Origin of the sequence: Pseudomonas sp. BN607, from assembly GCF_029871175.1 — a bacterium.
Lineage (GTDB): Bacteria > Pseudomonadota > Gammaproteobacteria > Pseudomonadales > Pseudomonadaceae > Aquipseudomonas.
On the sequence record NZ_SSOE01000026.1, the window covers coordinates 1 to 93,267 of the forward strand.

91 protein-coding genes and 1 pseudogene are annotated in these 93,267 nt (G+C 62.2%); 35 read left to right on the plus strand and 57 right to left on the minus strand.

Annotated elements, in window-relative coordinates:
- The first annotated feature begins 210 nt into the window (after positions 1-210).
- Positions 211-1,164, plus strand: a complete 954-nt coding sequence (locus tag E8E68_RS05315) for an IS110 family transposase (protein WP_280340090.1) — start codon at positions 211-213, stop codon at positions 1,162-1,164.
- A gap of 381 nt (positions 1,165-1,545) precedes the next feature.
- On the opposite strand, the gene E8E68_RS05320 is transcribed toward E8E68_RS05315, so the two are convergent.
- From E8E68_RS05320 to mcpP, 11 genes are all read right to left on the minus strand, one after another.
- A complete protein-coding gene (locus E8E68_RS05320) occupies positions 1,546-2,274 on the minus strand; it encodes a thioredoxin family protein (protein WP_266033305.1) in 729 nt (242 codons plus the stop codon).
- 95 nt (positions 2,275-2,369) lie between these two features.
- Entirely contained in the window at positions 2,370-4,571 is a 2,202-nt protein-coding gene (locus E8E68_RS05325; RefSeq protein WP_280340094.1) for an LTA synthase family protein, read from the minus strand.
- A 136-nt stretch (positions 4,572-4,707) separates the two neighbouring features.
- On the minus strand, positions 4,708-5,988 hold the full coding sequence (locus E8E68_RS05330) for a transporter (protein WP_110744341.1): 1,281 nt from the start codon (positions 5,986-5,988) through the stop codon (positions 4,708-4,710).
- 46 nt (positions 5,989-6,034) lie between these two features.
- Positions 6,035-6,787, minus strand: coding sequence for a hypothetical protein (locus tag E8E68_RS05335; RefSeq protein ID WP_280340096.1), 753 nt, complete (start codon positions 6,785-6,787; stop codon positions 6,035-6,037).
- 45 nt (positions 6,788-6,832) lie between these two features.
- On the minus strand, positions 6,833-7,513 hold the full coding sequence (locus E8E68_RS05340; protein WP_266033316.1) for a C39 family peptidase: 681 nt from the start codon (positions 7,511-7,513) through the stop codon (positions 6,833-6,835).
- A gap of 62 nt (positions 7,514-7,575) precedes the next feature.
- Positions 7,576-9,027 carry a heme utilization protein gene (locus E8E68_RS05345; RefSeq protein ID WP_266033319.1) on the minus strand — a complete coding sequence of 484 codons (1,452 nt, stop codon included), beginning with the start codon at positions 9,025-9,027 and terminating at the stop codon, positions 7,576-7,578.
- A 50-nt stretch (positions 9,028-9,077) separates the two neighbouring features.
- Positions 9,078-9,656 (minus strand): adhesin, encoded by a 579-nt coding sequence (locus tag E8E68_RS05350; RefSeq protein ID WP_266033322.1) that lies wholly within the window; start codon positions 9,654-9,656, stop codon positions 9,078-9,080.
- Between the two features lies 1 nt (position 9,657).
- Positions 9,658-10,098, minus strand: a complete 441-nt coding sequence (locus E8E68_RS05355) for a hypothetical protein (RefSeq protein WP_110744336.1) — start codon at positions 10,096-10,098, stop codon at positions 9,658-9,660.
- Between the two features lie 297 nt (positions 10,099-10,395).
- The gene (locus E8E68_RS05360; RefSeq protein WP_280340100.1) at positions 10,396-10,965 is read right to left on the minus strand and encodes an AAA family ATPase; all 570 of its coding nucleotides are present in this window, start codon (positions 10,963-10,965) and stop codon (positions 10,396-10,398) included.
- Positions 10,962-11,528: a nicotinamide riboside transporter PnuC gene (pnuC, locus tag E8E68_RS05365; protein WP_280340101.1), complete on the minus strand. Its 567-nt coding sequence runs from the start codon at positions 11,526-11,528 to the stop codon at positions 10,962-10,964. The genes E8E68_RS05360 and pnuC overlap by 4 nt, the downstream gene beginning before the upstream one ends.
- A 105-nt stretch (positions 11,529-11,633) precedes the next feature.
- Positions 11,634-13,268, minus strand: coding sequence for a methyl-accepting chemotaxis protein McpP (gene mcpP / locus E8E68_RS05370; RefSeq protein WP_266033332.1), 1,635 nt, complete (start codon positions 13,266-13,268; stop codon positions 11,634-11,636).
- Between the two features lie 300 nt (positions 13,269-13,568).
- Between mcpP and E8E68_RS05375 the strand changes: the two genes are divergently transcribed.
- The gene (locus E8E68_RS05375) at positions 13,569-14,399 is read left to right on the plus strand and encodes an undecaprenyl-diphosphate phosphatase (protein WP_110744451.1); all 831 of its coding nucleotides are present in this window, start codon (positions 13,569-13,571) and stop codon (positions 14,397-14,399) included.
- On the plus strand, positions 14,392-14,805 hold the full coding sequence (locus E8E68_RS05380) for a DUF1294 domain-containing protein (protein ID WP_280340103.1): 414 nt from the start codon (positions 14,392-14,394) through the stop codon (positions 14,803-14,805). The genes E8E68_RS05375 and E8E68_RS05380 overlap by 8 nt, the downstream gene beginning before the upstream one ends.
- Before the next feature lie 43 nt (positions 14,806-14,848).
- Here the strand turns inward: E8E68_RS05380 and E8E68_RS05385 are convergent, their stop codons facing one another.
- The 11 genes and pseudogenes from E8E68_RS05385 to E8E68_RS05435 all read right to left on the minus strand — a co-directional run bounded on the left by E8E68_RS05385 (position 14,849) and on the right by E8E68_RS05435 (position 23,924).
- Complete coding sequence (locus E8E68_RS05385) at positions 14,849-15,208, minus strand: MmcQ/YjbR family DNA-binding protein (protein ID WP_110744331.1); 360 nt, start codon at positions 15,206-15,208, stop codon at positions 14,849-14,851.
- A gap of 131 nt (positions 15,209-15,339) precedes the next feature.
- Positions 15,340-16,263, minus strand: a complete 924-nt coding sequence (locus E8E68_RS05390) for a LysR substrate-binding domain-containing protein (RefSeq protein ID WP_280340105.1) — start codon at positions 16,261-16,263, stop codon at positions 15,340-15,342.
- Between the two features lie 67 nt (positions 16,264-16,330).
- Positions 16,331-16,594: pseudogene (locus E8E68_RS05395) on the minus strand (IS5/IS1182 family transposase); the annotation flags it as partial.
- A 61-nt stretch (positions 16,595-16,655) separates the two neighbouring features.
- Positions 16,656-17,549: a LysR family transcriptional regulator gene (locus E8E68_RS05400; protein WP_266033343.1), complete on the minus strand. Its 894-nt coding sequence runs from the start codon at positions 17,547-17,549 to the stop codon at positions 16,656-16,658.
- Positions 17,550-17,632: 83 nt separating this feature from the next.
- On the minus strand, positions 17,633-18,685 hold the full coding sequence (locus E8E68_RS05405) for an alpha/beta hydrolase (protein ID WP_266033346.1): 1,053 nt from the start codon (positions 18,683-18,685) through the stop codon (positions 17,633-17,635).
- A 49-nt stretch (positions 18,686-18,734) separates the two neighbouring features.
- Complete coding sequence (locus tag E8E68_RS05410) at positions 18,735-19,679, minus strand: alpha/beta fold hydrolase (RefSeq protein ID WP_280340171.1); 945 nt, start codon at positions 19,677-19,679, stop codon at positions 18,735-18,737.
- A 121-nt stretch (positions 19,680-19,800) separates the two neighbouring features.
- Positions 19,801-20,574, minus strand: a complete 774-nt coding sequence (locus E8E68_RS05415) for a carboxymuconolactone decarboxylase family protein (RefSeq protein WP_266033349.1) — start codon at positions 20,572-20,574, stop codon at positions 19,801-19,803.
- Positions 20,575-20,803: 229 nt separating this feature from the next.
- Positions 20,804-21,271: a cupin domain-containing protein gene (locus E8E68_RS05420; protein ID WP_266033351.1), complete on the minus strand. Its 468-nt coding sequence runs from the start codon at positions 21,269-21,271 to the stop codon at positions 20,804-20,806.
- Positions 21,272-21,330: 59 nt separating this feature from the next.
- Positions 21,331-22,323: an aldo/keto reductase gene (locus E8E68_RS05425; RefSeq protein ID WP_280340108.1), complete on the minus strand. Its 993-nt coding sequence runs from the start codon at positions 22,321-22,323 to the stop codon at positions 21,331-21,333.
- Positions 22,324-22,347: 24 nt separating this feature from the next.
- Positions 22,348-22,938 carry a flavodoxin gene (locus E8E68_RS05430; RefSeq protein WP_266033357.1) on the minus strand — a complete coding sequence of 197 codons (591 nt, stop codon included), beginning with the start codon at positions 22,936-22,938 and terminating at the stop codon, positions 22,348-22,350.
- Positions 22,935-23,924, minus strand: coding sequence for an aldo/keto reductase (locus tag E8E68_RS05435; RefSeq protein WP_266033360.1), 990 nt, complete (start codon positions 23,922-23,924; stop codon positions 22,935-22,937). Before E8E68_RS05435 ends, E8E68_RS05430 begins: the two co-directional genes overlap by 4 nt.
- Positions 23,925-24,257: 333 nt before the next feature.
- Here E8E68_RS05435 and E8E68_RS05440 point away from each other — a divergent pair, with 333 nt between their 5' ends.
- The 5 genes from E8E68_RS05440 to E8E68_RS05460 all read left to right on the plus strand — a co-directional run bounded on the left by E8E68_RS05440 (position 24,258) and on the right by E8E68_RS05460 (position 27,157).
- Positions 24,258-24,869, plus strand: a complete 612-nt coding sequence (locus E8E68_RS05440) for an FMN-dependent NADH-azoreductase (protein WP_280340111.1) — start codon at positions 24,258-24,260, stop codon at positions 24,867-24,869.
- Between the two features lie 145 nt (positions 24,870-25,014).
- Positions 25,015-25,899 (plus strand): EamA family transporter, encoded by an 885-nt coding sequence (locus tag E8E68_RS05445; protein ID WP_266033366.1) that lies wholly within the window; start codon positions 25,015-25,017, stop codon positions 25,897-25,899.
- 158 nt (positions 25,900-26,057) lie between these two features.
- Positions 26,058-26,378, plus strand: coding sequence for a YbjQ family protein (locus E8E68_RS05450; RefSeq protein WP_027916804.1), 321 nt, complete (start codon positions 26,058-26,060; stop codon positions 26,376-26,378).
- A 138-nt stretch (positions 26,379-26,516) separates the two neighbouring features.
- Entirely contained in the window at positions 26,517-26,705 is a 189-nt protein-coding gene (locus E8E68_RS05455; RefSeq protein ID WP_003253897.1) for a hypothetical protein, read from the plus strand.
- Positions 26,706-26,851: 146 nt separating this feature from the next.
- Complete coding sequence (locus tag E8E68_RS05460) at positions 26,852-27,157, plus strand: hypothetical protein (protein ID WP_266033374.1); 306 nt, start codon at positions 26,852-26,854, stop codon at positions 27,155-27,157.
- 46 nt (positions 27,158-27,203) lie between these two features.
- Here the strand turns inward: E8E68_RS05460 and E8E68_RS05465 are convergent, their stop codons facing one another.
- A complete protein-coding gene (locus tag E8E68_RS05465) occupies positions 27,204-27,536 on the minus strand; it encodes a hypothetical protein (protein ID WP_003253895.1) in 333 nt (110 codons plus the stop codon).
- A gap of 300 nt (positions 27,537-27,836) precedes the next feature.
- Positions 27,837-28,979 (minus strand): class C beta-lactamase, encoded by a 1,143-nt coding sequence (gene ampC, locus E8E68_RS05470; RefSeq protein ID WP_266033377.1) that lies wholly within the window; start codon positions 28,977-28,979, stop codon positions 27,837-27,839.
- Between the two features lie 120 nt (positions 28,980-29,099).
- Here ampC and E8E68_RS05475 point away from each other — a divergent pair, with 120 nt between their 5' ends.
- Positions 29,100-30,092, plus strand: a complete 993-nt coding sequence (locus E8E68_RS05475) for a bile acid:sodium symporter family protein (protein ID WP_280340115.1) — start codon at positions 29,100-29,102, stop codon at positions 30,090-30,092.
- A 57-nt stretch (positions 30,093-30,149) separates the two neighbouring features.
- Here E8E68_RS05475 and E8E68_RS05480 read toward each other — a convergent pair whose 3' ends face one another.
- Positions 30,150-30,743 carry a DUF4157 domain-containing protein gene (locus E8E68_RS05480; RefSeq protein ID WP_266033383.1) on the minus strand — a complete coding sequence of 198 codons (594 nt, stop codon included), beginning with the start codon at positions 30,741-30,743 and terminating at the stop codon, positions 30,150-30,152.
- Positions 30,730-31,293 carry a TetR/AcrR family transcriptional regulator gene (locus E8E68_RS05485; protein ID WP_280340117.1) on the minus strand — a complete coding sequence of 188 codons (564 nt, stop codon included), beginning with the start codon at positions 31,291-31,293 and terminating at the stop codon, positions 30,730-30,732. The genes E8E68_RS05480 and E8E68_RS05485 overlap by 14 nt, the downstream gene beginning before the upstream one ends.
- Before the next feature lie 89 nt (positions 31,294-31,382).
- Between E8E68_RS05485 and E8E68_RS05490 the strand changes: the two genes are divergently transcribed.
- Positions 31,383-32,114: an SDR family oxidoreductase gene (locus E8E68_RS05490; RefSeq protein ID WP_266033389.1), complete on the plus strand. Its 732-nt coding sequence runs from the start codon at positions 31,383-31,385 to the stop codon at positions 32,112-32,114.
- Between the two features lie 29 nt (positions 32,115-32,143).
- Positions 32,144-32,758 carry a 2-hydroxychromene-2-carboxylate isomerase gene (locus tag E8E68_RS05495; protein ID WP_280340119.1) on the plus strand — a complete coding sequence of 205 codons (615 nt, stop codon included), beginning with the start codon at positions 32,144-32,146 and terminating at the stop codon, positions 32,756-32,758.
- A gap of 110 nt (positions 32,759-32,868) precedes the next feature.
- Here E8E68_RS05495 and E8E68_RS05500 read toward each other — a convergent pair whose 3' ends face one another.
- The 4 genes from E8E68_RS05500 to E8E68_RS05515 all read right to left on the minus strand — a co-directional run bounded on the left by E8E68_RS05500 (position 32,869) and on the right by E8E68_RS05515 (position 36,364).
- A complete protein-coding gene (locus E8E68_RS05500; RefSeq protein WP_003248033.1) occupies positions 32,869-33,414 on the minus strand; it encodes a cupin domain-containing protein in 546 nt (181 codons plus the stop codon).
- An 81-nt stretch (positions 33,415-33,495) separates the two neighbouring features.
- On the minus strand, positions 33,496-34,701 hold the full coding sequence (locus E8E68_RS05505; protein ID WP_280340121.1) for an MFS transporter: 1,206 nt from the start codon (positions 34,699-34,701) through the stop codon (positions 33,496-33,498).
- Positions 34,702-34,787: 86 nt separating this feature from the next.
- A complete protein-coding gene (locus E8E68_RS05510) occupies positions 34,788-35,321 on the minus strand; it encodes a cytochrome b (protein ID WP_266033397.1) in 534 nt (177 codons plus the stop codon).
- Complete coding sequence (locus E8E68_RS05515; protein WP_266033400.1) at positions 35,318-36,364, minus strand: catalase family peroxidase; 1,047 nt, start codon at positions 36,362-36,364, stop codon at positions 35,318-35,320. The genes E8E68_RS05510 and E8E68_RS05515 overlap by 4 nt, the downstream gene beginning before the upstream one ends.
- Positions 36,365-36,493: 129 nt before the next feature.
- On the opposite strand from E8E68_RS05515, the gene E8E68_RS05520 reads away from it, so the two are divergent.
- Positions 36,494-37,015, plus strand: a complete 522-nt coding sequence (locus E8E68_RS05520; protein ID WP_110744318.1) for a sigma-70 family RNA polymerase sigma factor — start codon at positions 36,494-36,496, stop codon at positions 37,013-37,015.
- Positions 37,012-37,764: an anti-sigma factor gene (locus E8E68_RS05525; protein WP_280340122.1), complete on the plus strand. Its 753-nt coding sequence runs from the start codon at positions 37,012-37,014 to the stop codon at positions 37,762-37,764. The genes E8E68_RS05520 and E8E68_RS05525 overlap by 4 nt, the downstream gene beginning before the upstream one ends.
- Positions 37,765-37,800: 36 nt before the next feature.
- Here the strand turns inward: E8E68_RS05525 and xthA are convergent, their stop codons facing one another.
- Positions 37,801-38,613, minus strand: coding sequence for an exodeoxyribonuclease III (gene xthA / locus E8E68_RS05530; RefSeq protein ID WP_280340123.1), 813 nt, complete (start codon positions 38,611-38,613; stop codon positions 37,801-37,803).
- 162 nt (positions 38,614-38,775) lie between these two features.
- Between xthA and E8E68_RS05535 the strand changes: the two genes are divergently transcribed.
- From E8E68_RS05535 to E8E68_RS05545, 3 genes are read left to right on the plus strand one after another with little or no spacing between them, the layout of a single operon-like run.
- A complete protein-coding gene (locus E8E68_RS05535) occupies positions 38,776-39,426 on the plus strand; it encodes a GNAT family N-acetyltransferase (RefSeq protein WP_110744315.1) in 651 nt (216 codons plus the stop codon).
- Between the two features lie 52 nt (positions 39,427-39,478).
- Positions 39,479-41,221, plus strand: coding sequence for an autotransporter assembly complex family protein (locus E8E68_RS05540; protein ID WP_266033425.1), 1,743 nt, complete (start codon positions 39,479-39,481; stop codon positions 41,219-41,221).
- Complete coding sequence (locus E8E68_RS05545) at positions 41,218-44,892, plus strand: translocation/assembly module TamB domain-containing protein (protein ID WP_280340125.1); 3,675 nt, start codon at positions 41,218-41,220, stop codon at positions 44,890-44,892. The genes E8E68_RS05540 and E8E68_RS05545 overlap by 4 nt, the downstream gene beginning before the upstream one ends.
- 19 nt (positions 44,893-44,911) lie before the next feature.
- On the opposite strand, the gene E8E68_RS05550 is transcribed toward E8E68_RS05545, so the two are convergent.
- The 4 genes from E8E68_RS05550 to E8E68_RS05565 form a co-directional block, all read right to left on the minus strand.
- Positions 44,912-45,466 (minus strand): DUF2589 domain-containing protein, encoded by a 555-nt coding sequence (locus tag E8E68_RS05550; RefSeq protein WP_266033430.1) that lies wholly within the window; start codon positions 45,464-45,466, stop codon positions 44,912-44,914.
- 72 nt (positions 45,467-45,538) lie between these two features.
- Positions 45,539-46,186: a DUF2589 domain-containing protein gene (locus E8E68_RS05555; RefSeq protein WP_266033433.1), complete on the minus strand. Its 648-nt coding sequence runs from the start codon at positions 46,184-46,186 to the stop codon at positions 45,539-45,541.
- Between the two features lie 60 nt (positions 46,187-46,246).
- The gene (locus E8E68_RS05560) at positions 46,247-46,627 is read right to left on the minus strand and encodes a Mor transcription activator family protein (protein WP_110744310.1); all 381 of its coding nucleotides are present in this window, start codon (positions 46,625-46,627) and stop codon (positions 46,247-46,249) included.
- Positions 46,628-46,879: 252 nt separating this feature from the next.
- A complete protein-coding gene (locus E8E68_RS05565; RefSeq protein WP_280340128.1) occupies positions 46,880-47,338 on the minus strand; it encodes a hypothetical protein in 459 nt (152 codons plus the stop codon).
- A 152-nt stretch (positions 47,339-47,490) separates the two neighbouring features.
- Between E8E68_RS05565 and E8E68_RS05570 the strand changes: the two genes are divergently transcribed.
- Entirely contained in the window at positions 47,491-47,679 is a 189-nt protein-coding gene (locus tag E8E68_RS05570) for a hypothetical protein (RefSeq protein ID WP_003248064.1), read from the plus strand.
- Positions 47,680-47,715: 36 nt separating this feature from the next.
- Here the strand turns inward: E8E68_RS05570 and E8E68_RS05575 are convergent, their stop codons facing one another.
- From E8E68_RS05575 to E8E68_RS05585, 3 genes are read right to left on the minus strand one after another with little or no spacing between them, the layout of a single operon-like run.
- Positions 47,716-48,360: a cupin domain-containing protein gene (locus E8E68_RS05575; RefSeq protein ID WP_280340130.1), complete on the minus strand. Its 645-nt coding sequence runs from the start codon at positions 48,358-48,360 to the stop codon at positions 47,716-47,718.
- Positions 48,361-48,372: 12 nt separating this feature from the next.
- Positions 48,373-49,656 (minus strand): FAD-binding oxidoreductase, encoded by a 1,284-nt coding sequence (locus E8E68_RS05580; protein WP_280340132.1) that lies wholly within the window; start codon positions 49,654-49,656, stop codon positions 48,373-48,375.
- A 56-nt stretch (positions 49,657-49,712) separates the two neighbouring features.
- A complete protein-coding gene (locus E8E68_RS05585) occupies positions 49,713-50,417 on the minus strand; it encodes an HAD-IA family hydrolase (protein WP_280340134.1) in 705 nt (234 codons plus the stop codon).
- 183 nt (positions 50,418-50,600) lie between these two features.
- Between E8E68_RS05585 and E8E68_RS05590 the strand changes: the two genes are divergently transcribed.
- Positions 50,601-51,527, plus strand: coding sequence for a glyoxylate/hydroxypyruvate reductase A (locus tag E8E68_RS05590; protein ID WP_280340136.1), 927 nt, complete (start codon positions 50,601-50,603; stop codon positions 51,525-51,527).
- A 78-nt stretch (positions 51,528-51,605) separates the two neighbouring features.
- Here the strand turns inward: E8E68_RS05590 and E8E68_RS05595 are convergent, their stop codons facing one another.
- The 9 genes from E8E68_RS05595 to E8E68_RS05635 all read right to left on the minus strand — a co-directional run bounded on the left by E8E68_RS05595 (position 51,606) and on the right by E8E68_RS05635 (position 61,281).
- Complete coding sequence (locus E8E68_RS05595) at positions 51,606-52,097, minus strand: winged helix-turn-helix transcriptional regulator (protein WP_110744305.1); 492 nt, start codon at positions 52,095-52,097, stop codon at positions 51,606-51,608.
- 39 nt (positions 52,098-52,136) lie between these two features.
- On the minus strand, positions 52,137-52,817 hold the full coding sequence (locus tag E8E68_RS05600; protein ID WP_280340140.1) for a hypothetical protein: 681 nt from the start codon (positions 52,815-52,817) through the stop codon (positions 52,137-52,139).
- Between the two features lie 78 nt (positions 52,818-52,895).
- Complete coding sequence (gene gabT / locus E8E68_RS05605; protein WP_266033452.1) at positions 52,896-54,188, minus strand: 4-aminobutyrate--2-oxoglutarate transaminase; 1,293 nt, start codon at positions 54,186-54,188, stop codon at positions 52,896-52,898.
- A gap of 178 nt (positions 54,189-54,366) precedes the next feature.
- Positions 54,367-55,449: an ABC transporter ATP-binding protein gene (locus E8E68_RS05610; protein WP_280340142.1), complete on the minus strand. Its 1,083-nt coding sequence runs from the start codon at positions 55,447-55,449 to the stop codon at positions 54,367-54,369.
- A gap of 117 nt (positions 55,450-55,566) precedes the next feature.
- Positions 55,567-57,027: an NAD-dependent succinate-semialdehyde dehydrogenase gene (locus tag E8E68_RS05615; protein ID WP_280340144.1), complete on the minus strand. Its 1,461-nt coding sequence runs from the start codon at positions 57,025-57,027 to the stop codon at positions 55,567-55,569.
- A gap of 158 nt (positions 57,028-57,185) precedes the next feature.
- Positions 57,186-57,977 carry an ABC transporter permease gene (locus tag E8E68_RS05620; RefSeq protein ID WP_110744300.1) on the minus strand — a complete coding sequence of 264 codons (792 nt, stop codon included), beginning with the start codon at positions 57,975-57,977 and terminating at the stop codon, positions 57,186-57,188.
- Position 57,978: 1 nt separating this feature from the next.
- Positions 57,979-58,896, minus strand: a complete 918-nt coding sequence (locus tag E8E68_RS05625; RefSeq protein ID WP_266033456.1) for an ABC transporter permease — start codon at positions 58,894-58,896, stop codon at positions 57,979-57,981.
- A gap of 12 nt (positions 58,897-58,908) precedes the next feature.
- Positions 58,909-59,964, minus strand: a complete 1,056-nt coding sequence (locus E8E68_RS05630) for an ABC transporter substrate-binding protein (RefSeq protein WP_266033457.1) — start codon at positions 59,962-59,964, stop codon at positions 58,909-58,911.
- Between the two features lie 222 nt (positions 59,965-60,186).
- A complete protein-coding gene (locus tag E8E68_RS05635) occupies positions 60,187-61,281 on the minus strand; it encodes a tartrate dehydrogenase (RefSeq protein ID WP_266033458.1) in 1,095 nt (364 codons plus the stop codon).
- 92 nt (positions 61,282-61,373) lie between these two features.
- Between E8E68_RS05635 and E8E68_RS05640 the strand changes: the two genes are divergently transcribed.
- Entirely contained in the window at positions 61,374-62,276 is a 903-nt protein-coding gene (locus E8E68_RS05640) for a LysR substrate-binding domain-containing protein (protein ID WP_266033459.1), read from the plus strand.
- A gap of 195 nt (positions 62,277-62,471) precedes the next feature.
- On the opposite strand, the gene E8E68_RS05645 is transcribed toward E8E68_RS05640, so the two are convergent.
- The gene (locus E8E68_RS05645) at positions 62,472-62,846 is read right to left on the minus strand and encodes a fe2+ zn2+ uptake regulation protein (protein WP_280340148.1); all 375 of its coding nucleotides are present in this window, start codon (positions 62,844-62,846) and stop codon (positions 62,472-62,474) included.
- A gap of 198 nt (positions 62,847-63,044) precedes the next feature.
- Between E8E68_RS05645 and E8E68_RS05650 the strand changes: the two genes are divergently transcribed.
- Entirely contained in the window at positions 63,045-65,354 is a 2,310-nt protein-coding gene (locus E8E68_RS05650) for an acylase (RefSeq protein ID WP_280340149.1), read from the plus strand.
- Positions 65,355-65,475: 121 nt separating this feature from the next.
- Here E8E68_RS05650 and E8E68_RS05655 read toward each other — a convergent pair whose 3' ends face one another.
- Both E8E68_RS05655 and E8E68_RS05660 read right to left on the minus strand, forming a co-directional pair.
- A complete protein-coding gene (locus tag E8E68_RS05655; RefSeq protein ID WP_012052537.1) occupies positions 65,476-66,198 on the minus strand; it encodes a UDP-2,3-diacylglucosamine diphosphatase in 723 nt (240 codons plus the stop codon).
- Positions 66,195-66,695 (minus strand): peptidylprolyl isomerase, encoded by a 501-nt coding sequence (locus E8E68_RS05660; RefSeq protein WP_110744294.1) that lies wholly within the window; start codon positions 66,693-66,695, stop codon positions 66,195-66,197. The genes E8E68_RS05655 and E8E68_RS05660 overlap by 4 nt, the downstream gene beginning before the upstream one ends.
- A 247-nt stretch (positions 66,696-66,942) precedes the next feature.
- Between E8E68_RS05660 and E8E68_RS05665 the strand changes: the two genes are divergently transcribed.
- Positions 66,943-68,646 (plus strand): glutamine--tRNA ligase/YqeY domain fusion protein, encoded by a 1,704-nt coding sequence (locus E8E68_RS05665; RefSeq protein WP_266033462.1) that lies wholly within the window; start codon positions 66,943-66,945, stop codon positions 68,644-68,646.
- A gap of 9 nt (positions 68,647-68,655) precedes the next feature.
- On the plus strand, positions 68,656-70,038 hold the full coding sequence (cysS, locus tag E8E68_RS05670; protein ID WP_110744292.1) for a cysteine--tRNA ligase: 1,383 nt from the start codon (positions 68,656-68,658) through the stop codon (positions 70,036-70,038).
- Positions 70,039-70,069: 31 nt separating this feature from the next.
- Here cysS and E8E68_RS05675 read toward each other — a convergent pair whose 3' ends face one another.
- The 3 genes from E8E68_RS05675 to csiR all read right to left on the minus strand — a co-directional run bounded on the left by E8E68_RS05675 (position 70,070) and on the right by csiR (position 72,897).
- Positions 70,070-71,461: a HAMP domain-containing sensor histidine kinase gene (locus E8E68_RS05675; RefSeq protein ID WP_280340155.1), complete on the minus strand. Its 1,392-nt coding sequence runs from the start codon at positions 71,459-71,461 to the stop codon at positions 70,070-70,072.
- Positions 71,439-72,119 (minus strand): response regulator transcription factor, encoded by a 681-nt coding sequence (locus E8E68_RS05680; protein ID WP_110744290.1) that lies wholly within the window; start codon positions 72,117-72,119, stop codon positions 71,439-71,441. The genes E8E68_RS05675 and E8E68_RS05680 overlap by 23 nt, the downstream gene beginning before the upstream one ends.
- Before the next feature lie 94 nt (positions 72,120-72,213).
- The gene (gene csiR, locus E8E68_RS05685; RefSeq protein WP_266033465.1) at positions 72,214-72,897 is read right to left on the minus strand and encodes a DNA-binding transcriptional regulator CsiR; all 684 of its coding nucleotides are present in this window, start codon (positions 72,895-72,897) and stop codon (positions 72,214-72,216) included.
- Positions 72,898-73,092: 195 nt separating this feature from the next.
- On the opposite strand from csiR, the gene glaH reads away from it, so the two are divergent.
- From glaH to proP, 5 genes are all read left to right on the plus strand, one after another.
- Positions 73,093-74,070, plus strand: coding sequence for a glutarate dioxygenase GlaH (gene glaH / locus E8E68_RS05690; protein WP_266033466.1), 978 nt, complete (start codon positions 73,093-73,095; stop codon positions 74,068-74,070).
- Positions 74,071-74,184: 114 nt separating this feature from the next.
- On the plus strand, positions 74,185-75,429 hold the full coding sequence (gene lhgO / locus E8E68_RS05695) for an L-2-hydroxyglutarate oxidase (RefSeq protein WP_110744287.1): 1,245 nt from the start codon (positions 74,185-74,187) through the stop codon (positions 75,427-75,429).
- A gap of 121 nt (positions 75,430-75,550) precedes the next feature.
- Positions 75,551-76,444, plus strand: coding sequence for a PA4780 family RIO1-like protein kinase (locus tag E8E68_RS05700; protein WP_110744286.1), 894 nt, complete (start codon positions 75,551-75,553; stop codon positions 76,442-76,444).
- A gap of 142 nt (positions 76,445-76,586) precedes the next feature.
- Positions 76,587-77,561 carry a porphobilinogen synthase gene (hemB, locus tag E8E68_RS05705; RefSeq protein WP_264363165.1) on the plus strand — a complete coding sequence of 325 codons (975 nt, stop codon included), beginning with the start codon at positions 76,587-76,589 and terminating at the stop codon, positions 77,559-77,561.
- A 189-nt stretch (positions 77,562-77,750) separates the two neighbouring features.
- Entirely contained in the window at positions 77,751-79,253 is a 1,503-nt protein-coding gene (proP, locus tag E8E68_RS05710; RefSeq protein WP_110744284.1) for a glycine betaine/L-proline transporter ProP, read from the plus strand.
- A 38-nt stretch (positions 79,254-79,291) separates the two neighbouring features.
- On the opposite strand, the gene E8E68_RS05715 is transcribed toward proP, so the two are convergent.
- A complete protein-coding gene (locus E8E68_RS05715; RefSeq protein WP_266033474.1) occupies positions 79,292-79,918 on the minus strand; it encodes a riboflavin synthase subunit alpha in 627 nt (208 codons plus the stop codon).
- 283 nt (positions 79,919-80,201) lie between these two features.
- Between E8E68_RS05715 and E8E68_RS05720 the strand changes: the two genes are divergently transcribed.
- From E8E68_RS05720 to E8E68_RS05755, 8 genes are all read left to right on the plus strand, one after another.
- Positions 80,202-80,948: a gluconate 2-dehydrogenase subunit 3 family protein gene (locus E8E68_RS05720; protein ID WP_110744282.1), complete on the plus strand. Its 747-nt coding sequence runs from the start codon at positions 80,202-80,204 to the stop codon at positions 80,946-80,948.
- Between the two features lie 3 nt (positions 80,949-80,951).
- The gene (locus E8E68_RS05725) at positions 80,952-82,736 is read left to right on the plus strand and encodes a GMC family oxidoreductase (protein WP_280340164.1); all 1,785 of its coding nucleotides are present in this window, start codon (positions 80,952-80,954) and stop codon (positions 82,734-82,736) included.
- Positions 82,737-82,748: 12 nt separating this feature from the next.
- Positions 82,749-83,996, plus strand: coding sequence for a cytochrome c (locus E8E68_RS05730; protein ID WP_266033480.1), 1,248 nt, complete (start codon positions 82,749-82,751; stop codon positions 83,994-83,996).
- Between the two features lie 194 nt (positions 83,997-84,190).
- Positions 84,191-85,210 carry a LacI family DNA-binding transcriptional regulator gene (locus tag E8E68_RS05735; protein WP_266033483.1) on the plus strand — a complete coding sequence of 340 codons (1,020 nt, stop codon included), beginning with the start codon at positions 84,191-84,193 and terminating at the stop codon, positions 85,208-85,210.
- Between the two features lie 66 nt (positions 85,211-85,276).
- On the plus strand, positions 85,277-86,056 hold the full coding sequence (locus tag E8E68_RS05740) for an AP endonuclease (RefSeq protein WP_266033502.1): 780 nt from the start codon (positions 85,277-85,279) through the stop codon (positions 86,054-86,056).
- Entirely contained in the window at positions 86,049-86,999 is a 951-nt protein-coding gene (locus tag E8E68_RS05745) for a sugar kinase (RefSeq protein ID WP_266033485.1), read from the plus strand. The genes E8E68_RS05740 and E8E68_RS05745 overlap by 8 nt, the downstream gene beginning before the upstream one ends.
- Before the next feature lie 58 nt (positions 87,000-87,057).
- Positions 87,058-88,350: an MFS transporter gene (locus tag E8E68_RS05750; RefSeq protein ID WP_266033487.1), complete on the plus strand. Its 1,293-nt coding sequence runs from the start codon at positions 87,058-87,060 to the stop codon at positions 88,348-88,350.
- Positions 88,351-88,361: 11 nt separating this feature from the next.
- The gene (locus E8E68_RS05755; protein WP_280340168.1) at positions 88,362-89,336 is read left to right on the plus strand and encodes a D-glycerate dehydrogenase; all 975 of its coding nucleotides are present in this window, start codon (positions 88,362-88,364) and stop codon (positions 89,334-89,336) included.
- A 39-nt stretch (positions 89,337-89,375) separates the two neighbouring features.
- Here E8E68_RS05755 and E8E68_RS05760 read toward each other — a convergent pair whose 3' ends face one another.
- From E8E68_RS05760 to bamA, 3 genes are all read right to left on the minus strand, one after another.
- Positions 89,376-90,341 carry an endonuclease gene (locus E8E68_RS05760; protein ID WP_266033493.1) on the minus strand — a complete coding sequence of 322 codons (966 nt, stop codon included), beginning with the start codon at positions 90,339-90,341 and terminating at the stop codon, positions 89,376-89,378.
- Positions 90,342-90,355: 14 nt separating this feature from the next.
- Positions 90,356-90,739, minus strand: coding sequence for a hypothetical protein (locus E8E68_RS05765; protein ID WP_266033496.1), 384 nt, complete (start codon positions 90,737-90,739; stop codon positions 90,356-90,358).
- A 245-nt stretch (positions 90,740-90,984) separates the two neighbouring features.
- Positions 90,985-93,267 (minus strand): outer membrane protein assembly factor BamA (bamA, locus tag E8E68_RS05770; RefSeq protein ID WP_280340170.1); only part of this gene is annotated, 2,283 nt, incomplete at its 5' end.

Here is a 93,267-nt window from a genome sequence, read left to right on the forward strand (position 1 = left end):
CCCGCTTGTATGGTTAGACTTGAAGGGGTGGTGGGACTAAATGCCCGATTCTGACTGTTACGAGCAGTACAGACCGTGGGAGACATCGCCCCACCCCTTCCACCAAAGCGCCGATAAAGAATGCATCGTTTGCAAGCGACGATAGAAGCAAGCCAGCGCCTCTTGGTGAAAGCCCTTCAAGCCGAAAAACCATAACGTGGAGAGCCGCCGATGGCAATGCAGGTAGTGAAGTCGATCATTGGAGCGGACGTTGCAAAAGCTGAATTGGTGATCCATCACGAGGAGCGTGATGAGATCATCAAGCTGAAAAACTCCAAATCTGAAATCAATAAGTGGCTCAAGCAGCAGCCACTGAACACGGCTATCGCCGTTGAAGCGACCAACATCTATCACTTGGATCTGGTCGAGCTAGCCCACGGCATGGGCTTTGATGTTTATGTCATTGATGGATTTCAACTGAGTAACTATCGCAAGAGTGTTGGCGGCCGAGTCAAAACTGACCCGTCCGATGCGCGGTTGCTGTCCCGTTTTCTGAAAAACGAGGGTGAGGATCTTCGCCCTTGGACCCCGCCTCCCGCCGTCTACGGCAAGCTGCAGAGCCTTCTGCGGCGCAGGGCTGCGCTGGTATCGGCCCGTACTGCAATGACGCAGAGCTGGGCTAACGAGGGCCTGTTGAAAGCAGCCTTCGAAACCTTCGTCAAGTCGATAGAACGGCTGGACTTGCTGATACAAAAGAAGATCAAAGAAGTATTGCGAGAGGCAGGGCTGCTTGAACAGGTTATTCGCTGCCAGGCCGTGGAAGGTATTGGTTTTCTCACAGCGTCAGCACTGGTAATGGCGTTTATCAGAGGCGAATTCAAAAGCAGTGACGCTTACATCGCCTTCTTGGGGATGGACCTGCGAGTGAATGACTCCGGGCAAAAGAATGGACGCCGCCGCCTTACAAAGCGAGGCTGTTCGGAGATTCGTCGTTTGTTGCATAACGCAGCGATGTCGGCCAGTAGGTCAACTACCTGGAAGGACGTGTATGAGCAGTATCGGAGCAACGGTAAAGCAACGACCCAGGCACTAGTGATCTTGGCTCGCAAGCTCGCTCGCGTCGCATTCGCCCTGATGCGAGATCAGGGCGAATACGTCACCAAAAGCCGGAAATTGGCTTGCTGAAAACCATAGAATCTCCCACAGGTACCCCCGCAGGCTTGAGGCTGATGCAGTACCTGAGGAAACAACTCGCTTGCTCAATTTCTAGAAACTAGCGCGATCCCTGTGGGAGCGGGCTTGTCCCGCGAACACGGGCGAAGCCCGTGCCATCCACCACGGCGTGGGTTTCGGGGGCAAGCCCGCTTCCACAGCTGGGCAACCCGTTCGTCGTTCAGCATTGCGGTTTGCTGTTCGATCTCAACCCATTCACCGCTCTCACTCCAGATTCTAATGCCCTATCAAGACACAAGCGGGCATGTCCGCGAAGAAACCAACGCGGTGGAGGGCACCGGCGTTGCCGGTGTTCGCGGGTGAACCCGTTCCTGCAGGTGTGTGTTGCCTGCATCAGCTGTGACAGCAGTGGGGCTTGTCCGGCTGCCCTGCATAGCGGTCATGGTGGCGCACCCAGTCCATGGTCCCGCTTTCATTACGTCCCAGTGGCGCAATGTCGAGGAAGTTATAGGTATTGACCAGGATGTCCAGCCCGCGGGCATAGGTCGAGTAGGTGTGGTACACGCTGCCGTCCGTGTCGCGGTAGAACGCACTCAAGCCGGGCAGCTCGCTTTCATTGCCGTCATAAGGCTCATAGTTGTACTGGCGCTCGCCTGCATTGCCAACACTTACGCCAAAGTCCTCGTTGAAGCCGCTGCCATGCGACGAATACCAGCGGAACTGCCAGCCCATGCGCTGGCGGAATGCCTGGAATTCGGCATAGGGCGCGCGTGACACGGCCACCAGCGACACGTCGTGGTGGGTCAGGTGCAGGTTGGCGCCGTCAAAGTGGTCGGCCAGGAACGAGCAGCCGGGGCAACCCTCGCTCCAGCCTTCGGCGAACATGAAGTGGTATAGGAGCAATTGGCTCCGGCCTGCGAACAACTCGCCCAGGCTCAACTCGCCGTCTGGCCCGTGGAAGCGATAGTCGTGCTCGACTTTGACCCAAGGCAGTGCGCGACGCGCTGCGGACAGCGCGTCGCGGTGGTGGGTGAAGGCTTTTTCGTGCAGCCACAGTTGCCGGCGGGCCGCCAGCCACTGGCTGCGGGAAACCACCGGGTGCCTGCTTTCGCTGGTGCTCATGGTGCTTCTCTCCACGCTGTGGGATTCACACACTAGTCGAGCACGTGCTCGGTGAATCGACAGGCACCGGTGGCCGGGCGATGAGCGGTAGCCCCTCAGCCCGAATGGGCGATATGCCCCTCAGTCAGTTCATCGGCCGCCTCATCCTCGCCGGGCAATGCAGTGATCACGCTGAAGTCGCTGATTTCCACCTTGCCGCCGCCATAGCCCAGCAAATGGAAGGAGAACGCCTTGCGCTCGGTCGGGTTGTCGAAGCCGAACTCCATTTCCAGCGGCTGGTCGGCGGTGACTTTGACTTCTTCCGGCAGGCCCAGTGGCACATCCTGCTCCAGCTGCTTGGCCTTGAGCTGGATGTAGGCTGCACGCTTGGGGTCCAGCGAGCGTACCTTGACCCGCACGCGAGTATGCGAGCCCTCGGGCATTTCCAGGTACTGGGCGCCAATCAGGTTGTCGGCCCAGTCATCCTGAATGCGCTTGCGCAACTTGATCGGCGCAGGGCCGCCGAACTGGTAACGCAGGTTGAGCGGGGTTTGCATCAGGGACTGATCCAGTACCCCGGCCAAGGCGCCAACCTGCTGACCGAGCAAGCTGTCGCCGGGCCCCAGGTAGCGGGCCTGGTCGGCGATGAAGCCTTCGCTGGCGTAACGCCTGCAGCGCTGCTGGAAGTCGCACTCGGTGAACACGCCCTGGCCATTGTGGTAGCGCAGCATGCCGTTGGTGTAGGCGATCATCTCACGGCCAGTGTCATAGTCGCGGTACAGCGAGCGACCGCCCAGCGCGATGGGGATGGGCAGTGAGAAGTAGTCGAGCAGCGATGTCGCCAGGTCGACATGGCCGTATGTGCCACGCTTGATGTGCGGCAACTGGGCCTGCTCCGGTGCCAGGGTAAGGTTGAAGCCCCACGACGAAGCCAGGCGCACACCATCGATGCCGTGGGACTCGTCGGAAGTCAGCACAACCAGGGTGTCCTTGAGCACGCCCTGACGTTCCAGGCCGTCGAGAAATGCCCCGACGGCGTCATCCAGGTAGGCCACCGCCGCCTGTTTCGGGGTGTCGTAGCGTTCAAGGTATTCGGCCGGGGCCGAATACGGCTGGTGAGTGCCCACGGTAAGCAAAGTCAGCATCCAAGGCTTGTCCTGCTTCTGCAACTGGCCGACGTAGCCCAAGGCACCTTCGAAGAACGCGCGGTCATCCTTGCCCCAGGGAAAATCCAGGTAATTCTTGTTGCGGAACCACTCCAGCCCGTGCACCGAGTCGAAGCCGATGTGCGGCATGATGCGGTCCTTGGCCATGAAGCGCAGGCCTGCGCCCTGTAGGTAGTGGGTGGTAAAGCCGGCCTGGCGCAGTTGCGCCGGCAGGCAGGCCTGGTTGCGTTCGTTCTGGGTCAGCAGCTCCACGCCCTTGGGCGTGCCGTTGGCCAGTTTGTCGTAGTCACCGCACAACATCGCGTACAGGCCGCGGATGGTTTGATGAGTGTGTAATACGTAGTCAGGGGTGTTCATGCCGCGCTCGGCCCACTTGCTGAGCTTGGGCATGAGGTCTTCGTCGAAACGGCTGTGCAGCGCCTGGCGGTTGGGCCGCAGGTAGGCGCCGGGGATACCTTCCATGGTGATGACCAGCAAGTTGCGCGCGCTACCCGGGCCGGCAAGCAGGCGTTGGCCATGCAGGTCGGATTGGGTCAGGCCGGCGCTGGGCAGCGGGGTGAAGGGCTGTGTCTGGCCCATCCAGCCTTCGACCTGGCGTTGCAGGTCGCCGACACCGGCAGACATCAGCTGGTGAGTGAGGTTGTATTGCCGCCACTGGTCGGCGTCCGAAGGCAGCACGTGTTGGCTGCCCCAATGGGCGGCGAACAGCAGTACCGGTATGGACCAGGCCTTGCGCGGAAGAGGGTGGCTGAGCGCTGCGCGGCTGCGCCAGGCGCTGGCCAGCCAGGCCAGCAGGCCGCCGCCCATGACCCAGGGCAGCCAGGCATGGGCCATACCGCCGCCGGTCGAATTTTCCATGAACTGCGGGTCGAGCAAGTAGGTCAGGTCGGCGCTGGTGGGCAGGCGGCCCACCGCGCTTACAAGTTCGGCAGAGGCGACCCAAAGAGCCGCCCAGGCCAGCAGTATGGGGAGGGCCAGCCACCATGGCCGGCGGTGCAGCAGCAACAGCAGCAGGCTGCCGAGTGCGAGGTCGGACAGGTAACCGAGCGGGTTGGACCAACCCAGCATGGCGCGCGTACCCAGTGGGATCACCAGCACCAGGCCTGCCAGGGCGGCAAGCCGGATACGTGGGTGGTCGGACAGGTTCTTCACAAAAACATCCCTTTTGCCATCAAATCGTCATACATCTGTGCATGATGATAACAGGCCAGGGCAGGTAACGCGGTCGGCTACAAGGCTGGTAACCATTTGCCGGGCCCGCCTGGCGGGGCCCGGCCAGTTGTAACTGTCAGAAGTAGTAGGGGAATTTCAGGCTGAAGGAAAAGTCCGGGGCATCATCGGTCAGACCAATGGACAGGTTGGGCACGATGGTCAGGTTGTCGGTGGCGGCGAAGGTCAAGCCGATGTTGAAGTTGGCGGCGTTATAGTCACTGTTGGAGATCGACTGCCAGTCGCCGCCGTCCGGTTTGATCTTGCTCTTGCGGGCGAACTGGTCCGACACCGAGAACGACATGCTCATCTTCTCGTTGAGGGCAAAGGCGATACCGCCGCCGATCTGCCAGGAGTCGCCGAGCTTGACGTCACCCGGGACCTTGCTGTTGACCTGCGGGCTGATGTCGCTGAACGAGTCCTCCATGTTGTAGGTGTAGGACAGGCTGCCGAACAGCACGGCCGGGTCGAAGGTTTTCACCAGCGATATGCCCGGGGTAATCGACCACACGCCATTGCCGGTCGGCAGGCTTTCCGGTACCGACAGGTTGCTGTTGCCATCGACCTCGCGCAGCTTGATGCCGTACGGGTCCTTGCCTGTCGGCGCCTTGATGCGCAGGGTTGCGACTGCGTCGGGCCAGGTTTCGTCCTCGTCGAGGAACTTGTAGGCCACGCCGACGTTGACATCGCCAATCTCGGGGTCGCGGGTCACCGACGCGTCAGACGTGCTGGCCCCGGCGCCACCTGCGCCACCCGACGAGTAAGTCGACTCGCGGTACACCACGGGCACGTTGATGTCGAACTGCCAGCGCTGCGCCAGGTTGTAGCGCGCGGTCATGTCCAGGGTCCAGTTATCGGCCTTGATGCGGTCGAGGTTGATGCTGCCGAGAAAGATCGAGTCCAGGGCCAAAAAGCCGTTGAGGGTCAGCGCACGGGTATCGTAATGGGTATAGGTGACGCCGGTTTCGAAGCTGAACTTGCCCCCGCCAAAGAATCCGCTGGCTTCGTCATACAGGTTGGAAACGCTTTGCGCCGGCTCGGAATCGGCCGTCAGCGCTTGGCCGTAGGAGCTTCCTGTGGTGCCCGGTGCGCCAGAGGCAACGGTCTGTGCACCTTTCACGCCCTCGGCGGGAGACTTGACCAGGCGTCTGGGTTGCGCGGCAGCTGGGGCCTCCTCGACCTGGCGCACACGTTGCTCCAGCACCATCAGCGCCTGTTGCTGCGCCTCATAGCGGCGTTTGAGTTCAATCAGTTCCTGTTTCAGCGCTTCGACTTGTGGGTCGGCGGCTGCGTAAAGTGCGGTGGCGGGGGCCAAGGTAGTCAAGCACACAAAAGCTCTGAGCGTAAAAGATCGGTACATGGAGTTGCCGTCCCTTCCAACTACTTTTGATGAGACTGAGCGTAGATCAGTATCCGAAGGTGCGAAGACCTTTGAGCTGGTCGAGGCTACCGTTCAGCGAAGCCGCTGTCGGCACGCTCTCGCGCATGACAACGTTCAGGGTGGTGACGTTGTTGACCAGGTTGCCGTTGCCAAGCAGCGTCGAGTTCTGCAGCAGGCCACCTTGGGCCAGGCGTTGCACGCTGCTGCCCTGGTTGTTGCTGGCATTGATGTTGACCTGCACGCCCACACCACTGGAGGACACACTCAGCGCGCCGGCGCCATTTTTCCCGACCAGGGTCTGCCCGGCGGCCAGTACCTGGCCTTGCTGTTGGACGGCGGGGGCCTGGTTCGCTTTGGTCACGTTGATATCGACGTTGTTGTAAGCGGCGTTGTTGTCACCGGCGGCACGGACCACCTGGGTCACACCTTCGGTGGTGGTCAGGCCTTTGCCGCCCGTTACCACGCCAGTCCCGGCAGTAGAAGCGCTGCTCGGCGCCGTACCTGCGCCTTTTTTATCAATCATCGATACATAGAACTGGGGTTTGATGGTCGATTGCTGAACTTGCAGCGTTGACGTTGCCCCGATCACATCCCCTTTTGTATTTTGCCAGGTGCTGGACATGACGATGCCGAAGCTCACGATTCGTCCGGGCATCACATAGCGGCCCCGCAGGTTCGCCAGCTCCTGGTCCTTCAGTTCGATGGGTTTCAACACCTCTGCGTGACTGGGCAAGCTGGCTGCCAGGCAGGCGATGGCCAACCACAATGAAGTCTTCATGAAATGCTCCCTGGAGCCTCATGCTCCTTGTCATTAGTACAGTCGTTAGAAGAAGTCGCTTTTGATGAAGCCGAAGTCCAGCAACTCTGCGTCCTGCACGGGGGTGAAGTTGTTCACCCGGCCCTTGGCGGTCAGTGGCAGGGGCGGGTCGAGCAGGATGTTGTTCTTGTCGTAACCCTGGCCGATCACGGCGAAGATGATGCCGTTCCAGCCCTTGAGAAAATCGTCGACCTTGTAGCGCCGGTGCCCCAGCACGGGATCACCCACATATACCCAGCCCCTGTCGACTTTTTGCATGACCACGAAGTGTTTGTAGCCACGCACGTCCATCAGCACCACGACCGGAATGCGCACGCTGTGCAACGTGTCGGGGGCTACCCGGTAGCCGCGGGCACGCATGCCCAGGCTTTCGACGTAGCGTTTCATGTCGAGCATCGAGAAGCCCTGGGTACGCACCAGGTCCTGGTCGGCGTGGGCGAGCATGCCTTCGATGATCTGGTGTTCGTCGACGTCCAGCCAGTAGGCCTGGCGCAGGATGGTCGCCAGCGCGGCGGCGCCGCAGCTGAAGTCGGTCTTCTGTTGCACCAGGTCGGCGAACTTGCGTTCGCGTAGGCTCTGGATAGGCTTGAACACGACAGCGCCGCCCGGCAGGACGGACAGCGGCATTTGTGCAGCTTCGCTCACGCTGGCCAGGCACAGCAAAAACGCCAGGGCAATAATGCGCATGATCGGATGCCTTCTTGTTCTGTGGAAGAAAGGCCCCCCGAAGGGGGCCTCAAGCGCAGCGATCAGAACGAGGTGTTGGAGATGGCCAGCGAGTTGCTTTGCTGGTTGCCCACACCGGCAGCCACGTTCACGCCCAGGTTGCCGCTGCCACCGTTCACCGAACCGCTAAGGGTTGCAGTGTTGGTAACTGGGTTGGCCCAGCCGGTCGGGGTCAGCACTTGGAAGGACACGGTATTGCTCAAGTCGTAAGCACTGCTTTCGCTGTAGCTCTTCGAGACGTCGTTGGACGACTGATGCGATTTCTCGCCAGACTTGGCGTATTCGGACGCCGAAGCGTTCTCGTACGAGGACTCGTGGGACTTCGTGTACGAAGAATCGCGAGACTTGTCATACGACGATTCGCGCGACTTGTCGTAGTTGGAGTCGAAGGCCTTCTCGAACGACGAGTCGTATGCACTTTCGCGCGACTTGTCGACCGAGACATCCAGCGAAGCGTTCAGCGAGCCATCGAAGCTGCTGCTACGGGTGCGTTCGCGACGACCGTCGTCCGTGGTGACAGTGCGGGTGGCATCAGCTGCAGCGGCCAGGCTGGCGTTGAGGCTGGCACTGCTCGACGAGCTGGCGCTGCCACTGGCCGAGCCGCTGGCGCTCCAGCCATTGGAGCCGCTGGCAGTCATGCTGCTGGAGCCACTGGCGTTGCTGGATTTCGACCCGGCCGAGTTCCAGCCACTGGAGCCGCTGTTGCTGGCGCTTTGCGAACCGGCCACGCTGAAGCTCGAAGACGAGCTGCGGTCGTCGGTCGAGTTGAAGGTGCCGTCACGCGAGCTCGAGCCGCTGGCCGACTTGGTGATGGTAATCGTATCCACCCGGTAGGTGCGGTCGGCGCTGTTGTTCACGGTCAGGCCAGGGCCGTCCTGGTTTGCCGAGGCGGTGGCGGTCGCATTACCCAGCGGGGCGCCCGTGTTGGCGATGGCCATGGTGTTTTTCTGCTGGTTGAGGTCGCCACCGGCAATGTTGATGCCGATGTTGCCCTCAGCCCCGCTGGCCGAGCCACTCATCAAAGCAGAAGACTGCGTCGAGTAGTTGTCTACGCGGTTGTCGCTGCTGGTCTGCTGCACGTCGGCAGTAGCGCTGGCCATACCGAACACGAAGCTGTTGTCCAGGCTCGATTCGGAGCCGGCATTGGCGATGGCAGCCGCATTGTCCTGCTGGTTGCCGTTACCGGCCGCCACGTTGATGCCGACGTTGCCGCTGGAGCCAGTGCCCGAGTCGCTCATCTCGGCTTCGTTGATGGTGCCTTGGTTGCTGATGCGGTTATCGGTACTGGACTGGGTATCCCAGGCGTTGGCCGTTGCATACACAGGGATCTTGGTGGGTGGAGGCGTGTGCTGACCATTGTTATGGTGGCCGTTATGGTGGTCATTGCGCCGATCGTTTTGCCCAGCTTGTACAGCAACAGCCATGACCGCAGCAATTGCGAAAACCAGAGGCTTGATTGCCATCGAGGGTTTCATGGTGATTCTCCGTACGCTATTAGGTTAAGTGTCGTTCTTGACTGAAAGGGTCAATCCGCGACCCGGATGCTCAAGGTGTTGGCCATGCGGTTTCCCACCCCGGCACTCTGGTTCAACTGGATCACCCCACGGCTACCGGTGAAGGCCTGGTCACTGGTGGTGACCTGGCGATAGCCGGCTGGAATGTCAGTTGCTCCGGAGTTGTTGATCAGCGCCACGTTCTGTTGCATGAGTACGCTGTCGTCGATGCTTTGCGGTTGCGCGCCAACGCTGATGCTGAGGGCGTTGGCTTGCTGGGTATTGGCGCCGGCGCTCTGGTTCACGCCCAGGGCACCACTGCCGTTGCTGAAGGCGTTGCCCCGAATGGTCGCGTGGGCGTCCATTGCAGGGTCGGCCGGGGTATTCAGGCGTTGGCGGATCTGCGTGCTGGCGCTGGCTTCGGGGCCGACAGCGATGGCACGCGCATTGGCCTGCTGCTGTTTGTCGCCAGCGGCCTGGTTGACAGAGAGGTTGCCCTGATAGCGGCTGCCGGAACTGTCGATATCGGCGTTGTTGATGACGGGAACGAGGGATTGCGCGAAGACCGGTGCAGTGCACAGGGTGGCCAGCATCAGCAGCGTGAGCTTCATCTCACTTGCCCCCGCCAGTCAGGATCTGCAGCGGCGCCAGGCCGCGCTGCACACTTGAGTTGACCATGTTGGCGATACCGTTACCCGAGCCACCCGTGCCACGGCCACCTGACAGGTTGGGTAGTTGGTTCTGGTTGCCGAGGTTTCCACCGAGGTTGTTGGTCTGCTGGGTGATCAGGTTGCTGATGCCGGCGCCGCTGCTGATGCTGGCGAAGTCGCCGTCACTCAGCTCGTTGGTCTGCTTGAGCACGTAGGCAGATGGGTTGGCATTGACGGTGGTGGGGTTGGGGTCAGGTATCAGCGGCGGAATCGTCGCGTTTCGCACCTGGACATCGCGGGTGATGATGATGATCCCCTTGTCGGCCTGCGCCGTCAGGCTCAGCGACCCCAGTACACACCCAATCAGCAAGACGTGATAAAGGCGATTGTCTGTTTTCCTCACGACGGCAATTCCTTCTTTGAGCGCTGGGCCTGTTCAGCGATGCGAACAAGAGAGCAGAAGGTGTGCCGCTTTCGGGAATCGTTTTCAGATCAATGGGTTAGCGCCAGAGGCTGACAAATCGCGGCGCATTTTGTCTCAGCCGTGAAACAGATAGCGGCAGGCGTCGCCGGCGAAACCAGCAGTGGCCTTGACTGGAAAGGTTTTTGCAGGGGTGTTTCATCAGCTTGACACTGCCCCCGGATCGGGGGGCGGGCCCGCATTTTCGGGGGCTTTGCCCCAGCGGAGTGTGTCAGCGGCTTAACACGCTGAGCGACAGGGTGGCGGAGTGCTATCAATGAGCTTAGCCACTGTTTGCAGGGCCAGCAACTGGCGCTGAGGCCAATTGCCATCAATGATTTTGTAGGCTTGGTCATTTTGTTCGAGCCAGCGCAGGCTGTCATCGAAAAAGCGCTGACGGTCGCCCGGCTCGGGTTGGCAGCGCTGCCCATCGGCGACCCACTCCACCCCTTGCGGGCTAAGCAACAGGTGCAAGTCATAGCGCCGTGCCAGCAATGCCTGCTCCATCCAGGCTGGGCAGTCGTCGAACAGCGCTTTGCTCCACAGCATATTGCTCAGCAGATGGGTGTCCAGAATCAGCAACGGCGGGGCCTGCTCCCGGGCGTGGTCTTCCCACGCCAGCTGGCCGCGTGCGATGGCTGGGATATCGGCATAACAGGTGTCGCGGCCTTCCTGGTCGATGAAATGGCGCACGTACTCGGCCACCACCACGCCACCGAAATGCGCCTGGATCACGCCGCTGAGCCAGCTTTTGCCGCTGGATTCCGGGCCGCACAACACCAGTACTTTCATCGCCTGTTGCATGCTCATGCCTGCGCCAGCGCCGGGTCACGGCGCCATTCCAGCCAGCCGCGCACCGCGATCAGGGTGAGCACGGCGAAGAAGCCGGCAGTGAAGTACAACTGCTGGTGCAGGTACTGGCCCACATAGATGACGTCGACTGCCACCCACAGCGGCCAGCATTGCAGGCGTTTTTGCGCCATCCACCATTGCGCCACCAGGCTGAAGCCGGTCAGGCTGGCATCCAGCCAAGGCAGGGCGGCATCGGTCCAGTTGGCCATGGCCGTACCCAGCGCGACGCTCAGCACAAGCCCGGCAGCAAGGCCACCGAAGAGTGCCGGGCGTTGCAGGCGGGTGACCTGACGGGCGTCTTGCGCGTGGCCTGGGCGCTTCCATTGCCACCAGCCGTAGAGTTGCAGGATGGCGTAGGCCAGTTGCAGCAACATGCCCGAGTACAGTTTGACTTCGTAGAACAGCCAGCCGTAAATCAGCACCATGACCAGGCCGATTGGCCAGCACCAAGCGTTCTGCTTGACCGTGAGCCAGACAGCGGTGACGCCGAGGACGGCGGCGATGAGTTCAAGGCCGGACATCGGCGATCCTTGGCGGCTGCGGGGGAGGGCCGCGATTGTAGCTGTTCGTGGTGTGAAGGTGTAGCGCGCCAGCGATTCTCAATGCATGCAGAGAACGTGCTGGTGCTACACGCGGAACTGGCGCAGCAACTGCTCCAACGCCTCGCTCAACTGCCCCAGCGCTACACCGGCATCGCTCGATTGGCGCGCCGCATCGGCGGTCTGCTGGGATAGCCCGGCGGTATCCAGCACATTACGGTTGATCTCCTCGACCACATGCGATTGTTGCAAGGTAGCGCTGGCGATGGAGGCATTCAGGGCGGTGAGGTTGTTCAACACCTGGTTGATGGCGTCCAGGCTGGCGCCGGCCTCGCGGGCTTGCTCGACGGTCTGGCGCGACGCCTCGCTGCTGGTATCGATTGCCCGGACAGCGGCGTCCGACTGGCTCTGCAGGTGCTCGATCATGGTATGGATCTCAGCCGTGGACTGCGCCGTGCGCTGGGCCAGCAGGCGCACCTCATCGGCAACCACGGCAAAGCCACGGCCTTGCTCGCCGGCCCGAGCGGCTTCGATGGCCGCATTCAATGCCAGCAGGTTGGTCTGTTCGGCAATCGAGCGAATCACGTCCAGTACCCCGCCGATGCGCGTGCTGTGCCCGGCCAAGTCGCGGATCACCTGCACGGCCTGGTCGATGGTCAGCGAAAGGCGGTCGATCTGCGCCAGGCTGCCGTGGATGGCCTGCTGGCCGTGCGTTACCTGCTGCTGTGCGGTGCGCATTTCACCGGCAGCCTGTTCGGCCGTCTTGGCCACGTCCTGCACCGCATAGGTCACTTCATTGACTGCCGTGGCCACCTGGTCCATCTGCAGTGATTGCCGGGCGCTGTGCTGTTGGGCGGCACCGGCGTTGTCGCCGACATGCCCGGCAGACTGGGCCAGCGCGTGGGCGGCCCCCTGCAACTGGCCAACTACGCCTTGAAGCTTGCCGTTGAAGCGGTTGAAGTGTTCGCCCAGTTGGCTGATTTCGTCATGGCCATGGGTGTCCAGGCGCCGGGTCAGGTCGCTCTCGCCACTGGCGATGTTGCCCATGGCTTGCACCGCCTCCTGCAAGGGGCGGGCGATGCTGCGAGCAATCAGCATGACCACCAGCGCCATCAGCAGGGCAATGCCCACGCCCACCAGCGAGACATCACGCAGCTGGCGGGCGAATTCTGCCTGCACATCATCGACGTATACGCCCGAACCGATGATCCAGCCCCACGGTTTGAACAGCTGTATATAGGAGGTCTTCGCCACCGGTTCGCTGGCGCCGGGCTTGGGCCAGCGATAATTGACCGGGCCGGCATCCTGCTGGCGGGCCAGGGCGACCATTTCGTTGAAAACGGCAAAGCCGTCGGGGTCGCGGATGGCCGACAGGTCCTGGCCGTCAAGCTTGGGGTTGGCCGGATGCATGATCATCCTCGGCCCCAGGTCGTTGATCCAGAAGTAGTCGTCGTGGTCGTAGCGCAGCGCGCGCACTACCTGCAGCGCCTGCTGCTGGGCGGCTTCGCGGCTGAGCGTGCCGGCCGCCTCCAGGCCCTGGTAGTAGGCCAACACACCCGCAGCGGTCTGTACCACGTGGCGGGTTTTTTCCGCCTTGGCCTGGTACAGGTCACCGTGGATCTGGCGCAGCATCAGCAGCCCCAACACCACCAGCATGGCTACCGCCACCACGAGGATCAGCCACAGGCGACGGCTGATCGACATTGATCTCAGAGTCTTCATCCAGGAGCTCCCGCATTGTTCTTGTTATTCAGATGCATCCAAGCATGCTTTGCACCCAGGGCCCACCAGACTAATGGCTAAGTGCTATCTTCGTGGCAGTCTGCAGCAGGGTCGAACAAGCCGATTGCAAAGGCGCTCTGTTAGCATTTCGGCCGCGCTGGATGAAACCTTTAGCGGGCGTGAACTTTTCCACTGGCATTGGTCCCAACAGTCGCTGTAAAACAGCCGGGCCGCGTGCGGCAATCACAAGCAAATCAAGAACAAGGGGCCTGCGACGCGCAGCGCTCCATCGGGGGAATGATGGATTTTTGGACTGCCTTCCAGGCAATCATCTTGGGCGTGGTGGAAGGGTTGACGGAGTTTCTGCCGATCTCCAGTACAGGCCACCAGATCATCGTCGCTGACCTGATCGGTTTTGGCGGCGAACGGGCCATGGCTTTCAACATCATCATTCAGCTGGCGGCGATCCTGGCGGTGGTATGGGAGTTCCGCAGCAAGATTCTCGAAGTGGTTTTCGGCCTGACCAGCCAGCCCTCAGCGCGGCGTTTCACCGGCAACCTGCTGTTGGCGTTCATGCCGGCCGTGGTGCTGGGTGTGCTGTTCGCCGACCTGATTCATGAGTACCTGTTCAACCCGATCACCGTCGCGGCTGCGTTGGTAGTGGGCGGTGTGATCATGCTCTGGGCCGAGCGCCGCGACCATCGCGTGCAGGTTGACCACGTGGACGAGATGCGCTGGAGCCATGCCCTGAAGATCGGTTTCATCCAGTGCCTGGCGATGATCCCGGGCACTTCGCGTTCCGGTTCGACCATCATCGGCGGCCTGCTGTTTGGCCTGTCGCGCAAGGCGGCGACCGAGTTTTCGTTCTTTCTGGCGATGCCGACCATGGTCGGTGCAGCGGTCTATTCAGGCTACAAGTACCGTGACTTGTTCCAGCCCGCTGACCTGCCAGTGTTCGCGATTGGTTTTGTGACCTCGTTCATCTTCGCCATGATCGCGGTACGGGCGCTGCTCAAGTTCATTGCCAACCACAGCTATGCGGCGTTTGCGTGGTATCGCATCGTGTTCGGCCTGTTGATCCTGGCGACCTGGCAGTTTGGTTGGGTTGATTGGTCGACCGCACATGGCTGAGGCGCTGCGGGGGCAAAGGGTTGCTGGGGTGCAGAATGCGCGCCTGAAGCTGCTGGTGTTGGTTGTGTTGTGCCTGTTACCGGGCCTGGGGGCGGCGCGCATGGCCTGGAATGACCAGGCCTGGTGGCCGCTGGCCCTGTACCCGGTCATGAGCCTGATCAGCCTGTTGCTGTATTGGCAGGACAAGCAGCAGGCGCGTACCCAGGCCTGGCGGACACCCGAGAAAGTGCTGCATGCCAGTGAACTGCTGGGCGGATGGCCCGGGGCGTTGCTGGCACAGCAACTGTTCCGGCACAAGACGCGCAAGGTTTCGTACCAGCTGGTGTTCTGGGTGATCGTGCTGGTGCATCAGGTGTTCTGGGCGGACTGGCTGTTTTTTGATGGGCGCTATCTGCCTGTTGGTTGAGGCGTGGCTGCCCCGGCGTCTTCGTAGGCTTGTCCAGGTGGCGTCATATCAACAACCCCACCTGCGCGCGCTTGGGCAGCCGCCGCACCACCAGCTGGTGTGAACGCTGCAGCAAATCGCACAGCTCATCACGGCCCATGGGGTAGGGCAGCGCCATGCTGATCCACCGCGCCCGCGCCAGATATGGCGCTGGCCGCACCCCTGGGCGGTCGCAATAGCCGAGAAACAGTTCATCGGCCACCTTGAACGACAACCCCGCACCCGCCAGGTCGAGCACCGCGAACATCTTGTTGCCGGCTACCGAGAACACCCGGATGCCGCCCCATTTGTAGTCTTCTCGCGCCCCCGGCAGGCCCAGGCAAAACGCCGCCACCTGAGCCTCGCTCATCTTCCTTTCAGACATACCGTTCTCCACACGCTTCAAACGAGCCCGCCAGCTGGGCAGCGCAGTAAACGCCAGGCCGACCAGTACAGTTGTGTTACGTACTACGAAATCACCAATGAACATTGGATTGCTGACGGAAAGGGCGCTACTTACAGCGGCTGGTCACCACAACGATCAAACGCGTGGGCCAAGTGATCCAGCCAAGCCCTGACAGCCGGCAACACACCACGCCTGTGGGGATAGACTGCCTGGAGCCACGCAGGGGCACACCGCCAATTAGGGAGCATGCGAACAAGCTCGCCACTGGCAAGCTCGCGTTCACAATGCATTAATGGCAAAACGGTGAAGCCCAGGCCCGCCAACGCTGCTTCTTTGCGCATGATGAAGTCTTCCACCCCCAGACGGGCAGCCATGGCGATCTCGAAACGCTCACCCGCTTCGTTGAACAATCGCAATCTGGCTAGCCGATCAGAGTCTAGAGCCCCCAGAAAGTGAAGACCCATGAGTTCTCCAGGATGGGATATCGGGTGAGCGGCGAGAAAGTCCGGCGAAGCAACAACCTCTGTCCGGGCCTCGCGCAAGCGCTTAGTGACAAGGTTTGGCTCTTCATCCTCTACTTCGCGAACGCGAAGCGCTACATCAATGCCTTCATTGATCAAATCAACACGCCTATTGACCAGCAGCAGGTCGAGCTGGACGTGAGGGTACTGCGCCAGGAAATCACGAACCAACGGGTTGAGAAATTGATTTGCTAGCCCGACCGGGCTGCTGACCCTGAGGGGGCCTCTGGGCTCGCTGGTTGCGCTAGCAATCACCTCATCGGCTTGCTCCGCTTCCAGCAGCATTGCCTGGCAGTGGCGAAGGTAGCGCTCACCGAGGGCGGTGAGCTGCAGTTTGCGTGTGGTTCGTTGAAGGAGGCGAGCGTTTATCCGTTGCTCCAATTCTGCAATACGTCGGGATAGCCTGGATTTCGGAATGCCAAGCAGGCGACCTGCTGCAGCGAAGCCGCCGGCCTCCACGACCTTTGCGAAATAAAAAAGATCGCTCAAATTTCGGGGATCACCAATAGGCACTTTCGAACGACCTTATGAAGTAGGATAAAGGCATGGAGTGCGCCAATTATGCCCGATTTCGCTGGGTGGTCGAACCGGGCATCTGGATGATGCTGGCATCGACAAGCGTACCTCTACGCAGCGACAGGCCCTGTCGCGCAGGTAGGTACCGAGGTTTCCCAGTATGCCCGACGCCAATAGGTGCTTCCCCAGCAAGCCCCGGAAAGTCGTGGTGGCCGTGCCTTCGGGGATCGGCGCGCGGAGCGTCGGTCGAGCAAACGGGGGCACCGAGTCGATCTCATGCAACACGTCTTCCATTCGCCGGATCGCCCAGCGAATACCAATTCTGTAGCGTCTGCATATTTGCGGGTAGGTAAAGCGGGTAAAATCCAGGCGCCTTGAAGATCGTTGGCTCAGTGCTTGTAGAGTAACGCTTCAACAACAACGCCAAACGCCGATGAATGTTCACGGCGATTGGGGTAGTAGAGATGGTAACCGGCAAACGGTTGGCACCAATCTTCCAACACCCGCACAAGGCGACCGTCAGCTAGCTCCTTCGCTACCATGTCCTCCGGCAGGAAACCCAAGCCACATCCCGCAACGGCCGCACGCAGGATCGGCAGGCTGCTGTTGAATGTCCATTGCCCTTCGACACGGGCCTTCAGTTCGTGACCATCCTTTTCAAAGTCCCATTGCATCAGGCTGCCATGGGTGGGCAGGCGCAGATTGATGCAATTTTGCGCAGCCAGATCACCAGGCTCCTTCGGCACCGGCCGCTGCTTGAAATACTCGGGTGAGCCCACGACCGCGATGCGCAAGGGGGGGCCGATAGGAACGGCGATCATGTCCTTGGCCACCTGATCTCCCAGGCGTACACCGGCGTCATAGCGTTGCGCGACGATGTCGGACAGGGCGTAGTCGACAGTGATTTCGACTTTGATGTCCGGGTAGTCGGGAAGCACTTTTAAAAGCTTGGGCCACAGAATGTTGTTGGCGGCATGCTCAGAGGCTTGAATCCGCACATTGCCTGCCGGGGTGTCACGAAACTCGCTGACTGCGGCCAGTTCGAATTCGATCTCATCGAACCGCGGCGCCATCGATTGATACAGCCGCTGACCCGCCTCGGTCGGCGAAACGCTGCGGGTGGTACGTGTCAGCAGGCGCACGCCCAATCGGCTTTCCAGTGCGCGCATGGTGTGGCTCAGCGCCGACTGCGAAACGCCAAGCTGTGCGGCCGCGCGGGTGAAACTGCCTTCGCGGGTGATGACCACGAAGGCTTGTAGGTCGTTCAGATTGGCGCGGGACATTGATGAGAACCTCTCATGAGGGGCGCGGGATTAATCCATGAAAGCAGGTTGCACACGAATGCGCGACCCCTCAATAGAGCTGGTTACAAGGTGCGGGCGTAAAACGCGGTCAGTTTGCCAATTGCGGCGTCGACATAACGCGGCACCCAGTAGGTTTCGATGTGCGTCGCGCCGTCGAGGATAAACACTTCCTTGTCGGAGGTGCCGGTGGCTTTGGGGAGAGCGTCCTGTGTCATGTACAGGCTGTCGGCCTTGCTGCCGGCGATCATCAGCAACGGTTGGTTGATCAACTCGATATGGTCAGTGGCGTCGAAACGCATCAAGTCGATCAGGCTGCTGGTGGTGTATTTGAAGGTCGAGTTCGGGTGCGCGTGGGTCTTCCAGTAGTACTCATAACCTTGGCGATACAGCTCGAAGGGCATTTTGGCAATCTGCTCGTCGGTGAGGTTGGCATCGCCGGAGTACAGCACCGCGCCGCCGGCCGCCTCTTGCGCGCGGGCTGCTGACGCCTGTTGCAGGCGTTGCTGAATGCTGTCCATTTGCGAGTCGTTGTAGCCGTTGCGACGTACCCTGCCTGAGTTGAACATGCTCAGTGTTGCCAACGATTTGAAGCGTTTGTCGGTTTGCGCTGCCGCCAACGAATAGCCACCGCCACCACAAATGCCGAGCAGGCCCATGCGCTTGTCATCGACGCCGGCAAACTGGCTGATGAAGTCGGCCATGCCATGAATATCTTCGATGCGATAGGCCGGTTTATCGATGCTGCGCGGCTGACCACCGCTGGCACCCTGATACGCCGCATCGGCCGTGATGGTGATGTAGCCCTGTTCGGCCAGGCGTTGGGCGTACAGGCCGGCGACTTGTTCTTTCACGCCACCATTGGGGTGTGCAACGACCACGGTCGGGTAGGTCTTTTTCGCGTCATAGTTAGCCGGGGTGTATACGTTGGCGGCGATAGCCAGACCGTTGAGCTTGTAGCTGACCGGATGGATGTTGACCTTGCCCGGTTCGTTCTTGCTGATCGCGCCGTCGTAGGCGAGGGTGAACGGGTTCTTTTTGTAATCGGCGGCCAAGGCTTCGCCCGCTGAGAGGCCAACCAATGCCGACATAAACGTGGCCTTGAGTGTGTTTTTCACCTGAAGCTCCTGAGCAATCAAAAGGGCGGCAGTTGCAAAAGTATTTGGGTCAGTCCAGCTGGTTTTCTTGGAGGAATTGCGCGACCAGGTCAGCGATCTGCACGTTGTTCAGATCCGACATGGGGAAGTGGGTATTGCCATGAATGCCGATCTCCGGCAGGTGGATCAGTTGCACATCACCGCCGTGGCGATTGACCGCGTCACGCCAGAGCCGGGCCATTTTCAAGCGTGCGCGCCAACTGTCCTGAGCGGGCAGGTCGACCGCCTGCTCCGGGATGTTGTCGCCGTAAAGGATCAGAATCGGAATGCGCGTGAGGGCCATGAATTGCTCCATCGGCACGGCCGCGCCTTGTACTGTGTCGAACGCGCTGGGAATTGGCGGAGGGACCTCACCTTGAGCGAATACGAAGCTGCTGCCTGGCTCGAACGCCACAATGGCTTTTACTTTGTCGTTCTTGATCGCCGTCAACCAGCCCGGCCCGCCACCTTGCGAATGGGTGAATAAAATCCCCGGGCCGATTTTGTCGAACAGTGCTGACACGCCATCAGAGACCACGCCCATGTCGAACGGCCCGGTATTCGGCGTCATCGCCCGGAAAAACTGCTCGCGGGTCTGTGCATCCTGTGCCACTTGCACGCCGTTGAAGTAGTTGGGCCACAAGCCGATGCGGAACTGGTTGAACCACAGTTGTTCGTCAGGCACAGGCTTGATTGTGGTCTCGACCATGCTGCGCCCGGCATCGCCACGCCGGGGCTGATCAACCAGATAGACGCCGTAATGGCGGCGCAGGAAGATGTTCTGAAAGCCCTCGCGACCATCGGCGGTGGTTTCCCAGGTCTTGGAAAACTGACCCGCACCGTGCCACATGACGATGGGCAGTTTTCGCGCATCCACCGGGATTTGATAGAAGGCATAGACGTGGTCACCGTGGTAGGTCTGGCCGTTGGGCGTCATCGGTTGGTGCGGGTTGAAGGTGCCCGGTGCAGTGGTCACCGTTCCGCCGGCGGCGAAGCTGCCTTGTTGTTGAATGAGCAGCGAGCCATCGGGGTGGTTTGCGCAGGCCGCCAACAGGCTCAACAGCGTGATGCTCAGCAGGTACTTTGCAGAATTCATGTCATTTCCCCGAAGCCGCGAGGGCCTGGGCCAATGCGTTATTGGCACGTTCAGCCGTATGCACATCGCCGTGCTTTTTCAGCAGCTCCGTGACCTCGAGCAACTGTGCCGTGCTCAGACCGACGCGCAAGCTCGCCGCCATGTGCGAGCGCAATTGCGGCTCGACTCCTGGCGTTGCCGCCAGCGCCCCGACGGTCGCCAGTTCGCGGCTTTGCCAGTCGAGGTTGTCGCGCTCGAAGATATCGCCGAACAGGTGGGTTTGCAGGAACCGGTTGATCACTGGAGCGAACTCGAACACCGGGCCTGTGACCGGGGCGCCGGAGATCCGGGTTTGATTTGCGGTGCCGGCGGCCAGCAGCTCATCCCCAATCGGAATCGCCCGGCTCGGCTCCTGCCCCGGCGCGTCTTCGATACCGCGCTGTTTGCGCGCCTGCACCACGGCCATCAGTTCATTCAAGGCGTTAAGGCTGCGCGGGAAGCCCACATAGGCGTAGAGCTGCACCAGAATTTCCCGGGTTTCGCTGATGGTCAGGCCGGCATCGAGCCCTTGATTGAGCGCGGTGTTGAGGTTGGGCATGTCGCTGGTCGCCATGAACGCGGCGATCAGAGGGATCGTTTGTTGTTGGCGCGACAAGGTGGCTGCGCTGGCGGGCTTGCTGGCCATGGTCGGCGATGCCTCGGTGGCTTGAGTGGTAACGCCGAACATCGCCCCGATGCCCAGACAAAGCGCCATGAGTGTGGGGAGGGTAGCGTTGTTGCGTGCGTCAATGGTCATCGTGAAAGGCTCCATCCAGTGCGGGTCACCGGGGTGTCGCTGGATCGTACGGAGGATGGTTGTGTCGATTAACCCCGAAATTGCGCATGGACTTCTGAGCAGAACTCATGAGTCGGCATTGCCATAACCGCTGAAAATCCGGCGCGACCCCGCTGATGCGGGGCCTGTAGGGCGGATGACGGTTTGGGAAAAAGGAGTCGGGCGAGTAACTTCGACACATTCCGTAACTTCATTGGCCGGCGTATTGCGCCTCCGAGACTTGTTCCGCCCAGTCGACGGTCTTGCCATTTTCGGCTTCAGCGATGGCGATGTGGGTCATGCCGTTACTGGCCGTGGCGCCATGCCAGTGACGGATGTGCGGCGGAATCCAGACAGTGTCGCCCGGCCGTATTTCCTGTCGGGGGCCGCCCTCTTGCTGCACGTAGCCAACGCCTGCGGTGACGATCAGCGTTTGCCCCAGTGGGTGGGTGTGCCAAGCCGTGCGTGCGCCGGGCTCGAAGGTCACAGTGCCGCCGCCGATGCGCGCCGGCGCCTCACCGTTGAACAGGCCATCAACGCGCACCGCGCCGGTAAAGTTTTGCGCCGCGCCCTTGACCGAGGGCTGCGAGCCGTTCGGTGTAACGCGTATTTCGCTGGCGGCCTGGGATTCGGCGGCCATGAATGACACAGCAACGAGTGGTGCGATCAATCGGTTCATCGGGTCAACTCCGGTCAAACGTGAAAGTTGCGACGCAAAGCGTGCGCGCTTTGGCAGATCTAGAGTCCGGTCATCTTCAGTGCCGATTCCGGCAGGCGTTCACCGTGCACCTGAATCTGCGCCATCTGTTGGTTGATCTCGTGCAAATCGTCACCGGTCAATTGCAGTTCGACTGCGCCCAGGTTCTCTTCCAGTCGATGGGGTTTGGTCGTGCCTGGGATCGGCACAATCCACGGTTTCTGTGCGAGCAACCAGGCCAGCGCCACCTGCGCCGGCGTGGCGTGTTTGCGTTGCGCGACGGCTTTCACCACCGCGACCAATGCCAGATTGGCCTTGCGCGCTTCAGGGGAAAAACGCGGGACGAAGTTGCGGAAATCGCTGGCGTCGAACTGCGTGTGCTCATCGATCTGACCGGTGAGGAAACCGGCTCCGAGGGGGCTGAACGGTACGAAACCGATTCCCAGTTCTTCCAGCACTGCCAGCAGCTCCAACTCCGGGCCTCGCCAGAACAGCGAATATTCGCTCTGCACTGCCGTGACCGCTTGCACCGCGTGCGCCCGGCGGATGGTTTGCACACCCGCCTCAGATAGGCCGAAATGCTTGACCTTGCCCTCAGCGATCAGCTCCTTGACCGTGCCGGCGACGTCTTCGATGGGCACCTGCGGATCAACGCGGTGCTGATAGAACAGGTCGATGCAATCGGTGCGCAGACGCTTCAACGACGCCTCGGCCACGGCGCGTATATGTTCCGGGCGGCTGTTGGTTCCACCGCCGCGTGCGCCGGTGATCAGGTCGATATCGAAGCCGAACTTGGTGGCGATGACGACCTGCTCACGGATCGGCTGCAAGGCCTCGCCCAGCAGTTCTTCATTGGCGAACGGGCCATACGCTTCGGCGGTGTCGAACAAAGTGATGCCTTGCTCGTGGGCCGAACGAATCAGCTTGATCATGCCGGCTTTGTCGGCAGCCGGCCCATAGGCCGAGGTCATGCTCATGCAGCCAAGGCCCAGTGCGGACACTTCCAGGCCATTGCCCAACGTGCGGACTTTCATGATGTCACTCCGTACAGAATTCGATTAACGCGTGAGGGGATGATCGCTAAGCCAGCCGTTCACGCGCTCCATGGTCTTGCGCTCCTGCTCACTCTCCATCACAAAGCCTTGCAGAACCTTTGCCTTCGGCGCGTGCTCGACCAGCACGCTGCGGCTGTTGCCCAAGCCATAACCACCGTGGGTATTGAAGGGGATAAGGGTTTTGCCGGTCAGGTCGTGGGCGCTGAGAAAAGCGCGCACAATCGGCGGTGCGGTTTCCCCCCAGATCGGAAAACCAAGATAGATCGTGTCGTAGTCGCTGAGGGCGTGAACCTTGTTTTGCAGCTTGGGCTCGAAGCCGCTGTCACGCTCCTGACGCGCCTGCTCGACGGTTTGCAGATAGTCCTCGGGGTAGGCATGGGCCGGGCGAATCTCGAAGAGATCGGCACCCAGCCCACGCTGGATCAGCCCGGCGACCACGCGGGTGTTGCCCGAGCGCGAGAAGTATGCGACCAGAATGTGCGAGCCTGAGCGCGGTGCTTCACTGGCGCCTTGCGTGTCGGCGAGAGACAGCAGCGGGGCGCTCGCCAGTGCGGCGATCACCGTGCGCCGCAGCGGATCGTGATCGTTGCTCATCGACCGACCCGCGCTTTGAGGGCCTCGGGATAACGCTCGCCTTCGATGCGTATCTGCGCCAACGCTGTATCAATTGCCTTCAATTCGAGGGCGTCGAGCGTGATGTCTGCGCCGCCGAGGTTTTCTTCCAGTCGATGCAGTTTGGTCGTCCCCGGAATCGGCACAATCCACGGCGCCTGCGCGAGCAGCCATGCCAGCGCGATCTGGGCGGGGGTGGCGTGTTTCTGTGCGGCGATCTGACGGATCAACACCACCAGGCCCTGATTGGCTTGCAGCGCCGACTGGCTGAAGCGCGGGACGATGCTGCGGAAATCGTCGCTGCCGTAAGTAGCCTGCGCCGACACCGTGCCGGTGAGAAAACCTTTGCCCAATGGGCTGAACGGCACGAGGCCGATGCCCAACTCCCAAAGCGTCGGCAGGACTTCCTGCTCAGGCTCGCGCCACCACAGCGAGTATTCGCTTTGCAACGCTGTGACCGGCTGTACCGCGTGCGCACGGCGGATGGTCTGCGCACCGGCCTCCGACAGGCCGAAGTGCTTCACCTTGCCTTCGCCAATCAAGTCCTTCACCACCCCGGCGACGTCCTCGATCGGCACATCCGGATCAACGCGGTGCTGGTAAAGCAGATCGATGTAATCGGTCTTCAGTCGACGCAGCGACCCCTCGACTGCGAACCGGATATGCTCAGGGCGGCTGTTGAGAATTTGCTGTTTGTTGTCGTCGCCGAAGGTGAAGCCGAACTTGGTGGCGATGACCACTTGATCGCGCACCGGGGCGAGCGCCTCGCCTACCACTTGTTCGTTCAGGTAAGGGCCGTAAACCTCGGCGGTATCGAAGAGCGTGACGCCTCGGTCAACCGCCGATCGGATCAGTGCAATGGCTTGTGTTGTGTCAGTCGCCGGGCCGTAGCCATGGCTCAGTCCCATGCAACCGAAACCCAGGGCTGACACTTCGAGTGAGCTGTTTCCGAGTGTGCGCTTGTGCATTTGGTTCTCCCGACATTTGGTGTTGGGAGAACAGTAAGCGAGCTAACGAGTGGGGACTAGACGGTTAAATTGGCATGGGTTCATGAGATTTTTTCATCAGTCCCTTGCCTGAGCGGCCTCTAGCAAGGAGAAGCGCAGAGCATTTGGACCCTTTTCATGCGTTGAACTGGCATTCCCCTCAAAGCGCTGGGGTCTTGCATGGGAATGTCTCACTGTTCTATCTGTGGGACAAACTAGCGCATTTTTACTGCCTTATCAGTTATTAATCATCCCGGTAGGATTCTCTGCAACGTGATCGCCCACAGATGCGGTCTTCAATCACAGGAGAGTCCTATGAAACTGTTGCACATCGATTCGAGCATCCTGGGCGACAATTCCGCCTCCCGCCAGCTGAGCCGTGAAGTGGTTGAAGCCTGGAAAACCGCCGACCCAAGCGTCGAGGTGGTGTACCGTGACCTGGCCGCCGACGCCATCGCCCACTTCTCTGCCGCCACCCTGGTAGCTGCAGGTACGCCGGAAGACATGCGTGACGCCGCTCAGGCCTTTGAAGCCAAGCTGAGCGCCGAGACCTTGGAAGAGTTCCTGGCGGCTGATGCGGTGGTGATCGGTGCGCCAATGTACAACTTCACCGTGCCGACCCAGCTCAAGGCCTGGATCGACCGCGTGGCCGTCGCCGGCAAGACCTTCCGCTACACCGAAGCCGGCCCGGAAGGCCTGTGCGGCAACAAGAAAGTGGTGCTGGTTTCCACCGCTGGTGGCCTGCACGCCGGCCAGCCAACAGGCGCCGGGCATGAAGACTTCCTGAAAGTGTTCCTGGGTTTCATTGGCGTAACCGAGCTGGAAATCGTCCGCGCCCATGGTCTGGCGTACGGCCCGGAGCAGCGCACCCAGGCGATTGATGCTGCACAGGCGCAGATTGCCAACGAGCTGTTTGCGGCGGCCTGAAGCTGGCGATGCGGTTAGGCGGCGGGGTAGGGCGGCACAGTCACTGTTGCGCAACCCTTGGCCATAACTGTGCTGGTCCTCAATAAAGGAATAGCCTTATGCTGTAACGAAATATGTCCAGAAACGCCTGAAGAAGGAAGTCGCAATGCCGCTCAAGGACCTGCTTATCGCCCTGGTGGTGATTGTCGCCTGGGGAGTCAACTTTGTAGTCATCAAGGTTGGCCTCGATGGGTTGCCGCCGATGCTGCTGGGGGCATTGCGTTTCTTGTTGGTGGCGTTTCCGGCCATCCTGCTGGTCAAGCGGCCCAAGCTGCCCTGGCGCTGGCTGATCGCCTACGGTGCGACCATCTCGCTGGGGCAGTTCGCGTTCCTGTTCCAAGCCATGTACAGCGGCATGCCGCCGGGGTTGGCTTCGCTGATCCTGCAGTCGCAGGCCTTCTTCACCCTCGGCTTTGCCGCGTTGTTCCTTGGTGAGCGGTTGCGCCTGGCCAGCGTGCTTGGGCTGTTGGTGGCGGCCAGTGGCTTGGCGCTGATCGGCAGTGAAGACGGTGGCCATGTACCGATGCTGGCGCTGTTGCTGACACTGTGTGGCGGCGCCATGTGGGGGCTGGGCAACATCATTACCCGGCGCTTCGGCTCGGTCGACCTGGTGGCGCTGGTGATTTGGGGCGGGCTGATTCCGCCACTGCCGTTCCTGGTGTTGTCCTGGTGGCTGGAAGGGCCCGAGCGGATTGGCCACGCCTTGGCCAATATCAGCTGGAGTTCAGTGCTGGCCCTGGCGTACCTGGCCTTCGTCGCCACCATGCTGGGCTACAGCCTGTGGAGCAAGCTGCTGTCGCGCCACCCGGCGGGCAAGGTGGCGCCATTCTCGCTGCTGGTGCCGGTGATTGGCTTGAGCTCGTCGGCTTTGCTACTGGGCGAACGCCTGACAGCGACCCAGGGCTGGGGGGCCTTGCTGGTGATGGCCGGGTTGCTGGTGAACGTGTTCGGGGCGCGCATTGGCCAGCGGTTGCGGGCGGCCAGCGCCTGAGTTGCAGGATATCCAACGGCCGTGAGGGCGGGCGAACCCGTGCCGAACAACGCGGTGTTGGCTTCGCGGGCATGCCCGCCCCACAGTTGGAGGCATCACTGCCTGAGTCATGCGCTCTGTTAGAATCAGCCTCTTTTGCCAGGCAACGGAGCCTACCCATGATCATTTCCACCACCAGCCAGCTCGAAGGCCGCCCTATTGCCGAATACCTGGGTGTGGTCAGCTCCGAATCGGTGCAGGGCATCAACTTCGTGCGCGATTTCTTCACACGGTTTCGGGATGTTTTCGGCGGCCGTTCGCAAACCCTGGAAAGCGCATTGCGCGAAGCCCGCGAGCAGGCAACCGAAGAACTCAAGGCGCGGGCACGGCAGTTGCAAGCCGATGCGGTAGTGGGTGTGGATTTCGAGATAAGCATGCCGTCGGTACAGGGCGGCATGGTCGTGGTTTTTGCCACTGGTACGGCAGTACGCTTGAAATAGAGCCATCTGCCACTGGTCGGCTGCAGGATCATCGTCCAGGCAGTCCGCAAATGACCAGCTAGTCTCATTTTCACAGGCCGCGTTCACTGGGCAACTTTTCTGGTTGTCGGCGCGACCGCCACTGGAGGGAGACAGGGCATGAGCGAATCCTTTTTCGAAGACCTGAACGACGCGTTCCCGATCAACAGCCAGGTGCGTTGCGGCCAGGCGGCATTCCGCCTGGGTTTCGCCCACATGACGCTGGATGATTCCGAACAGCTCCAGCCTGCACACCTGCAGCGCAGCAAAAAAGGCCGCTTCATGCCGCGGGTACCGTTGAAGAAGTAATCCCGCCCCAACCTGACCCCGCCCAATGGCGGGGTTTTTGTTGCCATTCGTTGATCCGCCTCATGGTAATGCCGGGTAGCGCTCGCCGGATGGTCACGGCTGTGCTTTTCTGATGCGGCATTCCAGCGACGGAGGATTGAACGCTCATGCGAGTCAGGGAAGAGACCTATTGGCAGTGGGCTGATGCCCAGCTGCACAGCCGCAGCCACGATGAAGCACTCAGCGATGGCACCACACTCGATGTGCAGGTGCGCTTGTCGCGCCTGGGGGCAACGGAGCTATTCCTGGGGTTGTATGCCGGGGATGGGCGGGCATTGCTGGAAGAGTATTACCCTGCACGGCCTGGCGAGACCATGACTCGCGCCTTGGTCTGGGGTGTCGACCGCGCCCGGGCGATGGCAACGGGCGCATTGCCCCTGCCGGAAAACCGCCCGCAGCGGCGCCAGGCATGAAAAAGCCCGGCCTATGCGGGCCGGGCTCTGGGAAGGGTGCGAACCCTCAATTCAGCGGTTCGATCACCTTGACTGCCTGCTGCTCACGGGCAGCGGGCCATTCTTGTTGCAGGGTCTGCAGCACGCGGCCAACGAATTCGGTGTCGGCTGCTGCCTTCTTGCCGACGTAGCCCTGGCCACGGCGGTAGACCTTGAAGCGTGCACGCATGCTAGGCAGGTGCTCTTCAAATTCATCTTCGACGGTGTTCGGTGGCAGGCGATCGAGACGCACTTCCCCGGTTTGGCTGACCCACAGCAGGTGGTCGTCAAGGCTGTCCTTGCGTACGGCGAACAGCTGGGCCAATTGGTCGATAGTCGGATTGTTGTTCAAGTTCATCATAAAGCCCCCATTACCCATTCGTAGGTGATTTTCACAGTTGGCGCCACCACGGTGTAGCGCACTACCAAGGCTGCTACAGCAGCATCGCAACAGGGGCTTTCTCACGCTGCCTTTTGGACAGTTTCCCTCTCCACGGACGGCCTGCGTTACCGCGCAGGCCGTCTGGAACACCCTTGCCACCGCTCCCGATCGGGGAGACGGCTTCATCATGCACAAGGGCGATGAATGGCGTCAACCATTTTGTAGTGAATATTTTAATGCACTACATCGTGTCGTTTTGTTCGACAATCAGGCTGAGCACTACAGGCCGGAGAGGATGTCGAAGGCCGCGCGCACCCGGGCTTCGTTGGGGTAGTTTCGATTGGCCAGCAGCACTACCGCCAGCTGTTCGGCGGGCACGAATGCGGCGTAGACGCCAAAGCCATTGGTTGATCCGGTCTTGTTGTACCAGGCTGCTGCCTGCGGCGGCAGGGCAGGTTGCAGGCGGGTGGTTGCCTGCGGCTCACGGATCAGGCGCGCGCTGTTGCCATCGACCAGCGTGTTCAGCGCGACCGGGTAGGGGTAGCGCTCCCAGCCCAGGCCTTGAGTCATGGCGCCGACCTGGAAATAGCCTTGCTGGGTGATGGCCGTGGCTTTCACCAGTGTCGGTGGCAGGCCCTGCGGTTGCATGTGCAGGCGCACGTAGCGCAGCAGGTCGCTGGCGCTGGTCTTGATGCCGTAGGCCTCGTCGGCATAAGGGCCTGGGCCGACACGCACAGGCTTGTCGGCGGCGTCGTAGCCCTGGGCATACAGCCCCTGGGCACTGGCCGGGACCTGCAGGTAGGTGTTTTCAAGGCCCATTTGCGCCAGCAGCTGCTCAGCCATCAGCGTGGAAAACGGTTGGTGCTGAGCGCGGGCTGCCAAGTCACCGAACAGCCCTAGGCTGGGGTTGGAGTAGCAGCGCTGGGTGCCGGGTTTGGCGCGCGGTTGCCAGTGGCGGAAGAAATCGACCACTTGCTGCGGGGTCTGTACCTCATCCGGGAACTGCAGCGGCAGGCAGTCAGCGCTGTAGGCGCCCAGTTCCAGTACGGTCGCATCGCCGATTGGCGTGCCGGCCAGTGCAGGGTGATAGCGCTTGGCCGGGGCTGCAAGGTCCAGCTTGCCTTCGGCGCTGGCCAGTGCGGCTAGCGTGGCGGTGTAAGTCTTGCTCAGCGAACCGATCTCGAACAGCGTGTCACGGCTTACCGGCACGTTGTCGGCCTTGCTGGCCACGCCATAGCTGAAGTAGTGCGCGTGATCGTGGGCATAGATGGCCACGGCCATGCCGGTGATGCCCTGTTCCTGCATCAGCGGGCGGATGATCTGGTCGACCTTGGCTTGCAATTGGTCGTCGGCACGGGCGTTGGCATGGCCCAATGTGAGCGTGATGGCGGCTGCAACTGCAGCCAGGCGAGGGCGGAGCATGGGTGGGGTCCTTGTGTGGAACGTGTCCGTTGAGCGATACCCGTGGGGGTTCCGGCGTTAGCGCCGAAAAGCCGAAAACCTTATCGTCTGCGCCTGGACAATGACAAGACGGAAACTGTGATGAAGTATTTGCGCATGTTATTCGACAATTTCACCTTGGCCTTGCTCGGGGTGGTCTTGATTGCGACCGTGCTGCCTTGCTCGGGCGACGGCGCGGTGTATTTCGGCTGGTTGACCAACCTCGCCATCGGCCTGCTGTTCTTCCTGCACGGTGCCAAGCTGTCGCGTGAGGCAATCATTGCCGGCGCCGGTCACTGGCGTCTGCACCTGCTGGTGTTTTCTTGCACCTTCGTGCTGTTCCCGTTGCTGGGCATGGCGTTCAAACCGTTGTTCGTGCCACTGGTGGGCAACGAGTTGTACCTCGGCGTGCTGTACTTGTGTGCCTTGCCGGCCACCGTGCAGTCGGCCATTGCTTTCACCTCACTGGCGCGCGGCAACGTGCCGGCAGCCATCTGCAGTGCGGCGGCGTCCAGCCTGCTGGGCATTTTCCTCACCCCCCTGCTGGTGATGATGTTGCTGGGGGCCAGTGGTGATACAGGCTCGGGCCTGGATGCAGTACTGAAGATCACCTTGCAACTGCTGGCACCGTTCGTGGCAGGGCAGATCGCACGTCGCTGGATCGGTGCCTGGGTCAAGCGCAATGCCCGCTGGCTCAAGGTGGTCGACCAGGGTTCGATCTTGCTCGTGGTGTATACCGCCTTCAGCGAGGCAGTGGTTACCGGGCTGTGGCACACGGTTTCGCCGCAGCACCTGGCCGGGTTGTTCGTGGTGTGCGGCATCCTGCTGGCGGTGGTGCTGTGGGGGACCCGCCTGCTGGGCAAAGCGCTGGGCTTCGACCTTGAGGACCGCATCACCATCCTGTTCGCCGGCTCCAAGAAGAGCCTGGCGACGGGCGTGCCAATGGCCCAGGTACTGTTCGTGGGCAGTGGCATTGGCGCAATGATCCTGCCGTTGATGTTGTTCCACCAGATCCAGCTCATGGTCTGCGCGGTGCTGGCGCAGCGTTATGCCAGCCGCGAGCAGGTGAGCGAAGAGGCTTCGCCCGCCTCTTGATGCCCACGCGGCCTGTGGCGCGGCCGCTCCGACACAGGGGCCGCGCAATGGCCGAGATTACCTGGCCTGCCCCGAACCACGCTCGCGCAACACCTTGGCCACTTCGGCCTCGATTTTGTAAGCCGGCCCCTCCAGCTCGTCGTAATTGCGGGTATAGCGCCGGGCAAATTCCTCGACCCCCAGTTGTTGATACTGCTGGACATGCTTGAGCTCGTGCGCCCACAAGGCCACGTTGTCCTCGGCGTCGCTGGCGCGGCGGAAGATGATGGTGTCGATCAATGTCACCGCATTCACATCAGGGTTTTGCAGCAGTGCATTGGCGGCACTCATCTGCTGCTCGTCACCCACCCGAAAGCGTGCCGTATCGAGTACGGCAAAGTCATACCAGGGTTCCAGCTGCGCGCGGATGTGCAACGGGATCGGCTGCACGCCGTTGGCCGTAGCTTCGTCGCGGGCCTGACGCAGGGCGTAGCTCAGGCTGGAAGAGGCCATGACCTCGACATCCTTGAGGATCTGCCCGGCCTGGCCAGGGTCGATCGGGGCGCAAAAACAGCCCATCAGACACACTTGGTACTGCCCAGGCGGGCATGCTTGTTCGGCAAGTGCCGGCAGCACCACCAGCAACCCCAGCAGAGCACTAATCCGCTTCATGCAGCGCTCGCTCGACAAACCCGCGACTAGCGCCGAGCAGCTGTGCCTGCACGCTTTCGCTGGCCAGCATGCGCCCGACCAGCAATGCACCGACACACTGGCTGATCAGCACCCAGGCCAGTTGTTCATCCTCCAGGGTGGTGCTCCAGGCCTGGTGCAGTTGCAGCAACCAGTGCTCGGCCACTTCACGCACTGGTGCGTCGGCACGGGCAATTTCAACCCCCAGTGGTGGCAGCGGGCAGCCACCCTCGGCGTTGTGCAGGTGGGCCAGGCTCAGGTACTGCTGCAGGCAGCGGGCCAGGCGCTCGCGGCTGGCACCCTCGTTGGCGAGACGCGCCAGCGGGCTGTTGCACAGCTCCTGGCGTACTACCTCGGTGAACAGGTCGTCCTTGGAGGGGAAGTGGTTGTAGAAAGCACCGCCGGTCAGGCCGATCGCTTTCATCAGCCCTGCCACGCCGGTGCTGGCGAAGCCCCCGCGCTTGGCCAGCGCACCGCTGCTGGCCAGCAACCGCTCGCGGGTTTGCTGCTTGTGTTCGGTGGAGTAGCGCATTCACTGGCCTCTGGGCGCGGGCTTGACGGTGACTGCGATCATAACATAGCGTTCGTTAACTAAACGATCGTTCACCAATGGAGTCAGGCATGGCAGAACAACAAAAAGTAGTGCTGGTGATTGGCGCGGGCGATGCCACTGGCGGCGAGATTGCCAAGCGTTTTGCGCGTGAGGGCTATATCGCCTGCGTAACCCGGCGCCAGGCTGAAAAGCTGCAGCCGTTGCTGGAAGAGATACGCGCCGCTGGCGGCCAGGCCCATGGTTTTGCTTCGGATGCTCGCAAGGAAGAAGAGGTGGCCGAGCTTGTCGAAACCATCGAGCGCGATATCGGCCCAATCGAAGCTTTTGTCTTCAATATCGGCGCCAATGTGCCATGCGGCATTCTTGAGGAAACCCCACGCAAGTACTTCAAGATCTGGGAAATGGCCTGCTTCGCCGGCTTCCTTACTGCGCAGGCGGTGGCCCGGCGCATGGTTCAGCGCGAGCGCGGCACGCTGCTGTTTACCGGCGCCACGGCTGGTACCCGGGGGGCGGCTGGTTTTGCCGCCTTCGCCGGAGCCAAGCATGGGCTGCGCGCCCTGGCCCAGAGCATGGCGCGGGAGTTGGGGCCGCGCAACATCCATGTCGCCCATGTGGTGGTGGATGGTGCCATCGACACCGCCTTCATCCGCGACAGCTTCCCGGAGCGCTATGCCCTCAAGGACCAGGATGGGATTCTTGATCCGGCACACATTGCCGACAGCTACTGGTTCCTGCACGCCCAGCCGCGCGACAGCTGGACCTTCGAACTGGACCTGCGCCCGTGGATGGAACGCTGGTAAACCCTATCGCCCCCGCAAGGACCATGATCATGCACAAGACTGTCGATTTCCATTTTGACCTGGGCAGCCCGGCCAGTTACCTGGCCTGGACCCAGCTGCCCGCGCTGTGCGCCCGCCTGGGTGCCACGTTGCGCTACAGGCCAATGCTGCTGGGCGGTGTGTTCCAGGCTACGGGTAACGCTTCGCCGGCGATGATCCCGGCCAAAGGGCGCTATTTGTTCACCGACCTGGCGCGCTTTGCTGCACGCTACGGCGTGCCGTATGGGCTGCCACCGGGGTTCCCGGTCAATACCTTGACCCTGATGCGCGGCGTGATGGGCACGCAGATGCGTTCACCCGAGCGTCTGGAGGCATTGCTGAACGTGTTGTTCACGGGGCTGTTTGCGCAGCAGCGCAACCTGAGCGACGCGGGCGTACTTGACGAAACACTGGGCCTGGGTGGCTTTGACCCGCAGGCATTTCACGTGCTGGCGGCGGATGACGAAGTAAAAGCCGCGCTCAGGCAGGCGACCGACGCGGCTGTGGCGCGAGGGGTATTTGGCGCGCCCACCTGCTTTGTCGGCGACGAGATGTTCTTCGGCCAGGATCGCCTCGACTTTGTCGAGGCTGCGCTGCTTCAGGGCGCGCGCAGCCTCTCCGGCTGAATGTCGCGTGCGCACCGACAGCGAGTGCGGGTATTGCCGGTGAACAGGGTCAACGTACCTGCAGGAGCAGCATGACGCTGCTCTTGCAACGGGCACGGCTGCCTCGCTGATCAGAAGTTCGCCGGGGTATTGGCGCTGATGATCTCGGCCTCGTCCGGCCCGATGTTCTTGAAACTGTGCGGCAGGGTAGTGGGGATGTAGTAGCCATCGCCCGAGTTGAGCACGCTGACCTGGCCATCGACCCACAACTCGACCGTGCCCCGGGTCACCAGGCCACATTCTTCGCCCTCGGCATGCACGATCGGCTCGCCCGAGTCGGCACCAGGTGCATACAGTTCGCGCAGCATGCGCATCTGCCGCCCTTCGACACTGGCGCCAACCAGCAGCATGCGCAGGCCGTTGCGGCCCAGGTCTGGCTGTTCTCCGCCACGGAACACGTAGCGCTCTTCGCGCACCGGCTCGTCGAAGCTGAAAAACTCCGCCAGGCTCATGGGAATGCCTTCGAGCAGTTTTTTCAGGGAGCTGACCGAAGGGCTGACGCGGTTCTGCTCGATCTGCGAGATCGTCGAGTTGGTCAGCCCACTGCGGCGGGCCAGTTCCCGTTGGGAGAGGTTGTTGCGTTCACGCACCAGTTTGAGTCGCGTCCCCGTGTCCATAGCCGCCTTGTAATCAGAGGTGTTAAAAATAATGAGCGATGCGCATTAAAACACACTCTGCGCGCTTGCGCGCTGTGCTTCTCAACCCCTCTGTTCACGCGGGATTGGCCACAGCCCGACCAGCAGCAACAGCGCTGCCACGGCGAGGAATGGCAAGCGCGGATCCAGGGCGTAGATCAGGGTGCCGGCCAATGGCCCGATGACTGCGCCCATGCCTTGGGCAGCACCAATGGAGCCGGCGGTGGCGCCTTGCTCGGAAGCCTCCATGGCATTGGCTGCCAAGGCCGAAAAGGCAGGAAAGACAAAGCCCATGCCCGCCGCCGCCATAAAATAACAGCTCCACAGCCAAGGTGCCGTGGTGGCCAGCGAGCCGCAGGCAAAGCCCAGGGCCGACACCGTTGCACCTACCCGGATCATCCTCAGGGGTGGCCATTCCAGTTGCCGCAGTATCACCTGTGCGAGTATCAGCGCAACGCCGACTGTGGTCAGGGCGATACCGGCAGCCTGGGCCGCCTCGGCCGGGCCGAGTTGCAAGCGGTCCAGGGCAAAGAAACCGACGATGATCTGCGAGACGGTCACGCTGAGCATGGCGCTGAACGCCACCAGCAGGGGCCGGCGCAGGCGCGGGTCGTTCAGCCGCACCGGGCTGGGTGCGTGACTGTGGTGCAGCACCTGTGGCTTCAGGGTGAACAGCAGCACCAGGAAGGCAATGGCGGGCAGCAGCGACATGATATGGAAGGGCAGGCTCAGGCTATGCCGCGCCAGCAGCGCCGCCAGCGCCGGGCCGACGACCAGGCCAACGGCGTTGGCCGCGCCCAGCGAGGCCATGGCCCGGGCCCGGCGTTGTGGTTCGACATGATCGGCGATCAGCGCATTGCAGCCCACCGGAATGGCAGCGTAGAAGGCGCCGATGCAACCGCGCGCGACCATCAGGCCGATGAACGCCAGGGTCGCGCCCGGCAGCCAGCGCAGTGCGCCTTCCACGAACAGACACATCAGCCAGTAGGCCAGGGTAAAGCCGGCGCTGCCCAGCAACAGGATTCGCCGCCGGCCGAGGCGGTCCGCTGCGCGGCCCCAGGGCCGGGCCAGCAGCACCCAGACCACGCCAGCCACGGTAACGGCGGCACCTGCTTGCCAGGTGGCCATGCCGAGCTGGCGGGCGATAGGGCCGATCAAAGCGACGAAGGCCATCATCGACATGGTGCAGGCCATGTTGGCCACTAGCAGCGGGCGCAAGTCCAGGGTGCTGGCAGGTAGAAGGGTTGCAGGATCCTTTGCGACATTCATTGGGCAGTCCATGGCAGTACGGCAATAAGGCGTCGATTTGGTTAAGCAAGCATTGATGTGTGTCGAGCGCCCTGGGCTACGTCAGCTCATTCATTGCGGCGCAGGGGGCCTGGCCACATGCTACGCAACACGCCGTCGCGGCGCACCCATGCGTGCATCAACGCCGCGCCCACGTGCACCAATACGGTGGCGAACAGCAGGTAGCCGGCCCAGCCGTGGGCCTCACGCAGCACGGCGTACAGCTGCAAGTTGTGTGGGGCGATGGCGGGCAAGCCCAGCGGGCGTGGGTAGTCGCCAGCCGACAGCATCGCCCAGCCCAGCAGCGGCATGGCCAACATCAGGCCGTAGAGCAGCAAGTGAGAGGCCCCGGCAGCCCAGCGCTGCACTGCTGGCAGATCGTCTGGCAAAGGCGGGTGGGGCACGGCCACGCGCACGCCGATGCGCAGCAGAACCAGCACCATCAAGGCCAGGCCGGTGGCCTTGTGCAGGCTTATCAGTAAAGGGTGGCGAGTCGACAAGTCGACAACCATGCTCACGCCGATGAACAGCATGGCCAGGATCAGCACAGCCATCAGCCAGTGCAGCAGGCGGGCGAAGGGGTGGAAGGCGTCGGGTTTCATGGGCGGGCTCCGGTTCCGAGCGATTCACGGCTGCGGCGGTTGAACGATTCCGAATAGGCAGCAGAACGGGCGGCGAGGATTGGGTCGCCAGATGCTTCGATACCCCGTGGCAGGATCAGTGGGTCGAAGTTCAGATCGCGGCAGGCCCCTTGCTCGGGGGCATCGACCTGCTGCAGCACCAGGGTGCCAGCGTCTACGCGACGCCGCTCGGCTGGCCAAGGGCGGGCAGGGTCATCCACCGCATCCCCGGGTTCGGCCAGTACCAGGCGCAGGGTCCAGCGCAGCGGGCCTTGGGCCAGTCGCTGTTGCAGGTCGTGCTGGAGGAACTGTTTGTCGTCCACCTTTGCAGGCAACGCAGCAAATGCGGTTTGTGGCTCGAGCTGCCAACGTACCGGGTGAGCCGCCCCGGTGGCGTCGATCAGGCGGAAGGCATTGATGCTGTGGTACTGCGTGCTGGCAAAGCTGTCGCTGGGCTTGTAACTTGCCGCCCATTGGCGAAACGCTGCGCTCTCGGGGTGCGCGGCGAAAAACGCCTGCAGCTTGGCTGGGTCCGGTTTGCCGGTGGCCGGTACTGGGGCGCTTGCCAGCACCTGCTCATAGAACCCCTGTGGCGTGCTCACCGCGAGTACCGGCGGGTTGTTCATGCCGGTGCGCCACACCTGGCCATCGTCGGTGCTCAGTTGAATCGCCAGGCTGCGTACCGGTATGCCGGTGTCCGGGGCGAACGGGTTGGCGCCACCGATGGCGAAACGGCCGACAACCGGCACCTGTTGCTGGCTGAAAACACGCGCCGTGGACAGGCTGGCGGCCTGGCCGCTGGGTTGAAAGTAGCCGCTGACGCACAGCCCTTTGGCATGGTTCTTACGGTAGCCTGGGTAGTGCCCGGCCTGGGCTTCGAAGGTATCGATGATGCGTTGTGGCGTCAGCTGCGGTTGGCCGAGCCAGCCTGCGGCATAGGCAAAGCCTGCACCAGCCGCCAGCATCACGGCGCCGATGGCGGCCAGGCGCAAGGCCTTGGCCGGGCCGTGCAAGGGAGAGTTCATGGTGGTGTCCCGTTCAGTGAAGGTGCCAGTACGACGCAGCAGGTAAAAACTTATTCCCTCACCGGGAATAGAATATGTTCACAGGCGTCTGCCCATTACACTGACAACCCCAGAGGCCGGGACCTAGCCATGCATGACCTGGACGACCACCAGTGGCGCGAGCTGCTTGCGCGCCTGCGCCGCTTTGCCGTGTGGCTGACGCGCGAGCCGGGTAGCGCCGACGACCTGGTGCAGGCTACGGTGGAGCGGGCGCTGAGCCGGCGCGACCAGCAACGTGACGCCGACGCGCTGCGCGCCTGGTTGTTCACCATCCTTTATCGGTTGTTCCTCGACGGTAAGCGCCGAGATCGCCTGCATGCGCGTTGGCTGTCCTGGTTCGGCCGGGCCGAGCGTGACGACGAGCCGATCGGTGACAACCTCGAAGCCATCGTTCTCGCTCAGGCAGACTTGCAGGCGTTTGCCCGGCTGACCGCCGAGCAGCGTGCCTTGCTGCTGCTGGTCAGCATCGAAGGCTTGAGCTACAAGGAGGCGGCCCAGGCCATGGGCATCCCCATCGGCACTGTGATGTCGCGCTTGTCGCGCGCGCGCAATGCCTTGCGTGAACTGACCGAGGGCACCCCCCAGCCACCGGCCTTGCGGAGACTGAAATGACGCGCCTGATTCCCAGCGAAGATGAATTGCACGCTTACGTCGACGAGCGCCTGCAGCCTGAGCGCCGTGCCGAGGTACAGGCCTGGCTGGCGGCCAATCCGCAGGCAGCGGCCCGGGTCGAGGGCTGGCGTGCCGATGCACGGCGTTTGCGTGCGGCACTGGCCGGGTTTGGCGAAATGCCCGGCGCCGCGCGGCTGGAACTGGGCCAGTTGCGCCGGCAACTGCGCCAGCGGCGGCAGCGACGCTGGGCCGCCGCGGCAGCTGTGGTGCTGGCGCTGGGCGTGGGAGGCTTGGGCGGCTGGCAAGTGCGTGACGCAACCTTGGCGCGTGTCGACCTGCCTATGGCCGATGCCGTGCAGGCGCACCGCCTGTTTGCTGCCAGCCAGGCGCTGGATATCCAGGCCAGCGACCCAGGGCAGTTACGCGACTGGCTGGGGCGACACTTCAACCACGTCGGCCAGTTACCGGACTTGGGCGGCTATGGCTTCAAACCAGTGGGGGCACGCCTGCTCAGCAACGAGCAAGGGCCGGCGGCGTTGCTGGTATTTGAAGATGGCAAGGGCCAGCGCATCAGCCTGTTTCTGCGCACACCGAGTGAGCAGTACCAGCGCATGCCGAACGGGCAGCGGGTCGATGGCCAGCTGGAGGCGCGTTACTGGTCGCATGGGGCGTACAACTTTGCCCTGGTCAGCGCGGCGGACGATGTGCGTGGGGCCGGGGTGGGGGAGGCGTTGCGGTTGGGCTTGTGAGTGGGGGCCCAAAGCGTGCACCGTGGGCCCTGTCGATCAGCTCAATTCCAGCCAGATCGGCGCATGGTCCGAAGGCTTTTCCATGCCACGCAGTTCATAGTCAACACCTGCGGCCTTGATCCGCGGCACCAGGTGCTGCGAGGCCATGATCAGGTCGATGCGCAGGCCGCGCTTGGGTTCGTCTTCGAAGCCACGGCTGCGGTAGTCGAACCAGCTGAAGCGGTCGGTCACGTCCGGGTACAGGTGACGGAAGCTGTCCACCAGGCCCCAACCCTTCAAACGTTCCATCCACTCACGTTCTTCCGGCAGGAAACTGCACTTGCCGGTTTTCAGCCAGCGCTTGGCATTGTCCGGGCCGATGCCGATGTCGCAATCCTGGGGCGAGATATTCATGTCGCCCATCACCAGCACGGGCTGGTCCTTGTGAAACTCGCCCTCGAGCAGTGCCTGCAGGTCCCCGTAGAAGCGCTGCTTGGCCGGGAACTTGGTCGGGTGATCGCGGTTTTCGCCCTGGGGGAAATAGCCGTTCATGATGGTGATCGGGTTACCAGCGGCGTCGGCGAACGTGCCCCAGATGAAGCGGCGCTGAGCGTCTTCTTCATCACTGGCAAACCCCTTGTGCAGGCTCAGCGGCGCCTGGCGTGACAGCAGGGCCACACCGTAATGCCCCTTCTGGCCGTGGTAGTGCACGTGGTAACCCAGTGCCTGCACCTCTGCCAGCGGGAACTGATCGTCGCTGACCTTGGTTTCCTGCAGGCCGATCACGTCTGGCTGGTGCTTGTCGATCAGCGCCGCCAACTGGTGCGGCCGAGCCCGCAGGCCGTTGATGTTGAAACAGACGATCTTCATGGAAAGATGATCCCGGTAAAAGGCGCGATGCTAGCCGACATCGCCCTTCATCACCAGCGTGGCGGGTTTGCGCGCCTGCTGCTAACGTGCTGTGGGAGGTGAACGAAGCGCGGTGGGTAACCTCCAAGGCTCAGTACGCCCATTCCAGGAGGTCTGCCCGCAATGCCCGAAACCACAGCCGCCCCGGCCCGTGTTTGCCTGCTTGATGACGGTTACAGCCGTGAGGCGCGTTCGCTGCTGTACAATGCCTACCGCCATGAGCCTACCTTCGCCTACATCTTCGAGGCACAGCGCCCCGGCTATGAGCGGCGCTTGCGAGTGATGGTGCGTGAATGGGTACGGCAGCATTTCTACCTGCAATTGCCCGCCATCGGCTTGCTGGTCGACGACCGCCTGATCGCCCTGGCCTTGATCGTGCCGCCCATGCGTCGGCTCGGTGTGGCTGACAGTTGGGCCTGGCGCCTGCGCATGATCCTCGGTACCGGGTTGCGCTGCACGCGGCGCTACATGGACTACCAGGCCGCCCTGGCCACCTGCCTGCCCAATGACCAGGTGCATGTGCTGCCGTTGCTGGGGGTGCACCCGCAATTTCAAGGCAAACACTACGGCGAGCAATTGTTACAAGCTGTGCACGACTGGTGTGCGGACGACCCAGGCACCCAAGGTGTGGTGCTGGACACTGGCAATGAGCACTACCTGGCCTTTTACCAGCGCCAGGGCTATGAGGAAATTGGCGAAGTTGCTGTAGGGCCTATCCGGGAAAGGGTGTTCTTCCATCCCAATCCGGTCTCTTCAAATTCCGCTTTTGCCTGAACAGGCCGCCAGACGGCTCCCTTGAGCGTCTGGCTCTGGTAGCATTCGCCGCATGACGTATTCAGGAAGATTGACCTGGGGCCTGGTTTTCTGGGCCGCCAGTTTCGCAGCATGGGGTCAGAGCGAGTTGCTGGTGAAGGTAAAACCGGCCAACAAGGCGCTCAAGGCCAATGTCGAAGGCTATATAGGCACGCTGGGCGACCGTGATGAAGAAGCACTTTTGCGCTTCAGCCGCGGGGCAGAGGAGCAGGCGCGCAAAGCCGCGCAAGCACTTGGCTACTATCTGGCGCAGATCGATGCCGAGGTCAAGCCCGCCAGCGATGCCGACCATTCCCCCCAACTGATCATCACCATCAACCCCGGCGAGCCGATTCGCCTGCGCAATGTGACGGTGCGCATAGAAGGCCCGGCCAGCGAGATGAAGGCCTTTCGCGTGCCCGACAGCAAGGCGCTGCGTGCAGGCGAACAACTCAACCACGGGCATTACGAAGATGCCAAGCGGCTGATCCAGAACCAGGCCTCGCGCTACGGTTTCTTCAGCGGCCGCTTCAGTCGCCAGCGCCTGGCGGTGGACCCGCAGGCCGGTGTGGCTGATATCGAACTGGTCTACCAGAGCGGCCCGCGCTATCGCCTGGGGGCGGTCACCTTCGGGGGCGACACGCCGCTGGACGACGACCTGCTGCAACGCATGGTGTCGTTCAAACCGGGTACCCCTTATGACTCGGAGCTGATCGCCGAACTGAACAATGACCTGCAGTCGAGTGGCTACTTCGACGGTGTGCGCGTGGATGCCGCGCCAACCGCCGCCGTCGGCGAAGACGTCCCCGTAGCTGTCCGGCTGGAAACCCGCAAACCCCGCACGATGGGCCTGGGCCTGGGCTACTCGACCGACGTCGGGCCGCGCGGCAAGGCCAACTGGACCCGCCACTGGGTCAACCCGCAGGGTCACAGTTACGGCTGGGAGACCGAGTTGTCTGCGCCGCGGCAGAACGTTGGCCTGTGGTACGACATCCCCCTGGACCCGCCACTGACCGACAAACTGCGCTTCGCCGGCGGCTACCAGAACGAGGAAATTGCCGGCACCGATACCCTCAGTAAACTGCTGACGGTTGGCCCCGAATGGCACAGCAAACTGCCGAGCGGCTGGCAGCGGGTGATTTCGCTCAAGTACCAGCGCGAGGAGTATCGCCTGGGCGATGATTCTGGCTTGAGCAACTTGCTGATGCCCGGCGTGAGCTATTCCTTCCTGCGCAGTGACAACCGTATCGACCCGCACAATGGCTACCGCTTGCAGTTCGATGCCCAGGTGGCCAAGGAAGGGCTGGTTTCCGACACCAACCTGTTGCACGGCAACGTACTCCTCAAGGGCCTGACCACAGTTGGCCACAACCACCGCTTGCTCGGTCGCATACAGTTTGGGGGCAGCGCGACCAATGGCTTCAAGAACAACATCCCGCCGTCGCTGCGTTTCTTCGCCGGTGGCGACCAGAGCGTGCGGGGTTACGACTACCAGACGCTTTCACCGAAGAACAGCGACGGCGACCGTATTGGTGGCCGTTACCTGGTGGCTGGCAGTGTCGAGTACCAGTATTCGCTGACCGAAAAGTGGCGGATCGCAACCTTCGTCGACCAGGGCAACTCGTTCAACAACCTGGAACTGCCCAGCCTCAAGACCGGTGTCGGTTTCGGTGTGCGCTGGGTGTCGCCGGTAGGGCCGCTGCGCCTGGACCTGGCCAAGGCGCTGGATGACGAAGGGGGCATTCGCCTGCACTTTTCCATGGGGCCTGAGCTGTGAAACGCGTGATCAAATACATTCTGCTTGGCCTGCTGGGGGCAATCGCCGGCCTGGGCCTGGCACTTGGCTTGCTGCTGGGTACCGAAGCCGGCAGCCGCTGGGTACTGGCCAAGGTACCCGGGCTTGAGGTAACCGGCTTCCAAGGCCGTCTGGCGGGCAGCTGGCAAGCCAGCGGGCTGAGCTGGGTCGACGCGGGCAGCAAGGTAGAGGTGCAAGCACCGCACCTGGCCTGGTCGCCGGCCTGCCTGCTGCGTGCCACGTTGTGCATCGACCAGCTGCGGGCGCAGCGGATCGACATGGCCTTTGCGCCGAGCACCGAACCTGCCGACAGCGGCCCGTTGCAACTGCCGGCGTTGCGCTTGCCGCTGGCCATCGAGCTGGGTGAGGTGAAGGTTGGCCAGTTGCGCCTGGATGGCAGCGACTTGCTGGCTGACGTGCAAATGACGGCGCACTGGGCCCGCAATGGGATGCGGATCGACAGCCTGCATGTGCAGCGCGACGACCTGCAACTGAACCTGCAAGGCGATGTTCAGCCCGAAGGAGACTGGCCGGTAAAGCTCCAGGCGCAGCTGCAACTGCCTGCGGTAGAGGGCAAACCCTGGCAACTGGCCTTGACTGCCGACGGCGAATTGCAAAAGACCCTGAAGCTCGCAGGTACCAGCAGCGGTTATCTCGATGCCACGTTGACCGGGCAGTTGCAGGCCTTGGCGGAGCACCTGCCAGCGACCTTGCAGGTTCGCTCCGAAGCATTCAAACCGGCGGGTTCGTTGCCTGATACCTTGCAGTTGAACCAGCTCACGCTCGATGCCACGGGCGATCTGCTCAAGGGCTATCAGCTGTCGGGGGCCGCCAGCCTGCCGGCTGAACAGTCACCAATCGCCCTGGCCTTGTCCGGGTTGGTCGACAGCAAGGGCGCCAGGCTCGACGCGTTGGACCTGACAGCCAGCGACAGCCAGCGGGTCAAGCTGCAGGCTACTGCTGACTGGCAGCAAGGCCTGGTTGCCGATGCGCAATTGGACTGGCAGGACTTTCCGTGGCTGCGCCTGTACCCACTGGAAACGCCGCCCGAGGTCACCCTCAAGCGTTTCAGAACCGAGGTGCATTATCGCGATGGCAATTACCGGGGCACCTTCGACGGTGATCTCGACGGCCCGGCGGGGGCGTTCAGCCTGGCCAGCCCATTCGAGGGTGACCTGAGCCAGGTCAAGCTGCCGCAGCTGGCGCTGACCGCCGGTCAAGGCAAGGCCGCCGGCAGTGTTGCAGTCCGTTTTGCCGACGCCCTGGCCTGGGATGTCGACCTGCAGCTTTCGGCACTTGACCCGGCCTATTGGCTGGCCGAGCTCCCGGGTACCCTGGCTGGGCCGCTGCGTAGCAAAGGCGAGCTGAAGGGCGAGCATCTCACGCTGGATGCCCAGCTTGACCTCAAAGGCCGGCTGCGCGGTCAGCCCGCCGTGCTCAAGGCCGAGGCCCAGGGCGCAGGGCAGAACTGGACCCTGGGCGCACTGGCGATCCAGCTGGGTGACAACCGCATCACCGGCAGTGGCAGTTTGCAACAGCGCCTGGCCGGGCGCATCGACCTCGACCTGCCACGCCTGGGTCAGCTGTGGCCAAGGCTGCAAGGCCAGGTCAAGGGCCGGCTGGATGTCGCCGGCACCTTGCAGGCCCCGCAAGGCACGCTGACCCTGCAGGGCCAGCGCCTGGCACAGGCCGAAAACCGCCTGCAACAGCTGGACCTGGACGCCCGCCTGGACAACGCCCAGCGCGGCGTGATTGACCTCAAGGCGAGCGGGATCCGGCTGGGCGATACGGCATTGGGCACTTTGCAGGCCAACGGCAAGGGTGACATTCGCCAACAGGGCCTGACCCTGGCGCTGGACGGTCCGCAACTCAAACTCGACCTCGGCCTGGATGGCCAGTTGAACAAAGGAGACTGGCGCGGGCGCCTGGCGAGCGGGCGCATCCAGGCCGGCGGCCAGGATTGGCAGTTGCAGGCGCCCGCGCGGCTGCAGCGCCTGGCCAGCGGCCAACTGGATTTCGGTGCCCATTGCTGGCGGTCCGGTCAAGCCAGCCTGTGTGGCGATGAGCAGCGCCTTGCGCCAGAGCCGCGGCTGCGTTACCACCTCAAGCAGTTCCCGCTGGACAGCCTGGCGCAGTGGCTGCCGAAGGACTTTGCCTGGCAAGGCCTGCTCAATGCCGACATCAACCTGGACATCCCGGCCAGCGGCCCCAAGGGTACTGTCGTGATCGATGCCAGTGGCGGTACCCTGCGCGTGCGCGACAAAGGCCGCTGGATCGATTTCCCGTACCAGACCCTGCGCGTGGACAGCACCCTGGCGCCACGCCGTATCGATACTCGCCTGGCTTTCCGTGGTGAGCGGCTGGGTGAGCTGAGTGTCAATACCCGGCTCGACCCGCTGGGCAAGAACAAGCCGTTGTCGGGTGATTTTCGCTTGGCCGGGCTGGACCTGTCGGTGGCGAGGCCGTTCGTACCGATGGTCGAGCGCCTGGTCGGGCAGCTCAACGGCAGCGGCCAGTTGTCCGGCAGCTTGCTCGCACCGCAGGTCAACGGCAACCTGCGGCTGAGCGGCGGTGAAGTCAGCGGTGCCGAGCTGCCGGCCAGCCTTGAGGACTTGTCGTTGCAGGCGCAGATTGCCGGCGAGCAGGTGCAACTTGACGGCAACTGGCGCAGTGGTGAGGCAGGGCGTGGGCAGTTGAGCGGCAACCTTACCTGGGGCCAGGCGCTGGGCATGAATGTGCGCCTGCAAGGCCAGCAACTTCCCGTCACGGTCGAGCCTTATGCCACCCTGGAAGTTGCTCCGGACCTGACCTTGCGCCTGATCGACGACAAGCTGGCCGTCACCGGCAAGGTGCAGGTGCCCAAGGGCAAGATCACCGTGCGCGAACTGCCTCCGTCCACCGTCAAGGTGTCGGATGACACGGTGATCGTCGGCCACCAGACCGAAGAGGGCAAACCGCCCATGGCGATGGCCATGGATATCGACGTCGAAGTGGGCCGCGACAAGCTGTCGTTCAGTGGCTTTGGCCTTACCGCCAACTTGCTGGGCCATGTGCATATCGGTGACAACCTCGACACCCGCGGCGAGTTAAGCCTGGCTGACGGCCGCTACCGTGCCTACGGCCAGCGCCTGACCATCCGCCGGGCCCGGCTGCTGTTCGCCGGGCCGATCGACCAGCCCTACCTGGACATCGAAGCGATCCGCAAGGTTGACGATGTGATTGCTGGTATCCGCCTGAGCGGCAGCGCCGAGCAGCCAACCAGCACAGTGTTCTCGGAGCCGGCGATGAGCCAGGAGCAGGCGTTGTCTTACCTGGTACTGGGTCGTCCTCTGGGCACTTCCGGCGAAGATAACAACATGCTTGCCGAGGCAGCCTTGGGCTTGGGGCTGGCGGGGAGTGCCGGTATTACCGGCAGCCTGGCATCGAGCCTGGGTATCGACGACTTCCAGCTGGATACCGAGGGCTCGGGCACCACCACCAGCGTGGTCGCCAGCGGTAACCTCACCGAGAAGCTGAGCCTGCGTTACGGGGTGGGGGTATTCGAACCGGCCAACACCATCGCGCTGCGTTACAAACTGAGCAAAAAGGTCTATCTGGAGGCAGCCAGCGGGCTGGCCAGCTCGCTGGACATCTTCTACAAGCGCGACTTCTAGGCCGCTGGCGGGGCTGCCGTCAACGCACCGTGGCAGCCTCGATGAACTCATTGGTATCCGGTGAGGGCGTTGCGCCTGGGGCACGCACCGGGATGATCAGATTGGTGTACTCCTCGATCAGCCGATTCAGGGCTTCGGGGGGTTCACTGGCCTGGAACTGCATGCGGATCTGTACCTCGTCAGGGTCCCGGCTATCACCCTGGCGACCGTGGCCACCGATGGTGACCTTGAAGCTGGCGGCCTTGCTCTCGCTTGCGCTGATCAGTGCCTGCTGTGCTTCGGTGCCTTTGACCCGCACCGACAGGTCGACCTGCATGCGCTCCAGGGCCAGACCCTTGGGCGATACCAGGGCGAACAGCGGCACGCGCATGATGTGTTGGCCGTCCATGGCCACCTCGACCATCTTGGCTTTCATGGGCGCGCCGAGCGCCTGGGTGTCGCACTCGAAGAACTGGTCGAACAGGTTGATGTATTGCTGCGCGATCAGGCTGTTGGTGGCGCTGGCAGCTTCTTGCAGTCCGCGGGTGATCTCACGCAGGTCGATGGAGGTCATCGGGGCGGGGGACTTGTCCATGGATTTGATTCCTCAGGCCGGAAGGGCCCCCTGTCGTTGGACAGAGGGGCAGTTTCGGGAAGGCATAGCACCTCAAGGAGCGGGTGGAGTTGTTCCGGCGTCAGGGCCTTTCAAGGTGTCTTTCTGGGATATCTCGTCCGGGCTCTCGAGTGTCGCAGTGTTGACGACGGTAGGCTTTGTTGCGGCGTCGGTCAGGAACTCAATTACCCGCATGATCGCTTCAGGTGGTTCCTGGCGGCGCAAGGTTGTATTGAAAGCATAACGGGCGCGGGTGTCGGTCTTGCGGGTTTGCGTGGACTTGTGGCTGACGCTGCCTTTCACGTTCAGCCTGAACGGACCCCAGCCCAGCGAGCCAGTCGCTTCTGCGCTCATGTCCTTGCTGGAGACATCTTCGGACATCTGGTTGATGACCAGCTCGAACTCGACGTTACCTTCGTCGATCGAAATGTTCGGGTGAGTGATCGCTGCCAGCAGCGGCACTTTCATGGTCTTGCTGACCACGCCCTTGTATTCGCCCTGTTCGTCGACGATGGTTTCGTCATAGTCGAACTGGATGGCCACTGCCTTGCCGTCCTGTACGCAGACCTGCATCAGGAAGTCGGCATACGACTTACTGGCGGTGACCTGCGCCTGGACCATGGCCTGCAGTGGGCCGGCGATCATCCGGTCCATCGGCAGGGCATTGATGACCGATCCAATGAGGCTGTTGTCTATCGACATGTTGGGTTGCTCTCTCTAGTGGGGAATTAGGCCGCCTGTGGCGGCCGGGTTGCCGGCGTGTCAGCGAGCGCACGGCTCCTGGCGCCGGATGTTGCCGATCTGACGCAAGCTCAGGCCGTACTTGTTGGCCAGCAGGCTGCGGGACAAGCCGTCGGCGCTTTCTTTCTGAATCTGTTGGTTACGCAGCTGACGCAGGAAGTGGTCCGCCTTGGGAATCTCCAGCGCGACCCCGGCAAAGCGCTTGATCAGTGCGTCGAGCGCTTCGGCCGGGAGCACGTCGGCGAGCCTGGTGCGCTCGCGGTACTTAGGGATGTACTTGGGCCTACCGCCGTAGGCGCAGGTCAGTTGGTAAGCGTTTTCGATGCCGATACAGTCGATCAGGGCCTGCAATGAGTGAGGCAGCTGGCTGATATCTATCTGGCTCAAGTCTGGCAATTGCATATGGCGCTCCTTCGGGATGGGTGGAATGTGCGACCCGATCACCCGCGGCGTTATGTCGAAGGTGTGAGCTGATTCTGTGGGACAGCCGCCGCGCGTCGCTAGGCGGCATATGGCGCGGGGGTTGTAGCTTCGGTGAACAGGTTTTGCAGGCAGCGATATCCGGGTTTGTAGGAAATAGCGTTGGCACACCCTGCTAGCTGCCGGTTTCCCATCTGGTCATACCCCTTGATTACCAGTTGGGTGCTGCAACCCTCAGTCGCATGGATAGCTGGTCAGCAAGCTGGCGCTACTCAGGTAGGCCTGGGGCGTGGCGCGCATGCTCTGGGGTAAGGTGCGCCAATCAACCAGCAGGCACAGCGTATGCAGCGGTTGGCCGTCGCGCTGCCCGATGACCTGCCCGGCAAAGCTGCGCCGGTACAGGGCGTGGGTATGCTGCAACGCCTGTACCTGGTCGGCCTGGGCGAGGGTCTGGCGGGCCAGCTCCGGTAGCCTGGCGGTGGGCACGCTGAAATGCAGCGGCGCCCCGTTTGCCTGCAGGTAACCGGCCTGGCGTACGCGCTGCCACAGTTGCTGCCACTGGGTGGCACCCGCATGGGCCGCCAGCTCGCGGCCAAGTTCGCGCAAGTCTTCGGCGGGTGTGTGCCGAGTGTCCAGGGCATGGAGGGAAAAGGGGGCGAGGAACAGCGATGCGAACAGCAGGGGTTTGTACATGGTGCCTCCGGCATGGGTGCTTTGGGAGCCTCATGCTTTCAGGCTGAAGCCGCCCCACCCAGCAGGAAATCCAGCGCCGGGGGCGAGGGCCGTTGTATCATTGCCGCGGCTCGTTGCGAGCCATTTGCCCCTGATGTTGCAAGGAACCTTCGATGACACACGTGCAGCGCCTCAAATATTCCCTTTTGATCATCCTGGTGGTACTGGGCCTGATGCTGGGCCTGTCCCACCTGCAGAAGCAGGGCACGATCAGTGAGCAGACCTTCCAGATGCTGGCTATCGCCATCGCCGTAGTGGTCGTGGTGATCAACGGCATCCTGCGGCGCAAGGTCAAGCCCTGATCTGTGCGGGCCGGCCTGCATGGCCGGCCTAGGTGGTCAAATAACAGCCAGCATGCAATAGACCTTGCGCACCGGCACTTCACTGGTCCAGGCATTGGTCGCGCCAGCTGGCACCACGAGGGTCTCGCCAGCCGCAACGGTGTGCACGGAGCCATTGTTTTCAGTCAGCTCAAGCCGGCCTTGGATGATGTGCATCAATTCGCTGTACTCGGGTTGCACCTGTCGTCGTTCATAGGGCTCGCATTCCCAGACCCCGATGCGCAGTGCGCCCTGCTCAAAGCCTGGCTGGCTCCAGGCCTGCGGCGTGGGGCTTAGCAGCACCTCTGCCGCTGGCGGGTTGCAGGGTTTTAATGGCCCCAACAGGTCGAGCTTGAACGGCTGGTGATGGCTGGCATCACCTTGAAGCCCCGGAAAACGCATGAATACGTAGCGCAGTTCTCCTTTGGGTAGCCAGCTCAAGGCCACGCCTTTGGGCACCACGAAAACATCGCCCGGCACCAGGCGCACCTCGAAGCCGTCGCCGCTCAAGTTGAGCTCACCCGCTTCAAGTACCCCCAGTAGCACCGCATCGAATGCGTCGAATCGGCAGGCATGGCCACCTTCGCCGCAGCCGACTTCATACCCTGGCCCATCCGAGACAGCCAAGGCTTCACCTTGGCGGTAATGTAAGACGTGCGCCATGAAACCTCCCGGTCAACGGCCAATGGCATCGAGAAACTGCTGCCAACCGGCGGCTAGGCGCACGCCAGGCGCCCGGAAGGCATGCAGTGGAATAGGGTTAAGACGCTCACCGGCCAACAGCCGCAAATCCAGCGGGCGACCTGCGGTCAGGTCGGCCAGGCGGGCACCCATGTAAGTCGACATGGCCACGCCGCCGCCGTTGTAGCCAATGGCGTAGAAGCGCCGCGCGTCCAGTTGCCCTGCGTGGGGCAGGCCGTCCAGGGTCATGTCTACCAGGCCCGACCAGCGATAGGCAATGGCCTGGCCACGCAGTTGTGGGAAGACTTCCGCCATGTTCGCCTGCAGGGCTTGGTAGGCGGCGTCGTTGCCATCAGTGCCGAATGCCCCGCGACCGCCAAAGATCAGCCGGTCACCGATGACGCGGAACCAGCGCAGCATGCGCTTGGTATCGCCGCAGACTTGGCCGCCTGGCAGCAGGCTGGCCAGCAGCGCTGGGGGCAGGGGCTCGGTGGCGATGATCGCACTGCAAAAGGGTACGATACGCCGGTGCATGGGGGCGCTGACAGGCGTGAGGTCTGAGTAGGCATTGGTGGCATACACCAGCTGTTTGGCATGGATGCGTCCTTGGGGGGTGTCCACCACGATGCCGCCGGGGCTGCTCTGCACACGTTGGGCCGGGCTGTTGACGAACAGCTTCACGCCCCGTTCAGCCAGGTGTCGTGCCATACCTCGGGCAAAGTTGAGGGGGTGCAGGCCACCCGCTTTCGCAGTCAACATGCCGCCGGTAAAGCGTTGCGATCCGGTCATATGTGCCACTTCCTCGGCACTGAGCATCACCGAACTACGGCTGCCCGTTTCACGTTCAATCCACGCTGCTGTCGCTCGCAGGTTGTCCAGGGCCTTGTCATTGTGGGCCGCTGCCAGGTGGCCATTGAGCGTTAGCCGCGCTTCGCTCAACCCCAGGGATTCGACGGTTTCGATTACGCTGTCTACCGCCGCGTAACCCGTGCGATAAAGGTGTAGGGCGGTGTCGCGGTCATACCGCTGCATTACGCTCTGGAAGCTGACGCGGAATTTGGGCGACACCACGCCGCCGTTGCGCCCGCTGGCACCCGAGGCCAGGCTGTTGGCCTCCAGCACCACCGGTTCACGGCCACTGTCGGCGATATGGCGGGCGGCGCTGAGGCCAGTGTAGCCGCCACCGATAATCACCACATCGCATTGCCGTTCGCCTTGCAGCGAGGGGAGTGGCATGGCGGGTTCGGCTGTGGCAGCCCAGAGAGACTGGATATTCATGGGGCAATCTTCCGCAATGTCTTCGCGTTAGGGCCGCAATGCGGCCCCGTTTGACCTCAGCCCAATTCCTTCTCTACGGCGTCGGCCAGTTGTGCCAGCGAGGTAAAGTGGTAGTGCGGCTCGGTACGCTCGGACTCCAGGGTGCCGCCGGTGCCTTTCTGCGCATGGCGGCGCTCGATCCAGCACACTTGATAGCCCAAGCGCTTGGCCACGCCGATGTCGTGATACTGGCTTTGTGCAACATGGAGAATTTGCTCGAAGACGATGCCCTGGCTAGCCAGCACGCCGCGGGTGTAGGCGAAGAACTGCGGGTCAGGTTTTTCGAAGCGCACGTCGTCCACGGTGACCCGCACATCGAAGGGCTCGCCCAAGGTGCGGGCCATGTGGTTGAGTGCCCAGATGCGCGAGTTCGTGGTGGCGACCAGTTTGAAGTGCTTGCGCAAGCGCTGGAGTGCTTCTACCGAGTCTGGGAAAGCCGGGAAATTTTCCACCGACAAGGCCAGGCCGCGCGCGTTCTCGACGCTGTCGGGCAGGTTCAGTTTAGTGGCGATACGGTGGTAGCAGCGCTCCAGGTCGTCAGGCCACCAGCCGGCGTCCGGTTCGGCGCGGGCTTCGCGGTAGGCCTTGAGGATATCGTCATCGCTGTAGGCTTTGGCGGCTTCGGCAACTACGCCACGGATATGTTTGAGGATGCCTGCCTCGAAATCGATCAAGGTACCGACAACATCGAAGGTCAAGGCTTTGAAGGGCTTGAAGGACATGGTGCGCTCCGCAAGGGTGGGTGACGGTGTGAACAAAGTATCGGCGCACCTGCCTGCTCCAATGTTCCGTTTTCACGGCTTGCGGCAGGCATAACCTGCCGTATTTTTCCTCACTCCCAGGCAAATGTTGCGTAGACCTCTGGCAAGCTGGGTCACTCGTCAGTAGCCCAGGAGCGAAGCATCATGACCCTGCTGTTCAAAGTCGATCAGGCGCGCGGCCGCGCCTGGAGGGCCCTGTTTGCCGAACAGGCTCCGGATATCGAAGTGCGCTTGTGGCCTGACGTGGGTGAGGCTTCGGATGTGCGCTATCTCGCGACGTGGCAGCCGCCTGATGGCATCGCCGAGCGCTTTCCCAACCTTGAGGTACTGTTCGCCACCTCGGCAGGGGTCGATCAGTTCGATACGGCTGCGCTGCCAGCCGGCGTGCAGGTGGTTCGAATGCTTGACCCGGGAATCGTCCAAGGGATCGTCGAGTACGCCGGCATGGCGGTGCTGGCCCTGCACCGTGACCTGCCTCTTTACCTGGAGCAGCAGCGCCAAGGCTTGTGGCAGGACCACCCAATCGTGCCGGCGCACCAGCGGCGGGTCGGGGTCATGGGGCTCGGAAACCTTGGGCAGGCGGTATTGCGCTTGTTACAAGGGTTTGGATTTGCATTGCAGGGATGGTCACGTTCGGAGAAGCAGATCGAAGGCGTGCGTTGCTTTGCCGGCGATGCGGGGTTGAAGGCGTTTCTGGCCGATTGTGAGATTCTGATCTGCCTGTTGCCACTCACACCGGATACTGCAGGCATTCTTGACGCCCGTCTGATGTCAGCCTTGCCGCGTGGCGCTTGCCTGATCAACCTTGGACGAGGCGGCCACCTGGTGGACGACGACCTGCTGGCTGCTTTGGACAGCGGTCAGGTCAGGCGGGCAATCGTCGACGTGCTTGCCAGTGAACCGCCGGGGCGGGGCCACCCGTTGATGGGGCACCCGAATGTATGGGTGACGCCTCATGTTGGCGCGATGACGCATCCTGAGTCGGCGTTTCGGGTGTTGCTGAAGAACCTGCGCAGGCACCAGCGGGGAGAACCGATGGAGGGGGTTGTGCCGCGGCAGCGGGGGTACTGAGCACAGGCCCATGTCCCGCTGCTGTCTGTTTGTTTGCCAGCATTGTCTTTGCGGTCAGACAGGCTTGGAATGGCCGGCTCACACCGCTCTGACCAGGCTGCGCAGCGGAACGGTGCTCTTGACCACGGGTGACTTGATCACGATGTAGCTGAAGTATTTTTCGATGCCGATTTCCTTCTCCAGTATCGACTCCATCAGCTCTTGGTAATGCTGGATGCTGCTGCACAGGAACCGCACCAGGTAGTCATAGCCGCCACTGATCAGATGGCATTCCAGCACCTCATCGATATTGCGGATGCTCGATTCGAATTTCACGAAGTCCGCACGCTTGTGGTCCTGCAGGGTAACTTCAGTGAACACGGTCACCGAGTTGGCGAATTTGGCCAGGTTCACGTGGGCTTCGTAGCCACTGATATAACCCGCGGCCTCCAGGCGCTTGACGCGCTGCAGGCAGGGGCTGGGTGACAGCCCCACAGCCTCGGCGAGGCTGACGTTGGTCATGCGCCCGTCCTTTTGCAACTGGACAAGAATGTTGATGTCGATGCGATCAAGTTTGGTTGCCGCGTCCATCGTTGACTCCTCAGTTGATTCCGGTCCGGTCTGCCTGTTTCAGGCCCGTAATGCCCATTGATGGGCATGGGCCATGTCGGCCAGGCTTGCGTATTCACAACGTTTGGCATCGAGTGCCGACTGCGTCAGGTTCCAGGGCTGAGCCTGTTCGCGCTGCAGCGTACAAATCGGAAAATCGACCAAGCTGTTCCATGGGTCGTCCGCTTCGCTGCTGCGCACAGGCAGCATCCCAATCCGTGGTACGTCAATCGCTTGCAGTGCGTGTGCCAAGGCTGGCCGCCAGTCGTCATCAGCCGGTTCAACGATAGCATCGAAGGCGACCGGCAGGCGCCGGGTCAGGCTTTCGATATCTATGCCGTGGCGTGGAGCGATAAGGATCAAGCGATAAAACTTGCTCAGGTACTGCACGGCGCCCGGTGCGTCTTCGTAGATCGGCCACTGCGCTGCAGCGCTACCAAAGGCCACACTGGCATCCCAGTCAGGAACAATACGCAATTGTTGCGCCAGGCGTTGGTAGAGTTGCCCGTGCAATGCTGTTGGGCTATTGACCTGATGGGCCAGTTGCAGCGTCAGGTTGCGATAAGCCGCCAGCAGCTGCCGGTCGTCGAGCGGTTGCGCAGATTGCGCCGCAAGGGGGCGCAGGCCTTCGAGAATGCCCCGTTCGCGGTCAACCAGGGTGGCGTACGACAAACCCAGTGCCTGGTAATGCGTAATTTTCATGGGAAGTAGCTCCTGTGGTGATTCAGCGGGTCCATCCAGGGCTGTGCCAAGGGCCGCGTCAGCGGCCTTGACGATCACTCAGGCACCTGCGGCATCCAGCGCCTGGCTAAGCATCTCCAAGGCCTCGGCCAGCTGCGCCGAGGTGGTGACCAGTGGCGCGAGGAAGCGCACCACATTGCGGTGCACGCCACACTTGATCACCAACAGGCCGGCCTGGCGGGCTTCGTCAATCACCCGTTGGGCCAAGGCCGCGTCCGGGCTGTTGCTGGCATCCCCGGCGACCATCTCGATCGCCTGCATGAAGCCCAAGCCGCGGACCTCGCCGATACGTGGGTGGGCTTGTTGCAGGGCCAGCAACCCTTGGTGCAGTTGGTGCGCCAAGGCTTCCCCCTGGGCCAGCAGATCCTGGCTCTCGAACAGATCCAGAACCGCCAGTGCGGCGGCGCAGGCCACGCCGTTACCGCCATAGGTGCCGCCCAGTCCGCCCGGCGACGGGGCATCCATGATCGCCGCACGGCCAACCACACCCGACAGCGGCATGCCGCCGGCCAGGCTTTTGGCAACCGTGACCAGGTCCGGCTGGATGCCGGCATGCTGGAAGCCGAACATCTTGCCGGTGCGGCCGAAACCGGCCTGGATCTCATCCAGGATCAACACGATGCCATGGCGATCACAACGCTCGCGCAGGCCCTGCAGAAACGCCTTGGGTGCGGCGATGAAGCCGCCGTCACCTTGCACGGGCTCGATCAGGATGGCTGCGACCCGGTCAGGCGCGACGTCGGTGGCGAACAGCTCATCGAGCCGTGCCAGGGCTTCATCACTGTCGATGCCGCGATAAGGGTTGGGGTAGCAGGCGTGGTAGATCTCTGCCGGGAATGGGCCAAAGTTCTGTTTGTAGGGCTGGCTCATGCCGGTGAGCGTCACGCCCAGCAGGGTCCGGCCATGGAAGCCGCCAGTGAAGGAAACGACGGCGGGCCGGTTGGTGTGGCCACGGGCGATCTTGATGGCATTTTCTACCGCTTCGGCCCCGGAGGTGAACAGCGCCGTCTTGTAGTGCTCGCCGTTGCCCACCAACGCGTTCAGGCGTGCGGCGACGGCAATGTAGGGCTCGTAGGCCACGACCTGGAAGCTGGCATGGGACAGTTGCTGAACCTGGCGTTGCACGGCCTCGACAACGTTGGGGTGATTGTGGCCTGTGTTGAGTACGCCAATGCCGCCAACGAAATCCAGGTAGCGGCGCCCATCGACATCCCACAACTCGGCACCGCTGGCACGGGCCGCTACCAGTGGGTGGGCGGTGGCGATACCGCGTGGCACGTTTTCGTCGCGCCAGGCGAGCAGGCGTTGGTTTTCGCTCAGGGGAGGATTCATCGTAATCTCCAAGGCAAGTCAGGGGAGTGAGGGTGAGTTTCAGGATAAAGACTGGCCGTGGTGACAAGCGCTGAAGTTGGGGCGGCCGGTGGCGAGATCGGTTGATTTGCGGGGGGGTTGCGAAATATTACGCTGGGCAGTGGTCCTGGCCGGATGGCGAGGACCACGCCACGCGCGTTCAGCGTGCCTGGGGAACCACGATGGTGTCTTGTGGATGCAGGCGCATCCACAATGGTGCGCCGATCTGCGGCAGGCTCAGGTTACCTTCATGGTGGCTGGGCTGGCGCAGGCTGACCGTCGGTCCGCCATCGAGGTCGACGAACACCTTCAGGCTCTCGCCCTGGAACACGATGCCCGAAACCCGGCCGTGCAGGCGGTTCCATTCCGGGCCTGCGGTGCCGTTGTCGAGTAGCAGTTTCTCCGATTGCAGCGCCAGGAAAAGCGCACCGCTGGCCGGTACCTCGCGGCTGGTTCGCAGGGTGGTCGAGCCCAGGCACAGACCCGCGGAGCTGCGCTGCAGGGGCACCAGCGTGCTTTCACCGATGAAGCTGGCAACGAAGTCGTTGGCCGGGTGATCGTGAAGCCTGCGGGGGGTGTCCACCTGCACCAGTTTGCCGCCGCGCATGATCGCGATGCGGTCGCTCATGGTCAGGGCTTCGCGTTGGTCGTGGGTGACGTAGATCATGGTCGCACCCAAGCGCTTGTGCAGGGCGCGCAGTTCGATCTGCATGGTTTCGCGCAGTTGCTTGTCCAGTGCAGATAGCGGCTCGTCCATCAGGATCAGTTTGGGTTCGAAGACGATTGCCCGGGCCAGCGCCACACGCTGGCGTTGGCCACCGGACAAGGCACTGATCGCACGGTCTTCATAGCCGGCCAGTTCAACTGTGGCCAGAGCCTTGGCTACCCGCTCGCGGCTGTTGTTGGCACTGACGCCGCGGGCGCGCAGCGCAAACGCGACGTTTTGCCCCACGGTCATGTGCGGGAACAATGCGTAGTTCTGGAATACCACACCGATGTCGCGCTTGTTGGGCGGCATCAAGGTGACGTCATGTTCGCCAAACAGAATGCTGCCCGAACTCACCCGCAAAAAGCCGCCGAGAATGCTCAGCAGTGTGGTCTTGCCCGAGCCGGAAGGCCCCAGCAGCGACATGAACTCACCAGCCTCTACCTTCAGATCGACCTGATCCAGCGCCTTGAGGTTGCCATAGTGCTTGCTTACCTGGTGAACGGTGACCGATTCGAAACCATCAGTGAAATGCATCGCGAATTCTCCTGCGCAGGGCAACGGGGCCAGAGGGCTGTGTTCATCTGAGCACAGCCGCTCAGCCGGTTCGTGCTGTTTTGCTCCGGTTCAAAAGTCAGATCTGCTACGTCGGGCTCAGCCCAGGCCACCCATGTGCCAGGCTTTGATCTCGAGGAACTCGTCCAGCCCGTATTTGGAGCCTTCGCGCCCGGTGCCCGACTGTTTCATGCCGCCGAATGGCGCCACCTCCATGGAGATGATCCCGGTGTTGAGGCCGACCATGCCGAACTCCAGGCGCTCGCCGACGCGCCAGGCGCGGCGCATGTCCTGGGTAAAGTAGTAGGCGCCCAGGCCGTAGGGCGTGGCGTTGGCGATTTCCAGCGCCTCGGACTCTTCAGTGAAGCGGAACAGCGGCGCCACCGGGCCGAACGTTTCTTCGCTGGCCAGCAGCATGTCGGGACTGGCGTCACGCAGCACGGTTGGTTGCACGAACAGCCCATCGCGCTGAGGCAGGCCACCCGTGATCACCGAGGCGCCTTTGGCCAGGGCGTCGTCAATGTGTCGGTGCACTTTGTCCACGGCGGCCTCGTTGATCAGCGGGCCGAGAGTGACGCCTGGGGTGAAGGCATCGCCGACCTTGAGCTTGGCCACCTCGGCGCTGAGGCGCTCGGCGAAGCGGTCATAGATGCCGTCCTGCACCAGAATCCGGTTGGCACAGACGCAGGTTTGACCGGCATTGCGGAACTTGCTCAGCATCACGCCCTGGATTGCCAGTTCAAGGTCAGCATCATCAAACACGATGAAGGGCGCGTTGCCGCCCAATTCTAGGCTCAGGCGCTTGATGGTGGCTGCGCACTGGCTCATCAGCAACTGGCCGACCTTGGTCGAGCCAGTGAATGACAGCTTGCGTACACTGGGGTTGGCCGTCAGTTCGCTGCCGACGCCGGCGGGCAGCCCGGTCAGCACGTTGAACACCCCGGCTGGAATGCCAACTCGTTCAGCCAGCACCGCCAACGCCAAGGCCGACAGCGGGGTCAGTTCCGACGGTTTGACCACGATGGTGCAGCCTGCCGCCAAGGCCGGTGCGCACTTGCGAGTGATCATGGCATTGGGGAAGTTCCACGGCGTGATGGCGGCCACCACGCCGACCGGTTGCTTGAGCACCAGGATGCGCCTGTCGTTGGTGGGGGCGGGAATAGTGTCGCCATAAACACGCCGTGCTTCCTCGGCAAACCATTTCACGAAGCTGGCGCCGTAGCCGATTTCGCCTTTGGCTTCGGCCAATGGCTTGCCTTGCTCGGCACTCATGATTATTGCCAGATCGTCCTGGTTGGCCAGGATCGCCTGGTGCCAGGCTTCCAGTACTCGGGCCCGCTCGGCGGGCGGCACTTCGCGCCAGGCCTGAAAGCTGGCTTCAGCGGCGGCGATGGCACGGCGTGTTTCGCTGGCGCCCAGGGCCGGTACCTGGGCCAGGGTCTGGCCGTTGGCGGGGTTGATGACGGCCAGGGTGGCGCCGTCGTCGGCGTCGATCCACGCACCATTGGCATAGGATTTCTCAACCAGCAGGGACGGGTCGCGTAATTGCTCTTTCAACATGGGAACACCTATAGCTTGGTTGCCGTGACGGGCAAATTGTAAGAAGCCGGCGCCAGCGCCCGATGCCAAATTGCACCGGGCGGGCAGTCAGAGATGCTGAATTGAGGGGGGTTACAACAGGACCTGCCGCGCCGCTTCAAGGCGCCGCGGCAGGGGCTTCAGGCCTGCTTGTTGCGCCCGGCGATGACGACCAGCAGCAGCGAGGCGAGAATCAGCATGGAGCTGATGGCGGCGATGGTCGGGTCGATCTCGTCGCGCAGTGCGGTGAACATGCGTTTGGTGAGGGTCTGGTTGTCGCCGCCGGAGATGAACAGCGCCACCACGGTCTCATCCAGCGAGGTGATGAAGGCGAACAACGTTGCCGACACCACGCTCGGTTTGATCTGCGGGAGGGTTACGGCCATGAATGCGCGAAAGCGATTCATGCCGAGGCTGCGTGCCACCATTTCCTGGGACATGTCGAAATTGCGCAGACCTGCCAGCAAGGCGATGATCACGTAGGGCAGCGCCAGCATGATATGCGCCAGCACGAGGCCGATCAGCGAACTGACCAGTCCGACCCGGGCATAAACAAAAAACACGCCGGCCGCGATCAGGATGATTGGCACCATCATCGGTAACAGCAGGATGATCTGCAGGGTGCGTATGATCTTGAGCGTCGAGTTGTTGATCGCGTAGGCCGCCGCCATCCCCACCGGCAGCGAGATCAGGGTCGTGGCCAGGGCGGTGATCAGGCTGACCTTGGCGGCGCTCATCCATTCGATGCTCTGGAAGAATGCCGCATACCAGTTCAGCGACCACTCCTTGGGCGGAAACTGCAGGAAGCGGGCTTCGGAGAATGACATCGGTACCACGATAAGCACCGGCACGATCAGATAGGCGAGGATCATCGCCACCAGCAGCCCGAACATAACGTTCGAGATGCGCAGGTTGGAGAACAAGGCTTTCATGTCAGCGCGCTCCCAGAACACGTTCGATCGGGATGAAGCGGTTGATGCCCCAGAAAATCAGGAACACTACCAACAGAAGGACCAGGCCTACGGCACTTGCAGCGCCCCAGGCGTGATACAGCTCGACATTGCGTTGCACCAGCATCGACACCAGGATGGTGCGTCCGCCACCCAGCAGCTCGGGGGTGATGAAGAAGCCCAGGCAGATTACGAACACCAGGATGGAGCCTGCCATGACGCCGGGGGCAGCCATCGGCAGGAACACTCGACGGAACGAATAGAACGGCGAGGCGCCCAGGCTGCTGGAGGCTTGCAGCAGGTCCTGGGGGATCTTGCGCATCACCGCGTACAAAGGCAGCACCATGAACGGCAACATCACATGCAAGGTACCTATCACTGTGCCGGTGGTGTTGTGCATCAAGTTCAATGGCTTGTCGATCAGGCCCAGGTCGAGCAGGGTCTGGTTGACCAGGCCGCGTCGCTGCAACAGCACCAGCCACGCGTAGGAGCGCACCAGTACGCTGGTCCAGAAGGGGATGATCACGCAGACCAGAATCAAGTTGCCCCACACCCCCTGCAGCCGCGCCGCGGCGTAGGCGATGGGGAAGCCCAGCAAGATCGAAAGTAGGGTAACGATCAGGCTGATCTTGAAGGTCAGGGCGAAGGTGTCCCAATAGATGCGCTCTTCGAAGATGCGCAGGTAATTGGCCAGGGTGAAGCCATCGTCACCCTGCACCGACTGCAGGGCCAGCCAGCCCAAGGGCAGTATCAGCAACACCACGACCATCAGCAACGCCGGCAGCAGCAAGAGCAGCATGCTCGTGTGCTCCTTGCGTTCTTCACGTTGCAGTGCCTCGGGCGTGGTCATGAGGGCTGGGCTTGAGTCGGATATCGACTGTGCGAGATAAGCCTGTGTCATGTCGGCCTCCGGTCACTGCTTCTGCACGAATGACAACCAGCGCTCTTCTGCCTTGACCCCTTCGGCTGACGCCCACCATTGGGCTGATAACAGGGCCTGGCGCTGCATGTTGTCGGGCGAGGAGGGCAGTTCGGTGGCGCGTTTGGCCGGGATGATGCCGGCCTCGAAGGCTTTGGGGTTCAGCGGGCCGTAGTCGATGATCATCGGCAAGGCGGCCTGGAGGCGGGCATCAATCAATTCGTTGACGAACTTCATCGCTGCATCACGGTGCTTGGTGCCTTTGAGCACGCACAACGAATTGGTTTCGAGGATGCCTTGGTCGTAGGTGAACGTCACCGGAGCACCGTCTGCCTGCACGGCGCTGATTCGGCCGTTCCAAGCCTGGATCATGTCGACTTCGCCGTCGCTGATCAGCTGCGCCGATTGCCCGCCGGAGGTCCACCAAGTGGCGATGTGCGGTTTGATTTGCTCGAGCTTCTTGAATGCGCGGTCGACGTCCAGCGGGTAAAGTTTGTCGGGCGCTACGCCGTCTGCCAACAGGGCGATCTCCAGGGTAGGGCGTGGCAGGTTGCGCAACGAGCGTTCGCCTGGATACTTGTCTGTATTCCAGAAGTCAGCCCAGGTTTTTGGCGCGTTGTCCTTGCCGAAGGCGTCGGTGCGGTAGGCCAGCACGGTGGAGTAGCTGATGTAGCCGACGCTGTAGTCATCCTTGAGTGCGGCCGGCAGTTGGGCGGCATTTGGAATCATGGCGAGGTCGAGTTTCTCGAACAGGCCTTCTTCTTCGCCGCGGATGCAGTCGCCGGTGGGGAGGTCGACCACATCCCAGCTCACATTGCCGCTTTGCACCTGCGTCTTGATGATCGGATAGGCCTTGGGTGAGCTGTCCTGCTTAAGGGTCAAGCCGAGCTTCTTGGCCGCTGGCTCCAGGATCGCCTTGCTTTGTGCTTCCTGGTAGGCGCCGCCCTGTGAGACGAAGGTGATCGAGTCTGCAGCCTGGGCAAGCGATGCGCTGCCGATCAGCAGGGTGAGGGTGCAAAGCTGCCAGGTGCGTAGCGTAGACATTGTCATGTGCAAAACTCCCATTCGGATGTGGGCAGGTGCAGGATGCGAGCGGGGCGCGGTCTTATCGGGCCGCTGTGTGGTTGACCCCTCGGTCTAATGTACCGGCAGGGCCCAGGCGCAAGGGCGCACAAATGGGCGCTGCGAGAGTGCTTTATTGCAAAAACCGAGGGGTTGACGGCATATCGTGCGCAGAGGGCTCAGTCATGCCGGTTTGAAGGCCAATGATGTTCAGTCTAACCGGGCCAGGGTGTCGCTGATGGCGGCGCCCACCTGCTGGGTGGAAAGTGTGCCGCCCATGTCAGGTGTGACCGAACCGTCGGCAATTACCCGTTCGATGGCCTTGAGCATGTCGTCGTGGGCGCGCTGGTAACGCTCATCTCCCTGGCCCAGGAATTCCAGCATCAGCGCACCTGACCAGATCATCGCGATCGGGTTGGCGATGTTCTTGCCGAAGATGTCCGGTGCAGAACCATGCACAGGTTCGAACAGTGACGGGAAGTTGCGTTCAGGGTTGAGGTTGGCCGACGGGGCAATGCCAATGGTGCCCGCGCAGGCCGGTCCCAGGTCCGACAGGATGTCGCCGAACAGGTTGGACGCCACCACTACATCGAAGCGCTCTGGCTGCAACACGAAACGCGCACAGAGGATGTCGATATGCTGCTTGTCCCAGCTGACGTGCGGATAGTGAGCCGCCATTGCTTCGGTGCGCTTGTCCCAGTACGGCATGCTGATGGCCATACCGTTGGACTTGGTGGCCGAAGTCACGTGCTTGCGCTCGCGTTTCTCGGCGAGGTCGAACGCATACTTGAGGATACGATCGACGCCACGGCGGGTGAAGATCGATTCCTGAATGACGATTTCGTTTTCAGTGTTCTCGAACATGATGCCACCGAGCGACGAGTATTCGCCTTCGGTGTTCTCCCGCACCACCACGAAATCGATGTCGCCGACCTTGCGGTTGGCCAAGGCGCACGGCACCCCTGGGAACAGGCGCACCGGGCGGATGTTCACGTACTGGTCGAACTCGCGGCGGAACTTGAGCAGTGAGCCCCACAGGGAAATGTGGTCAGGTACCTTGTCAGGCCAACCCACGGCACCGAAGTAGATGGCGTCGTATTGCTTGAGTTGTTCGGCCCAGTCATCCGGCATCATCTTGCCGTGTTGCAAGTAGTAGTCGCAGCTGGCCCATTCGAAGGTGTCGAACTGCAGCGCCAGGCCATGCTTGAGCGCGGCGGCTTCCAATACACGGATGCCTTCTGGCAGGACTTCGAGGCCGATACCGTCCCCAGGGATGGCAGCGATGCGGAAAGAGTGTGCAGGCATGGCAGTAGCTCTGTTCGATGAAGGAAGCACTAGGCTAATCCTATTCGTTTCGGACACAATCAGCTTCTCTGTTGAAACTTGGTTTCTGATTCGTGAATAATTTGCCTAGCCTGCACGATCTGAAAGTATTTCTGCTGGTCGCACGCCGCTTCAGCTTCACGGCCGCCGCAGATGAACTGGGTATGTCTCCCGCGTTCGTCAGCAAGCGCATCAGAGCGCTGGAGCAAGACCTGAGCCTGCGTCTGCTGCACCGCTCAACCCGCAGCGTGACGCTGACCGACGAGGGTGAGCGGGTCAGCCGCTGGGCACAGCAGTTGCTGTATCAGGTGAGTCAACTGGGCGATGAGATCGATGCCCTACACGGCGAGCCCAAGGGTTTGTTGCGGGTGGTGAGTAGCCCCGGTCTTGGGCGGCGGATGGTTGCCCCGGCTTTGGCGGAGTTGGCTGCGCGCTACCCAGGCCTGGATATTCGTCTTGATGTTCAGGATCGCCTGGTCGATTTGGTAGAGGAGGGCGTTGACCTGGACATTCGGGTGGGTAACGACCTCCCCCCCGATGTCATCGCCAAGCCGCTGGCGCAAAATCACCGGGTGCTGTGTGCCAGCCCGCACTACCTGCGCGTCCATGGCACACCGGCTTCGTTGAGCGACCTTGGGCACCACGATTGCCTGGTGATCAAGGAGCGCGATCATCCTTTTGGCGTATGGAACCTGGCGGGCCCCAGAGGCCCGGAGACGGTGAAGGTAACCGGCAGTTTATCGACCAACAACGGTGAAATCGCTCGTCAGTGGTGCTTGGATGGCCGTGGCATATTGCTGCGTTCGATGTGGGACATCAAAGATGACTTACAGTCAGCACGGTTGGTGCAGGTGCTCGGTGACTACTGGCAGGCCGCGGATATCTGGGCAGTGCATACATCGCCTTTGCTCAATTCGGCGAAGGTGAAGGTGACCGTGGAGTTTCTCAGTGAGTATTTTCGGGGGCGTTGTAGTTAAGTATGACTACAGCGTGGCTGCCCCTTTCTTAAAGCGAAGCATTCTTTGCTTTAAGGAAGGGGCAGTGGGTGGTGAGTTCAACCAAAAGCCGGTATTTGTCCCGCATGTCCGGCGATTCGCCAGCACGCCATTGGACCCATTTCAAGTCTGGGTGAAAAATCAGACCAGTATGAGAACCTAGGGCAGGCCATGCGCTCAGCGCGTGGGTGCCTGTTCCAGGACGGCACGCGCCTGCGGATCCAGGCTGTAACACTTGTCGCTGCCCAGCTGGATGACGCCTTCGGCGCATAGCCGCTTGAGTACTTCGCGAACGCTGAGAAACGACAGCGGAATATCCAGCTGTTCCAATTGTGCATGCACGCCCCGCACGCCAATACTGCGGCCATTGCGATCGGCTGCGTGCAAGGCGTCGATCACCTTGAGGCGAATCAGGCTGGTACGCAGGCCGAAGGTGCGCAGCAGCTCACGTATCTGCTCGTTGCCGATGCGTTCGTCAGCGAAAGCGTCCTGTCCCTTGGGCGCTTTGCCTGGGACGCGCCCGGCCTGGATCGAGGGTTGCGGGTTGTACATGTGAATGCTCCTTTTCGTGGACGAACCCGAAATATGGGTGCCTCACTTAATAGGACGAATGAGAACGCAAAAACTGCAACCCACTCGGAAAAAAAATGCCTGTTTGTCATCAAGACGTTCCATCGCCCGGTAAACCGTAAAATTTTCATCTGGCCATTCGTCTGATCGGGATGACCCCCCTGAACCTGAGGAGTGCCCGTGTTCCCACTTTCCCGTCCGATGAGTTGCGCCGGCCTGGCTGCCGCCCTGGTGGCCCTTGGCGTTGGCACGCAGGCGCACGCCGCCGCCGATGCCAGTGCGCAGATTCGCCGCACCAGTTACGGCGTGCCGCATATCGTGGCCAAGGATGAACGTGGCCTGGGCTACGGCGTCGGCTATGCCTACGCGCAAGACAACCTGTGCTTGTTGGCCAATGAAGTGCTGACCGTGAGCGGTGAGCGCTCACGCCATTTCGGTGCCAAGGGCAAAACGCTTGAGCAGCGCGACAACCTCGCCAGCGACCTGTTCTTCACCTGGCTCAACAGCCCGGCGGCGGTCGATGCGTTTTTGCAGGCGCAGCCGGCGCCGGTACAGGCATTGCTGGCCGGTTATGCCAGTGGCTACAACCGGGCGCTGGCGGAGCGCCGCAGCCAGGGCCTGCCCGCCGAGTGCGGCAACGGCGAGTGGGTGCGGCCCATCACCAGCAAAGACCTGGTCAAGCTGACCCGTCGTTTGCTGGCGGAGGGTGGCGCCGGGCAATTCGTCGAGGCACTGGTAGGGGCGCACCCGCCCGGGCAGAACCGCGAGCGCACGGCGGCTGGCTTTGCAGCTGCGCTGGCCCGGCAGGAGCGGTTTGCCTCGGAGCGGGGCAGCAATGCCGTGGCCGTGGGGGCGCAGCGCTCGGCCAATGGCCGCGGCCTGTTGCTGGCCAACCCGCACTTCCCGTGGATGGGCGGCATGCGCTTCTACCAGATGCAGCTGACCATTCCTGGCCATCTCGATGTGATGGGCGCAGCGTTGCCGGGCCTGCCGATGATCAATATCGGTTTCAACCAGCACCTGGCCTGGACCCACACCGTCGACACCTCGAAGCATTTCACCCTCTACCGCCTACAACTCGACCCTAAGGACCCGACCCGTTACCTGCTCGATGGCAAGTCGCTGCCGCTGGCCCGGCAAACCCTCAGCGTCACGGTCAAGGCGGAGGATGGCAGCCTGGGCCAGGTCGAGCGGCAGGTCTACAGCTCGCAGTTCGGCCCGGTGGTGCAATGGCCAGGGCGCCTGGACTGGGATGCGCAGGCGGCCTACAGCGTGCGTGACGCCAACCTTGAGAATACGCGGGTGCTGCAGCAGTGGTACCAGATCAACCGTGCCGATAGCCTGGCGACATTGAAGGGGTCGGTCGAACAGTTGCAGGGCATCCCTTGGGTCAACACGCTGGCCGTTGACCAGGCTGGCCGCGCGCTGTACCTGAACCAGTCGGTGGTGCCGTATGTTGATCAGCAGTTGCTGGAAACCTGCAGCAACCCGCAGGTGCAAGGGCGTCTGGTGGTGCTGGATGGTTCGCGCAGCGCCTGTCAGTGGAAAGTCGATGCCCAGGCGGCGCAACCGGGCATCTTCCCGGCGCGGCTGCTGCCAAGCCTTGAGCGTGATGACTTCGTGCAGAACTCCAACGACCCAGCCTGGATGGCCAACCCGGCACAGCCGCTGACCGGCTACTCGCCGCTGGTCAGCCGCAATGACCAGCCGCTGGGCATGCGTGGTCGATTTGCCCTGCAGCGTCTGCAGGGCTCGGCCCGGCTGGGTGCCGATGACCTGCAGCGGATGGTGACCGATGATGAGGTCTACCTGGCCAGCCTGGTGCTGCCAGATCTGTTGCAATGGTGCAAAAGCGCCGGGGCCGATGTGCAGGCTGTGTGCAGCAGCCTGGCCGCCTGGAACGGCAAGGCCGACCTCGACAGCGGCATTGGCCTGGTGCATTTCCAGAATCTGTTCGATGCCTTGGCCGAGCACCCGGAAAGCTGGCGAGTGGCATTCAACCCGGCTGACCCTCAGCATACGCCGCGCGGCCTGGCTGTCGAGCAGGCGGCCGTGAGCAAGCTGGTACATCAGGCAGCACTGGCGTCGCTCAAGCAGGTCAGTGAAAGTGGCGTGGCCGGGGAGGCGCGCTGGGGGCAGGTGCAACAGGCCCTTGATGGCACGCCGGTTCCGGGCGGCCCGCAGGCGCTAGGGGTGTACAACGCGATCTACAGCGTGCCGCACGGGCAGGGCAAGCGGCTGGTGGTCAGTGGTACCAGCTACCTGCAACTGGTCAGCTTCACCGACAAGGGGCCGGAAGCGCGTGGGTTGCTGGCGTTCTCGCAGTCGAGCGAAGCGGCTTCTGCGCATGCCAGTGACCAGACCAAGGCCTTTGCAGCCAAGCAGCTGGCGGTGATTCCGTTTACAGAGGCGCAGATCAAGGCAGACCCGGCGTATCGGGAAGTGGTGATCAGTGAGCGGGACAAAGGGGCGGTAGTCAGCCAGCCCTGAGGCGTCAGCCTGCGCCAGCCCATTCGCGGGTAAACCCGCCCTCACAGGAATCGCCCCGCCTGCAGCGTTGATGCAGAGCCTGTGGGAGCGGGTTTACCCGCGAAGGAGGCGACCCGCCGGGTCACGAAAACTCGAACGGCGCCAACTGAAAGCCCTGCTCGTCAACCTGTAAGGCCCAACCGCGGCGGTCCCAGTCGCCCAGTACGATGCGCCGTGCCGGCTGCCCATCGACCACCAGCTTGTGAATCGCTGGCCGGTGGGTATGGCCGTGCACCAAGGTGCGCACGCCATGCGCCGCCATCACCTTGGGTACTTCTTCTGGCGTGACGTCGACGATTTCGGTGGACTTCATCCGCACTTGCGTGCGGCTTTCGCTGCGCAGCTTGCGTGCCAGCTTGTAGCGGGCCGACAGCGGCAGGTGGCGGAGGATCCACAAGCTCAGCGGGTTGCGCAGCAGGCGGCGCATCTTCATATAGCCCAGATCGCGGGTGCACAGGGTGTCGCCATGCATCAGCAGCACCTGCTCACCACCCAGCTCGATCACGCTGGGGTCGCTCAACAATGTGCAGCCAGCGGCATCGCAGAACGCCTGGCCTATCAGGAAGTCACGGTTGCCATGCATCAGGTAGATGGCCGTGCCACTGTCGCTCAGCCGGCGCATGGCCTGGCAGATCGACTGCTGGAAGGGCGTCATGGCGTCGTCGCCAATCCACGCTTCGAAGAAATCGCCAAGGATGTACAGCGCCTTGGCGTGGCGGGCACGGCCGTCTAGCAGATCAAGAAACGCCCGGGAAATGTCCGGGCGCTCTTCTTGCAAATGCAGATCGGAGATCAGCAGTATCACTCAATGATCTCGGCTTTCTCGATGACCACGTCGTCCTTCGGTACGTCCTGGTGGCCAGCCTTGGAACCGGTAGCCACTTTTTCGATGGCGTCGACCACTTCACGGCCTTCGATCACTTCACCAAACACTGCGTAGCCCCAGCCTTGGACGTTCTTGCCGCTGTGGTTGAGGAAGTCGTTGTCGGAGGCGTTGATGAAGAACTGTGCCGAAGCAGAGTGCGGCTCCATGGTGCGGGCCATGGCGATGCTGTACTTGGTGTTCTTCAGGCCGTTGTCAGCTTCGTTCTGGATGCTGGCGCGGGTTTTCTTCTGGTTCATGCCTGGCTCGAAGCCGCCGCCCTGGATCATGAAGCCCTTGATTACACGGTGGAACACCGTGTTGTCGAAGTGGCCGTCTTTGACGTATTGAACGAAGTTCTCAACAGTTTGCGGAGCTTTTTCGGCGTTCAGTTGCAGGACGATAGCGCCGTGGTTGGTGCTCAGTTTGACTTTGGACATGCTGAAACTCGCTCTTTCAAGGCAATCAGAAATTAGGGTGCGCAGGACGCGGGTTACCACCTGACGCAGGATCAGGCGATCACGACACATGGCGCGCACCGGCCATTTTGCCAGGCGGCGGCAAAAAGCGTGATAAATCACGGCAGTTTGTCCGGGCCCGACTGTCAGCAGCTTGACTGCTTCGGCTATGATAGGCCCTTTGATTCAATCGGCCTACCCAGGCCGGACACGTGCATTCAAGGATCCTATGAGCAAGCCCACTGCCGACAACGCGCCCAACGCCGCTGCCAAAGGCGCCCCCGCTGTCCCTGCGAACTTCCTGCGGCCGATCATCCAGGCCGACCTGGACTCGGGCAAGCACAGCAGTATCGTCACCCGTTTCCCGCCGGAGCCCAATGGTTATCTGCACATCGGCCACGCCAAGTCGATCTGCGTCAACTTCGGCCTGGCCAAGGAATTCGGCGGCGTCTGCCACCTGCGCTTCGACGACACCAACCCGGCCAAGGAAGACCAGGAGTACATCGACGCCATCCAGAGCGATGTGAAGTGGCTGGGCTTCGACTGGGCCGGCGACGTGCGCTATGCCTCCGACTATTTCGACCAGTTGCACGACTGGGCGGTCGAGCTGATCAAGCGCGGCAAGGCCTACGTCTGCGACCTCACCCCTGAGCAGGCCAAGGAATACCGTGGCAACCTCAAGGAACCGGGCAAGAACAGCCCTTTCCGCGAGCGCAGCGTGGAAGAAAACCTCGACCTGTTCGCACGCATGAAGGCTGGCGAATTCCAGGACGGCGAGCGTGTGCTGCGGGCCAAGATCGACATGGCTTCGCCGAACATGAACCTGCGCGACCCGATCCTGTATCGCATCCGCCATGCCCACCACCACCAGACCGGTGACAAGTGGTGCATCTACCCCAACTACGACTTTACCCACGGCCAGTCGGATGCCATCGAGGGTATTACCCACTCGATCTGCACCCTGGAATTTGAAGGGCATCGTCCGCTGTACGACTGGTTCCTCGACAACCTGCCGGTGCCGGCCCACCCGCGCCAGTATGAGTTCAGCCGCCTGAACCTGAACTACACCATCACCTCCAAGCGCAAGCTCAAGCAGCTGGTAGACGAAAAGCACGTCGACGCCTGGGACGACCCGCGCATGTCGACCCTGTCCGGCTTCCGTCGCCGCGGCTACACCCCCGCGTCTATCCGCAACTTCTGCGAAATGATCGGCACCAACCGTTCCGACGGCGTGGTGGACATGTCGATGCTCGAGTTCAGCATCCGTGACGACCTGGACCGCACTGCACCGCGCGCCATGTGCGTGCTGCGCCCGCTCAAGGTGGTCATTACCAACTACCCGGAAGGGCAGGTCGAGCAGTTGGAGTTGCCGCGTCACCCTAAAGAAGACATGGGCGTGCGCGTGCTGCCGTTCTCCCGCGAGCTGTACATCGACCGCGACGATTTCATGGAAGAGCCGCCGAAGGGCTACAAGCGCCTGGAACCGGCCGGTGAAGTGCGTCTGCGTGGCAGCTATGTGATCCGCGCCGATGAGGCGATCAAGGACGCTGACGGCACTATCGTCGAGCTGCGCTGCTCGTACGACCCGGACACCCTCGGCAAGAACCCGGAAGGCCGCAAGGTCAAAGGCGTGATCCACTGGGTTCCGGCTGAAGGCAGCGTCGAGTGCGAAGTGCGCCTGTACGACCGGCTGTTCCGCTCGCCGAACCCGGAAAAGACCGAGGAGGGCGGTAGCTTCCTCGACAACATCAACCCGGGTTCGCTGCAAGTGCTCACGGGTTGCCGCGCCGAGCCGTCGCTGGCCCAGGCGCAGCCCGAAGATCGCTTCCAGTTCGAGCGCGAAGGTTACTTCTGCGCCGACCTGAAAGACAGCCAGCCGGGCCGCCCGGTGTTCAACCGCACTGTCACCCTGCGTGACTCCTGGGGCAGCTGAGGAACCGCCGTGCTTACCATCTACAACACGCTGAGCAAAACCAAGGAAGCCTTCAAGCCGCTGGATGGCAACAAGGTGCGCATGTACGTGTGCGGCATGACCGTGTACGACTACTGCCACCTTGGTCATGGCCGCAGCATGGTGGCGTTCGACCTGGTCACCCGCTGGCTGCGCAAGAGCGGCTACGCGTTGACCTATGTGCGCAACATCACCGACATCGATGACAAAATCATCAATCGGGCCAACGAGAACGGCGAAACCTTCGACGCCCTCACTGCCCGCATGATCGACGCGATGCACGAAGACGAGCGCCGTCTGAACATCCTGCCGCCGGACCAGGAGCCGCGTGCTACCGACCATATCGCCGGTATGCACGCGATGATCCAGACCCTGATCGACAAAGGTTATGCCTACGCTCCGGGCAATGGCGACGTGTACTACCGTGTCGGCAAGTTTGTCGGCTATGGCAAGCTGTCGCGCAAGAAGATCGAAGACCTGCGTATCGGTGCCCGCATCGAGGTCGACGAAGCCAAGCAGGACCCGTTGGACTTCGTGCTATGGAAAGGCGTCAAGCCGGGTGAGCCAAGCTGGGAATCGCCATGGGGCCCGGGTCGCCCGGGCTGGCACATCGAGTGCTCGGTGATGTCCACCTGCTGCCTGGGTGACAGCTTCGACATACACGGTGGCGGCAGCGACCTGGAATTCCCGCACCACGAGAACGAGATTGCCCAGAGCGAGGCGGCCACCGGCAAGCAGTACGCCAACGCCTGGATGCATTGCGGCATGATCCGTATCAATGGCGAGAAGATGTCCAAGTCGTTGAACAACTTCTTCACCATCCGCGACGTGCTCGAGAAGTATCACCCGGAAGTGGTGCGTTACCTGCTGGTCGCCAGCCATTACCGCAGTGCTATCAACTACTCGGAAGACAGCCTGCGCGATGCCAAGGGTGCTCTGGAGCGCTTCTACCACGCCCTGCGCGGCTTGCCACGGGTGGCGGCCAAGGGTGGCGAGGCGTTTGTCGAGCGTTTCAGCGTGGCGATGAACGACGACTTCGGCACCCCCGAAGCCTGCGCCGTGCTGTTTGATCTGGTGCGGGAGATCAACCGCCTGCGCGACAGCGACGTGGAGGCTGCTGCCGGCCTGGCCGGTCGTCTGCGTGAGCTGGGTGACGTGCTGGGCGTGCTGCAGCTGGAAGCCGATGACTTCCTGCGTGCCGGTGCCGAAGGCAAGGTCGATGCGGCTGAAGTCGAAGGCTTGATCCAGGCGCGTCTGCAGGCGCGTGCGGATAAGAACTGGGCCGAGTCGGACCGCATTCGCGACCAGCTGACTGCCATGGGCGTGGTGCTGGAGGACAGCAAGGGCACGACGACCTGGCGTCTGGCTGACTAAAGCAATTGGGGCCGCAAAGCGGCCCCAATTTTTATTTAGGCAGACCCGCAAATGGGCAGTGCAGTACCAGCCTGGCCCCACCCAACTCGCTCTCGCCAATCTCCAGCCCGAACCCATGCAGGTCAACGATCGCCGCAACGATCGACAGCCCCAGCCCGAACCCGGCATGGCGGTGGCCTTCATCGCTGCGATAGAACCGCTTCAGCACCGCCGTGCGTTCTTCTTCCGGAATACCCGGCCCACTGTCCTCGATGGCCACATGCACGCCGTTGTCGTTTTGGATGGCTGTAACGCGCACCTGCCCGCCCTCGGGCGTGAACTTGATCGCGTTGCCCACCAGGTTGGCCAGCGCCTCGAACAGCAGTTCACGGTCACCGTGCAAGGCCGGCAATTGCCCGGGTTGGTGCAGTTCCAGGTGGATACCGCCATCTTCGGCCAACGGCAGATAGAAGTCGTGCAGTTCGACCAGCAGGTCATGCGGGTCAAGCTGGACGAAGCCGGCCCGTCGTTGGCGGTCCTCCAGCTCGCTGATTCTTAACAGACCACGAAAACGCGCCATCAGGGTGTCGGTCTCACCGATGGCCTGGTCCAGCGCTTCGGCTTGCGCAGAATCGGCTTCGCTTTGCTGGCGAATGCGATACAGCTGGGCGCGCAGGCGGGTCAGCGGCGTGCGCAGGTCGTGGGCGATGTTGTCGCACACCCCTTTAACCTCGTGCATCAGCCGCTCTATGCGGTCGAGCATGGCATTGACAATGGCGGCCAGCATGTCCAGTTCGTCGCGTCTGGCCGACAGCGGCAGCCGATGAGTGAGGTCGCCGGCGACGATCAGTTCGGCCTGTGCCTGGATGGCGCGGATCCGCTTGAGCGGTCGGCGGCGCAGCATGTACCAGCCGGCAAACCCCGGAATCAGCGTCAAGGAGATACCCCAGAGCAGGGCGTCGAGAATGATCCGGGTCACCACGAACAGGGAGCCGTTATCGCGGAACAGCACCAGCCAGCGGCCATCCTGCACCTTGATGGCCACCGCATCGCAGCTGTCGCGCGGCATGCGTGGGTCGTCGGCATCCAGGCAGCGCTTCAGTTCATGAATTTTGCCGTCCAGCCCCAGCTCCGGGGGCAGGGTGCGCACGCTGCCGCCAAGCGGATTGAGCTGGGCGTCAAACAGGCCATAGGCGTCGAAGCTGCGTTCTTCGAAGGCCTGGCTGGCGATCAGGGCATCGTCCAGCTGCTTGCCGCTCATGTGCGCGAACAGGTGCTGGCGCTGCAGCATGGAATGGCGCGTGAGCTTGTTCAGGTAGCTGGACACCTCGAAGTACAGCACCCCCATGAGGATGCTGCTCCAGGCTACGAACAGAAAGCTGTACAGCGCCAGCAAGCGGCTGGTCGAGGAGCTCCAGCCTTTAGACGGGTTCAGCAATGGCATAGCCGGAGCCCCGTACCGTACGGATCAACGGCGACTGGCCGGGGGAGTCGATTTTCTTGCGCAGGCGGCCGATGTGCACGTCGATCAGGTTGGTACCTGGGTCGAAGTGGTAGCCCCAGACTTCCTCGAAGATCATCATCCGTGTGATGACCTGGCCGCTGTGGCGCATCAGGTACTCCAGCAGTTTGTACTCGGTGGGCAGCAGGTTGAGGGTATTGTCACCGCGGCGCGCCTCGTGGCTGATCAGGTCCAGTTGCAAGTCGGCGACCTGCAGGCGGGTCTGGGTCATGGGCACGCTGTTGCGCCGCAGCAGGACCTCGACGCGGGCGGCCATTTCGTCCGAGGCGAACGGTTTGGTCAGGTAGTCGTCACCGCCGGCCCGCAGGCCACGCACCCGCTCGTCGACATCGGAGAGGGCGCTGATCATCAGGATCGGCGTGGCGATCTTGAGGCTGCGCAGGGTGGTGACGATGGTCAGGCCATCGACCTCGGGCAGCATGCGGTCGAGGGTAATCAGGTCGTAACCGCCGGCAATGGCTTTGGCCAGGCCTTCACGGCCATTGTCGGCCCAATCCACCTCCAGGCCGTGGCTGGAGAGTTCGGCGACGATTTCCTGGCCGGTGACGGCGTCGTCTTCGATGGTCAGTACGCGAGGCATGCTGGTTCCCGGGCATCTAAATAGAGATTTGATTGTGCCAAAGAATAGACAACCGGCGATTTAAGAAAAATTCATCTAGCTGCCTTGCCCCGACTCAGCCGCCGGCATGCATGATCTGCGCAATGATCGGCACGGGGGTCATCAGGTGCGAGCGCATCATCGCACTGGCACGCTTGGCATCGCGCGCAAGGATCACTTCGACCAGCGCCGCATGCTCCTGGCGCTTGAGCTCTAGCGCCTGTTCGGAAAACACCGTTTGCGTCAGCCATAGATGGCGGTAGCGCTCGGCCTGGTCGAACAGGTAGGAGCGCGCCTGCAACAGGTGCTTGGAGCCGCAGCCCGAGGCAATCGCGGTATGGAACGCCTTGTGCCGCTCGTCCCAAACATCCAGGCGCTGCTCGCGGGTTTTCACTTCCACTACCTTGGCCAAGGTGTGCGAATGGGCCAGCACCGACGCCTCCCAGGCGTCGTCCCCGCGTTCGATGGCCAGGGCGATGATCATGGCTTCCAGGTTGGCCCGGGCATCGTAGATGTCGTTCATCTCGTCCAGCGACATCGGCGCTACCCGATAACCTTTTTGGCTGATCGCATTGACCAGATGTTCGGCCACCAGTTGCGACAGGGCCTCGCGCAGCGGACCCACGCCGAGGTCATAGCGTTCCTTCAGGGCACTCATCAGCAGCTTTTCGCCGGGCTTGAACACGCCGCGAATGATGTCCTTCTTGAGCCTCTCATACCCGCTGAATGCTGAGTTTTGTCGGGGGGCGAGCGCTTCCAAGATCCTGTTCCTCAAAACGTTTAGCCGATCATACCGAAACCCTCGGCATCCGAAAAACAATGGATAAACCGATTTAATGTCGCTGAAACATAAAAATGTAGACATTATTCATTCGTGGCGATATTTTTGTTTTGCCCGCACTGCTCCAGGTCACTACTGGACAGTGCTACCCAGATTTCTACCCAGGACACTGCCATGAACGCCTTTACGCAGATCGACGAACTTGTGATGCCGCTGCCGCTCGAGCCGCGTGGTTACACCATCGCCCCCTCGGCGCAGTCACCGCGCCTGCTGGAGCTGACCTTTGCCCGTGAGACCGTCGAGGCGTTCGTCCAGGCGGTTGCCCAGTGGCCGGTTCAGGCGCTGGAGTACAAGTCGTTCCTGCGTTTTCGCGTAGGCGAAATTCTGGATGAGCTGTGCCAGGGCACCCTGCGCCCGGTGCTGCTCAACACCATCCTGGACCGCGCGAGCGGTGGCATGCTTATTACCCCGGTGGGCCTGGACGACGTGAGTCAGGCCGAAGACATGGTCAAGTTCACCACGGCCTGCGCGCACCTGATCGGTCGCTCCAACTACGACGCCATGAGTGGCCAGTTCTATGCGCGTTTCGTGGTGGTCAACAGCGATAACTCCGACAGCTACCTGCGCCAGCCGCATCGGGTCATGGAACTGCACAACGATGGCACCTTCGTCAACCAGATCACCGACTACGTGCTGATGCTGAAGATCGACGAAAAGAACATGGAAGGCGGCAACTCTCTGCTGCTGCACCTGGATGACTGGGAGGAGTGCGAGGCGTTCTTCCGTCATCCGATGGCGCGGCGTGAAATGCGCTGGACCGCACCGCCGAGCAAGAAGGTTGCCGAGGATGTCTTCCACTCGGTCTTCGATACCGATGGCGAAGGCCGGCCGACCATGCGCTACATTGACCAGTTCGTGCAGCCGGAAAACTACGAGGAAGGTATCTGGCTGAACGCGCTGTCCGAGTCGCTGGAGGGCAGCGGGAAGAAGGTTTCTGTGCCGGTCGCTGTCGGCAGCTTCCTGCTGATCAACAACCTGTTCTGGCTGCATGGCCGTGACCGCTTCACCCCGCACGAGGGCCTGCGTCGCGAGCTGATGCGCCAGCGTGGTTACGTCGCCTTCCCCAAACCCTTGTATCAGCGCGGGCAATAATGACAGGACGCGCGGCGGGCGCCCGCCCACGCGTCTTTGCACAAAACGATGCCACCAGGGCCCGCGCGGGCCTTGGTGCGCCTACCAGGCAATGCCTGCGTGTGAGGTAAGGCTGTGTACGATTTCATCATTATTGGCGGTGGCATTGTGGGTATGTCCACCGCCATGCACCTGATCAAGGTTTACCCGGACGCAAAGATTCTCTTGCTGGAGAAGGAGCCCGGCCCGGCTCGCCACCAGACGGGCCACAACAGCGGCGTGATTCACGCCGGCGTGTATTACACCCCCGGCAGCCTCAAGGCCCGCTTCTGCCTGGAAGGCAACAAGGCCACCAAGGCCTTCTGCACCGAGCACGGCATCCGCTTCGATGAGTGCGGCAAGCTGCTGGTGGCCACCAACGATCTCGAAATGCAGCGCATGAAGGCGCTGTGGGAGCGCACCGAGGCCAATGGCCTGGAGCGCTACTGGCTGTCGGCAGACGAACTGCGCGAGCGCGAGCCCAACATCGTCGGCATGGGCGGCATCTTCGTGCCGTCCAGCGGTATCGTCAATTACGCGCAGGTGACCACAGCCATGGCTGCCGAATTTCAGCGTGCCGGTGGCGAGATTCGCTATGGTGCCGAGGTGGTCGGCCTGCAGGAGCAGCCCAGCGAGGTCATTGTGCGCACGCAGCGTGACGAGTTCCACAGCCGTTTCCTGGTCACCTGCTCGGGGCTGATGGCCGACCGTGTGGTGAGCATGCTGGGCCTGCGCACCGAGTTCGTCATCTGCCCGTTCCGTGGCGAGTACTATCTGCTGCCCAAACAGCACAATCAGATCGTCAATCACCTGATCTACCCGATCCCAGACCCGTCGATGCCGTTCCTGGGCGTGCACCTGACCCGCATGATCGATGGCACTGTCACCGTCGGCCCTAACGCCGTGCTGGCGATGAAGCGCGAGGGCTACCGCAAGACCGATGTCAGCCCCAGCGACCTGTTCCAGACCCTGACCACCCCCGGGATCCTCAAGGTACTGGCGAAAAACTTCCGCCCGGGCCTGATAGAGATGAAGAACTCATTGTTCAAGGGCGGCTACCTCAAACAGGTGCAGAAGTACTGCCCGAGCATCAGCAAGGCCGACCTGATGCCATACCCGGCGGGCGTACGTGCCCAGGCGGTATCGCGCGACGGCAAGCTGATCGACGACTTCCTGTTCGTCAACACCGCCCGCAGCGTCAACGTGTGCAACGCGCCTTCACCCGCTGCCACCTCGGCCATTCCGATCGGCGCCTATATCGTCGACAAGGTGTGTGAGCAGGTCAGCCTGCAAGGGGGCCATTTCCCCAAAGCTGATCGTCCCGCCAGGCAGCGGGCATGACACCCCAGCCTGTTCGTCGGCCCTGATAGCGCCATCGCGTGCCAGCGAAGACAGACGAGCAAGTCGCATCAGGCTGTGAGAGGATGTCCACCACCCCAGCCAGGACCCTGAACACAGCCTGATGAAGACACCCAAAAGAATCGAACCCCTGATCGAAGACGGCCTGGTCGATGAAGTACTGCGGCCATTGATGAGTGGCAAGGAAGCGGCCGTGTACGTGGTGCGTTGCGGAAGCCAGGTGCGCTGCGCCAAAGTCTATAAAGAGGCCAACAAGCGCAGTTTCCGCCAGGCCGCCGAGTACCAGGAAGGCCGCAAGGTGCGCAACAGCCGCCAGGCCAGGGCCATGGCCAAGGGCAGCAAGTACGGCCGGAAAGAAGCCGAAGATGCCTGGCAGAACGCCGAAGTGGCGGCATTGTTCCGTCTGGCCGCCGCTGGTGTCCGAGTGCCGAAGCCCTACGACTTCCAGGATGGCGTGCTGCTGATGGAGCTGGTGACAGATGCCGATGGCGATGCCGCCCCGCGCCTGAACGATGTGCACCTCGAAGCCGGGGAGGCCCGGGATTATCATGCATTCGTCATTCGCCAGATCGTGCTGATGCTATGCGCCGGGCTGGTTCACGGCGACCTGTCCGAGTTCAACGTGCTGCTAGGTCCGGACGGGCCGGTGATCATCGATTTGCCGCAGGCGGTTGATGCAGCCGCCAACAACCATGCTTTCAGCATGTTGCAGCGCGACGTGGACAACATGGCCCACTATTTCGGTCGCTTTGCACCGGAGCTGAACGGCACCCGGTATGCGCAGGAAATGTGGGCGTTGTACGAAGCTGGCAAATTGCTCCCTGACACCGCATTGACCGGCGTGTTCGAGGACGACGAGCATGAAGCTGACGTAAGCGGGGTGATGCGCGAGATCGATGCCGCCCGGCTGGATGACGCCCGCCGTCGCGCTGCGCGAGCCGACGCCGAGCACGGCCCGGCCCGGGCTGAGGAACCGACGCCGCCCTGGCTGCAGTAATATCCTGTCTGCGCGGGCACTGCCCGCGGCAGAGCCGTGCAGGCTCATTGCTATTGACGCAAGACACTATCTCGTCATTTGGCCTTTTCACTGGCCCGTGACAGGCATAAGGTATACGCCGTTCAAATTCCCTGGAGCTGTCATGTCCAACCAATTCCCGTCCGTTCGTCCCCGCCGCCTGCGTCAGAACGAGTCCCTGCGCACGATCTTCCAGGAAACCGAGTTCCGCCTTGAAGACCTGATCCTGCCGATCTTCGTCGAAGAAGGCATTGATGATTTCGTGCCTATCACCAGTATGCCCGGGGTCAACCGTATTCCGGAAAAACTGCTGGCCCAGGAAATCGAGCGCTATGCACGCGCCGGTATCAAGTCGGTCATGACCTTTGGCGTGTCCCACAACCTGGACGCCACCGGCAGCGATACCTGGAACGAAAACGGCCTGGTGGCGCGCATGTCGCGCATCTGCAAGGACACCGTGCCGGAAATGGTGGTGATGTCCGATACCTGCTTCTGCGAGTACACCAGCCACGGCCACTGCGGCGTGCTGCATGACCACGGCGTGGACAACGACGCCACCCTGGCCAACCTCGGCAAGCAGGCGGTGATCGCGGCCGCTGCCGGCGCCGACTTCATCGCCCCGTCGGCAGCGATGGACGGCCAGGTGCAGGCGATCCGCAGTGCGTTGGACGGTGCGGGCTTCCACGACACCGCGATCATGGCGTACTCCACCAAGTTCGCCTCCTCGCTGTATGGCCCGTTCCGTGAGGCCGGTGGCACCGCGCTGAAGGGCGACCGCAAGAGCTACCAGATGAACCCGATGAACCGCCGCGAAGCGGTGCGCGAGTCGCTGCTCGACGAGCAGGAAGGGGCGGACGTGCTGATGGTCAAGCCGGCCGGTGCCTACCTGGACGTGATCGCGGACATCCGCGCCGCCTCACGCCTGCCATTGGCGGCGTATCAGGTCAGCGGCGAGTACGCGATGATCAAGTTCGGCGGCCTGGCGGGCGCCATTGATGAAGGCCGAGTGGTGCGTGAAAGCATTGGTGCAATCAAGCGTGCCGGTGCCGACCTGATCCTGACGTACTTCGCCATGGACCTGGCCCGCGAAGGCATCTGATTCAAAGCGCGCCGCTTTAGCGGCGCATCTCATCAAGGCGCCGCTGCCTGCAGGCTCATCGACCTGCTCTGCGGCGCCAGCCCCCGTGACACAGCCAGCCACCACGACACAAAAATTCCCTAAGCGCTGAATTATTTAGTGTCCCGTTGTATCTGATCCCTTAGAGCATTCAGCGACAGGGATACGGGCATGAAATCTCGCAAGAAAAGCGTCAAGCCAATCGGCCTCAAAGACATCACCATCGTCGACGACGCCAAGATGAAAAAGGCGATCACCGCCGCCGCCTTGGGTAACGCCATGGAGTGGTTCGACTTCGGTGTCTATGGCTTCGTCGCCTATGCATTGGGCAAGGTGTTCTTCCCTAATGCCGACCCCAGCGTGCAGATGATCGCCGCGCTGGCCACGTTCTCGGTACCGTTCCTGATCCGCCCGCTGGGCGGGCTGTTCTTTGGTGCCCTGGGCGACAGGTTCGGCCGGCAGAAGATTCTCGCCGCAACCATCGTCATCATGTCGCTGAGCACCTTCGCCATCGGCCTGATACCGTCCTACGCCAGCATCGGCATCTGGGCACCGATCCTGTTGCTGCTGGCGAAAATGGCACAGGGTTTTTCAGTCGGTGGCGAGTACACCGGTGCATCGATCTTCGTCGCCGAATACGCCCCCGACCGCAAGCGGGGCTTTCTCGGCAGCTGGTTGGACTTCGGTTCGATCGCAGGCTTTGTGCTTGGCGCGGGCGTGGTGGTGTTGATTTCCACCATTCTCGGTGAAGAAAAGTTCCTTGAGTGGGGCTGGCGCCTGCCGTTCTTCCTGGCCTTGCCCTTGGGCATCATCGGCCTGTACCTGCGCAACGCGCTGGAAGAAACCCCTGCGTTCCAGCAGCATGTCGACAAGATGGAGCAGGGTGACCGAGAAGGCCTGGCCTCGGGGCCCAAAGTGTCGTTCAAGGAAGTGGCCACCCAGCACTGGCGCAGCCTGGTGACTTGCATCGGCGTGGTGATCGCCACCAACGTCACCTACTACATGCTGCTCACCTACATGCCCAGCTACCTGTCGCATAACTTGCACTACAGCGAAGACCATGGCGTGCTGATCATCATCGCGATCATGGTCGGCATGCTGTTCGTGCAGCCTGTCATCGGGATGTTGAGCGACAAGTATGGCCGGCGCCCGTTCATCGTGGTCGGCAGCGTTGGCCTGTTCGCACTGGCGATTCCGGCGTTCATGCTGATCAACAGCGGTGCGCTTGGGCTGATCTTCTCCGGGCTGCTGATCATTGCCGTGCTGCTGAACTTCTTCATCGGGGTCATGGCTTCGACCTTGCCGGCGATGTTCCCCACCCATATCCGCTACAGTGCGCTGGCCAGTGCCTTCAACATTTCGGTGCTGATCGCTGGCCTCACCCCAACGATCGCCGCCTGGTTGGTTGAAAGCAGCGGCAACCTCTACATGCCGGCTTATTACCTGATGGTGATCGCCGCAGTAGGCCTGATCACTGGCCTCACCATGAAGGAAACTGCCAACAAACCGTTGCGCGGTGCTGCACCGGCTGCGTCGGACATCGAGGAAGCACGCGAGCTGCTGCAGGAGCACCACGACAATATCGAGCAGAAGATCGAAGACATCGATGAGCAGATCGCCGAGCTGGAGGCCAAGCGCAAGCTGTTGGTGCAGCAGCATCCGCGCATCGAGTGATCAACGTGCCAGCTGGCCATGGGCTGCCTCTGCAGGCCTCAGGCCAGCTTTACACGAGCCAGCGTGCCCATGAGGGTACGCTCCACCACATCCACGAGCACCATGGTCTGGTGGTCGACCTCGATATTCAGCAGCTCGCCGGCTTTGTAGCTGGCGAAGGTGGTCTGGCGCAGGGTTTCCGGGATCAGGTTGATGGTGACGACGTTGTCCTCCACGTCAGCGACGGTCAGGCTGCAGCCATTCACGCCGATGAAACCACGCGGGAACACGTACTTGCCCCATTCCGGCGGCATGCGGAAGGTGATGAAGGCGCCGGTGTCCTTGATCGACAGCTCAACGATTTCGGCAGTGGTGGCGATGTGGCCGGCCATCAGGTGGCCGCCGATTTCGGCGTTCATCTTCGCCGAGCGTTCGATGTTCACGCCTTGGCCGGCCTTGAAATGGCGTAGGTTGGTGCGTTCGAGGGTAGCGGTCATGGCGTCGAACCTGACCTGGCTGCCGTTGATCTCGGTGACCGACAGGCAGGTGCCCTCGACACTGACGCTGGCGCCGATCTTCAGCTCGTCGAGCAGGTCCGGGGTCAGGTCGAAGGTGAACTGGTTGTGGCCCGGGTAGCGGGTCACATCAAGCAGTGGGCGAACGGCCTGGACGATGCCGGTGTACATGGTGTTGCTCCTGGGCACAGAAAAGAAATCACCCGAACGCTATGCCCGTGGCGCGGCAAAAGCAAGGCCGCGCCCAGAATGTGAAAAAAGTCATGGCCGGACGGCCGTCCCAGGACGGCGCGGGGCATCCTTGAATGGGAGTAAACCTAGGTATGAAACCGGTTTCAAAACATTTCTGAACACGCTAGATTATCCGGCTGTCTTCTTGATGACCTATGAAGATCACCCTTTGAAAAGCAGATGGCGCATATCGAGGCCACCGCACAGCCGATGAGGATTCCCAATGCCTGAGCACGCTCCAGATAACCCGCGCAGGGATTTTTTGCGCAAGACCCTGACCTTGATCCCCGTGGTCACCGTGGCCAGCACCGGCCTTGGCGCGGGTGCCAGCCAACTGTTGGCAGCCCCGGTCCCGGTACATGAGCCCAAGGTTCCGTCCACACCCCCAGCGAGCGACTATCAGCCAACGTTCTTCAGTGCCGAGGAGTGGGCTTTCGTCCAGGCCGCTGTGTCTCGCATTATCCCGGCCGACGAGCTTGGGCCTGGTGCGCTTGAAGCCGGTGCCGCCGAATTCATCGACCGGCAAATGAACACCCCCTACGCAACAGGTGCCCAGTGGTACATGCAAGGCCCATTCAACGCTGACGCCGCGCCCGAGCTGGGCTACCAGTTGCAGCTCTCGCCGCAACAGATCTACCGCTTGGGTATCGCCGCCGTGGACGGGTGGTGCAAAGCCAACAGCGGGCAGGTTTTTGCTGCGCAAGATAGCGCTACCCGAGACCGTATCCTCAGCAAAGTAGAGGCAGGGGAGCTGGTTTTCGACACGGTTCCGGCCAAGGTGTTCTTCAGTTTGCTGGTGCAGAACACCCGCGAAGGGTTCTTCTGCGACCCGATCCATGGTGGCAACAGAGGCATGGTCGGCTGGACCCAGATCGGCTTCCCCGGCGCCCGCGCCGATTTCATGGATTGGGTCGAGCGTAACGAGCCTTACCCGTTCCCGGCTGTATCGATCCGCGGCGAGAGGGCCTGAGGCATGGCGACTGTGTTGAACAAAGTGGATGCAGTCATCGTCGGCTTCGGTTGGGCCGGCGCGATCATGGCCAAGGAGCTGACTGAAGCCGGCCTGCATGTGGTGGCGCTGGAACGTGGACCGATGCAGGACACCTACCCGGAAGGCAGCTACCCGCAGGTGATCGACGAACTGACCTACAGCGTGCGCAAGAAGCTGTTCGTCGACGTGTCGAAAGAAACCGTCACCATCCGCCACAGCATGCATGACGTGGCACTGCCCAACCGCCAGCTGGGCGCTTTCCTGCCGGGCAAAGGCGTGGGCGGCGCTGGCCTGCACTGGTCGGGGGTGCACTTTCGGGTCGACCCCGTCGAGTTGCGCTTGCGCAGCCACTACGAGGAGCGCTACGGGCGCAAGTTCATCCCCGAAGGCATGACCATCCAGGATTTCGGCGTCAGTTACGAAGAGCTGGAACCGCACTTCGACTTTGCCGAGAAAGTCTTTGGCACCTCGGGCCAGGCCTGGACCGTCAACGGCCAGCTGGTCGGTGAAGGGCAGGGTGGCAACCCCTACGCACCAGACCGTTCCAACCCGTTCCCGCTACCCGCGCAGAAGAACGTTGTATCGGCCAGGTTATTCGAAAAGGCCGCCAGCAGCCTGGGCTACAAGCCTTACAATTTGCCGTCGGCCAACACCTCGGGCCCTTACACCAACCCCTACGGGGCGCAGATGGGGCCGTGCAACTTCTGTGGATTCTGCAGCGGCTACGTGTGCTACATGTACTCCAAGGCGTCGCCCAACGTGAACATCCTGCCCGCGCTGCGTCAGGTGCCCAACTTCGAGTTGCGGCCCAACGCCCATGTATTGCGGGTGAACCTGGACGACAGCAAGCGCAAAGCCACTGGTGTGACCTATATCGATGCCCAGGGGCGCGAGGTAGAGCAGCCGGCAGAGCTGGTGATCCTGGCGGCATTCCAGTTCAACAATGTGCGCCTGATGCTGCTTTCCGGCATTGGCAAGCCCTACGACCCGGTGAGCAACGAGGGGGTGGTCGGGCGTAACTTCGCCTACCAGAACATGGGCACGGTCAAGGCCTTCTTCGACAAGGACACCTACACCAACAACTTCATCGGCGCCGGTGGCAACGGTATTGCCATCGACGACTTCAATGCCGACAACTTCGACCACGGCCCTCACGGCTTCGTCGGTGGCTCGCCCATGTGGGTCAACCAGGCCGGCAGTCGGCCGATTGCTGGCACCGCCAACCCGCCGGGCACGCCGGCCTGGGGCAGCGCGTGGAAGAAGGCCACGGCCGACTACTACACCCATCAGGTGTCGATGGACGCCCACGGCGCCCACCAGTCCTACCGTGGCAACTATCTGGACCTCGACCCCACCTACCGTGACGCCTACGGCCAGCCGCTGTTGCGCATGACCTTCGACTGGCAGGAAAACGACATCAAGATGAACCAGTTCATGGTCGCCAAGCTGAGCAAGATTGCCCAGGCGATGAACCCCAAAGCCATTGCCGTGCTGGGCAAGCAGGTCAAAGACCACTTCAACACTGCCAGCTACCAGACCACCCACCTGAACGGCGGCGCGATCATGGGCACCGACCCGAAGACCAGTGCGCTGAACCGCTACCTGCAGAGCTGGGATGTGCACAATGTGTTTGTCCCTGGCGCTTCGGCGTTCCCGCAGGGCCTGGGTTACAACCCGACCGGGCTGGTGGCGGCGCTGACCTACTGGTCGGCCCGCGCCATCCGCGAGCAGTACCTGAAAAAACCTGGCCCGTTGGTCCAGGCTTGAGGAGCGATGCGCATGAAGAGAATGTTGATCGCGACCCTCCTGCTGGGTGCCAGCGCGGCTGCACAGGCGGCTGTCAATGATGACGCGCAGGTGCGCCAGGGCCAGTACCTGGCCCGCGCCGGCGACTGTGTGGCCTGCCATACCGCCAAGGGCGGCAAGCCCTTTGCTGGTGGACTGCCGATGGAGACCCCCATCGGCACGGTGTACTCCACCAATATCACCCCGGCTGCCAGCGGCATCGGTCATTACAGTTTCGAAGACTTTGACCGCGCCGTGCGCAAAGGCATCGGCAAGGACGGCAGCACCCTGTACCCGGCCATGCCATACCCCTCGTACGCGCGGGTAAGCGAGCAGGACATGCAGGCGCTGTACGCCTATTTCATGAAGGGGGTGGAACCGGTGGAGCAGGCCAACAAGGCCACCGACATTCCCTGGCCGCTGAGCATGCGCTGGCCGCTCTCGATCTGGCGTGGCCTTTTCGCACCAGAGGTCAAACCCTGGCAGGCTTCGGCGGCAGCCGACCCGGTGGTGAACCGTGGTGCGTATCTGGTCGAAGGCTTGGGGCATTGTGGCGCCTGCCATACGCCGCGGGCGTTGACCATGCAGGAAAAGGCCCTGAGCCCGGCGGACGGTGAGCAGTTCCTGGCCGGCAGTGCACCGCTGGAAGGCTGGATTGCCAAGAACCTGCGTGGCGATCACAAGGACGGCCTGGGTAGCTGGAGCGAAGCGCAGCTGGTGCAGTTCCTGAAGACCGGGCGTAGCGATCGCAGTGCCGTTTTTGGTGGCATGAGCGATGTGGTCGAGCACAGCATGCAGCACATGACCGATGCCGACCTGACCGCGATTGCCCGCTACCTGAAGACCCTGCCGCCGAGCAACCCGGATGACCAGCCACATGTCTATGACAAACAGGTGGCGGATGCGCTGTGGAAGGGCGACGACAGCAAGCCTGGTGCCGCTGTGTACATCGACAATTGCGCAGCCTGCCACCGTACCGATGGTCAGGGCTACACCCGTGTATTTCCGGCGCTCGCCGGTAACCCGGTGGTGCAGACGGCGGACGCCACCTCGCTGATCCATGTGGTACTGGCGGGTGGCACGGTACCCGCGACGCATACAGCGCCGTCGAACTTCACCATGCCAGCGTTTGGCTGGCGCCTGAGTGACCAGGAAGTTGCCGAAGTGGTGAACTTCATTAGAAGCAGTTGGGGTAACCACGGTGACGCCGTCACTGCGGCTGATGTGAAAGCCCTGCGCTGACCCGCGTCACCTGGCGTATGCCTTGGGGTTTCTGGCCCCTGTGCGTTCGAGCGCCGCGCCCGCGGCGCTCGAACCATGGCTCGACGGAACCCCCGAGCTAGCCACCTCCCGATTGACAGCTGTTGACGAATCGCCTTGGTTCTGCTGTATTGAAACCGGTTTCATCGTCATCACAACAATCATAAGGACACCCCATGACCGACGCGCCTGCCCATGCCCGCGAACGGGTCACCATCAGCGAAGTAGCGCGTGTCGCTGGCGTTTCGAAGGCCACCGTCTCCCGTTATATCGGTGGTGAGCGCCAGTTGTTGGCCGAAGCCACGGCCAAGCGCCTGGAGGAGGTCATCCAACGCCTCGGCTACCGCCCCAACCAGATGGCCCGCGGCCTCAAACGCGGCCAGACACGGCTGATCGGCATGCTGGTGGCCGATATTCTCAACCCCTATTCAGTCGCCGTGATGCAGGGTGTGGAAACCGCCTGCCGCCAGCATGGCTACAGCCTGGTGGTGTGCAACACCAACCGTGACGACGAACAGGAACGCCACCACCTGGTGGCCCTGCAAAGCTACAACGTCGAAGGCCTGATCGTGAACACCCTCGGCCACCACCCAGGCGAATTGCTCAACCTGCAGCGTGACATCCCCATGGTGCTGGTCGACCGCCAATTGCCAGAGCTGAATGCCGACCTGGTCGGCCTGGACAATGCCGACGCCGTGGAGCAGGCCCTGGACCACCTGCAGGCCCAAGGCTACCGCGACGTGCTCGCAGTCTGCGAACCGCTCGATGGCACCAGCTCGCGTCTGGAGCGGGTGCAGGCATTCGGCGCATCGATCAGCCGGCGCCCTGGCATGCGCCAGCAGGTACTGGAAACCAGCGCCGGCCTGGCGGGCCAGCTGGACGCGTTCCTGGCCAGCCGGGGCCACGGCCCGCAAGCCATCTTCACCTTCAACGGCGTCGCCACCCTGGCGGTCAGTCGGGCCCTGCACGATGCCGGGCGCAACCTGTTCGCCGAAGTCGGCCTGATCGCCCTCGACGACCTCGACTGGTATCCGCTGGTCGGCAATGGCATTACCGCGCTGGCCCAGCCCACCGAGCGCATCGGTGTGGCGGCATTCGAGAGCCTGCTCGGTCGCCTGCGTGGCGACAGCAGTGCAGCGCGGCGCATCGACTTCAAGGCCAACCTGGTCATCCGCGGTTCAACCCAACCCCAGTAAGCGACGGCAGGCGTGTGCCTGTCGCTGCTGACTAAAAATGAAACCGGTTTCATAAGGATAAAAACAATGTGCCCGAACCCCGTTTCCATCAGCCTCTCCAGTTATGGCGCCGAGTTTGTCCGGCAGCGTGGCCAGGAGCAGTTTCTTGATCTGTTAGCCGCCGCGGGTGTCAGCCGGGTGGAATTGCGCGAAGAATTGTTTGCCAGCGCCCCCGACGCCGCTGCGCTGGGGTCGCTCATTGCGGTGCTCGGCATGGAATGCCTGTATTCGACTCCCCTGGAGCTGTGGACGGCGCAAGGCGTGCCCGACCCGTTGCTGGCGCAAAAGCTGGAAATCGCCCGTGCGCTTGGCGCGGTTGCGCTAAAAGTTTCCTTGGGGCATTTCAATGAACGCTGCGATGTGGCGGCTCTGAAGACGCTGCTGCCTGCCGACGGCCCGCTGCTGCTGGTGGAAAACGACCAGACCCTGCAAGGCGGCAGAATCCGGCCGCTCTTGCAGTTCTTCCAGGATGCCGACCGGCTTGGGCTGAACCTGGGTATGACCTTCGATATGGGTAACTGGCTGTGGCAAGGGGAGTCCGCATCGCAAGCTGCGCGGCAACTCGGCCGCTGGGTGCGCTATGTGCATTGCAAGGCTGTGCAGCGCAGGGCCGATGGGCGCCTGGTGGCGATACCGCCACAAGCGTCGGACTTGCACGCGTGGGCTGGGCTGATGGCCGAATTCGTCCCCGGGGTGGTGCGCGCCGTCGAGTACCCCTTGGTCGGGGAAGACTTGCTGATGCTCACCCGTGCCCAGGTGCACAGCCTGTCCGTGCTGGGCGCGGGCGAGGAGGTGGCCCATGCATGACCATGACGTGCTGTGCTTTGGCGAAACCATGGCCATGTTCGTCGCCGAGCATGCCGGCGACCTGGCCAGTGTCGGCCAATTTGCCAAACGCATCGCCGGTGCGGACAGCAACGTGGCCATAGGCCTGGCGCGCCTGGGTTTCAAGGTGCGCTGGCTGAGCCGGGTGGGTGACGACTCGCTGGGCCGTTTCGTTCTCGACAGCCTGCGCCGCGAGGGCCTGGACTGTTCCGCTGTCGAAGTGGATTGCAATTTCCCCACAGGCTTTCAGCTCAAGGCCCGCTGCGATGACGGCAGCGACCCCACTGTGGAGTACTTCCGCCGTGGTTCGGCAGCCAGCTGGCTGTCGCCAACGATGATCCAGCCAGGTTTGCTGCAGTCCCGCCACCTGCACGCCACGGGCATTCCGCCCGCACTTTCGCAGGGTTGCCGGGCGCTGTCGCATGAACTGCTCGACGCCATGCGCGCCGCTGGGCGCAGCATTTCGTTCGACCCTAACTTGCGCCCATCGCTATGGCCTGACCAAAGCCGTATGGTGCGCGAAATCAATGCCCTGGCGTTCAAGGCCGACTGGGTGCTACCCGGTCTGGAAGAGGGCCGGCTGCTGACGGGCCAGCATAGCCCGGCTGACATCGCTGCGTTTTACCTCGACCAGGGCGTAGAGCTGGTGGTGATCAAGCTGGGCGAGGCCGGCGCCTATTTCCGCAGTGCCAAAGGCGAGGGCCAGGTCGCCCCTGTGCTCGTCAGCCGCGTGGTGGATACCGTCGGCGCCGGTGATGCCTTTGCCGTTGGTGTGCTCAGCGCATTGCTGGAGGGGTGCCCGGTGGCCCAAGCGGTGGCCCGCGGCAACTGGTGCGGCAGCCGTGCCGTGCAGTCGCGAGGCGACATGGAAGGGCTGCCGCTACGCCATGAACTGGAGGCCTACGACCTGCGCAGAAGCGCTTGAAGGCCCTAACCCGAATCACCTGTTGCAACAAAAAAAACAAGCTCAGGAGCAATAAACCATGCAAAGCCTACGCCTGGCACCGCGCCGCTGGTGGTACATCATCCCGATCGTGTTCTTTACCTACAGCCTGGCCTACCTGGACCGCGCCAACTACGGCTTCGCCGCCGCCTCCGGCATGGCCGAAGACCTGCACATCACCCCCGTGCTTTCGTCATTGCTGGGGGCGTTGTTCTTCCTCGGCTACTTCTTCTTCCAGGTACCTGGGGCCATTTACGCCGAAAAGCGCAGTGTGAAGAAGCTGATCTTCGTCTGCCTGATCCTCTGGGGCGGCCTTGCCACGCTCACCGGCATGGTCAGCAATGTCTACATGCTGATCGGTATCCGCTTTCTGCTCGGTGTGGTCGAGGCCGCAGTGATGCCCGCCATGCTGGTGTACCTGTGCCACTGGTTCACCCGCGCCGAGCGCTCGCGTGCCAATACATTCCTGATGCTCGGCAACCCGGTGACCATCCTGTGGATGTCGGTGGTGTCGGGGTACCTCATCAAGCACTACGACTGGCGCTGGATGTTCATCATCGAAGGCTTGCCGGCGGTGATCTGGGCGTTCTTCTGGTGGCGCCTGGTAGACGACCGCCCGGCCCAGGTCAGCTGGCTTAGTGCGCAGGAAAAAACCGACCTGCAGGAGGCATTGGCCGCTGAGCAGCAGGGCATCAAGCCGGTGAAGAACTACCGCGAGGCATTCCGCTCGCCGCAGGTGATCATCCTGGCGCTGCAGTACTTCTGCTGGAGTATCGGCGTGTATGGCTTTGTGCTGTGGTTGCCGTCGATCCTCAAACAAGCAGCGAATGTCGATATCGTCCAGGCAGGCTGGCTGGCCTCGGTGCCGTACCTGGCGGCTGTGCTGGGCATGGTGGGCGTGTCCTGGGCCTCCGACCGCCTGCAAAAGCGCAAGCGCTTCGTCTGGCCGCCTTTGTTGATCGCAGCCGTGGCGTTCTACGGCTCTTATGCCCTGGGTAGCGATCACTTCTGGCTGTCGTATGCGCTGCTGGTGCTTGCTGGCGCTTGCATGTACGCGCCCTACGGCCCGTTCTTTGCCATCGTGCCCGAGATCTTGCCGGCCAACGTTGCCGGTGGCGCCATGGCGCTGATCAACAGCATGGGCGCGCTGGGTTCGTTCGGCGGCTCGTGGTTGGTGGGTTATCTCAATGGCGCCACGGGCGGGCCTGGTGCCTCTTACCTGTTCATGTGCGGCGCGCTGCTGACCGCCGTGGCACTCACTGCCGCGCTCAATACTTCCCAGACCACTGGCCGGGCCAAGCGTAATGGCTCGCGCCTGGCGATGAACCCTTAGGAAAACCTACGATGAAAAAACGAATCGTCCTGTACAAGCGTCTGTCCGACGACTTGATGGCCCGCCTGCAAGCGCAGGTTGATGTGACGTGGGTGGATACTGCCCAGCCTGATGGCCTGGCCCGCCTGCGCGATGCCTTGCCAAGGGCCCATGGGTTGCTGGGGGCCAGCCTGCGCCTGGATGCCGGCTTGCTCGACCTGGCGCCGCAGCTGCAAGTCGTGTCCAGCGTTTCAGTGGGCGTGGACAACTACGACATTGCTGAACTCAGCCGGCGTGGCGTGATGCTGACCAACACCCCGGATGTATTGACCGAAACCACCGCCGACACCGGCTTTGCCTTGATCCTGGCCACGGCCAGGCGGGTGGTCGAGCTGGCGAACTGGGTGCGTGACGGCCACTGGCAGGCCAACCTGGGGGCGGCGCATTTTGGCTGTGATGTACATGGCAAGACGCTGGGGATCGTCGGCATGGGGCGGATAGGCGAGGCACTGGCCCGCCGCGCGGTGGCTGGTTTCGGCATGCGCGTGCTCTACCACAGCCCACGCGCCAAGCCCGAGGTGGAGGCGCGCTATGGTGCACGTCAGTGCGACCTCGACGGGTTGTTGCAGCAGGCGGATTTCGTTTGCCTGACGGTACCGCTGAGCACCAGCACTGAAGGCCTGATTGGCGCACGGGAACTTGGGTTGATGAAACCTGAGGCAATCCTGGTGAACATCGCGCGTGGGCGCGTGGTGGATGAGCCGGCGTTGATTGAAGCATTGCGGGCCAAGCGCATACGCGGTGCGGGGCTGGATGTGTTCGTGCAGGAACCGTTGCCGGTGGACTCGCCACTGCTGCAGCTCAGCAACGTGGTGGCAACCCCGCATATCGGCTCGGCGACCGAAGAAACCCGCCAGGCCATGGCGCGATGTGCAGTAGACAATCTGCTCAGTGCGCTGGCCGGGGAGCGGCCGGCGAATCTGGTGAATGAGGTGTGCAGGCCTTGAGCACCAAGGGCCGCTGAGCGGCCCCGTGGTGCTGTAGCGTTAGCGGCAGTTACCGGCCTTGCGATAGCCCGCTGCCTGCGCCTCACCTTCGGTGGCAAAGCTGACCTGGTTCTTCGCCGCCACCTGGTTGTAGCCCGGGCAGCCTACCGACAGGTGATACACATGGCTATTACGGTTGCCAAGCACCGCCCCCACCGACGCGGAACTGGCCAGGCTCGGCTTGGCCTCTGCCTTGGCAGGCTTGGTTGGCAGCGCTTGCACGATGCCACTGCCTGTTGGCTTGTAACCAGCGGTCCACTTGCGCTCACCACTCACGAACGGGTTGGCATGGCCCATGATCGCGGCGATGCGCCGGTCGCGCTCTTTCTCCCAGGCAGACACCGGGTGCTGCTTGTCCCAAGCCATCAGCAACTGTTGCTGCTGGCGCGACATGCTCAGCTGGTAGCGGTCGAACATGTAGAACGTGGTACGTGCTACCAGGCCTTTCACCTCGTCACGCGGCTCGGCGGCGCGCTGGACGAAATCCACCTTGGTGGTGCACTGGCCGTATTCGCCGGCATTGCCAGCGACCATGCCGTAGTTGAAATTGCTGCGGTCGCCGTTGACCTCACCCACGGCCGGGTACAGGTTGAACAGGTCGGCCTCCATGGCGCGGAACACCGGGTCGTTGTCCACGCAATGCTCGCGGCCGCCGTTTTTCCAGCACTGGCGCTGGTTGCCAAAGGTGTAGGCGGGCACGATGTGTTCCCACTCGGTGCGCTCGGCGCGGTTCTGTTGCTTGCGCGTCTGGTAACCGCACGAAGCGGCATCGATGCGCCCGCCGGACTTGCCCACCCAGGTCCATTTGCACCCGCAGTACAGGTCGCCCATGGCGCTGCTGGCCTGGTCCAGGTACACCTTCTGCTTGGCCACCACCTTGGCCTCGGTGAAGGTCGCTGGAGGGTTGGCCAAGGCTGGCAGATTAAAGCAAAACAGTAAGCTTACGGCGTAAAGCAGTGATTTCATGAGGAAAACATATTTCAGATTGGGGCGTGCATTGTAATGCTTTCCCCAGGGCTGGCCAGCTCACTCAGCCACACCAGTGGTCGGTTCGGATCATTACTGCCCATGCGGGTGAAAGTGGCTGAGTCGAGCATTTTCCGCACCTGGCCTGCCAGGCGTAGCAGGTGTTCGATAAAGCCGCTGCCGACGTCGCCGGTGTCCACCATGGAAACCCCGCTCTGGTTGTGCTCGATAGCCAGGTGGTAGTGGCTGACGCCTTCGCCGTTACCGCTGCCACCCAGTGTCACGGTGAACTGAGGGCCGAGCAGGTTGGCCAGGCGCTGCTGGACAAGGTCCAATAGTGCGAGGGGTACTTCATCGGAGCGCAACGTGGTGGGGAAGCGTGGCGTGAACGAGTGCATGAGCAAGTCCTGCTGGGCGGAATACGAGTGCTGGCCAGCTTAGGCAAGGTGACTGTCAACTTGGGTTAAGCGGGGGTAAAAGCGGGTAATACTCAAAGCCGACTTGGTAAGGTCCTTACCGGTGTGGCCTTGTGCTGCGAAGCACGCAGCCAAAGCGATGAACATGCATCGGCTTGACTGGGTGCTTCGCAGTAGAGGGGTGGTCCTGCACGGTGTCATTGCCGCTCAGGCGTCGATTGCAGGCATCAGAACGTCTGCCCCAGGGAGAACTGGAAGATCTGGGTTTCGGCGTTATCCGGCTTCTTCAGCGGTGCCGCCAGGCTAAAGCTCAGCGGCCCCATCGGGCTGTACCAGGTCACGCCAACCCCCAGCGATACAGCCAGTTGCGTCAGGTCGACGCTGCCGCAGCCCTGGGTGGTGGAGAGGTAGCAGGTGTCGGCATACACGTTGCCGGCATCGACGAATACCGAGCTGCGCAGTTGGCTCTGGTCCTTCACGAAGGGCAGTGGGAACAGATATTCGGCACCGCCGGTAATCAGGATATTGCCTCCCAGCACATCGGTGTCGCGGTCGGAATAGTAAGCCTGGCCAGCGCTGGAATAGGTCCCGGTAGCTGGTGTGCTGCGCGGGCCGAGGGTGCCGTCCTTGAACCCGCGTACCGAGCCTTGCCCACCGGCGGTGTAGCTTTCATAGAATGGCAAGCCGTCGGTCGAACCATAGCCGTTGCCGTAGCCCAGGTTGGTGTGCAGGCGCAGCGTGGTGTTGCTGGTGACTGGCAGGAAAGCCTGGCCGTTGTAGTCGAGTTTGTAGAACGACAGGTCGCTGCCAGGGGTGGTAGCCATCAGCGTCAGGCTCTGCGAGTGGCCCCGGGTGGCCAGTACGCCTTTGTTGAGGGTTGATTCCGACCAACCGATCGACGCCTTGAGGTTGTTGAAGCTCTCGCCTTCGCGGGAAATGAAGTCGTAAATCTCGTCGGCGCTGTAGGTGCCGGGCGAAATGTCGTCATGCTGCAGGGTCAGGCCGTAGGTCAGGCGTGAGGTTTCGTTGATCGGGTAGCCGAAGTTGACCCCGGCACCGTAGCTGTTGATTGCATAGTACGAAACCCCATCGTCGTAGTAATCGCTGTAGTCGGTGGTGTTGTAGAACAGGTTGTAACCCAGGCTGACGCCGTCTGCGGTGAAGTAGGGGTTGACGAAGCCGAAGTTGTACTTGGTCTGGTATTCCGAACGGGTCAGCCCGATGGACACCTTGTTACCGGTACCGAGGAAGTTGCTCTGGCTGATCGAACCACCCAGGATCAGGCCCGCACTCTGGGCGAAGCCGACGCTGGCGGTGATCGAACCGGAAGCCTGCTCTTCGACGCTGTAGTTGACGTCGACCTGGTCGTCGGTGCCTGGCACAGGCGGGGTCTCGACGTTGACTTCCTTGAAGAAGCCCAGGCGCTCCAGACGGGTCTTGGACTGGTCGATCAGGTAGGTCGAAGCCCAGCCGCCCTCCATCTGGCGCATCTCGCGACGCAGCACTTCGTCTTCAGTCTTGGTGTTGCCGCGGTAGTTGATGCGGTTGACGTAGGCACGCTTGCCCGGGTCGACCACGAACATGATGTCTACCGTGTGGTCCTCGTCGTTCGGCTGGGGCACGCCGTTGACGTTGGCGAAGGTGTAGCCTTCGTTACCCAGACGACGGGTGATCAGCTCGGACGTGGTGGTCATCACCTTGCGCGAGAACACTTGGCCCGGCTGCACCAGCAGCAACGACTTGACCTGGTCTTCCGGCACCTTCAGGTCACCGGACAGCTTCACGTCGCGAACGGTGTACTTCTCGCCTTCGTTGATGTTGACGGTGATGTAGACGTGCTTCTTGTCCGGGGTGATCGACACCTGGGTGGAGGCGATGTCCATGTTGATGTAGCCGCGGTCCAGGTAGTAGGAACGCAGGCGCTCCAGGTCACCGGAGAGTTTTTCGCGAGCGTACTTGTCGTCGTTCTTGAAGAACGACAGCCAGTTGGTGGTCTTCAGCTCGAACAGTTGGCCCAGGGTTTCATCGTCGAACACGTTGTTGCCGACGATGTTGATGTGCTGGATGGCAGCGACGGTACCTTCGTTGATCTTGATCTTCAGCGCCACACGGTTGCGCGGCTGCGGCACCACCTCGGCGTCGACCTCGGCCGAATAGCGGCCCTGGGCCACGTACTGGCGCTGCAGTTCGTTACGCACGCCTTCGAGGGTGGCACGCTGGAAGATCTCGCCTTCGGCCAGGCCAGATTGTTTCAGGCCCTTCATCAGGTCTTCGGTGCTGATCGCCTTGTTGCCTTCGATCTCAATGCTCGACACCGACGGGCGCTCGACCACGTTGATGATCAGCACGTTGCCATCGCGGTTCAACTGGATGTCCTGGAAGAACCCGGTCTTGAACAGGGAACGGGTCGAGTCCACCAGACGGCGGTCATCGGCCTGGTCACCGACGTTCAGCGGCAAGGCACCGAACACGCTGCCGGCGGAAACCCGCTGCAGGCCGTTGACGCGAAT

Bases quoted from the DNA above. Each gene is read 5' to 3' on its own strand.
- E8E68_RS05315 (WP_280340090.1), top strand. From the start codon at position 211: ATGGCAATGCAGGTAGTGAAGTCGATCATTGGAGCGGACGTTGCAAAA.
- E8E68_RS05320 (WP_266033305.1), bottom strand. From the start codon at position 2,274: ATGAGCACCAGCGAAAGCAGGCACCCGGTGGTTTCCCGCAGCCAGTGG.
- E8E68_RS05330 (WP_110744341.1), bottom strand. From the start codon at position 5,988: ATGTACCGATCTTTTACGCTCAGAGCTTTTGTGTGCTTGACTACCTTG.
- E8E68_RS05335 (WP_280340096.1), bottom strand. From the start codon at position 6,787: ATGAAGACTTCATTGTGGTTGGCCATCGCCTGCCTGGCAGCCAGCTTG.
- E8E68_RS05340 (WP_266033316.1), bottom strand. From the start codon at position 7,513: ATGCGCATTATTGCCCTGGCGTTTTTGCTGTGCCTGGCCAGCGTGAGC.
- E8E68_RS05345 (WP_266033319.1), bottom strand. From the start codon at position 9,027: ATGAAACCCTCGATGGCAATCAAGCCTCTGGTTTTCGCAATTGCTGCG.
- E8E68_RS05350 (WP_266033322.1), bottom strand. From the start codon at position 9,656: ATGAAGCTCACGCTGCTGATGCTGGCCACCCTGTGCACTGCACCGGTC.
- E8E68_RS05360 (WP_280340100.1), bottom strand. From the start codon at position 10,965: ATGAGCATGCAACAGGCGATGAAAGTACTGGTGTTGTGCGGCCCGGAA.
- pnuC (WP_280340101.1), bottom strand. From the start codon at position 11,528: ATGTCCGGCCTTGAACTCATCGCCGCCGTCCTCGGCGTCACCGCTGTC.
- mcpP (WP_266033332.1), bottom strand. From the start codon at position 13,268: ATGAAGACTCTGAGATCAATGTCGATCAGCCGTCGCCTGTGGCTGATC.
- E8E68_RS05375 (WP_110744451.1), top strand. From the start codon at position 13,569: ATGGATTTTTGGACTGCCTTCCAGGCAATCATCTTGGGCGTGGTGGAA.
- E8E68_RS05380 (WP_280340103.1), top strand. From the start codon at position 14,392: ATGGCTGAGGCGCTGCGGGGGCAAAGGGTTGCTGGGGTGCAGAATGCG.
- E8E68_RS05385 (WP_110744331.1), bottom strand. From the start codon at position 15,208: ATGTCTGAAAGGAAGATGAGCGAGGCTCAGGTGGCGGCGTTTTGCCTG.
- E8E68_RS05400 (WP_266033343.1), bottom strand. From the start codon at position 17,549: ATGTCCCGCGCCAATCTGAACGACCTACAAGCCTTCGTGGTCATCACC.
- E8E68_RS05415 (WP_266033349.1), bottom strand. From the start codon at position 20,574: ATGACCATTGACGCACGCAACAACGCTACCCTCCCCACACTCATGGCG.
- E8E68_RS05420 (WP_266033351.1), bottom strand. From the start codon at position 21,271: ATGAACCGATTGATCGCACCACTCGTTGCTGTGTCATTCATGGCCGCC.
- E8E68_RS05425 (WP_280340108.1), bottom strand. From the start codon at position 22,323: ATGAAAGTCCGCACGTTGGGCAATGGCCTGGAAGTGTCCGCACTGGGC.
- E8E68_RS05430 (WP_266033357.1), bottom strand. From the start codon at position 22,938: ATGAGCAACGATCACGATCCGCTGCGGCGCACGGTGATCGCCGCACTG.
- E8E68_RS05435 (WP_266033360.1), bottom strand. From the start codon at position 23,924: ATGCACAAGCGCACACTCGGAAACAGCTCACTCGAAGTGTCAGCCCTG.
- E8E68_RS05440 (WP_280340111.1), top strand. From the start codon at position 24,258: ATGAAACTGTTGCACATCGATTCGAGCATCCTGGGCGACAATTCCGCC.
- E8E68_RS05445 (WP_266033366.1), top strand. From the start codon at position 25,015: ATGCCGCTCAAGGACCTGCTTATCGCCCTGGTGGTGATTGTCGCCTGG.
- E8E68_RS05450 (WP_027916804.1), top strand. From the start codon at position 26,058: ATGATCATTTCCACCACCAGCCAGCTCGAAGGCCGCCCTATTGCCGAA.
- E8E68_RS05455 (WP_003253897.1), top strand. From the start codon at position 26,517: ATGAGCGAATCCTTTTTCGAAGACCTGAACGACGCGTTCCCGATCAAC.
- E8E68_RS05460 (WP_266033374.1), top strand. From the start codon at position 26,852: ATGCGAGTCAGGGAAGAGACCTATTGGCAGTGGGCTGATGCCCAGCTG.
- E8E68_RS05465 (WP_003253895.1), bottom strand. From the start codon at position 27,536: ATGATGAACTTGAACAACAATCCGACTATCGACCAATTGGCCCAGCTG.
- ampC (WP_266033377.1), bottom strand. From the start codon at position 28,979: ATGCTCCGCCCTCGCCTGGCTGCAGTTGCAGCCGCCATCACGCTCACA.
- E8E68_RS05475 (WP_280340115.1), top strand. From the start codon at position 29,100: ATGAAGTATTTGCGCATGTTATTCGACAATTTCACCTTGGCCTTGCTC.
- E8E68_RS05480 (WP_266033383.1), bottom strand. From the start codon at position 30,743: ATGAAGCGGATTAGTGCTCTGCTGGGGTTGCTGGTGGTGCTGCCGGCA.
- E8E68_RS05485 (WP_280340117.1), bottom strand. From the start codon at position 31,293: ATGCGCTACTCCACCGAACACAAGCAGCAAACCCGCGAGCGGTTGCTG.
- E8E68_RS05490 (WP_266033389.1), top strand. From the start codon at position 31,383: ATGGCAGAACAACAAAAAGTAGTGCTGGTGATTGGCGCGGGCGATGCC.
- E8E68_RS05495 (WP_280340119.1), top strand. From the start codon at position 32,144: ATGCACAAGACTGTCGATTTCCATTTTGACCTGGGCAGCCCGGCCAGT.
- E8E68_RS05500 (WP_003248033.1), bottom strand. From the start codon at position 33,414: ATGGACACGGGGACGCGACTCAAACTGGTGCGTGAACGCAACAACCTC.
- E8E68_RS05505 (WP_280340121.1), bottom strand. From the start codon at position 34,701: ATGAATGTCGCAAAGGATCCTGCAACCCTTCTACCTGCCAGCACCCTG.
- E8E68_RS05510 (WP_266033397.1), bottom strand. From the start codon at position 35,321: ATGAAACCCGACGCCTTCCACCCCTTCGCCCGCCTGCTGCACTGGCTG.
- E8E68_RS05515 (WP_266033400.1), bottom strand. From the start codon at position 36,364: ATGAACTCTCCCTTGCACGGCCCGGCCAAGGCCTTGCGCCTGGCCGCC.
- E8E68_RS05520 (WP_110744318.1), top strand. From the start codon at position 36,494: ATGCATGACCTGGACGACCACCAGTGGCGCGAGCTGCTTGCGCGCCTG.
- E8E68_RS05525 (WP_280340122.1), top strand. From the start codon at position 37,012: ATGACGCGCCTGATTCCCAGCGAAGATGAATTGCACGCTTACGTCGAC.
- xthA (WP_280340123.1), bottom strand. From the start codon at position 38,613: ATGAAGATCGTCTGTTTCAACATCAACGGCCTGCGGGCTCGGCCGCAC.
- E8E68_RS05535 (WP_110744315.1), top strand. From the start codon at position 38,776: ATGCCCGAAACCACAGCCGCCCCGGCCCGTGTTTGCCTGCTTGATGAC.
- E8E68_RS05540 (WP_266033425.1), top strand. From the start codon at position 39,479: ATGACGTATTCAGGAAGATTGACCTGGGGCCTGGTTTTCTGGGCCGCC.
- E8E68_RS05550 (WP_266033430.1), bottom strand. From the start codon at position 45,466: ATGGACAAGTCCCCCGCCCCGATGACCTCCATCGACCTGCGTGAGATC.
- E8E68_RS05555 (WP_266033433.1), bottom strand. From the start codon at position 46,186: ATGTCGATAGACAACAGCCTCATTGGATCGGTCATCAATGCCCTGCCG.
- E8E68_RS05560 (WP_110744310.1), bottom strand. From the start codon at position 46,627: ATGCAATTGCCAGACTTGAGCCAGATAGATATCAGCCAGCTGCCTCAC.
- E8E68_RS05565 (WP_280340128.1), bottom strand. From the start codon at position 47,338: ATGTACAAACCCCTGCTGTTCGCATCGCTGTTCCTCGCCCCCTTTTCC.
- E8E68_RS05570 (WP_003248064.1), top strand. From the start codon at position 47,491: ATGACACACGTGCAGCGCCTCAAATATTCCCTTTTGATCATCCTGGTG.
- E8E68_RS05575 (WP_280340130.1), bottom strand. From the start codon at position 48,360: ATGGCGCACGTCTTACATTACCGCCAAGGTGAAGCCTTGGCTGTCTCG.
- E8E68_RS05580 (WP_280340132.1), bottom strand. From the start codon at position 49,656: ATGAATATCCAGTCTCTCTGGGCTGCCACAGCCGAACCCGCCATGCCA.
- E8E68_RS05585 (WP_280340134.1), bottom strand. From the start codon at position 50,417: ATGTCCTTCAAGCCCTTCAAAGCCTTGACCTTCGATGTTGTCGGTACC.
- E8E68_RS05590 (WP_280340136.1), top strand. From the start codon at position 50,601: ATGACCCTGCTGTTCAAAGTCGATCAGGCGCGCGGCCGCGCCTGGAGG.
- E8E68_RS05595 (WP_110744305.1), bottom strand. From the start codon at position 52,097: ATGGACGCGGCAACCAAACTTGATCGCATCGACATCAACATTCTTGTC.
- E8E68_RS05600 (WP_280340140.1), bottom strand. From the start codon at position 52,817: ATGAAAATTACGCATTACCAGGCACTGGGTTTGTCGTACGCCACCCTG.
- gabT (WP_266033452.1), bottom strand. From the start codon at position 54,188: ATGAATCCTCCCCTGAGCGAAAACCAACGCCTGCTCGCCTGGCGCGAC.
- E8E68_RS05610 (WP_280340142.1), bottom strand. From the start codon at position 55,449: ATGCATTTCACTGATGGTTTCGAATCGGTCACCGTTCACCAGGTAAGC.
- E8E68_RS05615 (WP_280340144.1), bottom strand. From the start codon at position 57,027: ATGTTGAAAGAGCAATTACGCGACCCGTCCCTGCTGGTTGAGAAATCC.
- E8E68_RS05620 (WP_110744300.1), bottom strand. From the start codon at position 57,977: ATGAAAGCCTTGTTCTCCAACCTGCGCATCTCGAACGTTATGTTCGGG.
- E8E68_RS05625 (WP_266033456.1), bottom strand. From the start codon at position 58,896: ATGACACAGGCTTATCTCGCACAGTCGATATCCGACTCAAGCCCAGCC.
- E8E68_RS05630 (WP_266033457.1), bottom strand. From the start codon at position 59,964: ATGACAATGTCTACGCTACGCACCTGGCAGCTTTGCACCCTCACCCTG.
- E8E68_RS05635 (WP_266033458.1), bottom strand. From the start codon at position 61,281: ATGCCTGCACACTCTTTCCGCATCGCTGCCATCCCTGGGGACGGTATC.
- E8E68_RS05645 (WP_280340148.1), bottom strand. From the start codon at position 62,846: ATGTACAACCCGCAACCCTCGATCCAGGCCGGGCGCGTCCCAGGCAAA.
- E8E68_RS05660 (WP_110744294.1), bottom strand. From the start codon at position 66,695: ATGTCCAAAGTCAAACTGAGCACCAACCACGGCGCTATCGTCCTGCAA.
- E8E68_RS05665 (WP_266033462.1), top strand. From the start codon at position 66,943: ATGAGCAAGCCCACTGCCGACAACGCGCCCAACGCCGCTGCCAAAGGC.
- E8E68_RS05675 (WP_280340155.1), bottom strand. From the start codon at position 71,461: ATGCCATTGCTGAACCCGTCTAAAGGCTGGAGCTCCTCGACCAGCCGC.
- E8E68_RS05680 (WP_110744290.1), bottom strand. From the start codon at position 72,119: ATGCCTCGCGTACTGACCATCGAAGACGACGCCGTCACCGGCCAGGAA.
- glaH (WP_266033466.1), top strand. From the start codon at position 73,093: ATGAACGCCTTTACGCAGATCGACGAACTTGTGATGCCGCTGCCGCTC.
- E8E68_RS05700 (WP_110744286.1), top strand. From the start codon at position 75,551: ATGAAGACACCCAAAAGAATCGAACCCCTGATCGAAGACGGCCTGGTC.
- hemB (WP_264363165.1), top strand. From the start codon at position 76,587: ATGTCCAACCAATTCCCGTCCGTTCGTCCCCGCCGCCTGCGTCAGAAC.
- proP (WP_110744284.1), top strand. From the start codon at position 77,751: ATGAAATCTCGCAAGAAAAGCGTCAAGCCAATCGGCCTCAAAGACATC.
- E8E68_RS05715 (WP_266033474.1), bottom strand. From the start codon at position 79,918: ATGTACACCGGCATCGTCCAGGCCGTTCGCCCACTGCTTGATGTGACC.
- E8E68_RS05720 (WP_110744282.1), top strand. From the start codon at position 80,202: ATGCCTGAGCACGCTCCAGATAACCCGCGCAGGGATTTTTTGCGCAAG.
- E8E68_RS05725 (WP_280340164.1), top strand. From the start codon at position 80,952: ATGGCGACTGTGTTGAACAAAGTGGATGCAGTCATCGTCGGCTTCGGT.
- E8E68_RS05730 (WP_266033480.1), top strand. From the start codon at position 82,749: ATGAAGAGAATGTTGATCGCGACCCTCCTGCTGGGTGCCAGCGCGGCT.
- E8E68_RS05735 (WP_266033483.1), top strand. From the start codon at position 84,191: ATGACCGACGCGCCTGCCCATGCCCGCGAACGGGTCACCATCAGCGAA.
- E8E68_RS05740 (WP_266033502.1), top strand. From the start codon at position 85,277: ATGTGCCCGAACCCCGTTTCCATCAGCCTCTCCAGTTATGGCGCCGAG.
- E8E68_RS05745 (WP_266033485.1), top strand. From the start codon at position 86,049: ATGCATGACCATGACGTGCTGTGCTTTGGCGAAACCATGGCCATGTTC.
- E8E68_RS05750 (WP_266033487.1), top strand. From the start codon at position 87,058: ATGCAAAGCCTACGCCTGGCACCGCGCCGCTGGTGGTACATCATCCCG.
- E8E68_RS05755 (WP_280340168.1), top strand. From the start codon at position 88,362: ATGAAAAAACGAATCGTCCTGTACAAGCGTCTGTCCGACGACTTGATG.
- E8E68_RS05760 (WP_266033493.1), bottom strand. From the start codon at position 90,341: ATGAAATCACTGCTTTACGCCGTAAGCTTACTGTTTTGCTTTAATCTG.
- E8E68_RS05765 (WP_266033496.1), bottom strand. From the start codon at position 90,739: ATGCACTCGTTCACGCCACGCTTCCCCACCACGTTGCGCTCCGATGAA.